Source organism: Sanguibacter antarcticus (genome assembly GCF_002564005.1).
GTDB classification, from domain to species: Bacteria; Actinomycetota; Actinomycetes; order Actinomycetales; family Cellulomonadaceae; genus Sanguibacter; species Sanguibacter antarcticus.
Window position 1 is genome coordinate 1,553,327 of record NZ_PDJG01000001.1, and the last position, 114,195, is coordinate 1,667,521.

General features: G+C 69.5%; 107 protein-coding genes, 4 tRNA genes and 2 pseudogenes (1 of these 113 running past the window's edge). 38 read left to right on the forward strand and 75 right to left on the reverse strand.

The annotated features are described in order from the left end of the window. From dxr to rpsB, 8 genes are all read right to left on the reverse strand, one after another. Positions 1–785, reverse strand: partial view of a 1-deoxy-D-xylulose-5-phosphate reductoisomerase gene (gene dxr / locus ATL42_RS07020; protein ID WP_245862255.1) — the 5' portion only. It extends 409 nt beyond the left edge of the window; only the first 785 of its 1,194 coding nucleotides appear in the window; it begins with the start codon at positions 783–785; its stop codon lies off the left edge, out of view. Beyond that, on the reverse strand, positions 775–1,326 hold the full coding sequence (locus tag ATL42_RS07025; protein ID WP_098454736.1) for a DivIVA domain-containing protein: 552 nt from the start codon (positions 1,324–1,326) through the stop codon (positions 775–777). Before ATL42_RS07025 ends, dxr begins: the two co-directional genes overlap by 11 nt. Continuing rightward, positions 1,326–2,447, reverse strand: coding sequence for a dual-specificity RNA methyltransferase RlmN (rlmN, locus tag ATL42_RS07030; RefSeq protein ID WP_098454737.1), 1,122 nt, complete (start codon positions 2,445–2,447; stop codon positions 1,326–1,328). The genes ATL42_RS07025 and rlmN overlap by 1 nt, the downstream gene beginning before the upstream one ends. Positions 2,448–2,481: 34 nt before the next feature. After that, a complete protein-coding gene (locus tag ATL42_RS07035) occupies positions 2,482–3,336 on the reverse strand; it encodes a phosphatidate cytidylyltransferase (RefSeq protein ID WP_098454738.1) in 855 nt (284 codons plus the stop codon). Continuing rightward, entirely contained in the window at positions 3,336–3,893 is a 558-nt protein-coding gene (gene frr, locus ATL42_RS07040) for a ribosome recycling factor (RefSeq protein WP_098454739.1), read from the reverse strand. Before frr ends, ATL42_RS07035 begins: the two co-directional genes overlap by 1 nt. Before the next feature lie 81 nt (positions 3,894–3,974). Next, positions 3,975–4,724: a UMP kinase gene (pyrH, locus tag ATL42_RS07045; RefSeq protein WP_098454740.1), complete on the reverse strand. Its 750-nt coding sequence runs from the start codon at positions 4,722–4,724 to the stop codon at positions 3,975–3,977. A gap of 97 nt (positions 4,725–4,821) precedes the next feature. Next, positions 4,822–5,661 (reverse strand): translation elongation factor Ts, encoded by an 840-nt coding sequence (tsf, locus tag ATL42_RS07050; protein ID WP_098454741.1) that lies wholly within the window; start codon positions 5,659–5,661, stop codon positions 4,822–4,824. Positions 5,662–5,746: 85 nt separating this feature from the next. Beyond that, positions 5,747–6,790, reverse strand: a complete 1,044-nt coding sequence (gene rpsB / locus ATL42_RS07055; RefSeq protein ID WP_098454742.1) for a 30S ribosomal protein S2 — start codon at positions 6,788–6,790, stop codon at positions 5,747–5,749. A gap of 381 nt (positions 6,791–7,171) precedes the next feature. Here rpsB and ATL42_RS07060 point away from each other — a divergent pair, with 381 nt between their 5' ends. Next, complete coding sequence (locus ATL42_RS07060; RefSeq protein ID WP_098456407.1) at positions 7,172–7,753, forward strand: M23 family metallopeptidase; 582 nt, start codon at positions 7,172–7,174, stop codon at positions 7,751–7,753. Between the two features lie 31 nt (positions 7,754–7,784). Here the strand turns inward: ATL42_RS07060 and whiG are convergent, their stop codons facing one another. The 29 genes from whiG to ATL42_RS07205 form a co-directional block, all read right to left on the reverse strand. After that, positions 7,785–8,714 carry an RNA polymerase sigma factor WhiG gene (whiG, locus tag ATL42_RS07065; RefSeq protein ID WP_098454743.1) on the reverse strand — a complete coding sequence of 310 codons (930 nt, stop codon included), beginning with the start codon at positions 8,712–8,714 and terminating at the stop codon, positions 7,785–7,787. Between the two features lie 17 nt (positions 8,715–8,731). Further along, entirely contained in the window at positions 8,732–9,664 is a 933-nt protein-coding gene (locus ATL42_RS07070; RefSeq protein WP_098454744.1) for a tyrosine recombinase XerC, read from the reverse strand. A 159-nt stretch (positions 9,665–9,823) separates the two neighbouring features. Next, positions 9,824–11,041, reverse strand: a complete 1,218-nt coding sequence (dprA, locus tag ATL42_RS07075; RefSeq protein WP_245862258.1) for a DNA-processing protein DprA — start codon at positions 11,039–11,041, stop codon at positions 9,824–9,826. Then, complete coding sequence (locus ATL42_RS07080; RefSeq protein WP_098454746.1) at positions 11,038–12,576, reverse strand: YifB family Mg chelatase-like AAA ATPase; 1,539 nt, start codon at positions 12,574–12,576, stop codon at positions 11,038–11,040. Before ATL42_RS07080 ends, dprA begins: the two co-directional genes overlap by 4 nt. Continuing rightward, positions 12,576–12,935: a YraN family protein gene (locus ATL42_RS07085; protein ID WP_098454747.1), complete on the reverse strand. Its 360-nt coding sequence runs from the start codon at positions 12,933–12,935 to the stop codon at positions 12,576–12,578. Before ATL42_RS07085 ends, ATL42_RS07080 begins: the two co-directional genes overlap by 1 nt. 134 nt (positions 12,936–13,069) lie before the next feature. Continuing rightward, positions 13,070–13,369, reverse strand: a complete 300-nt coding sequence (locus ATL42_RS07090; RefSeq protein WP_098454748.1) for a DUF2469 domain-containing protein — start codon at positions 13,367–13,369, stop codon at positions 13,070–13,072. A gap of 7 nt (positions 13,370–13,376) precedes the next feature. Beyond that, positions 13,377–14,117: a ribonuclease HII gene (locus ATL42_RS07095; RefSeq protein WP_245862260.1), complete on the reverse strand. Its 741-nt coding sequence runs from the start codon at positions 14,115–14,117 to the stop codon at positions 13,377–13,379. Beyond that, positions 14,114–14,836, reverse strand: a complete 723-nt coding sequence (gene lepB / locus ATL42_RS07100; protein ID WP_245862263.1) for a signal peptidase I — start codon at positions 14,834–14,836, stop codon at positions 14,114–14,116. Before lepB ends, ATL42_RS07095 begins: the two co-directional genes overlap by 4 nt. Positions 14,837–14,993: 157 nt before the next feature. Beyond that, positions 14,994–15,353, reverse strand: coding sequence for a 50S ribosomal protein L19 (gene rplS / locus ATL42_RS07105; RefSeq protein WP_098454750.1), 360 nt, complete (start codon positions 15,351–15,353; stop codon positions 14,994–14,996). Positions 15,354–15,539: 186 nt separating this feature from the next. Beyond that, positions 15,540–16,325, reverse strand: a complete 786-nt coding sequence (trmD, locus tag ATL42_RS07110) for a tRNA (guanosine(37)-N1)-methyltransferase TrmD (RefSeq protein ID WP_098454751.1) — start codon at positions 16,323–16,325, stop codon at positions 15,540–15,542. A 1-nt stretch (position 16,326) separates the two neighbouring features. After that, positions 16,327–16,941 (reverse strand): ribosome maturation factor RimM, encoded by a 615-nt coding sequence (gene rimM / locus ATL42_RS07115; RefSeq protein ID WP_098454752.1) that lies wholly within the window; start codon positions 16,939–16,941, stop codon positions 16,327–16,329. A 131-nt stretch (positions 16,942–17,072) separates the two neighbouring features. Further along, on the reverse strand, positions 17,073–17,312 hold the full coding sequence (locus ATL42_RS07120) for an RNA-binding protein (protein WP_098454753.1): 240 nt from the start codon (positions 17,310–17,312) through the stop codon (positions 17,073–17,075). Further along, positions 17,312–17,755 (reverse strand): 30S ribosomal protein S16, encoded by a 444-nt coding sequence (rpsP, locus tag ATL42_RS07125; RefSeq protein ID WP_098454754.1) that lies wholly within the window; start codon positions 17,753–17,755, stop codon positions 17,312–17,314. Before rpsP ends, ATL42_RS07120 begins: the two co-directional genes overlap by 1 nt. Positions 17,756–17,911: 156 nt before the next feature. Beyond that, positions 17,912–19,015 (reverse strand): amidohydrolase family protein, encoded by a 1,104-nt coding sequence (locus ATL42_RS07130; protein WP_098454755.1) that lies wholly within the window; start codon positions 19,013–19,015, stop codon positions 17,912–17,914. A 13-nt stretch (positions 19,016–19,028) separates the two neighbouring features. Further along, positions 19,029–20,603: a signal recognition particle protein gene (ffh, locus tag ATL42_RS07135; RefSeq protein WP_098454756.1), complete on the reverse strand. Its 1,575-nt coding sequence runs from the start codon at positions 20,601–20,603 to the stop codon at positions 19,029–19,031. 53 nt (positions 20,604–20,656) lie between these two features. Then, positions 20,657–22,501 (reverse strand): [protein-PII] uridylyltransferase, encoded by a 1,845-nt coding sequence (locus ATL42_RS07140; RefSeq protein WP_098456409.1) that lies wholly within the window; start codon positions 22,499–22,501, stop codon positions 20,657–20,659. A gap of 34 nt (positions 22,502–22,535) precedes the next feature. After that, positions 22,536–22,874, reverse strand: a complete 339-nt coding sequence (locus ATL42_RS07145) for a P-II family nitrogen regulator (RefSeq protein WP_098454757.1) — start codon at positions 22,872–22,874, stop codon at positions 22,536–22,538. After that, a complete protein-coding gene (locus ATL42_RS07150; protein ID WP_098454758.1) occupies positions 22,871–24,181 on the reverse strand; it encodes an ammonium transporter in 1,311 nt (436 codons plus the stop codon). The genes ATL42_RS07145 and ATL42_RS07150 overlap by 4 nt, the downstream gene beginning before the upstream one ends. A gap of 136 nt (positions 24,182–24,317) precedes the next feature. Continuing rightward, complete coding sequence (ftsY, locus tag ATL42_RS07155) at positions 24,318–25,514, reverse strand: signal recognition particle-docking protein FtsY (RefSeq protein ID WP_098454759.1); 1,197 nt, start codon at positions 25,512–25,514, stop codon at positions 24,318–24,320. A 59-nt stretch (positions 25,515–25,573) separates the two neighbouring features. Further along, complete coding sequence (locus ATL42_RS07160; protein ID WP_098454760.1) at positions 25,574–26,035, reverse strand: hypothetical protein; 462 nt, start codon at positions 26,033–26,035, stop codon at positions 25,574–25,576. A gap of 95 nt (positions 26,036–26,130) precedes the next feature. Further along, positions 26,131–29,682: a chromosome segregation protein SMC gene (gene smc, locus ATL42_RS07165; protein WP_098454761.1), complete on the reverse strand. Its 3,552-nt coding sequence runs from the start codon at positions 29,680–29,682 to the stop codon at positions 26,131–26,133. A gap of 26 nt (positions 29,683–29,708) precedes the next feature. After that, the gene (ndk, locus tag ATL42_RS07170; RefSeq protein ID WP_098454762.1) at positions 29,709–30,149 is read right to left on the reverse strand and encodes a nucleoside-diphosphate kinase; all 441 of its coding nucleotides are present in this window, start codon (positions 30,147–30,149) and stop codon (positions 29,709–29,711) included. 37 nt (positions 30,150–30,186) lie between these two features. Continuing rightward, positions 30,187–30,642 (reverse strand): DUF4233 domain-containing protein, encoded by a 456-nt coding sequence (locus ATL42_RS07175; protein WP_342748118.1) that lies wholly within the window; start codon positions 30,640–30,642, stop codon positions 30,187–30,189. 117 nt (positions 30,643–30,759) lie between these two features. Then, the gene (dhaM, locus tag ATL42_RS07180) at positions 30,760–31,479 is read right to left on the reverse strand and encodes a dihydroxyacetone kinase phosphoryl donor subunit DhaM (protein ID WP_098454763.1); all 720 of its coding nucleotides are present in this window, start codon (positions 31,477–31,479) and stop codon (positions 30,760–30,762) included. Then, a complete protein-coding gene (dhaL, locus tag ATL42_RS07185) occupies positions 31,476–32,156 on the reverse strand; it encodes a dihydroxyacetone kinase subunit DhaL (RefSeq protein WP_098454764.1) in 681 nt (226 codons plus the stop codon). Before dhaL ends, dhaM begins: the two co-directional genes overlap by 4 nt. Before the next feature lie 29 nt (positions 32,157–32,185). Next, complete coding sequence (gene dhaK, locus ATL42_RS07190; RefSeq protein ID WP_098454765.1) at positions 32,186–33,181, reverse strand: dihydroxyacetone kinase subunit DhaK; 996 nt, start codon at positions 33,179–33,181, stop codon at positions 32,186–32,188. 82 nt (positions 33,182–33,263) lie between these two features. Continuing rightward, complete coding sequence (locus ATL42_RS07195) at positions 33,264–34,664, reverse strand: bifunctional folylpolyglutamate synthase/dihydrofolate synthase (RefSeq protein ID WP_098454766.1); 1,401 nt, start codon at positions 34,662–34,664, stop codon at positions 33,264–33,266. Then, a complete protein-coding gene (gene ileS, locus ATL42_RS07200) occupies positions 34,661–37,945 on the reverse strand; it encodes an isoleucine--tRNA ligase (RefSeq protein WP_098454767.1) in 3,285 nt (1,094 codons plus the stop codon). Before ileS ends, ATL42_RS07195 begins: the two co-directional genes overlap by 4 nt. 157 nt (positions 37,946–38,102) lie before the next feature. Beyond that, positions 38,103–38,294, reverse strand: coding sequence for a hypothetical protein (locus ATL42_RS07205; protein ID WP_098454768.1), 192 nt, complete (start codon positions 38,292–38,294; stop codon positions 38,103–38,105). Positions 38,295–38,583: 289 nt separating this feature from the next. Between ATL42_RS07205 and proC the strand changes: the two genes are divergently transcribed. The 4 genes from proC to ATL42_RS07225 all read left to right on the forward strand — a co-directional run bounded on the left by proC (position 38,584) and on the right by ATL42_RS07225 (position 42,616). Beyond that, positions 38,584–39,408: a pyrroline-5-carboxylate reductase gene (gene proC / locus ATL42_RS07210; protein WP_098454769.1), complete on the forward strand. Its 825-nt coding sequence runs from the start codon at positions 38,584–38,586 to the stop codon at positions 39,406–39,408. A 164-nt stretch (positions 39,409–39,572) separates the two neighbouring features. Then, positions 39,573–40,649, forward strand: a complete 1,077-nt coding sequence (locus ATL42_RS07215) for a putative F420-0 ABC transporter substrate-binding protein (protein ID WP_245862267.1) — start codon at positions 39,573–39,575, stop codon at positions 40,647–40,649. 15 nt (positions 40,650–40,664) lie between these two features. Continuing rightward, complete coding sequence (locus ATL42_RS07220; RefSeq protein WP_098454770.1) at positions 40,665–41,831, forward strand: putative F420-0 ABC transporter permease subunit; 1,167 nt, start codon at positions 40,665–40,667, stop codon at positions 41,829–41,831. After that, positions 41,828–42,616 (forward strand): putative F420-0 ABC transporter ATP-binding protein, encoded by a 789-nt coding sequence (locus ATL42_RS07225; protein WP_098456412.1) that lies wholly within the window; start codon positions 41,828–41,830, stop codon positions 42,614–42,616. Before ATL42_RS07220 ends, ATL42_RS07225 begins: the two co-directional genes overlap by 4 nt. A 42-nt stretch (positions 42,617–42,658) precedes the next feature. On the opposite strand, the gene ATL42_RS07230 is transcribed toward ATL42_RS07225, so the two are convergent. Further along, positions 42,659–43,078, reverse strand: a complete 420-nt coding sequence (locus ATL42_RS07230) for a CoA-binding protein (RefSeq protein WP_098454771.1) — start codon at positions 43,076–43,078, stop codon at positions 42,659–42,661. Between the two features lie 226 nt (positions 43,079–43,304). Here ATL42_RS07230 and ATL42_RS07235 point away from each other — a divergent pair, with 226 nt between their 5' ends. Next, positions 43,305–43,613, forward strand: a complete 309-nt coding sequence (locus ATL42_RS07235; protein ID WP_143556710.1) for a hypothetical protein — start codon at positions 43,305–43,307, stop codon at positions 43,611–43,613. A 79-nt stretch (positions 43,614–43,692) separates the two neighbouring features. Then, positions 43,693–44,730 carry a 2-phospho-L-lactate transferase gene (cofD, locus tag ATL42_RS07240; RefSeq protein WP_098454773.1) on the forward strand — a complete coding sequence of 346 codons (1,038 nt, stop codon included), beginning with the start codon at positions 43,693–43,695 and terminating at the stop codon, positions 44,728–44,730. On the opposite strand, the gene cofC is transcribed toward cofD, so the two are convergent. The 13 genes and pseudogenes from cofC to ATL42_RS07305 all read right to left on the reverse strand — a co-directional run bounded on the left by cofC (position 44,711) and on the right by ATL42_RS07305 (position 58,113). Next, positions 44,711–45,385 carry a 2-phospho-L-lactate guanylyltransferase gene (cofC, locus tag ATL42_RS07245; RefSeq protein ID WP_098454774.1) on the reverse strand — a complete coding sequence of 225 codons (675 nt, stop codon included), beginning with the start codon at positions 45,383–45,385 and terminating at the stop codon, positions 44,711–44,713. The two genes, cofD and cofC, sit on opposite strands and share 20 nt — an antisense overlap. Then, a complete protein-coding gene (locus tag ATL42_RS07250; RefSeq protein ID WP_245862269.1) occupies positions 45,382–46,197 on the reverse strand; it encodes a coenzyme F420-0:L-glutamate ligase in 816 nt (271 codons plus the stop codon). The genes cofC and ATL42_RS07250 overlap by 4 nt, the downstream gene beginning before the upstream one ends. Continuing rightward, positions 46,194–47,192: a TIGR03557 family F420-dependent LLM class oxidoreductase gene (locus ATL42_RS07255; RefSeq protein ID WP_098454775.1), complete on the reverse strand. Its 999-nt coding sequence runs from the start codon at positions 47,190–47,192 to the stop codon at positions 46,194–46,196. The genes ATL42_RS07250 and ATL42_RS07255 overlap by 4 nt, the downstream gene beginning before the upstream one ends. 9 nt (positions 47,193–47,201) lie before the next feature. Further along, complete coding sequence (locus ATL42_RS07260; protein WP_098454776.1) at positions 47,202–48,758, reverse strand: hypothetical protein; 1,557 nt, start codon at positions 48,756–48,758, stop codon at positions 47,202–47,204. A 2-nt stretch (positions 48,759–48,760) separates the two neighbouring features. Continuing rightward, positions 48,761–49,498, reverse strand: a complete 738-nt coding sequence (locus ATL42_RS07265; protein ID WP_245862725.1) for an SDR family oxidoreductase — start codon at positions 49,496–49,498, stop codon at positions 48,761–48,763. A 77-nt stretch (positions 49,499–49,575) separates the two neighbouring features. Next, entirely contained in the window at positions 49,576–50,901 is a 1,326-nt protein-coding gene (locus ATL42_RS07270; RefSeq protein ID WP_098454778.1) for an aspartate aminotransferase family protein, read from the reverse strand. Between the two features lie 6 nt (positions 50,902–50,907). Next, complete coding sequence (locus tag ATL42_RS07275; RefSeq protein WP_098454779.1) at positions 50,908–52,065, reverse strand: ABC transporter substrate-binding protein; 1,158 nt, start codon at positions 52,063–52,065, stop codon at positions 50,908–50,910. A 62-nt stretch (positions 52,066–52,127) separates the two neighbouring features. Next, the gene (locus ATL42_RS07280) at positions 52,128–52,901 is read right to left on the reverse strand and encodes an ABC transporter permease (protein WP_211281787.1); all 774 of its coding nucleotides are present in this window, start codon (positions 52,899–52,901) and stop codon (positions 52,128–52,130) included. Next, on the reverse strand, positions 52,898–53,773 hold the full coding sequence (locus ATL42_RS07285; RefSeq protein WP_098454780.1) for an ABC transporter ATP-binding protein: 876 nt from the start codon (positions 53,771–53,773) through the stop codon (positions 52,898–52,900). The genes ATL42_RS07280 and ATL42_RS07285 overlap by 4 nt, the downstream gene beginning before the upstream one ends. Then, positions 53,770–54,708, reverse strand: coding sequence for an ABC transporter permease (locus ATL42_RS07290; RefSeq protein WP_098454781.1), 939 nt, complete (start codon positions 54,706–54,708; stop codon positions 53,770–53,772). The genes ATL42_RS07285 and ATL42_RS07290 overlap by 4 nt, the downstream gene beginning before the upstream one ends. Continuing rightward, positions 54,705–55,736 (reverse strand): TIGR03842 family LLM class F420-dependent oxidoreductase, encoded by a 1,032-nt coding sequence (locus ATL42_RS07295; protein WP_098454782.1) that lies wholly within the window; start codon positions 55,734–55,736, stop codon positions 54,705–54,707. Before ATL42_RS07295 ends, ATL42_RS07290 begins: the two co-directional genes overlap by 4 nt. 58 nt (positions 55,737–55,794) lie before the next feature. After that, a pseudogene (gene hydA, locus ATL42_RS07300) lies at positions 55,795–57,209 on the reverse strand (dihydropyrimidinase). Positions 57,210–57,264: 55 nt separating this feature from the next. Continuing rightward, positions 57,265–58,113, reverse strand: a complete 849-nt coding sequence (locus tag ATL42_RS07305; RefSeq protein ID WP_098454783.1) for a nitrilase-related carbon-nitrogen hydrolase — start codon at positions 58,111–58,113, stop codon at positions 57,265–57,267. 181 nt (positions 58,114–58,294) lie between these two features. Here ATL42_RS07305 and ATL42_RS07310 point away from each other — a divergent pair, with 181 nt between their 5' ends. The 6 genes from ATL42_RS07310 to ATL42_RS07335 all read left to right on the forward strand — a co-directional run bounded on the left by ATL42_RS07310 (position 58,295) and on the right by ATL42_RS07335 (position 66,979). Further along, positions 58,295–59,671 carry an aminotransferase class I/II-fold pyridoxal phosphate-dependent enzyme gene (locus tag ATL42_RS07310; RefSeq protein ID WP_098454784.1) on the forward strand — a complete coding sequence of 459 codons (1,377 nt, stop codon included), beginning with the start codon at positions 58,295–58,297 and terminating at the stop codon, positions 59,669–59,671. Between the two features lie 93 nt (positions 59,672–59,764). After that, entirely contained in the window at positions 59,765–62,476 is a 2,712-nt protein-coding gene (gene valS / locus ATL42_RS07315) for a valine--tRNA ligase (protein ID WP_098454785.1), read from the forward strand. Further along, positions 62,469–64,271 carry an AMP-dependent synthetase/ligase gene (locus tag ATL42_RS07320; protein WP_098454786.1) on the forward strand — a complete coding sequence of 601 codons (1,803 nt, stop codon included), beginning with the start codon at positions 62,469–62,471 and terminating at the stop codon, positions 64,269–64,271. Before valS ends, ATL42_RS07320 begins: the two co-directional genes overlap by 8 nt. 276 nt (positions 64,272–64,547) lie before the next feature. Continuing rightward, positions 64,548–65,330: a transporter substrate-binding domain-containing protein gene (locus ATL42_RS07325; protein ID WP_098454787.1), complete on the forward strand. Its 783-nt coding sequence runs from the start codon at positions 64,548–64,550 to the stop codon at positions 65,328–65,330. Positions 65,331–65,336: 6 nt separating this feature from the next. Then, on the forward strand, positions 65,337–66,179 hold the full coding sequence (locus ATL42_RS07330; protein WP_098454788.1) for an amino acid ABC transporter permease: 843 nt from the start codon (positions 65,337–65,339) through the stop codon (positions 66,177–66,179). Continuing rightward, a complete protein-coding gene (locus ATL42_RS07335) occupies positions 66,179–66,979 on the forward strand; it encodes an amino acid ABC transporter ATP-binding protein (protein ID WP_098456415.1) in 801 nt (266 codons plus the stop codon). Before ATL42_RS07330 ends, ATL42_RS07335 begins: the two co-directional genes overlap by 1 nt. 80 nt (positions 66,980–67,059) lie before the next feature. Here the strand turns inward: ATL42_RS07335 and ATL42_RS07340 are convergent, their stop codons facing one another. The 7 genes from ATL42_RS07340 to ATL42_RS07370 all read right to left on the reverse strand — a co-directional run bounded on the left by ATL42_RS07340 (position 67,060) and on the right by ATL42_RS07370 (position 73,540). Beyond that, on the reverse strand, positions 67,060–68,274 hold the full coding sequence (locus tag ATL42_RS07340) for a baeRF2 domain-containing protein (protein WP_098454789.1): 1,215 nt from the start codon (positions 68,272–68,274) through the stop codon (positions 67,060–67,062). 207 nt (positions 68,275–68,481) lie between these two features. Then, entirely contained in the window at positions 68,482–68,871 is a 390-nt protein-coding gene (locus ATL42_RS07345; protein ID WP_245862276.1) for a chorismate mutase, read from the reverse strand. A 13-nt stretch (positions 68,872–68,884) separates the two neighbouring features. Continuing rightward, positions 68,885–70,168, reverse strand: a complete 1,284-nt coding sequence (gene clpX, locus ATL42_RS07350) for an ATP-dependent Clp protease ATP-binding subunit ClpX (RefSeq protein WP_098454790.1) — start codon at positions 70,166–70,168, stop codon at positions 68,885–68,887. 175 nt (positions 70,169–70,343) lie between these two features. Then, entirely contained in the window at positions 70,344–71,045 is a 702-nt protein-coding gene (locus ATL42_RS07355; protein WP_098454791.1) for an ATP-dependent Clp protease proteolytic subunit, read from the reverse strand. Between the two features lie 40 nt (positions 71,046–71,085). After that, positions 71,086–71,709: an ATP-dependent Clp protease proteolytic subunit gene (locus ATL42_RS07360; protein ID WP_098454792.1), complete on the reverse strand. Its 624-nt coding sequence runs from the start codon at positions 71,707–71,709 to the stop codon at positions 71,086–71,088. A gap of 194 nt (positions 71,710–71,903) precedes the next feature. Next, complete coding sequence (tig, locus tag ATL42_RS07365; RefSeq protein ID WP_098454793.1) at positions 71,904–73,271, reverse strand: trigger factor; 1,368 nt, start codon at positions 73,269–73,271, stop codon at positions 71,904–71,906. A 195-nt stretch (positions 73,272–73,466) separates the two neighbouring features. After that, positions 73,467–73,540 (reverse strand) — tRNA-Pro (locus tag ATL42_RS07370). 167 nt (positions 73,541–73,707) lie between these two features. Between ATL42_RS07370 and ATL42_RS07375 the strand changes: the two genes are divergently transcribed. The 7 genes from ATL42_RS07375 to ATL42_RS07405 all read left to right on the forward strand — a co-directional run bounded on the left by ATL42_RS07375 (position 73,708) and on the right by ATL42_RS07405 (position 79,886). Beyond that, positions 73,708–73,781: transfer RNA gene (locus ATL42_RS07375), tRNA-Gly, on the forward strand. Between the two features lie 80 nt (positions 73,782–73,861). Beyond that, positions 73,862–75,214, forward strand: a complete 1,353-nt coding sequence (locus ATL42_RS07380) for a DUF2254 domain-containing protein (protein ID WP_098454794.1) — start codon at positions 73,862–73,864, stop codon at positions 75,212–75,214. A 393-nt stretch (positions 75,215–75,607) separates the two neighbouring features. Next, on the forward strand, positions 75,608–76,543 hold the full coding sequence (gene cysK / locus ATL42_RS07385) for a cysteine synthase A (RefSeq protein WP_098454795.1): 936 nt from the start codon (positions 75,608–75,610) through the stop codon (positions 76,541–76,543). Positions 76,544–76,661: 118 nt separating this feature from the next. Next, positions 76,662–77,246 carry a serine O-acetyltransferase EpsC gene (epsC, locus tag ATL42_RS07390; protein ID WP_098454796.1) on the forward strand — a complete coding sequence of 195 codons (585 nt, stop codon included), beginning with the start codon at positions 76,662–76,664 and terminating at the stop codon, positions 77,244–77,246. A 164-nt stretch (positions 77,247–77,410) separates the two neighbouring features. Further along, positions 77,411–77,764 (forward strand): GntR family transcriptional regulator, encoded by a 354-nt coding sequence (locus ATL42_RS07395; protein ID WP_098454797.1) that lies wholly within the window; start codon positions 77,411–77,413, stop codon positions 77,762–77,764. Next, entirely contained in the window at positions 77,761–78,759 is a 999-nt protein-coding gene (locus ATL42_RS07400) for an SdpI family protein (protein WP_098454798.1), read from the forward strand. The genes ATL42_RS07395 and ATL42_RS07400 overlap by 4 nt, the downstream gene beginning before the upstream one ends. Positions 78,760–78,836: 77 nt before the next feature. Continuing rightward, positions 78,837–79,886, forward strand: coding sequence for an LLM class F420-dependent oxidoreductase (locus ATL42_RS07405; protein ID WP_098454799.1), 1,050 nt, complete (start codon positions 78,837–78,839; stop codon positions 79,884–79,886). A gap of 10 nt (positions 79,887–79,896) precedes the next feature. Here the strand turns inward: ATL42_RS07405 and ATL42_RS07410 are convergent, their stop codons facing one another. From ATL42_RS07410 to ATL42_RS07420, 3 genes are read right to left on the reverse strand one after another with little or no spacing between them, the layout of a single operon-like run. Further along, positions 79,897–80,205, reverse strand: coding sequence for an MGMT family protein (locus ATL42_RS07410; RefSeq protein WP_098454800.1), 309 nt, complete (start codon positions 80,203–80,205; stop codon positions 79,897–79,899). A 44-nt stretch (positions 80,206–80,249) separates the two neighbouring features. Beyond that, positions 80,250–81,260, reverse strand: coding sequence for an Fpg/Nei family DNA glycosylase (locus ATL42_RS07415; protein ID WP_098454801.1), 1,011 nt, complete (start codon positions 81,258–81,260; stop codon positions 80,250–80,252). Positions 81,261–81,305: 45 nt separating this feature from the next. Further along, positions 81,306–81,755 carry a ribose-5-phosphate isomerase gene (locus ATL42_RS07420; protein ID WP_098454802.1) on the reverse strand — a complete coding sequence of 150 codons (450 nt, stop codon included), beginning with the start codon at positions 81,753–81,755 and terminating at the stop codon, positions 81,306–81,308. Between the two features lie 90 nt (positions 81,756–81,845). Between ATL42_RS07420 and ATL42_RS07425 the strand changes: the two genes are divergently transcribed. Further along, positions 81,846–83,852 carry a M13 family metallopeptidase gene (locus ATL42_RS07425; RefSeq protein WP_098454803.1) on the forward strand — a complete coding sequence of 669 codons (2,007 nt, stop codon included), beginning with the start codon at positions 81,846–81,848 and terminating at the stop codon, positions 83,850–83,852. 4 nt (positions 83,853–83,856) lie between these two features. Here the strand turns inward: ATL42_RS07425 and ATL42_RS07430 are convergent, their stop codons facing one another. The 3 genes from ATL42_RS07430 to ATL42_RS07440 form a co-directional block, all read right to left on the reverse strand. After that, positions 83,857–84,438: a hypothetical protein gene (locus ATL42_RS07430; protein WP_098454804.1), complete on the reverse strand. Its 582-nt coding sequence runs from the start codon at positions 84,436–84,438 to the stop codon at positions 83,857–83,859. A 135-nt stretch (positions 84,439–84,573) separates the two neighbouring features. Further along, positions 84,574–85,068 (reverse strand): pyridoxamine 5'-phosphate oxidase family protein, encoded by a 495-nt coding sequence (locus ATL42_RS07435; protein ID WP_098454805.1) that lies wholly within the window; start codon positions 85,066–85,068, stop codon positions 84,574–84,576. Next, positions 85,068–85,694 carry a mycothiol-dependent nitroreductase Rv2466c family protein gene (locus ATL42_RS07440; RefSeq protein WP_098454806.1) on the reverse strand — a complete coding sequence of 209 codons (627 nt, stop codon included), beginning with the start codon at positions 85,692–85,694 and terminating at the stop codon, positions 85,068–85,070. The genes ATL42_RS07435 and ATL42_RS07440 overlap by 1 nt, the downstream gene beginning before the upstream one ends. A 198-nt stretch (positions 85,695–85,892) precedes the next feature. Between ATL42_RS07440 and pepN the strand changes: the two genes are divergently transcribed. Beyond that, positions 85,893–88,445, forward strand: coding sequence for an aminopeptidase N (pepN, locus tag ATL42_RS07445; protein ID WP_098454807.1), 2,553 nt, complete (start codon positions 85,893–85,895; stop codon positions 88,443–88,445). Positions 88,446–88,537: 92 nt separating this feature from the next. Here pepN and malQ read toward each other — a convergent pair whose 3' ends face one another. After that, on the reverse strand, positions 88,538–90,664 hold the full coding sequence (gene malQ / locus ATL42_RS07450; RefSeq protein ID WP_098454808.1) for a 4-alpha-glucanotransferase: 2,127 nt from the start codon (positions 90,662–90,664) through the stop codon (positions 88,538–88,540). 99 nt (positions 90,665–90,763) lie between these two features. Here malQ and ATL42_RS07455 point away from each other — a divergent pair, with 99 nt between their 5' ends. Next, a complete protein-coding gene (locus tag ATL42_RS07455; protein ID WP_098454809.1) occupies positions 90,764–91,855 on the forward strand; it encodes a mechanosensitive ion channel family protein in 1,092 nt (363 codons plus the stop codon). A gap of 113 nt (positions 91,856–91,968) precedes the next feature. Here the strand turns inward: ATL42_RS07455 and ATL42_RS07460 are convergent, their stop codons facing one another. Beyond that, positions 91,969–92,199, reverse strand: coding sequence for a PTS sugar transporter subunit IIB (locus ATL42_RS07460; RefSeq protein WP_098454810.1), 231 nt, complete (start codon positions 92,197–92,199; stop codon positions 91,969–91,971). Between the two features lie 637 nt (positions 92,200–92,836). Here ATL42_RS07460 and ATL42_RS07465 point away from each other — a divergent pair. Genes ATL42_RS07465 through ATL42_RS07475 form a run of 3 tightly spaced genes read left to right on the forward strand, consistent with a single transcriptional unit; the run spans position 92,837 to position 95,217 of the window. Next, positions 92,837–93,868 carry a LacI family DNA-binding transcriptional regulator gene (locus tag ATL42_RS07465; protein ID WP_098454811.1) on the forward strand — a complete coding sequence of 344 codons (1,032 nt, stop codon included), beginning with the start codon at positions 92,837–92,839 and terminating at the stop codon, positions 93,866–93,868. Between the two features lie 7 nt (positions 93,869–93,875). Then, positions 93,876–94,277 carry a globin gene (locus tag ATL42_RS07470; protein WP_098454812.1) on the forward strand — a complete coding sequence of 134 codons (402 nt, stop codon included), beginning with the start codon at positions 93,876–93,878 and terminating at the stop codon, positions 94,275–94,277. A 28-nt stretch (positions 94,278–94,305) separates the two neighbouring features. After that, positions 94,306–95,217, forward strand: coding sequence for an acyl-CoA thioesterase (locus ATL42_RS07475; RefSeq protein WP_425443211.1), 912 nt, complete (start codon positions 94,306–94,308; stop codon positions 95,215–95,217). Here ATL42_RS07475 and ATL42_RS07480 read toward each other — a convergent pair. The 8 genes from ATL42_RS07480 to ATL42_RS07515 form a co-directional block, all read right to left on the reverse strand. Further along, complete coding sequence (locus ATL42_RS07480; RefSeq protein WP_098454813.1) at positions 95,187–95,726, reverse strand: acyl-CoA thioesterase; 540 nt, start codon at positions 95,724–95,726, stop codon at positions 95,187–95,189. The two genes, ATL42_RS07475 and ATL42_RS07480, sit on opposite strands and share 31 nt — an antisense overlap. Positions 95,727–95,762: 36 nt before the next feature. Continuing rightward, on the reverse strand, positions 95,763–97,376 hold the full coding sequence (locus tag ATL42_RS07485) for a GTPase (RefSeq protein ID WP_245862280.1): 1,614 nt from the start codon (positions 97,374–97,376) through the stop codon (positions 95,763–95,765). Then, entirely contained in the window at positions 97,373–99,364 is a 1,992-nt protein-coding gene (locus ATL42_RS07490; protein ID WP_098454814.1) for a GTPase domain-containing protein, read from the reverse strand. Before ATL42_RS07490 ends, ATL42_RS07485 begins: the two co-directional genes overlap by 4 nt. Before the next feature lie 47 nt (positions 99,365–99,411). Then, complete coding sequence (gene ettA / locus ATL42_RS07495) at positions 99,412–101,094, reverse strand: energy-dependent translational throttle protein EttA (protein ID WP_098454815.1); 1,683 nt, start codon at positions 101,092–101,094, stop codon at positions 99,412–99,414. A 213-nt stretch (positions 101,095–101,307) separates the two neighbouring features. After that, positions 101,308–101,904: a single-stranded DNA-binding protein gene (locus ATL42_RS07500; protein WP_098454816.1), complete on the reverse strand. Its 597-nt coding sequence runs from the start codon at positions 101,902–101,904 to the stop codon at positions 101,308–101,310. A 99-nt stretch (positions 101,905–102,003) separates the two neighbouring features. Then, a complete protein-coding gene (locus ATL42_RS07505) occupies positions 102,004–103,566 on the reverse strand; it encodes a P-loop NTPase family protein (protein WP_098454817.1) in 1,563 nt (520 codons plus the stop codon). A gap of 23 nt (positions 103,567–103,589) precedes the next feature. Then, positions 103,590–105,248, reverse strand: coding sequence for a dynamin family protein (locus ATL42_RS07510; RefSeq protein ID WP_143556712.1), 1,659 nt, complete (start codon positions 105,246–105,248; stop codon positions 103,590–103,592). Between the two features lie 111 nt (positions 105,249–105,359). Then, a tRNA-Arg gene (locus tag ATL42_RS07515) sits at positions 105,360–105,435 on the reverse strand. 104 nt (positions 105,436–105,539) lie between these two features. On the opposite strand from ATL42_RS07515, the gene rnhA reads away from it, so the two are divergent. The 4 genes from rnhA to ATL42_RS07535 are packed head-to-tail and all read left to right on the forward strand — an operon-like array spanning position 105,540 to position 109,489. Then, the gene (rnhA, locus tag ATL42_RS07520; RefSeq protein WP_098454819.1) at positions 105,540–106,025 is read left to right on the forward strand and encodes a ribonuclease HI; all 486 of its coding nucleotides are present in this window, start codon (positions 105,540–105,542) and stop codon (positions 106,023–106,025) included. A gap of 1 nt (position 106,026) precedes the next feature. Next, entirely contained in the window at positions 106,027–107,559 is a 1,533-nt protein-coding gene (locus ATL42_RS07525; RefSeq protein ID WP_098456419.1) for an AMP-binding protein, read from the forward strand. 9 nt (positions 107,560–107,568) lie between these two features. Continuing rightward, a complete protein-coding gene (map, locus tag ATL42_RS07530; protein WP_098454820.1) occupies positions 107,569–108,336 on the forward strand; it encodes a type I methionyl aminopeptidase in 768 nt (255 codons plus the stop codon). Positions 108,337–108,358: 22 nt separating this feature from the next. Next, positions 108,359–109,489, forward strand: coding sequence for a thiolase family protein (locus tag ATL42_RS07535; RefSeq protein WP_098454821.1), 1,131 nt, complete (start codon positions 108,359–108,361; stop codon positions 109,487–109,489). On the opposite strand, the gene ATL42_RS07540 is transcribed toward ATL42_RS07535, so the two are convergent. Beyond that, the gene (locus ATL42_RS07540) at positions 109,486–110,238 is read right to left on the reverse strand and encodes a phosphatase PAP2 family protein (RefSeq protein ID WP_098454822.1); all 753 of its coding nucleotides are present in this window, start codon (positions 110,236–110,238) and stop codon (positions 109,486–109,488) included. The genes ATL42_RS07535 and ATL42_RS07540 overlap by 4 nt on opposite strands. A 215-nt stretch (positions 110,239–110,453) precedes the next feature. Between ATL42_RS07540 and ATL42_RS16395 the strand changes: the two genes are divergently transcribed. The 8 genes and pseudogenes from ATL42_RS16395 (at position 110,454) to ATL42_RS07575 (ending at position 114,185) form a co-directional block, all read left to right on the forward strand. Beyond that, the gene (locus ATL42_RS16395; RefSeq protein ID WP_169925361.1) at positions 110,454–110,618 is read left to right on the forward strand and encodes a hypothetical protein; all 165 of its coding nucleotides are present in this window, start codon (positions 110,454–110,456) and stop codon (positions 110,616–110,618) included. A 96-nt stretch (positions 110,619–110,714) separates the two neighbouring features. After that, positions 110,715–111,380 (forward strand): oligoribonuclease, encoded by a 666-nt coding sequence (orn, locus tag ATL42_RS07545; protein WP_098454823.1) that lies wholly within the window; start codon positions 110,715–110,717, stop codon positions 111,378–111,380. Between the two features lie 165 nt (positions 111,381–111,545). Further along, positions 111,546–111,621, forward strand: a tRNA-His gene (locus ATL42_RS07550). A 107-nt stretch (positions 111,622–111,728) separates the two neighbouring features. Continuing rightward, positions 111,729–112,394, forward strand: a complete 666-nt coding sequence (locus ATL42_RS07555; RefSeq protein WP_098454824.1) for a hypothetical protein — start codon at positions 111,729–111,731, stop codon at positions 112,392–112,394. A 45-nt stretch (positions 112,395–112,439) separates the two neighbouring features. Next, positions 112,440–112,580: a hypothetical protein gene (locus tag ATL42_RS16400; RefSeq protein WP_169925362.1), complete on the forward strand. Its 141-nt coding sequence runs from the start codon at positions 112,440–112,442 to the stop codon at positions 112,578–112,580. Between the two features lie 99 nt (positions 112,581–112,679). Further along, a pseudogene (locus tag ATL42_RS16690) lies at positions 112,680–112,877 on the forward strand (tyrosine-type recombinase/integrase); the annotation flags it as partial. 10 nt (positions 112,878–112,887) lie between these two features. Then, entirely contained in the window at positions 112,888–113,580 is a 693-nt protein-coding gene (locus ATL42_RS16170) for an N-acetylmuramoyl-L-alanine amidase (protein ID WP_245862282.1), read from the forward strand. 119 nt (positions 113,581–113,699) lie between these two features. Further along, complete coding sequence (locus tag ATL42_RS07575; RefSeq protein ID WP_098454828.1) at positions 113,700–114,185, forward strand: hypothetical protein; 486 nt, start codon at positions 113,700–113,702, stop codon at positions 114,183–114,185. The last annotated feature ends 10 nt before the right edge of the window (positions 114,186–114,195 follow it).

Sequence of the window (114,195 nt, forward strand, 5' to 3'; positions counted from 1 at the left end):
AACTCCACCATCGAGTGCACGACCGACTGCGGGTGCACGACGACCGTGATGTCCGCGACCGGGACGTCGAAGAGCAGGTGCGCCTCGATGAGCTCGAGCCCCTTGTTCATGAGCGTTGCCGAGTTGATGGTCACGACGGGGCCCATCGTCCACGTGGGGTGGGCGAGAGCCTCCGAGGGTGTGACGGGCTTGAGCGCGTCCCGAGCACGCCCACGGAACGGACCACCCGACGCGGTGAGGATGAGCCTGCGCACCTCTCGGGGCTCCCCGGAGCGAAGGCACTGCGCGATCGCCGAGTGCTCGGAGTCCACCGGGACGATCTGGTCCGCACGCACCTGTGCGGCACCGACCAGCGCCCCACCGACGACGAGCGACTCCTTGTTCGCCAGCGCGAGAGTCGAACCGGCACGCAGCGCGGCGAGCGTCGGGGCGAGCCCGACCGACCCTGTGATGCCGTTGAGCACGACGTCGGCCCCCGAGCCAGCAACCACGGTGGCGGCGTCCGAGCCAGCGACGACCTCGACGGAGCCCGCAGCGCGGCCTGCCTGTCGCAGGCGCGCGTCGATCGCGTCGCGCACCGGACCGTGCCGGGTCTCGTCTGCGACCGCGACCGTGCGCACGCTCAGAGCGACGGCCTGCTCGGCGAGGAGGTCGACGTCCCGGCCTCCGGCGCTGATCGCCTCGACCTGGAAGCGGGTCGGGTGCCGGGTGATGACGTCGACAGCCTGTGTCCCGATCGAGCCGGTCGAACCGAGGATCGAGACGGTGCGAGGGCTACTCGACACCGAGCAGCACCTCGACGGCTCGTGCGAGGAACGCGTCCACCGGTGCCTCGGCATACCCGTCGCGCCCCTTACGCGACCGGAAGACTGCACCGCGCACCTCGACCGCAGTGAGGGTCTCGGTGTGGTCGAAGTACGCCACGAGACGCTCGCAGAGGTCGTCGACGTCGTCCTTGTCGTATCCGGGCCTGCCCCGAGCAGCGCTCTCGAAGCGCTCGCCGTCAGGACGTCCCAGACGCGCGTACAACGAGCGGGCACGGTCTGCGAGTTCGGCCATCCAGGCGCTCTGCCCCTGCGCGAGGATCACCTCGTGACGTTGTCGCGCGACGAAGGCGCTCTCGAGCCGGTCCAACGCCGCATCGACCTCGCTCGTCGTATAGCCGCCACGGGTCAGCTCGAACGTGCACGTCTGGATGTCGGTGCTCGTGAGCGGATCTGTGGCCACTCCCTCGTACACCTCGCGTGCATGGTCGAAGAAGTCGTCGACCTCATCCTTTTCGTACCCGAGCGTGAACCTCGAAACTGACGAGAACACCTTCGTCATCACTCTTCCTCTGCAGCCAGCTGCCCGCACGCGCCATCGATGTCGCTACCGCGTGTGTCCCGGATCGTGGTCGGGATCCCGTGCGCACGCAATCGTGCCACGAACTCCGCCTCGACGGCAGGGTCGCTCGCAGTCCAGATCGATCCAGGCGTGGGATTGAGCGGGATCGGGTTGACGTGAACCCAGCCCTTGCCACGAGCGTTGAGCTTCTCGCCGAGCATGTCGGCACGCCATCCCTGGTCGTTCATGTCCCGGATGAGGGCGTACTCGATGCTCACGCGTCGTCCGGTGACCACGAAATAGTTGCGTGCTGCGTCGAGGACCTCGTCGACCGACCAGCGGGTGTTGACCGGGACGAGCGTGCTGCGCAGCTCGTCGTCCGGCGCGTGCAGCGAGAGGGCGAGGGTGACGGGGATGCCCTCCTTCGAGAGCTTGTTCATCGCCGGCACGAGGCCCACGGTCGAGACAGTGATGTTCCGCGCGGACATCCCGAGGCCGTCCGGGGTCGGGGCGACGCACTGGCGCACGGTCCCCATCACAGCCTTGTAGTTGGCCAGCGGCTCCCCCATGCCCATGAACACGAGGTTGTTGAGCCGTGTAGCACCCCCGGGGATCTCACCGTCAGCCAACGACCGGGCTGCAGAACGCACCTGCTCGACGATCTCTGCCGTCGAGAGGTTGCGTGTCAGTCCGAGCTGACCCGTCGCGCAGAACGGGCACGCCATGCCGCACCCGGCCTGGCTCGACACGCAGAGGGTCGTCCGGTTGGTGTATCGCATGAGCACCGACTCGACCTTGACCTGGTCGAACAGGTGCCAGAGGGTCTTCACTGTCGTCCCACCGTCGGCCTCCATCGACCGAGACTGCGTGAGCAGCGCTGGAAAGAGCTCGGCGACAAGACGCTCTCGCGTGGCCTTCGGGAGGTCGGTCATCAGATCAGCATCACGGGTGAGGTGAGTGAAGTAGTGCGTCGCGAGCTGTTTTGCCCGGAACGGCTTCTCGCCGAGCTCAGTGACAGCCAGGACGCGTTCCTCAGGAGTCATGTCCGCAAAGTGGCGCGGCGGCTTGCCGCGGCGCGGGGCCGTCATGGTCAAGGTGAGCGGCGTGGGTTGTGCAGCCATGGTGAGATCCAGTCGTTGCGGGGGTGGTGCAGCGTCAGGCAGGAAGGTCAGGCGCCACGGAGAGCAAGAGGTAGACGAACGGCGCGGTCAGCAAGAGCGAGTCGAGACGGTCCAAGACGCCCCCGTGACCGGGCAACAACGAACCCATGTCCTTCAATTCTAGGTCGCGCTTGATGAGCGACTCCGAGAGGTCACCGAGGGTCGCTGTGAGCGGTGTGAAGAACCCGAGCATGAGACCGACGACAGGGTTGATCTGGAGAACGAGGACAGCACCCACCAGCCCGATCGCGAGGCAGAGGATGAACGACCCGACGAGCCCCTCCCAGCTCTTCTTCGGACTCACCGACGGGGCCAAGGGGTGCCGGCCGAAGAGGACGCCCGCAAAGTAGCCGCCGACGTCGTTCGCGACGGCGAGCAAGATGAAGATGAGCACCTGCTCGCGCCCGTTGTCAGCTGCGAGCATGAGCATGACGAACCCACCCATGAGCGGCAGGTACGACGCAGCGAAGACGCCCGCCGAGGCGTCCTTGACCGCAGCGATGCCTCCGCCGTCGACGACACGCCACACCACGACCCCAGCGACGGTCAGGATGAACGAGACCATGAGGGCCTCGGGTCCGGCCGTATAGGTCGACACGAGCATCCCGGTCGTCCCCACCCAGAGCGGGAGCAACGGGATGTGCACACCCCGTCTGCCCAGGGCCCGAGAGAGCTCCCAGAGCGCGGCGCTGATCGCGACGACCGCGAAGACGATGAAGTACTCCTTGCGGAAGTACAACGACGCACCGACGATCGCGAGGAGCCCGACACCGACGAGGATCGCCATCGGCAGGTTGCGACCGGTACGAAGGGTCTGCGGTACCTGTTCAGAGTGTCCGGAGTCCGCCATCAGACTTCGAGGAGCTCGGCTTCCTTGTTCGCGAGGAGCGCGTCGATGGCCTCGACATGACGCTTCGTGATCGCCTCGAGCTCCTTCTCGGCGCGAGTGCCCTCGTCTTCGCCAGCCTCGCCGTCCTTCACGAGCCTGTCGAGCGTCTCCTTGGCCTTGCGGCGCACGCTGCGTACCGAGACGCGCGAGTCCTCCGCCTTGGTCTTGGCCAGCTTGACGTACTCCTTGCGACGCTCCTCTGTGAGGACCGGGAGGACGATACGGATGACGTTGCCGTCGTTGCTCGGGTTGACTCCGAGGTCCGAGTCCCGCAGGGCACGCTCCATGGCCGGCAACGACGTCTTGTCGAACGGCGTGAGCAGGATCGTGCGGGCTTCCGGGGTGTTGAACGACGCAAGCTGCTGCAACGGGGTCGGGGTGCCGTAGTACTCGACGACGATCCGCGAGAACATCGAGGCGTTCGCTCGACCGGTACGGATGGTCGCGAAGTCCTCCTTGGCGACCTGGATCGCCTTGTCCATCTTGTCTTCTGCCTCGAGCAGCGTCTCGTCGATCACCGGTACTCCTTCATCGTGATGGGACAGCCACGCGAACCGCATGGCACGGTCGTTCCTCAGCCGGCGGCATGCCGCCGGCTGTCATCGTGCAGTGACCAGCGTGCCGATCTTCTCACCCAGGAGAGCACGGGTGACGTTCCCCTCCTCGTCCATGCCGAACACGCGCATCCGCACGTCGTTGTCGCGGCACAGGCTCAGGGCCGTCGCGTCCATGACCGCAAGGTCCTTGACGAGCGCGTCGGTGTACGTCACGTGCTCGAGCTTGGTCGCGGACGAGTCCTTGCGCGGATCGGCTGTGTAGACACCGTCGACGCCGTTCTTGCCCATGAGGACCTCGTGGCAGTGCGTCTCGAGCGCACGCTGGGCAGCGACAGTATCAGTGGAGAAGTACGGCATACCTGCTCCGGCGCCGAAGATGACCACACGGCCCTTCTCGAGGTGCCGGATCGCGCGGAGCGGGATGTACGGCTCCGCGACCTGTCCCATGGCGATAGCTGTCTGCACGCGCGTGCTCACCCCCGCCTGCTCGAGGAAGTCCTGGAGCGCGAGGCAGTTCATGACCGTCCCGAGCATCCCCATGTAATCGGCCCGAGCCCGGTCGAGCCCCTGCTGGGAGAGCTCAGCGCCGCGGAAGAAGTTCCCTCCTCCGACGACGATCGCGACCTGGACACCCGCAGCCACCGCCTCGGCGATCTCTGCCGCAACCCGGCGGACGACCACCGACGCGAGCCCGATCTGGCCGCCCCCGAACGCCTCTCCGGACAGCTTGAGCAGGACACGCCTGGCTCCCGGTTCGACATCTGCCTTCTCGTGCTTGCTGTGGTCTGTCAAGGTTCGAGCCACCTGTCTTCCTGCCATCGACCGATCAGTCTGTGTGTACGGAAGCCCGGCCCGCGAAAAGCGGACCGGGCTGCCGATGGAGCTGGATTCAGGAACCCACGCGGAAGCGCACGAACTCCGTGACGGAGCCCTTCGCCTCGGCAAGGACCTGCGTGACAGTCTTCTTCGGGTCCTTCGCGAGAGGCTGGTCGAGGAGGACCACGTCCTTGAAGAACCCACCGAGGCGACCCTCGATGATCTTCGGCATCGCAGCCTCGGGCTTGCCCTCGTTGCGCGAGGTCTCCTCGGCGATACGGCGCTCGCTGGCGACCGTCTCGGCGGGGACGTCCTCGCGTGACAGGAACGTCGGAGACATCGCAGCGATGTGCTGGGCGATGTCCTTGCCGACGACGGAGCCGGCCTCGTCGCTGCCGACGAGAACGCCGATCGACGGTGGCAGGTCCTTGCTCGTGCGGTGCAGGTAGCTCGTGACCTTCGGAGCGGTGACGCTCGCGACACGGCGCAGGACGATCTTCTCGCCGAGCGTCGCAGCGGTCGTCGAGACGAGCTCCGCGAGGGTCTGACCGTCGACCTGGGCGGCCAGTGCCGCGTCGACCTCGGTCGCGCCGCTGGCGACGACCGCGTCGAGGACGCGCGCTGCCAGGGCGACGAAGCTGTCGCTCTTGGCGACGAAGTCCGTCTCAGAGTTGATCTCGATCATCGTGCCGACCTCGCCGGCGTCGGTCGAGTTGACGACGAGGGCGACGAGGCCCTCCGAGGTCGTGTTGCCCTCACGCTTGCTGACGCCCTTGAGGCCCTTGATCCGGATGATCTCGAGCGCCTTCTCAGCGTTCCCGTCAGCCTCGTCGAGCGCTTTCTTGACGTCGAGCATGCCAGCGCCCGTGCGCTCGCGCAGCGCCTTGATGTCTGCGGCGGTGTAGTTCGCCATATCTGTGTGTCCTTAGAGTGAAGAAGCGGTTTCGCGGAGCTGGGTGGCCGCCGGACGAGTCCGGCGGCCACCCGGGATGCTCTGCTTACTTGGACTCGACCTCGGGAGCGGGCTCCGCGACGACGGCTGCCTCAGCCTCGACGGCGGGGGCAGGAACCTCGGCGGCAGGAGCCTCAGCGGCGGGGGCAGCAGCCTCAGCAGCAGGAGCCTCAGCGGCAGGAACAGCAGCCTCAGCAGCAGGAGCCTCAGCGGCAGGAACAGCAGCCTCAGCAGCAGGAGCCTCAGCGGCAGGAACAGCAGCCTCAGCAGCAGGAGCCTCAGCGGCAGGAACAGCAGCCTCAGCAGCAGGAGCCTCGGACGACGTGAGGAGCTCGCGCTCCCACTCGGCGAGGGGCTCGGTCGCGGTGCCGGTCTCGGCCGCCGCGCCGGACTTGCCGGCGTGACGCTGGATGAGGCCCTCGGCGACAGCGTCAGCGATGACTCGCGTCAGCAGCGCGACGGCGCGGATGGCGTCGTCGTTGCCCGGGATCTTGTAGTCCACGACGTCAGGGTCGCAGTTCGTGTCGAGGATCGCGACGATCGGGATGTGCAGCTTGCGAGCCTCGTCGACAGCGAGGTGCTCCTTGTTCGTGTCGACGATCCACACGGCAGAGGGGACGCGAGCCATGTCCCGGATTCCACCGAGCGTGCGGGCGAGCTTGTCGCGCTCGCGACGCATGATGAGCAGCTCCTTCTTCGTGAACGCGCTTCCTGCGACGTCGTCGAAGTCGATGAGCTCGAGCTCCTTGAGGCGCTGGAGGCGCTTGTTCACGGTCTGGAAGTTGGTGAGCATCCCACCGAGCCAGCGGTGGTTGACGTACGGCATGCCGACGCGGACTGCCTGCTCGGCAACCGGCTCCTGCGCCTGCTTCTTCGTTCCGACGAAGAGGATGGAGCCGCCGTGGGCGACCGTCTCCTTGACGAACTCGTACGCCGTGTCGATGTACGTGAGCGACTGCTGGAGGTCGACGATGTAGATGCCGTTGCGCTCCGTGAAGATGAACCGCTTCATCTTCGGGTTCCAACGGCGGGTCTGGTGTCCGAAGTGGACACCGCTCTCGAGGAGCTGGCGCATGGTCACAACGGCCATGGCACTTCCTTTCGGTACGTCCCGGACAGGTCTCGGGTGTCGCACACTTGTCGGCGGTCCTCGCGGACCGCATCTCGGTTGCTGACAGGCTCCGGACGGAGCATGTCTCTGCACCACGAGCGACGACGCCGGGTATCCCGGACCGCTGTCGTCTGCTCGAGCCGGGCTGAGCCGGCCGTCTGGTGCGTGAAGTCGATCGCGTCCGGGCGTCCCACAGTCACAGGGTTGAGGGCGAAGCCCCCGGCCTTGGTCGTGCGGACAGCGCAAACGTGCCGATCGCGTCTATCAGTGTACCTGACACCCGGCCTGTGGACGGCCGAGCCGCTCCACACATGGCTGCGTTCCACGTCCTCGCGTCCGGCGCGCCACGACGATGGGTCCATGACTACTGATCGAACCGGACTCAGGCCGTCGCTCACGGCGCTCGTCACGCTGGTCGTCGCTGCGGTCCTCACCGTGACCGTCGCCAGCACGAGTGAGGCACGCGCACCGTCCGCGCACGAGGACCGCTACGTCCTCCCGTCCGGCGACGCTCCTGCCGGTACGACCCGCGCCGAGCTGCAGTCTTCCGGCGTCCTCGTCCGCGACTTCGAGCCGCCCACGGTCCGTTGGGGCGCGGGACACCGTGGGGTAGACCTCCGCTCTGGAGACGGGGCCACGGTGGTGGCACCGCAAGCAGGCGTCGTGACGTTCGTCGGCGTCGTCGTCGACCGGCCGCTCATCGTGATCAGTCATCCCGACGGACTTCGATCGACCCTCGAGCCCGTCACGAGCACTCTCACAACAGGGACGTCCGTCGGGCGTGGAGACGTCCTGGGGTCCCTGGCGCCGGACGTCGCGACGCACTGTGCGCCGGACGCCTGCCTCCACTGGGGCGTTCGGCGCGCCGAGGAGTACATCGACCCCTTGGAGCTCGTCGTCGAGCGCGAGGCGGTGATCCTCCTGCCCCTCGACCACACCTGACAGGCGTGCCGTCAAGGGTGGTGCCGAGCAGTCAGAGACCTTCGCTCGTCGTGAGCTTCGTCCGGAGCCTCGTCATCGCCGCCGTGTGCATCTGCGAGATCCGCGACTCGGTCACGCCGAGGACGCGACCAATCTCCGCGAGGGTCATTCCCTCGTAGTAGTACAAGACGAGCATGATCTTCTCGCGCTCCCCGAGCTGCTCCATCGCCTGCGAGAGCAGGAACTTGGTCTCCTTCGCCTCGAACGTCCGCGCAGGGTCATGGCTGCGCGCCTGCTGGACGGTATCGAGCGCACTCACCTGCTCGATCCGGTCTCCAGCACCGAGCACCTCGTCCAGCGCGACGAGATTGACGTTCGCCACCTGTCCCTGGATCCCTCGGAGCTCTGACTCCGTGATCTCCATGTGCGCAGCGATCTCGGTGTTGGACGGCGCACGGTGGAGCTCGCCCTCGAGATCAGCGTGAGCCCGGTCCACCGCACGCGCCTTGCTCCGTACCGACCGTGGGATCCAGTCGACAGCACGCAGCTCGTCGAGGATCGCACCACGGACACGCGAGCTGGCATAGGTCTCGAACTTGACGTCCCTGCCAATCTCGAACTTCTCGATGGCGTCGATGAGACCGAACATCCCGTAGGAGACGAGGTCAGCGTGCTCGACCGAGCTGGGCAGGCGCATCCCAACCCGGGACGCGACCATCGCGACGAGAGGCGCGTAGTGAAGGATGAGCCTCTCGCGGAGCGCCGCGGTGCGACAGAGCTTGTACTGCTCCCAGACGGCGAGGATCTCAGCCTCGGCCTCGCCGTCACGACGGACCGTGACGTCCATCGGCGCTGCCGGTGGAGTGTCCGCACGGGCTGCGCTGTCGAGCCGAGCGTGCAGAAGTCCCGAGCGTGCGGGCCTGCGGAGGGTGGACGACGCCGAGACTCCGGAGGGGAGCGCGGCGGAACGTGCTGCTGGCATCTTGCTCTCAAAATCTCTCATGCGCGGGGGTGCGCCAACTGGTACGAGGAGCGCAGGCGCTCGGCGGAGACGTGCGTGTAGCGCTGGGTCGTCGCGAGGGTTGCGTGCCCGAGGACTTCTTGGACGGTCCGGAGGTCCGACCCGCCCTGGAGGAGGTGGGTGGCGGCACTGTGCCGCAGGTCGTGCGGGGCGACATCGTCGACGCCGGCGACCGCAGCAAGGCGATGAACCGCCTCGCGCACCTGGCGCTGTCCCCAGCGCTGCCCGCGCTGCCCGACGAACAGTGCCTCGGTGTGGCTCTGTCCGATGAGCCGAGGCCTGCCGGACTCGCACCAGGCTTCGATCGCACGGGCCGCAGGCACGCCGAAGGGAACCACGCGTTCTTTGTCGCCCTTGCCGATCACTCGAGCGGTCCGCTCGGCGACGTCGACGTCCGAGAGGTCGAGCTCGACGATCTCTCCGACACGTGCGCCGGTGGCGTAGAGCATCTCGACGCACGCCCATGTGCGCAGGTCCGACGGGCTACCGTCTGCGGCGATGTCTCTCGCAGCGTCCATGAGCGTCGCTGCGCTGTTCACCGCGAGCACGGTCGGAAGAACCTTGTGCAGGCGCGGGCTGGCCAGGCGGGCCGACGGGTCGTCGTCGATACGGCCCGTCCGCGCGGCCCAGTCGAAGAAGGTACGGATCGCCGCACCTCGTCGAGCGACCGTCGACCGGGAGAGCTGACGGCCTGCCATCTCGGCGAGCCAGGCACGGAGCATCGCGAGGTCGATCTGGTCGAACGCGTCGACGTCACGTCCACGGGCAAAGGCGAAGAGCTGCTCGAGGTCGGACGAGTACGCCCGGACGGTGTGGGCGGAGAGGCCGCGCTGCGCGGTCAGATGCACCGCGAAGTCAGCCAGGACACCTGGTTCGTCTCGGGCACTGTCGGCCTCTGGATGCGGATGCATCTCAATACCGTGACGGGTATCAGCGTCGGTTTCAAGGCTGAGGATTGGAAACCACCCCGACTTCCTGTCCGTTTGTCACAGTTTCATGTTGGTTGGATCAAGAGATCATCAGGCCTCCGTACAAACTTCACCCCGTCTCCACCGACATGATCGGCGATTTCATGCTCGACCTCGGAGCCAGCCCGAGCCGTCACGCCGTGCGAGCCCACGAACCTCCAGCCGACCGAGCGACGCCATCGCGTCGTCCACGCTCACACCTGCCTCGTGAACCACGACAGCGAGGTCGGCTGCGTTCCCCACCGGGAGCGCGTCGAAGACCTGTTGGTCTGACGGGTCGAGCCCGTCGTGCGGTCGCCGGGCAGCAGAGTCACGCCGGGCGTCTCTGTCGGCTGCACCTGCACGGTCGGCTCCCGTGCTCCCAGCGAGCTCACGGACGTCGTCCGCATCCGTGACACACACTGCACGCCCCTCCCGCAGCAGGCGGTGACACCCCGCAGACGCCATCGAGGTCACCGGACCAGGGACAGCACCGACCGGGCGCAGCAGGTCGAACGCGCGCGCCGCCGTCGCCAAGGAACCCGACCGCCAGGCGGCCTCGACCACGACGGTGGCCGAGCCCGCCGCCGCGATCAGCCGGTTGCGCTTGAGAAACCGGACCCGGCTCGGAACTCCCCCCGGGGGCGACTCGCTCACCAGCACACCTCCCTGGTCCGTGATCGCCCGCAAGAGCTGAGCGTTCCCTGCGGGGTACAGCCGGTCGACGCCGCCCGCGAGGAACGCGACCGTTGCCCCGGACGCCGCGAGCGACCCGCGATGCACAGCAGCATCGATGCCGTAAGCGCCACCAGAAACCGTGGCGAAGCCGTGATCAGCGAGCACAGCGGCCATCTCGCCTGCTACCCGGTCGCCATAGTCGGTGCTCGCGCGCGCTCCGACCAATGACACCGAGCGGGAGAGGACCGCGTCCACTCGACTCTCGCCCCTGACCCACAAGCACAAGGGGGCAGCGGCGCCCAGGTCGTCCAGGTGGGAGGGCCACTCCTCGTTCTCCGGGGTCACGAGCCTCCCTCCAAGGCCGTGGAGCATCGCGACGTCGTGGCGGGGGTCCAGGCCTGTGACCCGAGGAGCCCACCGAGCGACCGCTCGAACCAGCCGTTGACGCATCGTCGGCGAGTCGAGGCCAAGGCGATCCATGAGCTGTGCGACTCCCTGCCCGACGAGGTCGGGGTCCGTGCTCACGGCGCACACCCACCGCAGCCCTGCGACCGGTCCGACCGCAGCGACCAGCATCCCGGCCACCTCGTCTGCCGGCTCGACGATGCGGCTCCACGCAGCCCTGGACAACAGGGTCTCGGAGGTCTCCGTACCTCGTGTCACAGTCCCTGTCCTCGCGTCCGGAGCAGCAGCGCCTTCCCGATGTCGTCCTCGACAGGTGCGACCCGGCCCGCAAGATCTGCCAGGGTCCATGCGACCCGCAGCACCCGATCCGAGCCGCGCAGGCTGAGCGTGCCTCGATCGAGCGCACGGTCCAGCTCGGCAAGGAGCGACCGGTCCGCACCGAGCCGGTCTCGGAGCCAGGCCCCGGGCACCTCACCGTTGCTCGTCCACCGTGTCCCCGCTAGGCGCTCCCGAGCAGCATCGCGCGCAGCAGCGACCCGACGAGCCACGACAGCGGTGCTCTCCGGTCTGGTCGAACGAGCCACGTCGAGACGAGTCACCTGATGGACCTCGACCTGGAGGTCGACCCGATCGAGGAGCGGTCCCGAGAGTCGAGCGAAGTACCGACGACGTGCCATGGCACTGCAGCTGCAGTCGAGCCCCTTGCCGATCGCGAGCCCGCACGGGCACGGGTTCGCGGCCAGCACCAGCTGGAACCGAGCAGGATATCGAGCGCTCCCCGCAGCACGCTGGATGACGAGCTCGCCGTGCTCGAGCGGCTGACGCAGCGTCTGGAGGACCCGCGGCGAGAACTCCGGGGCCTCGTCCATGAACAGGACGCCCCGGTGCGCCCGCGATGCCGCTCCAGGCCGAGGCATCCCCGATCCCCCACCCACGATCGCTGCCGGCGTCGCGGTGTGGTGCGGGTCCTCGAACGGCGGGCGCACGAGCAGGCCTGCCGCAGGGTCGAAGGTGCCGGCGACCGAGTGGACCGAGGTCACCTCGACGGCCTCTTCCTCGGTCAGGTCCGGGAGGAGGCCGGGAAGTCGAGCTGCGAGCATCGTCTTGCCGGTGCCCGGCGGGCCGACCATGAGCAGGTGGTGGCCGCCAGCCGCTGCGACCTCGAGCGCGGCACGAGCCGGGAGCTGGCCCATGACGTCGCTCAGCTCGGTGGGCTCCTTCGGCGCGTCGCGCACCGGGGTCCGGGAACGACCGCCCGGGTGCGGGTCGACCGGGGGCAGGTCGGCTCCGTACAGGGCGGCCAGCTCGCCCAACGAGTGCACGGCGACGACCCGGATACCGGGGACGAGACGGGCCTCCACCTCGTCGGCAGCGGGGACGACCACCGTCTCCACACCCTCCTGCCGTGCAGCGACGATGGCGGGCAAGACTCCGCGCACCGGATGGACCCTGCCGTCGAGACCAAGCTCTCCGATATGAGCAGCACGTGACGGCGCACCAGGGTCGATGAGCCCGGCACCTGCGAGGATCGCGACCGCGATCGCGAGATCGAAGCCCGACCCCGCCTTCGGCAACGACGCAGGCGACAGGTTGACGGTCACCTTCCGCTGTGGAAGCACGAGACCCGACGACGAGATCGCCGCACGCACGCGGTCTCGCGACTCTGCCAGGGCTGCATCAGGAAGGCCGACCAGCGTGAAGCCGGGAACAGAGGCCGCAAGGTGTGCCTCGACCTCGATGAGGTGCCCGCGCAGGCCCACGAGGCAGACGGCCAGAGTCCGTCCGAGCGCCATCAGCACACGCCCTGGAGATGCTCGACATCAGCTGGCCCTGACCGCCCGAGGACGATCGCGACCACATCGATCCGCACGGAGGCCACCCGGGTCTCGTGGTCGTGCAACCACTGGCCAGCGAGACGCTTCAGCCTCGCGAGCTTGACCGGTGTGACGGCCTCGGCCGGGTGACCATAGCCGGTGCCCCGTCGGGTCTTGACCTCGACGACCACGAGCTCGTCTCCGTCGAGAGCGACGATGTCCAGCTCTCCTCGGACGCCTCGCCAGTTCCGGTCGACCACCCGGTAGCCAGCCTCCGTGAGGAATCGTGCTGCGACGTTCTCACCGTGGCGTCCGACCGCGATCCGTGCGTTGTCCATGTCCCACCTCCGCGGCACACTCTCCGCGACAGACGCCTACGCCTGGGGAGTCTCGGTGCCCGATGTGGAAGGACTAGCGGCTCGTTGCGGTGTGGACGACGTATAGGAGCGGTGAGGTCGCGCTACCGAGAAGCTCAGAGCTCGAGCTCTGCCTGCGCAAGCTCCTCGACGTTCACGTCCTTGAAGGTCACGACCCGCACCGACTTCACGAAGCGCTTGGACCGGTAGACGTCCCACACCCAGGCATCGCTGAGGCTGACCTCGAAGTACACCTCGCCTGCTGCGGACCGAACCTGCAGCTCCACCGTGTTCGCCAGGTAGAAGCGCCTCTCCGTCTCGACGACGTAGGCGAACAGCCGCACGACGTCTCGGTACTCGCGATAGAGCGCAAGCTCCATCTCGGTCTCGTAGTTCTCCAGATCCTCAGCGCTCACTGAACCATCATGGACCATCGACCGTGCTTGTCGCGGCGAACGGGCCGCCCGGCAGACGCCAGCTCAGTCGGTGCAACGGGCTCGGACCGTGCTCGACGAGCGCCGCGACGTGCTGCGCTGACCCGTACCCCTTGTTGCGGTTCCAGCCATACTCCGGCCTCGAGCGCGCATGCTCTGTCATCTCGCTGTCGCGCGAGCACTTGGCCACGACGCTCGCTGCAGCGACGGACGCGCACGCGAGATCGGCTTTGACCCGCGTATGGACGACGGGTTCGACGTACCCGTCAGGGACAGGTGCCTCGACCCCGTCGAGCAGCTCGAAGAGATCCGCCTGCGGCTGCGTGAGCCAGTCGTGCGACCCGTCGAGCAGGAGGACATCCACCGGACCGACCTGCGCAGCCACGGCGACGAGCGCACGCTGACCTGCCAGGCGCAGAGAACGGACGATGCCGAGCTCGTCGATCTCTTGCGACGAGGCGGATCCGACGGCATACGTGACCGACCACTCGGCGATGAGCGGCACGTAGTCGTTCCTCGCCCGTGCCGTGAGCACCTTGGAGTCTGTCAGTCCGACAGGGCACGGCCCGGTTCCCTCGTCGACGACGCACACCCCGACGCTCACCGGTCCGGCGAGAGCGCCTCGTCCTACCTCGTCCATCCCCCCGACGAGCCTGGCTCCTCCCGCGAGCAGCACGTGCTCGTGGGTCAGGTCGGGAAAGACCGGCGGGATGGCCACACGCTTGCTCACGGCTCAGGGACGTCCGTGAACGTCTCGCCAGGGTTCTTCAGCCAGCTGGCTCGGTCGAGCGGCCACACGGTGACGAAAGCCGTCCCGACGACGTTGTCCAGCGGGACGAAGCCACCACCAGGGCTTCCCCCGTTGTAACGAGAGTCCGTCGAGTTCGACCGGTTGTCGCCCATGACCCACAGCGAGTCGTCGGGGACGATCTTGTCGAACTCGAGCGCTGACGGCGCGGCTCCCGGCTTGAGGTACGGCTCGACGATCGACTGTCCGTTCACGCTGACGAGTCCCTGCGCGTCACAGCACACGACATGATCGCCGCCGACCGCGATGACCCGCTTGATGAGGTGCTCGCCGGAGTCGTGCGGCACGAGCCCGACAAAGGTCAAGACGTTGGTGACCTTCTGCTGGAACGCCGTGCGCACGGGCTGCTCGGAGTCGGCGAGCCACGTCCCGGGGTCCTTGAACACGACGATGTCGCCCCGATGGACGTCGAAGATCCCTGGGACCATCTTCGAGACGAGGACACGGTCGTTGGTGATCAACGTGTCCTCCATCGACTCGCTCGGGATGTAGAACGCCTGGACGAAGAACGACTTGATGATCCACGAGAGCACGAGTGCGCTGACGAGGATGATCGCGGTCTCGCGAAGGAGCGACCCCTTGCGCGGTCGCAGCCTCGCAGTGGGCTGCACAGTCTCGTCGGGCACGTCGTCAAGAGTCACCCGCACACTCTGCCACCACTTCAGGGTCGGCACGACCATCGTCCGCCGCGACCACACCGGCTCTCCTCAGATACACCGCTGGCGGCCACCGTGCAGGTGGCCGCCAGCGGGCGTGGTCGTTCAGGTGCGCCGCCTCGCGAGGAGGCGACGCAGGCGATCACTTGGAGGGAGCGACGGAGCGCTTCTCCTTGATCTTCGCCTTCTTGCCGCGGAGCTTGCGGAGGTAGTACAGCTTGGCGCGACGGACGTCACCTCGCGTGAGGACCTCGACCGACTCGATCGACGGCACGTGGAGCGGGAACGTGCGCTCCACGCCGACGCCGAAGCTGATCTTGCGGACGGTGAAGGTCTCGCGGACCCCACCACCGACGCGGGAGATGACAACGCCCTGGAACGCCTGGACACGCGAGCGCGTGCCCTCGACGACCTTGACGTTGACCTTGACGGTGTCTCCGGCGCGGAACGCCGGGATGTCGGTACGCAGCGAGGCTGCGTCGACGCTGTCGAGCGTATGCATGTGATTCTCCCCGTCCTGCCACAGGTCAGGAACGTCTTGTGGGCCGCGGCGCCGGAGCGCAGCGATCCTGTCCAGTTCAGAAGGCGGTGTCACGCCGATACGGCGTTGGTACTGGGTGGGACGCCCCTGTGGCAGAGTCCGGTTCAGTGCACACCAACAGTCCATCTTGCCACAGCGTCCGGCGTACTACGAATCTGCGGTGTGCTCGAACCGTCCGCCAGCGGTCAGGAACCATCCGTTCGCCGCCAGCAGCGCACGGTCGGCCTTGTCGGTGCTCTGAGGATCGAGCGCCTCGATCATGTCCGGCCGACGTTCGAGCGTCCGCGTGATCGACTGGTCGCGACGCCAGCGCACGATCTTCGCGTGGTGCCCGCTGAGCAGAACGTCCGGGACGTCGAGCCCGTCCCACGTGGGCGGCTTCGTGTAGACCGGGTATTCCAGCAGTCCCGCGGCTCCGTGCGACTCCTCGACGAGCGACTGCGGGTTGCCGATCACGCCCGGGACCAGCCGGGCCACGGCCTCGATCATGACGAGCGCCGCAACCTCTCCGCCGTTGAGCACGTAGTCACCGATCGACACCTCGCGGACGTCGACCCCGTCGCGCCGGTGCTGCTCGACGACGCGGGAGTCGATCCCCTCGTAGCGACCACAGGCGAAGACGAGCTGAGACGACACGGCGAGAGACTCCGCGGTGCGCTGCGTGAAACGCTCCCCGGACGGGGTCGGGATCACGAGCGTGGCGCCCGGAGCGAGCACGTCCGAGAGCGCGCTCCCCCACACGTCCGGGCGCATGACCATCCCCGCCCCACCGCCGAAGGGTGTGTCGTCGACCGTCCTGTGCCGGTCCGTCGCCCAGGTGCGCAGGTCGTGGACTGCGAGGTCGAGCACTCCGGTCGCCACCGCCTTGCCGACGAGGGACAGGTGCAACGGGGCCAGGTACTCAGGAAAGATCGAGATGACGTCGATCCGCACCTCAGTCGTCGCTCTCGGCCGCGGCTCCGGCGTCGTCGCCGTCGGCCTCCGACACACCGAGATCTGCGCCGTCCAGATCAGCGCCCTCGGGCAGTGCGATCTCGAGGTTGGCTGCGTCGCGCACCAAGAGCCCCCCGGGAGGGTCAAGGATCACGCGCCCCCCGGGCACGTCGACGACGGGGACAAAAGCCCGGGTGAACGGGACGAGGGTGCGCGCACCGTCCGTCTCGCGCAGGACGAGGACATCGTGAGCCGGCATGTGCTCGAGGCCCGTGATCGTCCCGACCGGCGTCCCGTCGACAAGCTCGGCACGCAGGCCCGCGAGCTCGTGCGGGTACCAGGCGTCCTCCTCGTCCGAAGCGTCGACCTCGACGACCAGCTCGGTCCCTCGAGCGTTCTCAGCCCCCGTACGGTCGGTCAGCTCAGCGAACTGCACGTGCCACCGACCGTTCTGGATCCGGGTCGACTGCACCGTGAGCGGTCCGGCCTCGGCCGGCAGCGTCCGCAACGTCTGCCCTTGCGCGAACCGCAGCTCGGGCGTGTCGGTACGCAGGTCGAGGGCGACCTCTCCGCGTAGTCCGTGTGCGCGCCCGATCTTGGCGACGGTCAGTTCCATTGCGCTCCTCCAGCTGCGAACCACGAGTCTTGATGCCAACAGTGAAACGGAAAAGCCCGGGGCCCAGACACCTCGCGGTGTCCGGGCCCCGGGCCGGTGCTCAACCTCTGGCGGTGCTGACGCCCAACGTGTCAGCGACGATCGACGTCGACCACGTCGACACGCACGGAACCATCGCCGGCGAGAGCGCCGACGACGGTGCGCAGCGCACGAGCGGTCCGCCCGCCACGGCCGATCACCCGGCCGAGATCCTCGGGATGAACCCGGACCTCGAGGAGCTCGCCACGCCGCAAGGGCTTGGCGTTGACCTGCACGTCATCGGGGTTGTCCACGATGCCGCGCACCAGGTGCTCGAGAGCATCTGCCAACATCAGGCCTGCTCCTCCGCGGGAGCCTCGGCCGGCGCGTCAGCGGCGGAGGATGCGTCGGCAGCAGCTTTGGCGGCCGATGCCTTCGCCTTGACCTTCTCAGCGTCCGCAGCGGCACCGGCGACAGCCTCGGCCACACCCTCGGCGCTGAGCTTCTCCTTGGTACGCAGAGTTCCCTCGGCACCCGGGAGACCCTTGAACTTCTGCCAGTCACCCGTGATCTTGAGGAGCACGAGGACCTGCTCGGTCGGCTGAGCGCCGACGCCGAGCCAGTACTGCGCGCGCTCTGAGGTGATCTCGATGAGCGACGGCTCTTCGGTCGGGTGGTACTTCCCGATCTCCTCGATGACACGGCCGTCACGCTTCGTGTGCGAGTCAGCGACGACGATGCGGTAGTACGGCGCCCGGATCTTGCCGAAACGCTTCAAACGGATCTTGGTGGCCACAGTGGTGGGCTCTCCTGGTTCTGATGGTGGTGAACCGAGCACCGACCCGGCGGGGTGCGGGGGTGCGTGGTTCGAAACGCGGCAACGCTCGGTGAGAGGGGCCGGGCATGCCGAGTACAGCGGCTGATTATGCCAGACAGACAGCCGTGGTTCCAACTATGCCTGCGTGTACCGTACTCCGCGAAGGATTACCGCATGCGGAGAGCGCAGGACGTCGATGTCCGTGCGTGGGTCCTCCGCGTAGACGACGAGGTCCGCGGACGCCCCCTCGACGACCTCGCCCGCACCGAGATAGGCACGTGTCCGCCAGCTCGCGGCGGCGACGACGTCAGCTGCCGGGACCCCAGCTGCGACCAGCTCCGCACACTCGCGCGCGATCTGGCCGTGCTCGATGGTTCCGCCAGCGTCGGTCCCGACGAGGATCCGTACGCCGGCCTCGTACATCTGCCGGACCTGCTCGTACCGACGCACGTGCATCGCTCGCATCCGCGCAGCGAACGCCGGGAACCGACCGTCGGCCTGGGCGGCGATCTGCTCGAACTGGGCGACCTGCAGGAGCGTGGGGGTCACGGGGACGCCCCGGACCGCGGCCTCCGCGATATGGTCCGCAGTCATCCCTGTCCCGTGCTCGATGCAGTCCACACCTGCCGCGAGCGCAGCGCCGACAGCCTCGGTGGAGAACGTGTGCACAGTCATGCGTGCCGCGTTCGCGTGCGCACGGCGCACGGCCTCCGCGAGGAGGTCGTCCGGCCAGAGCGGCGTGAGGTCGCCGTGGTCGCGGTCGATCCAGTCCGCGACGACCTTGACCCACCCGTCGCCACGCGTGGCCTCGCGTGCGACAGCGTCGGGGAGCTGTTCGACGTCCTCGAGCTCGTCGCCGAACCCGCGAAGGTAACGCTTGGGTCGCGCGATGTGTCGCCCGGCCCGGATGAGCCGTGGAAGGTCCGGGCGGCCGGCGACCCAGGACGTGTCGAGCGGCGAGCCCGCGTCACGGACGAGGAGCACACCGCTGTCCCGGTCGGCGATCGCCTGGTCCTGCGCCTCGGTATCGGTCACCGCCCCGTCTGCAGCGAGACCGATGTGGCAGTGGACATCCACGAGACCCGGGAACGCATACCCGTCGATGCGATCCATGTCAGCGGTCAGCCCCGACGGGCGGGTCAGGCTGATCCGCCCGTCCTCGATCCACACGTCGCCGTACTCCCGGCCTTCACCGAGCGTGATCTCTCCATGGACGTGGATGACCGGTCTCTGGCTCATGCGTCCGCTCGGCTCAGCGACCGAGGAACTTCTCGAGCCCGGCAGGGATCTCCAGCGGGGCGTCGGGGTCGGCCTGCTTGCCGACACCGAACGCAGACCCGGACGGTGCCTGCCGCGGGGCCTCGGCTGCACGCTGCTCTGCGGCGCGCTTCGCCGGGTTGCCCGACTTGCTCTTCTTGCCGCGGACGGGCTGCGCCTGCTGACGTCCTCGAGACTTCTTCCCGCCCATGCCGGGCAGGTTGCCCATCCCCGGCATGCCCATCCCTCCACCGCGAGCCATCTGGCGCATCATCTTCTGTGCACCGGCAAAGCGGTCGAGCAGCTGGTTGACGTCCGTCGTGGTCACGCCCGAGCCCTTGGCGATGCGCGCGCGCCGCGAGCCGTTGATGATCTTCGGTGTCTCACGCTCTCCTGGAGTCATCGAGCGGATGATCGCCTCGACGCGATCGACCTCACGCTCGTCGAAGTTCTCCAGCGCCTCGCGCATCTGCCCCATGCCGGGCAGCATGCCGAGCATCTTCTTCATGGAGCCCATGCTGCGCATCTGCTGCATCTGCGACAGGAAGTCCGCGAGCGTGAAGTCGGTCCCGGCCGCCATCTTCGCGGCCATCGCGTTGGCCTCGTCGGCGTCGAACGCCTTCTCGGCCTGCTCGATGAGGGTGAGCACGTCGCCCATGTCGAGGATGCGCGACGCCATCCGGTCCGGGTGGAACGCCTCGAAGTCGGTGAGCTTCTCTCCCGTGGACGCGAAGAGGATCGGTCGGCCGGTGACGCGCGCCACGGACAGCGCGGCGCCTCCGCGCGCGTCGCCGTCAAGCTTGGACAGGACCACGCCGGTGAAACCGACGCCGTCTGCGAACGCTTGTGCCGTGGTGACCGCGTCCTGCCCGATCATCGCGTCGATGACGAAGAGGACCTCGTCCGGCTGCGTGGCATCACGGATGTCCGTGGCCTGCTGCATGAGCTCGGCGTCGACGCCGAGCCGACCTGCAGTGTCGATGATCACGACGTCGTGCTGCCGCGAACGGGCCGTCTCGACGCCTGCGCGGGCTACGCCGACGGGGTCTCCCGTCGCGACCTCGTCTTCACCGGCAACACCAGGGTGGGGCGCGAAGACCGGTACTCCGGCCCGCTCGCCGACGACCTTGAGCTGCGTCACGGCGTTCGGTCGCTGAAGGTCTGCTGCGACGAGGAGGGGCGTGTGGCCCTTCTCGCGCAGGCTCAGCGCGAGCTTGCCCGCGAGCGTCGTCTTTCCGGCCCCCTGGAGTCCCGCGAGCATGATGACCGTCGGTGCGACCTTCGCGAGCTGGAGCCCTCGGCTCTCGCCACCGAGGATGGAGACGAGCTCCTCGTTGACGATCTTGACGACCTGCTGGGCAGGGTTGAGCGCCCCGGAGACCTCAGCCGAGAGAGCGCGCTCGCGCACCGTCCCGGTGAACTCCCGCACGACGGAGACTGCGACGTCGGCATCGAGCAGCGCCCGCCGGATCTCCCGGACGGTCGCGTCGATGTCGGCCTCGGACAGGCGCCCTTTGGTCTTGAGGTTCTTGAAGGTCGATGTCAGACGATCCGACAGAGTGGCGAACACCGTTTGCAATCCTCACCGGTCGCTGGATGTGGCAGAGGGAACAGCCTACCGGCTCAGTGCGCCACGTCGTCGCCCGGACCACCGCCGAGGGCCACCATCGTCCGTGCGACGAGGTCGTCCACGAGCCGTTCGCGCCACGAGGTCCAGGCCGTCGGGCCGAGCGACGAGGCGTCCGCCTCGGTGAGCGCCCGGAGCACCTCGAGAAGCTCTGGCCGATGGTCGACCGCCTCCGCCAGCTCGTCGACGGTCGCTGGGTCCGACGGGTCGTTGCTCACCGCGAGCCGCGACAGCGTCAGGTGATGACGCACCATCCGCTCGACGTCAGCGACGACCTGGTCCTCGAACCCCATCCGTCGAAGGATCATCGGGACGAGCTCGGCTCCGACGACGGAGTGGTCCGTCGCACCCGCCCGTTTCCCGATGTCGTGCAAGAAGGCCGACAGGAGCAGGACGTCAGGCAGGGCGACCGTCCGGCGCCACCGACGTGCACGCGAGACCGTCTCGATGAGGTGGCGGTCCACGGTGTGCCGGTGGACGGCAGCGCGCTGCGGCCGGTTGCGCACGCCCTGCCACTCGGGGATCCACGACGTGACCACACCGGCGAGGTCGAGGGCCTCCCAGACGGGAATCTGGGCCGGCCCAGCACCGAGGACGGTCAGGAGCGCGGTCCGGGCAGGCTTCGGCCACGGGACAGGCAGCGGCGCGCACTGCTCGAAGCTCGTCACGGAGACCGGCGAGATCGTCAGCCCGGTCCGGGCAGCGACAGCAGCCGCACGCAGGGCGAGCATCGGGTCCGTCGCGGGGCTCGCCTCGACCGCCAGGACCAGCTCGCCGTCGTGCTCGACGAGGCCGTCTCCGACCGATCGGAGGCGGGGCGCGGCGCGACGGCCACGGATCATGAACGGGCGCGCGGCTGCGAGAGGGCGTTGGAGTGCTTGGCGAGCGCGCCGGATGGTCGTGTCGAGGCCGTACGAGATCTCACGCCCTGTCTCGGCGAGGCTCGCGAGGAAGTCGTCCGAGTCCCCGTAACCGCAGACCTCGGCGACCTCGTCGAGGTCTGCGAGGACGAGGCGGTTCGTGCGCCTGCGCGTGACGAGGTGGATGGCGTCGCGGGCATCGAGCAGGTGGTCGTAGGCGCGGTCGACCGCCCCGTGCGGGCGGTCCGTGAGCCAGGTGGCCGCGAGCGCGGACAAGATGACGGCGTCGCGGATGCCACCTCGCGCTTCCTTGAGATCAGGTTCGATGAGATAGGCGAGCTCACCGTGCCGGTCCGCGCGTGCCTTCGTCGAGGTGAGCAGCTCAGGGAGCCTGCGGCGAGCCGCTGACCGCCAGTCCATGAGGACCGCCGACGTGGCACGGTGCACCACGAGCGCGTCGCCCGCCACCGGTCGGACGTCGAGCATCCCGACCGCCGCAGGAAGGTCCTTCGACGCCACCTGTCGGCACTGGGCCAGCGACCGTACCGAGTGGTCGAGGTCGAGGCCTGCGTCCCAGATCGGGTACCAGACCTTCTCCGCGACAGAGCGCAGCTCCTCAGGACCGTGGGTACGACCGTCGTGCACGAGGACGAGATCGAGGTCGCTCATCGGTCCGGCGTCCCCCCGACCGAGGCTCCCGACCGCCGCCAGAGCGATCCCGCTCGGGTCGACCTCGCTCGTCGCGACGGCCCACAGCTCCTCGAGGCGCTCGACGACGAGGTCCCCCATCGCCCGACGCCGCTCCGGGCCAGCGGGTGCCTCACCCGGCACAGCGGACGTGCGCATGAGCCGCTCAGCGAGCGCGAGCCGTTCGGTGCGGAGGTCCCGCACCCCTGCGGGGTGCGGGACCTCCTGCTCCTGGTCGTCAGGCCGGGGACCTGGACCCGGATCGTTCTCAGCGCCGTAGCCGTGCTCAACCATCATGTACCTACGTCGCTCTCCAGCTGGTGGGGGGTCAGAGCGCCTGAGCGCCGTGCTCCCCGGTACGAACCCGGGCGACGTCGTCGACCGAGACTGTCCACACCTTGCCGTCGCCGATCTTGCCCGTCTGGGCGGCCTGGACAATCACGTCGGTGACGACGCTCGAGTCGTCGTCCTCGACGAGGACCTCGATACGCACCTTGGGAACGAGGTCGACGGTGTACTCAGCACCGCGGTACACCTCCGTGTGCCCCTTCTGGCGACCGTATCCGCTGGCCTCGCTGACCGTCATGCCACGCACGCCTGCTGCCTCGAGCGCAGTCTTCACGTCGTCCAGGCGGTGCGGCTGGATGATTCCGGTGACGAGCTTCATGAGTTGACCTCCGTAATGACGCGGCTGCCGCCGACCGTCTCGTACGCACCCTCACCGTGGACGGCGAGGTCGATCCCGCCGACCTCAGCCTCCTCGGTCACACGCCATCCGAGCGTGCTCTTGATGATGAGCCCGATGACGAGGGTCACGAGGCCGGAGAACACGACGGCTACGAGTGCGACGAGGATCTGGATGACAAGCTGATCTGCGCCTCCACCGTAGAACAGACCGGTGTCGGTCGCGAGGAACCCGATAGCGACGGTACCGACGAGCCCACCGACGAGGTGGACACCGACCACGTCGAGCGAGTCGTCGTAGCCGAACTTGTACTTGAGGCCCACAGCCAGGGCGCAGAGCACACCGGCGACGGCACCGAGGACGATCGAACCGACCGGGCTGAGAGAGCCGGCCGCGGGGGTGATGGCGACGAGCCCGGCGACGACGCCCGATGCGGCACCGAGGGAGGTGGCGTGACCGTCGCGGATCTTCTCCGTGATGAGCCAGCCGAGGATGCCCGCCGCGGTCGCGGTGGTCGTGTTGACCCAGGCGAGGCCCGCAGTCTCGTTGGCACCGAAGGCGGAACCAGCGTTGAACCCGAACCAGCCGAACCACAAGAGCGCGGCGCCGAGCATGACGAACGGGAGGTTGTGCGGTCGCATCGGCTCCTTGCCGAAGCCCTTGCGCGCCCCGATGAGCAGGACGAGCACCAGCGCGGCGATACCGGCGTTGATGTGGACGACCGTGCCACCGGCGAAGTCGATCGGTGCAACGTTCGCGGCGCCGTCGGTGGAACCGAAGACCATCGCGGCGAGCCCGTTGTCGGCTGCGGAGAGGAACCCGCCGCCCCAGACCATGTGGGCCATCGGGAAGTACGCGAGAGTGACCCAGATTCCGGTGAAGACCATCCAGCTGCCGTACTTGACACGGTCGGCGATGGCCCCGCTGATGAGCGCGGTGGTGATGATGGCGAACGTCACCTGGAAGGCGACGTCGACGACCTGCGGGTAGTTGCCGAGCGTGCTGACGACCGCGGCCCCGTCTGCGTCGAAGATGGTGCCGTCGAGCCCGAACTGTTCGAACGGGTTGCCGATGATCCCGCCGACGTCACTGCCGTACGACATCGACCAGCCCCACAGCACGTAGACGACGCCGATGACGCCCATCGCGCCGAAGGACATCATCATCATGTTGAGCACGGACTTGGCACGAACCATGCCGCCGTAGAAGAACGCCAAGCCGGGCGTCATAAGGAGCACGAGAGATGCTGACGTCAGCATCCACGCGGTAGCCCCGGTATCCCATTCCATCGGATCATCTCCCATCCCAGCCAGGCGGCCGGTCGGGTACAACTTTCAACGAGACGGGTTTCCTCGCTCGACCGCACGTGTTTCGAGCGGGTGACGAGATCGCTCCGCACGTAAACGTTGTGTTTCGTCGGGCCTCTCAGGCCTGGAGGAGCCCGTCGACGAACCCTTCGGCGTCGAACGGCGCGAGGTCGTCAGGACCTTCCCCGAGCCCGACGAGCTTCACCGGGACGCCGAGCTCGCGCTGGACCGCGACGACGATCCCACCCTTCGCGGTGCCGTCAAGCTTGGTCAGGACGATGCCTGTGACACCCGCGACCTCTGCGAAGACGCGCGCCTGGTTGAGCCCGTTCTGTCCGGTGGTGGCATCGAGCACGAGGAGCACCTCGGTGAGCGGTGCCTCTTTGGTGATCACGCGTGTGATCTTCCCCAGCTCGTCCATGAGGCCGGCCTTGTTCTGCAGACGCCCGGCCGTGTCGACGAGGACGACGTCGACGCCGCGCTCCCGTGCCGTCCGGACGGTGTCGAAAGCGACCGCTGCGGGGTCTGCGCCGTCTTTGAACGACCGGACGGTCTCGACGCCGACGCGTGCGCCCCAGGTGGTCAGCTGGTCGGCAGCAGCAGCACGGAACGTGTCCGCTGCTCCGAGCACGACCGTGCTCCCCTCGGCGACGAGCACCCGGGTGAGCTTGCCGACCGTCGTCGTCTTCCCGGTGCCGTTGACACCGACGACGAGGAGCACCGCCGGCGTCTTGGTCCCGTCCTCGTGGACGGTCGGGGTGGTGTGGAGCGTCCGGTCGAGGTCTGGGTCGACGAGCGCGACGAGCTCGGCACGGAGCATCGCGCGAACGCTCGCCGCGTCTTTGACACCGTGGACGCGCACCTGGGTGCGCAACGCCTCGATGAGCTCGGCGGCAGGACCTGCACCGACGTCCGCGAGCAGCAGCGTCTCCTCGAGCTCGTCCCAGTCGTCCTCGCCGAGGTGGTCACGCGAGAGCACGGCGAGGAGCCGTGTCCCGAGCGGGGAGCCGGAGCGGGCGAGCCGGTCGCGGAGGCGCACGAGACGTCCCGCTGTCGGCTCGGGGACGTCGGCCTGCGGCTCGGTGGGCTGCGTCTGTGGCGGAGCGACGTCGCCCGAGGGCGCGAGCACCGCCTCGCCCAGGGCGTCGCCGTCGACGAGGACGTCTCCGGTGCGCGTGGAGGCACCGTCGAGACTGCGCGTCTCGTCGTGGGGCTTCGACCGCTTGCGACGGTTGGCGGAGGACACGCCGACGAACCCGAGAGACCCGAGGACGAGGACGGCCAGAGTTATCCAGACAGGAAGCTGATCATTCACGCCTGCAGTCTCTCAGGGGGAGGTGGTCTGCCGCACCACGAGAGCGACTGCCGATCGCCTCAGCGGCGTCGGTGCAGAGCGTTGCTCATCTGCGTGGCGTCGAGATAGGCCGGCGCGGACGTCTGCGTCGCAGCGAAGAAGTCGTCGATCGTGGTGTCCTGAGGAGTCTCGAAGGACCACGCGTCGGTCGTCCGAGGACGCGTGTTGTCCTTGCGATCAGACGCACCGGCGAGGACGGAGAGGCGAGGCGACGCTCCGGTGTGCAGGGCACGAGATCCGTCGGCGCCGCTGGCTGCCTCCGAACCGGAGCTCGCGACCCGGAGACGGTCGAGCCGAGCGCGCAGCATCTGTGCACCGGAGAGGAAATCGAACCAGGTCTGGCGCGCGGTCGCGGCAAGCTTGCGGGGCGCGCTGACCGGTTCCTGGCCTGGCTCACCCTCGTCGGACGTCGTGGCAGCAAGGAGCACGACCCCGACCGCGAGGACGACGGCTACGACCAACCACACATACATCTGCACCATGAGCAAGTTTTAGCACGCGCGGAGCCCCGATCGACCCCGGGACGCGAGCTAGGACCGAAACGTCTTCTGATCGACACGCAACCTCCACGCATGGCTCACGATCCGGCGCTCTCCCGCAGATCCTGACTGATCCGTTGACTGATGACGGTCGTCACACCGTCGCCACGCATCGTCACCCCGTAGAGCGCGTCGGCGATCTCCATCGTCCGCTTCTGGTGGGTGATGACGATGAGCTGGCTGTCTCGCTGGAGCTCGACGAAGATCTCCAGGAGCCGTCCGAGGTTGGTGTCGTCCAGCGCCGCCTCGACCTCGTCCATGACATAGAACGGGCTCGGCCGCGCCTTGAAGATCGAGACGAGCAGCGCGATCGCCGTGAGAGAACGCTCGCCGCCCGACAGGAGCGACAGGCGTCGGACCTTCTTTCCCGCGGGCCGCGCCTCGATCTCGATGCCGGTGGTGAGCATGTCCGACGGGTCGGTGAGGGCGAGGCTGCCCTCACCGCCCGGGAACAGCCGAGCGAAGACGTCGACGAACTGCGCCTGGGTGTCGTGGAACGCCGCGGTGAAGACCTCCTCGACCCGTGCGTCGATCTCCCGGACGATCTCGAGGAGGTCCGTGCGCGACCTCTTGAGGTCAGCGAGCTGGGTGGTGAGGAACGTGTGCCGCTCCTCGAGCGCAGCGAACTCCTCGAGCGCGAGCGGGTTGACCCTCCCGAGGCGCGCCATGGCACGCTCGGCCGCCTGCAGCCGCTTCTCCTGCTCCGCCCGCACATACGGTCGGTCGTCCGGCGGGACCGGCCGATCGGGTCCGTAGTCGTCGAGGAGTGTCGTCGGGTCGAGCCCGAGCTCATCGAGCGAGCGCGTCTCGAGCTGCTCGATCCGCAGCTGCTGCTGCGTCCGGGCGACCTCGTCCCGGTGTGCCACGTCGGTGAGCTCCCGAAGGCTCGTCGCGGCGTGCTCCGTCCGCGCACGCAGCTCGGTGAGACCACGTTCTCGCTCGACGCGCTCGGCCTCGACGCCGTCTTGTCGCGCCTGGGCGAGCTCGAGCGAGCCGTCCAACCGTGCCAGGGCCGTCGCGGCACCGTCGCGGACGGCACGCGCCAGGTCCGCCTGCCGGACACGGAGCGCCTCACGCTCGGCAGCGCGGGCCCGGGCCGCCCGCTCGGTCGAGGCGGTGCGCTCCAGCGACTGGGCACGGCCTGCCAGTGCACGCGCACGCTCTTCGCTCGTGCGCAGGGCGAGGCGCGCGTCCATCTCCCGGGAACGCGCCGCGCCCGCCCGTGCGAGCAGATCGTCACGCTCCGCGGCAGCAGCGTCGACCGCGGCCGCGGAGACCTCGGGTGCGGCCTGGGCCGCGCTCAGCCGCCCCGCGAGAGCGTCGAGCTCCGAGCGCTCCCGCTCGCCGGCGTGCGTCGCGGCATCGAGCTGCGCCTGGAAGCGTGCAGCCTCGCCCGCCGCCGCACGCGACGTGGCGCCCAGGTGCCCGAGCTGCTCGGCCACCGCGGCGAGGGACGCGTCTGACTCGTTGAGCCGAGCGAGAGCCGCGTCGTGGCTCGCCTGAGCCTGCTCGAGGGCAGCGGCTGCGACGTCGCGCTCCCGTGCAGCGGTCGCGAGCCGGGCGTCTGCGTCCTCGAGCGCGGCCTGAGCCTCGGACAGCGCCGCCTGCAGGTGGAGCACGCTCGGCGCGGCGGACGTCCCGCCCCACGCACTGTGCGCACCCACCACGTCGCCAGAGCGTGTCACCGCGAGAAGACGGGGGTGCTCGTCCACGAGGGCCCCCGCCTGCACGAGGTCCTCGACGACGACGACGTCCCGCAGCAGCGCGTCGACCCCGGCACGCACCGACGGCACGGGGTGGACGACCGACCGTGCCCACGACGCACCCGTCGGCAGCTCGACGAGCCCGACCTCCGGGTCCTCTGCACGAGGATCGACGAGGGGCCCGCCGACCACCAGCGCAGCCCGGCCTGCGTCGTCGAGCCGGAGCAGCCGGATCGCCTCGACGGCCGCGTCGACCGACCCGACGACGATCGCGTCCGCATAGGTCCCGAGCGCGGCAGCGACCGCGTCCTCGTACCCCGGGTCCACCGCGAGCATCGCGGCGAGGGAGCCGACCACACCCGACAGGTCTGACTCGAGGAGCGCCCCAGCACCGTCCTTGCGGTCCAGGCTCATCTCGAGCGCCTCGCTCCGGGCGCTCCACGTCGCGTGGTCCCGCTCGGCCTCGCTGCGCACGCCCGCGACCCGGCGCACCTCACGCTCAGCGTCCTCGAGGGCGGCGGTCGCGCGCTCGTGCTCGGCGTCCAGGTGCTCCTCGCCCTCTTGCGCACCCGTGACCTCGTTCTCGAGCGCCGCAAACTGGGCCTGCGCACCCGTCCCGCGCCGGTCGGCCTCGGCGAGCGAGTCACGCAGCCGCTCGACCTCCGCCTCCCGAGCCTCAAGCCGAGACCGTTTGGCGGCAACGGTCCCCGCGAGCCGGGCGACTCCCTCACGACGGTCTGCCTCGCCACGGAGGAGATCGGCCAGGACCTTCTCTGCGGCTGCCCCAGCCTCCTCGCACCGCTGGCGCTCGACGACCGACCTGTCGAGCACCGATCGTCGAACCTCGACCTCGTAAGCGAGCTCAGCCTCCGCCGCTCTGGCACGGGCAGCCTGTCGATCGAGGTCGACCGGGTCCGCACCGGTCGCGACCGGCTGGGGAGCACCGAGGAGACGCAGCCGTTCCGAAGCGAGGGTCTGGAGACCCGTGATCCGCTCGCGCAACGACGACAGGCGGTACCAGGTCTCGCTCGCCTCGCGCACGGACGGAGCTGCTGCTGCGGCCTCCTCCTCGAGCGCGACGAGCGCAGAGCGCGCAGCGTCGTGGCTCGCCGAGACCGCGGCGACGCGTGCCTGCAGCGCCGTCTCGTCGGCGATCTCCTGTGCGAGCGAGGCCGTCAGCTGCGCGAGGTCGTCCGCCAGAAGACGCGCACGCGAGTCCCGCAGGTCCGCCTGCACGACGGCGGCCTTGCGAGCCGCCTCCGCCTGGCGCCCGAGCGGTCCCAGCTGCCGCCGGACCTCAGCAGTGAGGTCGCCGAGACGCAGGAGATTCCCTTGCATCGACTCCAGCTTGCGGAGCGCCTTCTCCTTGCGCTTGCGGTGCTTGAGGACCCCGGCTGCCTCTTCGATGAACCCGCGCCGCTCCTCGGGGGTCGCGCGCAGCACCTGGTCGAGCTGTCCCTGCCCGACGATGACGTGCATCTCACGGCCGAGCCCCGAGTCGGAGAGCAGATCCTGGATGTCGAGCAGCCGGCACGACGAACCGTTGATCGCGTACTCGGAGCCACCGCTGCGGAACAGCGTCCGCGTGATCGTGACCTCGCTGTACTCGATCGGCAGAGCGCCGTCGGCGTTGTCGATGGTCAACGACACCTCCGCCCGCCCGAGCGGTGGGCGCCCGGACGTCCCGGCGAAGATGACGTCCTCCATCTTTCCGCCGCGCAGGGTCTTGGCTCCCTGCTCCCCCATCACCCAGGCCAGGGCGTCGACGACGTTCGACTTCCCAGACCCGTTGGGACCGACCACGCACGTCACACCAGGCTCGAAGCTCAGGGTCGTCGCGGACGCGAACGACTTGAACCCGCGGAGCGTGAGTGTCTTGAGGTGCACGGCTCAGAGCCTAGTGCGCGCGTCCCTCAGAGCGAGGGGAACCAGAGCCCGATCTCGCGTGCGGCGGACTCGTCAGAGTCGCTGCCGTGGACGAGGTTCTGCTGGACGTCGAGGCCCCAGTCTCGCCCGAGGTCACCGCGGATCGTTCCCGGCGCGGCCGTCGTGGGGTCTGTCGTGCCTGCGAGCGAGCGGAAGCCCTGGATGACGCCCTGTCCTTCGAGGACGATCGCGAGGACCGGTCCCGAGGACATGAACTCGACGAGCGGTGCGAAGAACGGCTTCCCCTGGTGCTCTGCGTAGTGCTGGGCCAGAAGCTCCTCGGTGGCGTGCTTGAGCTCGACGGCTACGAGCGCGTACCCCTTGGCCTCGACACGGCGGAGGATCTCACCTGCGAGGCCGCGCCGGACACCGTCCGGCTTGACGAGGACGAGCGTACGGGGGACGGCAGGAGACGCTGAAGATGTCATGCGGCCAACCCTATCTGCTGCGTGGCCGGAGCCACGCTCAGCGAGAGGGCGGCACCTCGTCAGGATGGGCCGCGTCGTACTCGGCGCGCTCCCGGTCGATCTTCGCACCGAGCCACAGCGCGACCACCCACATGGCGACGAACACGACGGCCACGATGACCATGAGAGGGATGACGAGAGACACCGCGAGGAACGGGAGCTGGACCGCGGATCCCGCGACGTACCCACCGGGGGCGTCGACGAGCCTGCTGAGGACCACGAGGACGACAGCGAGCACTCCCCCGGCCAGCCACACCTGGCTGGCCGGTGCATCGACGAGCCGGAACGCCACCAGCGTGGCGAACACGACGACGAACGCCTCGAGCAGGAGCATGGTCGACGCGAACTGGATCTTCGCCGACTTCTTCGCCACGATGCGTACGGGCGCGTCGTCGGCGCCACCCGACGTGGGCGGGTTCGGTCCTGCGGGGGCTGGTGCGTCTGGAGAGCTCACCTCGTCAGGATACCGAGGTCGAGCGGTCCCCCTCGGCGGCGGCGAGGCCGGTCACCCGGAAGACCTGCAGTCCATGCACGTGTGCAGGCGATGCCTGTTCTCGTGCGCGGGCGTCGGTCACAGCTCGCCGAACCCGCCCTCGACCATCTCCGCGACAGCATCGACCGCATGCTGCGCGTCCGCGCCCGTGGCCCGCACAGAGAGCACGTCTCCACCCGTAGCACCCAGCTTCATGAGCTCCAGAACGCTGGCGCCGTTGACCCCGTCGACGAGCAGCGCCACGTCGAGCCCGGCGACCAGACGCGCGAGCACCGCCGCCGGGCGCGCGTGCAGCCCGAGCGCGTTGCGCACCGTCACGGTCCGCTCGACCACAGGAGCCGAACCGTCCGAGGCCGGCTCTGCCGCCTCCTCAGAACGCGACGAGAGCGCGGACGACGGCTCAGCGAACGTCGTAGCAGCATGCAGGGCCGATGCGACGACAGCCAGGAGGTCTCCCCCACCTTGAGCGGTCACGGCTGCGGCGACAGCCCCTTCCACGAACGGGGCGTCAGCGAGGCGCACGCGTGCGGCGTCGTCCCCCTCGAGAAGGTCGAGCACGGACTCGACCGTGAGCATCGCCGACCCCAGATCCCCGAGGACGAGCACGTCTCTGCCTGCCGCGAGCTCTGCCTGGACCGCGTCGCCGACACGGTCGAAGCTCGTCCCGACCCCACCGTCGTCCGTCCCGCCCACGCCGACGAGGGCGACGTCCGGTGCCATCTGCCCGGCGACCTCGACCACACCCGACGCGAGCGCGCCAGAGTGCGAGACGAGCACGATCGCGACGTGCGCGGTCATGCTGCGGCCTCGGTCGCGCCGGCTGCACGGACGGCAGCCCGCAGGATGATCGCGCTCGACGCGGCACCGGGGTCCTCGTGACCGATGCTCCGCTCTCCGAGATAGCTCGCTCGCCCCTTGGTCGCGAGGAGCGGCACCGTCGCCACTGCGCCCGCCGCGGACGCCGTGGCCGCCGCCTCGAGGACGTCCTCAGGAGTTCCTCCAGCGTCGGCCGTCGCGATCGCGGCCTCGACCGCAGGTGTCCAGGCGTCCACCATCGTCTTCTCGCCCGGGACGGCCTTGCCGCGCGACGTGATGCCCTCGAGCGCTCCTTCGAGGAGCGCGACCACGCCGTGGGCGTCGAGCACGCTCAGGCCGGTGACCTTGGCTGCTCGCAGGTAGGCGGTGCCGTAGAGAGGTCCGGACGCACCGCCGACCGAGGACATGAGGGTCGTCGCGACGAGCTTGAGCACGTCAGCGATGAGCGGGCTCGCGGCAGGGTCGCCGTCAGCAGCGGTGCCGGGCGGTGGCTGCGCGTCCAACTTCGCGACGACAGCCTGGAACCCACGATTGAGGTTCTCACCGTGGTCGGCGTCCCCGATCTGGCGGTCGAGCTCCATCAGCTCGTCCTTCGCGGCCGCGATCGCCGCTGCGCTCTCTCGTGCCCACCGTCGCGCCCATGCCACGTCCAACGCCATTCGTGCCTCAGTCCTTCTCTCGACAGGTCTCACCAGCGCAGCGCGGCGGTGTGCACCGGCGCGTCCCACAGGGCCGTCAGCTCATCGTCGAGACGCAGGACCGTGACGGACGCACCCTGCATGTCGAGCGAGGTGACGTAGTTGCCCACGAGGGACCGCGCGACGACGACACCCCGATCTTCCAGGAGCCGGCGTGCCTGACGATAGACCACGTACAGCTCTGAGAGAGGGGTCCCGCCCATACCGTTAACGAACAGCAACACGCTCTCGCCGGACGTCAGGGCGAGGTCCTCCACGACAGGCTCGACGAGCATCGCGGTGATGTCGTCAGCCGGTGCGACCGGGATCCGACGACGCCCCGGCTCGCCGTGGATGCCGATGCCGATCTCCACCTCGTCGTCCGGAAGGTCGAAGCTCGGACGGCCGACGTGCGGGACCGTGCACGCCGTGAGCGCCACGCCCATCGACCTGACGTTCGCGACGACCCGGGCAGCCGTCGCAGCGACCGCCTGGAGGTCGTCGCCACGCTCCGCCGCGGCACCTGCGATCTTCTCGACCGCGAGGGTCCCGGCCACCCCCCGGCGGCCCGCCGTGTACAGCGAGTCCTTCACCGCGACGTCGTCGTCGACGACGACCGTCGCGACCTCGATCCCGTCCGCGTCCGCGAGCTCGATCGCCGTCTCGAAGTTGAGCACGTCACCCGTGTAGTTCTTGACGATCGCGAGCACGCCGCGCCCCGAGTCCGCTGCGGCGAGCGCCGGGAGGACGTGGTCGGGTGTCGGCGACGTGAAGACCGTTCCCGGGACCGCGGCGTCGAGCATGCCGAGACCGACGAAGCCCGCGTGCAGCGGTTCGTGGCCCGACCCACCGCCGGAGACGAGCCCGACCTTGCCCTCCCGCGCACCACCGCGGCGCACGACGAAGAGCGGGTCGGTCCGCATCTCGACGATGTCCGCGTGCGCCCACGCGAAGCCCTCGACGGACTCCGCGACGACGTCCTCAACTGCATTGATCAGCTTCTTCATGGTTCAGCTCTCCCCAGACGGCTCCGAGTGCCATTCAAGCACCGCGAGCCGCACTGCGCAGAAGCCGCTGCGCAGTCGCTCCTCAGCCTCTGCCCAGAAGCAGCCGGGCCTCCGCAGCGAGGATGACCGATCCCGTCACGAGGACCCCCGTGCCGGTCCCGACGCCGATGGTGTCCTCGTTCTCGGCCAGGCCCGCCGCCAGGTCGAGCGCCTCGTCGAGGCGCGCGACGCTGTGGACCCGGTCGTCGCCGAAGATCTCCTTGGCGATCTCTTCGAGGTCGTCGACATCGTAGGAGCGCACGGACGACGACTCGGTGACGACGATCTCCGCGAGCAGCGGCTCGAGGATCGACAGGATCGTCTCGGCGTCCTTGTCTGCCAGGATGCCGACGACCCCGACGAGACGCGTGAAGTCGAACGACTCGTCGATCGCGTCGACGAGCGCCTGGGCGCCCGCCGGGTTGTGTGCGGCATCGACGAGGATCGTGGGGCTGGCACGCACGACCTCGAGCCGCCCTGGGGAGTCCGCTGCAGCGAACGCCGCACCGACGAGGTCGCCGTCGAGCGCCCGCCCGCCGGACAAGAGCGCCTCCGCGGCCGCGAGCGCGAGCAGCGCGTTGTGCGCCTGGTGAGCGCCGTAGAGCGGGAGGTAGACCTCGGTGTAGAGGCCTGCGGGCGTGCGGAGGCTGACGAGCTGACCGCCGACGGCGGGGAAGCGCTCGGGGACCTCGAGGTCCACGCCTTCGCGCAGGACCCGTGCGCCGCGCTGTGCTGCGACGGCGAGGATCACGCCGTCGGCGTCTGCGGTCTGCTCGGCGAGCACAACGGTCGCCCCGTCCTTGATGATCCCGGCCTTCTCGCCGGCGATCTCGACGACGGTGTGGCCGAGCCAGCGCTCGTGGTCGATCGAGACCGGGGTGATGATGGCGATCTCCCCGTCGGCGACGTTCGTGCAGTCCCACGTGCCGCCCATGCCGACCTCGATGATGGCGACGTCCACGGGGGCGTCCGCGAACGCGGCGAACGCCATGACGGTCAGCACCTCGAAGAAGCTCAGGCGGGGACCACCTGCTGCTCGCGACTGGGCGTCGACCATGTCGACGTAGGGTTCGACGTCGCGCCAGACCTCGATGAAGCGCTCGGCGCTGAGGGGCTCGCCGTCGACGGCGATGCGCTCGGTGACCGACGTGAGGTGCGGGCTCGTGAACCGCCCGGTCCGCAGCCCGTGCTCGCGCACGAGGGAGTCGAGCATCCGCGACGTCGAGGTCTTGCCGTTGGTGCCCGTGAGGTGGACCACGCGGAACGCCTTCTGGGGGTCGCCGAGCAGCTCGCAGACCTTCCGGACGCGGTCGAGCGTCGGGTCGATGTCGTGCTCGGGGGCCCGCGCCATGATCGCGGCGTAGATGTCGTCGAGCTCCTTGCGGACCTCTGGGGGGACGACGGGGCCCGGCTCGCGCCGGCGTCCGTCCTTGCGGCTGCTCATGCGTCCGTGTCCTTGTCAGCTGGTACGGCGGACCTCTCGACGGTCACGGACCGGTCGGTGGTGCCCGACGAGGTGATGGTGACCTGGACCGCGAGCGTCTCGCTGGCGATGAGGTCCTCGTGCTCGGTGACGGCGGCGACCCACTGCGCGGGCACGTCGAGGGTGAGGAGGATCCGGTCGCTCACGTCGAGCCCGGTGGACTTGCGGGCGTCCTGGACGTCGCGCACGACGTCGCGGGCGTACCCCTCGGCGAGGAGCGCGTCGTCGAGCTGGAGGTCGAGGACGGCGAAGCCTCCGCCGGGCAGGACCACTGCGGCGATCTCGCCGGTCTCCTGCGACCCTTCGCCTACGACGGTCGAGAGCTCGTACTCTCCCTCGACCAGGGGCACGTCGCCGGCTCCGGTCTCGACGACGACGACGCCGTCGTCGGTGGTCCGCCACGCACCGGCCTTGGCCGCCTTGATGGCGTCCTGGACCCCTCGCCCGAGGCGCGGGCCTGCAGCACGCGCGTTGACGCTCAGTCGCTGTGCGACGCCGAACGCCGAGGCTGCCTCGTCTCCGAGCCCGACGAGCGTGACGGCCTTGACGTTGAGCTCGCCCGCCACGAGAGCCGTGTACGGCTCGAGCGATGCGGGGTCGTCGACGACGACCGTCAGGCCCGACAGCGGCTGGCGCACACGCATCTGGTGAGCCTTGCGCAGCCCGAGGCTGAGCGAGACCACGGAGCGCACCCGGTCCATCGTCTCGACGAGGGCACCGTCTGCGACAAGCACCGTCCCGAGGACGGTCGCGACGCCCTCGGCGTCGACGACCTCGGGCCAGTCGGTGAGGTGGATGCTGCGCCCGCCGGTGAGCCCGCGCCAGATCTCCTCGGTGAGGAGCGGGGCGAGCGGCGCCATGACACGGGTGAGGGTCTCGAGCGCGGTCCACAACGTGTTGAACGCGTTCGGGTCTTCTTCCCAGAACCGGTCGCGTTGGGTGCGCACGTACCAGTTCGTCAGAGCATCGAGGTACTCGCGCACGCTCTCGCAGGCTCCAGCGACGTCGAAGGCGTCGAGCTGTGCCTGGGTGACCACGACGAGGTCGCGGGTGCGCGCCAGGAGGTACCGGTCCATGACCGGGAGCCCGCCCACCTCGTCGGCCTCGACGCGCCGCGCTGTGTACCCGGCGCCGCCGTTCGCGGCCCCCGCGTAGAGCGTGAAGAAGTAGTACGTGCTCCACACGGGCAGGAGCACCTGGCGGACAGAGTCCCGGATGCCGTCCTCGGTGACCACGAGGTTCCCGCCGCGCAGGATGGGCGAGCTCATGAGGAACCACCGCATGGCGTCCGAGCCGTCGCGGTCGAGGACCTCGGACACGTCCGGATAGTTGCGCAGCGACTTGCTCATCTTGCGACCGTCGGAGCCCAGCACGATGCCGTGCGAGACGGCGTTGCGGAACGCCGGCCGGTCGAAGAGCGCGGTCGCGAGGACGTGCAGCGTGTAGAACCAGCCGCGCGTCTGACCGATGTACTCGACGATGAAGTCGCCGGGGTAGTGGTGCTCGAACCACTCGGCGTTCTCGAACGGGTAGTGCACCTGGGCGAACGGCATCGAGCCCGAGTCGAACCACACGTCGAGCACGTCGGTGATGCGACGCATCGTCGAGCGCCCCGTAGGGTCGTCCGGGTTCGGGCGCGTCAGCTCGTCGATGAACGGGCGGTGGAGGTCCGTCACGGGAACACCGAAGTCGGCCTCGAGCTCCGCGAGCGAGCCGTAGACGTCGATGCGCGGGTAGGACTCGTCGTCCGAGACCCAGACCGGGATGGGCGTGCCCCAGTACCGGTTGCGAGAGATCGACCAGTCACGTGCCCCCGCGAGCCACTTGCCGAACTGCCCGTCCTTGATGTGCTCCGGCGTCCACGTGATGTCTTGGTTGAGCTCGACCATGCGGTCGCGGATCGTCGTGACGCTCACGAACCAGCTCGAGACCGCCTTGTAGATGAGCGGGTTCCGGCAGCGCCAGCAGTGCGGGTACGAGTGCTGGTACGTCTCGTGGCGCACGACGACGGCACGCACGGCAGCGTCCGTGCGCGCGAGCGGGCCCGTCCCCTCTTTGAGGTCCTTGATGATGGCGGGGTTGGCATCGAAGACCTGCTGGTCCGCGTAGTCCGGGACGAGGCTCGTGAAACGGCCGCGCGAGTCGACAGGGACGACCGTCGTGATGCCGGCGCCCTGGCACACGGCCATGTCGTCTTCACCGAAGGCAGGTGCGAGGTGGACGAGGCCGGTGCCGTCGTCGGTGGTGACGAAGTCCGCGACGAGGATCTGGAACGCGGCCGCGTTCTCGGGGTCTCCTGCGAGGTAGTCGAAGATCGGTGCGTAGCGGCGCCCCGCGAGCTCTGAGCCCTGGACGGTCCGCAGCACCTGGGCGTCCTCGCCGAGCTCCTTCGCGTACGCGCCGAGACGGGCCGCGCCGATGACGACCTCCTGGCCCGCGAGCGCGGACCCTTCTCCGGGTGCGACGACGACGTACTCCACGTCGGGGCCGACAGCGATCGCCAGGTTGGACGGCAGGGTCCACGGCGTCGTCGTCCAGACGAGCGCGAGCTCACCGGTCTCGAGGCGGACCCCGACCGTGAGCGCGGGGTCCTGACGAGACTGGTAGACGTCGTCGTCCATGCGCAGCTCGTGGTTCGACAACGGCGTCTCGTCGCGCCAGCAATACGGCAGCACGCGGTAGCCCTCGTAGGCCAGCCCCTTGTCGTAAAGCTGTTTGAACGCCCAGATCACCGACTCCATGAAGGTGACGTCGAGCGTCTTGTAGTCGTTCTCGAAGTCGACCCAGCGTGCCTGGCGGGTGACGTACTGCTGCCACTCCCCCGTGTAGCGCAGGACCGACTCGCGGCACGCCGCGTTGAACGTGTCGATGCCCATGGCTTCGATCTGAGACTTGTCCGTGATGCCGAGGATCCGCTCGGCCTCGAGCTCGGCGGGCAACCCGTGGGTGTCCCAGCCGAACCGGCGCTCGACCCGCTGCCCGCGCATCGTCCGGTAGCGGGGCACGACGTCCTTGGCGTAGCCGGTGAGGAGGTGCCCGTAGTGCGGGAGACCATTGGCGAAGGGCGGTCCGTCGTAGAAGACGAACTCGTTCGCGCCGTCGATGCCGGCCGGTCGAGCGTCGATCGACGCTTGGAACGTGCCGTCCTGCTCCCAGTATGCGAGAACACCTTCCTCGAGAGCAGGGAGGCTCGGCGAGGCGGGGACGCCTGACTGGTCGGGACGGTGCAACGGATAGGCCATGACGGTGCGACTCCTGTAGCGGGTGGTCCGGGTCGTGCACGATCGGTGCGAGGACGACTACCGGCGCTGGGCGCCGAGCCGCGGTACCACCCCGCTTGCCGCGCTCCTGGGGAGCACGACCGCTCTGCTGGCTGTGACGGGCCGTACCCGTCCGGTTCTACTGGAGCAGACGGTGCGTGCGCCGTGCTGCCTGTTCTTCCGGAGGCTCACCGGTGATGGCCGGGTCGAAGCCTGTGGCTCCATCGTACCTGCGCCTGCGGGTGGTGCGCTCGGAATATGCGGAGATGTCGCGAGCGACGAGCATCTCGATCGTGAGGGGTGCAGCGGTGAGGACGTCGAGCGTGACCATGGGTCTTCCTTGCGGGTGCGTGCGGCGCCTGCTCCCGACGAGACCGCGTCCCGCGAGGGAGGGTCAGGTGGAGTCAGGCAGGGCGGTCGGAGGCAGGAGCCTCAACAACACGCAGCAGCACAGGTGACCGGGACCGACGCGACGGCAGACGACGACGCACGCACGGTGTGCGCGGAGTCGGTACGGTCGGCAGAGGTCACGCGTGCATCATGCCAGGCGGACGGTCTGCTCGGCAAGACCCGATACGGTGAAGGCGTACGTCCACCCCCCACGAGAGGCAGGATCGACCATGACCGTCGGATTCATCGGCACCGGAAACATGTCCACCGCGATCGTCCGCGGGGTGCTCGCCGACGGGTCGCTCACCGCTGCCGAGATCGTCGTGTTCGACCCGGACGTCGCGAAGCGTGACGCCCTCGGCGCAGAGCTCGGCGTCCAGGTCGCCAGCTCGAACGAGGAGCTGGTCGACCTCTCCGACGTCGTCGTCCTCGCGATCAAGCCTCAGGTGATCCCCCTGGTCCTGCCGGGCCTCGCCGCCCAGATCGCCGACCGGCGTCGGGTGGTCGTCTCGATCGCTGCAGGGACGCCCATCGCTCGGCTGGAGACGCTCCTGGCGACCGGGACGACCGCGCCCGACCAGGCCGTCGTCCGCGTCATGCCCAACGTCAACGCGATGATCGGCGCAGGGATGGCTGCCGTGTGCGGCAACGCCGCGGCGACCGCACAGGACGTCGAGCTCGTCCTCGGCATCTTCGCCGCGGTCGGAGACGCGATCGAGCTTCCCGAGAGCCAGTTCTCGACGTTCACGGCCGTCGCCGGGAGCGCGCCCGCGTTCGCCTACCTCTTCATCGACTCGCTCGCCCGCGGCGCCGTCAAGGCCGGGATGGCGAAGGATCTCGCGACACGCATCGCGGCACAGACCGTCCTCGGCAGCGCCCAGATGGTCCAGCAGTCCGACCTCACGCCGTGGGACCTCATCGACACCGTGTGCTCACCCGGCGGAACGACGGTCGCAGGGCTCCTCGCGCTCGAGGACCGAGGATTCCTCTCCACGGTCGTGCACGGTGTCACCGAGACCATCGCCCGCGACAAGGAGCTCTCCTCCGGCTCCTGATCCACCGCCGCCGCGTCCTGACATGCTCGGACGCGGCGTATCGTGGGCTTCTGATCCCGGGCCCGACATGGCTCGGTGGCGCGGCTCCTGACTTGGACCGCTGATCTCCGGCGTGCAGTAGTCGCGCCCTCCCGTCGTCGCTCCCATGCCCCCGGAGATCATTCGTGCCCCTGACCGACCCCCGCCCCGCACCCGCGACAACCGTCCGCGGACCGTCCGCCCACCGAGCGGCCGCCGCAGTCGTCGTCGGGCTCTTTGCCCTGACGACCGCGTCCTGCGCCTCGGACACCGAGACGAGCGCGACCCCCACAACCAGCACGACGACCACGTCGACGAGCGCGACGACCTATCCGTTGACGCTCGACAACTGCGGTGTCGAGGTGACCGTCGACGCTGCACCCGCTTCTGTCGTCACGATCAAGTCGAGCACCACCGAGATGCTCCTCGCGCTCGGGCTCGGCGACCGCATCGTCGGCACCGCGTTCCCTGACGGTCCGGTCGCGGACTGGCTCGCAGACGACGCGGCGGCGAACCCCGCCATCGTCACGCCCCTCTCGGACAAGGTGCCGGGCCAGGAGGCCGTCCTCACGCTCGAGCCCGACCTCGTCTACGCAGGCTGGGAGTCGAACCTCTCGGCCGACGGCGCCGGGGAGCGCGACTCGTTCGACGCGTTCGACGTCGCGACCTACGTGGCACCCGCTGCGTGCAAGGACGAGGACTACAAGCCGGACCCGTTGACCTTCGACGACGTCTTCGCCGAGATCAGCGAGGTCGGTGAGATCTTCGACGTCTCGACGGCTGCGTCCGAGCTCGTCGAGTCGCAGCGCGCAGACCTCGACGCGGTGGTCCCGGACGACCGTGGCCTGAGCGCCCTGTGGTACTCCTCGGGATCTGACATCCCGTACGTCGGTGCCGGGATCGGTGCGCCCCAGATGATCATGGACGTCGTCGGGCTCGAGAACGTCGCCGAGGACATCCACGACACGTGGGGACCGTTCTCCTGGGAAGAGGCCATCGCCGCCGACCCCGACGTCATCATCCTCGTCGACGCGCCCTGGAACACTGCGGACTCGAAGATCGGTCTCCTCGAGGGAAATCCGGCGACAGCAAACCTCACCGCCGTGCAGGAGGAGCGCTACATCGTCATCCCGTTCCCCGCGACCGAGGCGGGCGTACGCAGCGTCTGGGCTGCCGAGAACCTGAGCGAGCAGCTCTCCGAGCTCACGATCCCTGCATCCTGATCTGGAGCGACACCCATGACGACCGTGCACGACGCACCCGGGCGAGGTCCCGGCACCGTCACTGACGGCGCCGGGACCGACACCCCGTGCGCAGGTCCCGTGGCGTCCGCCGACGGGACCACCCGGGAGCCCGGCCTGCTGCCCGGCAGGCGACGGCGGTCCGAGAGAGCACGGACGGTCGCCTGGATCGTCGGCGGGGCGCTCGCGCTCGTCGCCACGGTCGTGGTCGCGGTGACGATCGGCCCGGCAGAGATCCGTGCCGGAGACGTCTGGCGATCGGTCGCCCACCACCTCGGCATGGGCCGGCTGCTCGGCCTCGACACGGTCCCTCTCCTGCAGGACGGGATGGTCTGGCAGCTGCGCCTGCCCCGCGTCCTGACCGCTGCGGCTGTCGGCGCGGGGCTGGCGGTCTGCGGTGTCGTCATGCAGTCGGTCACGCGCAACCCGCTCGCTGATCCGTACCTGCTGGGCCTGTCGTCCGGTGCGTCTCTCGGCGCCGTGTGCGTGATCGTCCTCGGCAGCGCGGTCCTTCTCCCGGTCGCAGCGTTCGTCGGTGCGGTCGCAGCGCTCGCGGGTGCGCTGCTCCTCGCGAGCAGCGCAGGGTCGATCACGCCGACCCGGACGATCCTCGCCGGGCTCGCGGTGGGACAGCTCTGCGCGGCCGGCACGTCGTTCATCATCTTCTGGTCCGCTACCGGCGACTCCTACCGGGAGATCCTCGCGTGGCTCATGGGCTCCGTCGCGGGCAGCACGTGGGCGTCTGTGGCGATCGCCGGCGGGGCGCTCCTCGTCCTCGGCACGCTGCTCACCGCGACGGGGTCGGTGCTCGACGCGTTCACCTTCGGCGACACCGCGGCCTCGGCTCTCGGTATCTCTGTGAACCGCACGCGCTGGGCGCTCCTCGTCGCCGTGGCGCTGCTCACCGGGGCCCTCGTGTCGGTCTCGGGCTCGATCGGCTTCGTCGGTCTCATCCTCCCGCACCTCGTCCGGCTCGTCGCCGGTGCACGGCACCGTCTGCTCCTGCCCGTCTCGGGCTTGTTCGGTGCGACGTTCCTCGTCTGGGCCGACACCGCGGCGCGCACCGTCTTCGCGCCCCGGGAGCTCCCTGTGGGGATCGTCACCGCGGCGGTCGGTGCGCCCGTCTTCGCCCTCGTCCTGTGGCGCGGGCGGAGGTCGACGTGACCGCCCAGGCTGCCGAGCTCTCGACCTCGCGGGTGAGCTGGTCGATCGGTGGTGCACTCATCGTCGACGGTGTGGACTGCACGGTCCCGCCTGGCTCGGTCACCGGGCTCCTCGGCCCGAACGGGTCGGGCAAGTCGACCTTGCTCCGGCTCGTCGCCGGTGTGCAGTCGCCCGACGGCGGCACCGTCTCTCTCGGCGGCAGGGACCTCGTGGCGACCAAGCGGCGAGACCGTGCACGGCTGCTGGCGTTCGTCGAGCAGGACGCGACGACAGACATCGACCTCACCGTCCTCGACGCCGTCCTCCTCGGACGGATACCGCACCGTTCGTTGCTCGCGGGCGACAGCGACGCCGACCGGCACCTCGCCCGCTCCGTGCTCGAGCGGCTCGGCCTGACCGCCCTCGCGGAACGCAGCCTCGCGACGCTCTCAGGCGGTGAGAGGCAGCGCGTCCACGTCGCGCGCGCTCTCGCCCAAGAGCCGTCCGTCCTCCTGCTCGACGAGCCGACGAACCACCTCGACATCTCCGCTCAGCTCGCGACGATGGCGCTCCTGAGCACGCTCGCCGCAGACGGGGTCACGGTCTTCGCTGCGCTGCACGACCTCAACCTCGCGGCTGGCACGTGCGACCACGTCATCCTCCTGGCCGGCGGGCGGGTGGTCGCCGCCGGCACCGTCACGGACGTGCTCGTGCCCGAGGTCGTCGACGACGTCTACGGCGTCCGCACCGAGATCCTGCGCCACCCCAGCACCGGTCGGCCGGTGCTCACCTTCTCGGGTCGCTGAGCGGTTTCTCTCCCGAGCCGGTCTCGACGCTGGACGGCTCGTTCAGACGAGGATGCCGAGGTGCGGCGCCTCGATCGCCGGGCACGTGTCCATGACGACGTCGAGCCCCGCTGCGACCGCGCGTGCAGCGGCGGCCTCGTCGATGACACCGAGCTGCAACCACACGGCCTTCGCGCCCACCGCGATCGCCTGGTCGACGACGTCGCCCGCGAGGTCAGAGCGGACGAACACCTCGACGACGTCGATCGGGCCGGGAACCTCGGCGAGGGTGGCGAACCCGCGTGCGCCGTGCACAGTCTCCGCCTTCGGGTGGACCGGGACGATCTCCATGCCGAGCCCCTGGACGTAGGACGCGACGCCGAAGGCGACCCGGTCCCGGTTGTCCGACAGCCCGACCACGGCCCACCGGCCCGGCTCGGTAAGCAGTCTGCGGATCACGGTGTCGTCGTTGGTAAAATTCATGGCTCTACGTAACCACACCGCGGTGCGTCCGGATGCTCCTCGACCAGCAGACGACGATGGAGAGCTCGCTCGCCGGACCCGCGAAGGGGCTGCGAAAGCGGCCATGACCTTCAGGGGCCCTGTTCATCAGGGATAGAGCCGTCCACAGGCAGTCATGCGAGCCACTCCCTCCACAACTGACGCTGATGCGTCCGCACAGGCACGACGCTCGTCCTACGGTCTCGGCATGACCTCGACCCACACAACCGCTCCCCCGTCGCCACGAGCGCCCCTCACGTCTCCGCGGGTGGCGGCCAAGGCTGCGGTGACCCTCGGTCTCGCCGCCGCGCTCGGCCTCGTGTCCTGCTCCTCCGAGGCTGCGCCCAGTGCTCCCTCACCCGCTACGACGACCAACGCTCCTGCTCTGCCCCGCACGGTGCCCGGCGTGGAACCAACCGCCGCCGGCGGCGGGGCGGCCGCCGCCGCTGTCCTTGCCGTCCAGCACCTCCTCGAGCAGGAGAGCGGTCCCGCCCCGCACGACAGCCCTGACGACTGACACGAGCGACGGTCAGCAGGACCAGACGTGTCGCCGCTCCGCGTCAGCGCGCCGTGCGCAGCGCCGATAGCCTCCTCTCATGAAGATCACTCTCCTGGCGGGAGGCGTCGGTGGCGCCCGCTTCACGCGGGGCCTCCTTCACCTGCTCGCCGAGCGCTACCCAGACGGGGCCGGCGGGACGACCGCCGAGGTCACGGTCGTCGCGAACACCGGTGACGACATGTGGCTGCACGGTGTCCGCGTCTGCCCCGACCTCGACACCGTCATGTACACGCTCGGTGGGGCGATCCACGACGGGCAGGGCTGGGGCCGGCAGGACGAGTCGAGCCGTGTCTCCCAGGACCTCGCCGCCTACGACCTCGGCTGGGACTGGTTCACGCTCGGCGACCTCGACCTCGCGACCCATCTCGCACGCACCGAGCTCCTGCGTGCCGGCACGTCGCTCACCGAAGCGACAGCACACCTCTGCCGGCGCTGGAACCCCGGGGTCACCCTGCTGCCGATGAGCGACCAGCCTGTCGAGACCCATGTCGTCGTCGGCTCCGGAACCACGGCGGACCCCGAGCGGCTCATCCACTTCGAGGAGTGGTGGGTGCGTCACCGAGCAGGCATCCCGGCCCGCCGGTTCGAGCAGGTCGGTCTCGACTCAGCGTCGGCGACGCCCCAGGTGCTCGACGCGATCGCGACCGCCGACGTCGTGCTCCTCCCCCCGTCGAACCCGGTCGTCTCGCTCGGCACGATCCTCGCTGTCCGTGGAGTCCGCGACGCGCTCCGGACGACGCCCGCACCTGTCGTCGGGATCTCGCCGATCATCGGCGGTGCCGCGCTGCGCGGGATGGCCGACGCGTGCCTCTCCGCCATCGGCGTGGAGACGAGCACCGCAGCGGTCGCGCTGATGTACGGCGCCCGTGCGACCCCCGACCGACGCGAGGCCGGCGGCATCCTCGACGGATGGCTCGTCGCCGACGTCGACTCCGGCGTCGTCGTCGGCCTCGAGACCGCCGGGATCCGCTCTCGTGCGGTCCCGCTGCTCATGACCGACGTCCCCACGACCGCGCAGATGGCTGCGGACGCTCTCGACCTCGCCGTGACCCCGACTACGCGACTGACGGTCTGACCCCCGGGACGAGCGCCCGGAGCACACGAGCGGTCGCGCTGCCCGGGCCGATCCGTGAGACAGCAGCGAGGTCGTCCAGGACGTCGACGTCCTGCCGCAGACCGGAGCCGGCCGGGACGTCCAGCGCCACATGACCGCGACGGAGGTGCTCGGCAGCCGACCCTTCCCCGAACGCCGGGTGCAGCTCGGCACCGGCCGCCGCCGTGATGAGCGTCGTTCCCGTCGCGTCAGCGTCGACGACCACCGCGAGCGGATGGCTCGCCGCCGCGCGCAACGCCTCGGCGAGGTCGACAGGCCTCAGCGCCGGCAGGTCGCCGAGCAGCACGGCGACAGGGCACTCTCGATCAGCCCGTGCGCGAGCGATCCCCGCCGCGATCGCCCCGTTGAGTCCCCTCGCGCCTGACGGCTCAGGCACGATGAGGAGAGATGCCCACCGGGTGCCACCGCGTCCGGAGGCGTGCAGGTCGGCGTCTACGTCCGGGTCGTCTGTGACGACCAGCACCTGGCTGACGAGGGGCGTGGCGCGCGCCGCCGCAACCGTGTCGACGGCCATCGCCCGGACGAGGGCGACGCGCTGTGCCGGGCTGAGGTCACCCGCGAGACGCGTCTTCGCCGCCGTAGCGACCTTGACCGGGACGACGACCGTCCAGGTCACTGGCGGTCCCCCTCGACCGCGTCCTTCCACCCCTGCTCGTACGCCTCGGCACTCCCCTGAGCGAACATGTCTTCCGGTCCGAGGCGGACCAGCGCCCGCGCACCAGGTCCGTCGTCGGCCAGGGTGAGGTGGGCGAGACCACGGACGATCGCGACCGGGCGCCCGCTCGCCTTGCCCTTGACGAGCTCGGCGGCAGCAGCGATCTCGTCCGCGACGGCAGCCACGGTCACGGTGAGCGTCCGCCCCTGCGTGTCGGTCTGGCCGCGGAGGTCGTCCATCACCTGCACACCCGCCGCGCCGATCGCGATGTCGGTCTGGCCTGCACGCCAGGGTCGCCCCGCCGTGTCGGTGACGACGACCCCGACACGCACGCCCAGGTGGTCGGCCAGACCCGCTCGCAGGCGCCGCGCCGAGAGGTCGGGGTCGACAGGGAGCAGCAGCACCGTCCCGTCGGGGGTGTTGCTCGCGTCGACTCCTGCCGCAGCCATGACCAGACCCAGCCGGTTCTCGACGATCCGTGTCACCCCACCGGGGTGGACCCGAGAGGCGACCACGCGGACCGTCTCGTCCGTGATCGCCTGCTCGCGGTCGTCGGCCGAGACGACGCGCCCCTCAGCCTTCGAGACGATCTTGCTCGTCACGACGACGACGTCGCCGTCCTGCACCCAGCGGTCCGGGGCGGGCTGCGCCTCGAGCGCCGCCAGGACGAGGGAGACGAGGTCGTCGCCCGGGCTGACCTCAGGGATTCCGTCGAGGGCCCACACCCGCAGCTCGGGTGCAGGGCCGTCGGCGACCGGCAGCGCCTCGGTCACCGGACGAGCTTGGGGAGCACGTCCCGGCCGAACACGTCGATCCACTCGCGCTGGTTGCGGCCGACGTTGTGGAGATAGATGCGGTCGAAGCCGAGGTCGACGTACTTCTGGATGTTCTCGCGGTGCACGTCAGGGTCGCTGGAGATGACCATGCGGCCCTCGAAGTCTTCGGGGCGGACGAGCTTGGCGATCTGCTCGAACTCGAAGGGCGAGCGGATGTCGGCCTTGGGGAACTTCATGCCGCCGTTCGGCCACTCGGTCATCGCGTTGACCATGGCTTCTTCGTCGGTCTCCGCCCACGACAGGTGGATCTGGAGCACCTTCGGCATGGTCAGGGGGTCGCGGCCGGCCTCGCGCGCACCGTCGTCGAACTTGCCGAAGAGCATCGAGATCTTCTCGAGCGGTGCCCCGACGGTGATGAGCCCGTCGGCGTTCTTGCCGGCGCGCTTGGCCGTGATCGGCCCTGCGGTCGCCACGAGGATCTCGGGAGCCACCTCGGGCATGGTCCACAGCCGTGTGGACTCGAGCTTGTAGAACGGGCCAGAGTGCTTGACGTCCTTGCCTGCCAGCGAGGCAGCGAAGAGCTTCTTGATGACGTCGATCGCCTCGAACATGCGGTTGATCCGCTCGGGCGCCTCCGGCCAGTACTGGCCGATGATGTGCTCGTTGAGGGCCTCGCCGGAGCCGAGCCCGAGCCAGTGTCGCCCGGGGTACATCGCTGCGAGCGTCGCTGAGGCCTGCGCGACCATCGCGGGGTGCCACCGGAACGTCGGGGCGGTGACGCCAGGTCCGAGGTCCCCCTTGGTGCGCTCGCCGAGGGCCGAGAGGACGTTCCACACGAACGCGCTCTGTCCCTGCTGCGGCACCCACGGCTGGAAGTGGTCCGCAGCCATCACCCCGCTGAAGCCCTGCGTCTCCGCGTACTCCGAGAGCGCGATGATGTCGGTCGGGTGAAACTGCTCGAGCATGGCTGCATAGCCGATGGTCAGGTCCATCACGACAGCCTAGTACCTGGTCCCGCGGGTCCGACATAGTTCCGCCGACGTGACGGGAGTCACTGCAGCCCATGCGCGCGGCCAGGAACCGACCGCCCGGAGCTCGTCGCCGCCCGCGACGAAGTCTTGCTCGCTGATCGTGCGCACGGTGCCTGTCGCCGGGTTGAAGACCTGGAGCGCCCCGTCCGTCCCGCGTCCGACGACGAGCACCACGTGGCGAGGAACGCTGTCTGACCCGGTGAAGACCGGGACGGGACGCCCACGGTCGACAGCACGAGCGACGTCGTCGACGGCCTGCCGACAGCGTGCGGGGCTGTCGGAGTCGATCATCGTCACGCGGTACCTCGTGCCGCGGGGTCCCACGCCGGAGCTCATCTCTTCGCTCGCGCCCCACGGTGGCGTCCCCAGGGCCGTCGGCCACGCGAGCCGGGTCCTGACGACCGGGCGCAGGTCCGTGCGCGCGGAGCGGTCCGTACACGAGCTCGTCCGCTTCTGCACCTGGCGCTCCTCGTGCGTGAACCGGTACGCGATCCCGTCGGACGTCGAACCGTGCGGGCTCGCTTCTCCGGTGGTGGCGTCGTAGGCGTCGAGCATCCACAGCGCATAGACCGGGTCGGTCAGCATCCGCGCGACGACGAGCGAGACCGAGCCGCAGGTGGTCCCCGTGCTCTGCTGGAAGATCCGGACCCCGTGCAGCGTGCGCCGGGAGGTGAGGCGCGGGTCCGTCGGGTCGAGTGCGGTCGCGAGCCTCGTGGCGTCGATGGGAGCGATGCGGTCGGCGAACCGGACGAGCGTCGTGGGCGCGGCTCCGCTCGCGAGCGACGCGAGAACCCATGCACGATGCTCGTCCCCCGGCATGCTGGCCAGGGCTCTGTCCACCGTCTCTCGACCCGCCGCAGGCAGGCTGTCGTAAGCCTCCTGGGCTCTCCGAGCGGTGTCTCCGACAAGCGGGCGGGCAGCGTGCCGCAGAGCGTCCGGAGAACCCGCGGCCCGGAACGCCACCTGCCCGACGACGCCGTGCGGGGCGACCGACACCTGGTCGTCGACGACGTCGAGCGCGTGGTCGCACGCTCGTGCGGCGGCAGCTGCACCTGCGTCCGCGACGCGCGCAGCACGGATCGCGTCACGCACCCCCGACAGGCTGCCCGCGACGCCGTGCGCACCGCGCACGCGACGGCCCACGGAGCGGAGGCTGACCCCCACCTCGATGCGCCTCGCCCGTGCGGCCGCGAGCGCGTCCGCTGAAGCCTCGAGGGTGCGCCGGACGTCGTCGGTCAGGCCCGCTGCGTCGTCGGACGCGCCGCCGAGCGTGGGGAGCGACGTCTCGCCCACGGCCACCGTGAGAGCGGCCCACCGCTCGGCCTCCGCCCGGAGAGCAGCCGGACCGCCGGGCGCGGGCCCCGTCGCGCACGCCGTGCTCGAGGTGACCAGGCCCCGCAGCGCGCGCACGCTGGTCCGGACCTCTCGCGGGTCGAGCGAGAAGCCCAGCGACCGGACGTCGCCGAGCACCGCCCACAGGCCCCGCACGAGGGCCGCCCAGTCGAGTGCAGGCAGGACGCGCGGCATGCTCAGTCGGCGAGCACGCGGTGCGTCTTGGTATACGCAGCCTGTGCGCGCGGACGCACGACGACCGTGTCGATGTTCACGTGCGGTGGCTGCTCGAGGCTCCACCGGACGACCTCGGCCACGTCGCCGGCGACGAGCGGTCCGGGGACCCCCTCGTAGACGGCGTCTGCCTTGGCCTGGTCGCCGGCGAACCGCGTGAGGGAGAACTCGTCCGTGCGGACCATCCCGGGGGCGATCTCGATGACACGCAGGGGCTCACCGACCAGCTCGAGGCGCAGGGTCCGGGCGGCCACGCGCTCGGCGTACTTCGCGGCGACGTAGCCGCCACCGCCCTCGTACGGCTCGTGCGCGGCCGTCGACGTGATGACGACGACGTCCCCCTCGCTCTCGCGCAGGGCAGGCAGGAATCCCTGCACCACGCGGAAGGTGCCGAGGACGTTGAGCTCGTACATCCTGCGCCACAGGTCGAGGTCTGCGTCGGCGACACGGTCGGCGCCGAACGCTCCGCCGGCGTTGTTGACGACCGCGTCGACGGGCCCGTCGGCCAGGACCGTCTCGACGAGCCGGGCCACGTCCTCGTCGGACGTGATGTCGGCCTGGACCGCGGTCGCGCCCGTCCGCTCGGCTAGCTCGGCGAGCCGGTCGGCGCGCCGGGCGACGGCCACAACGTCCCAGCCGTGCGAGCGCAGGAGCTCGACGGTCGAGGCGCCGATCCCGGACGACGCACCGGTCACCACCACACGACGAGGCCGACCGGCCCCGCCCGAGGTGGCGTCGGGACGACGGGCGGGCGGCTGCGTGCTGGACGACGTGTGCGTCACAGGGACTCCTCGAGAGTGGTCAAGACCTCGTCGTACACGGCGAGCGCGGTGGCGACCTCGTCGGTCGTCACGACGCACGGCGGCACGACGTGGATGCGGTTGTCGGCGGTGAACGGAAGGAGGCCCCGGGCGAGGCACCCGTCGCGGACGATCACCATGCTCTGCGGGCTGACGGGCTCCCGTGTCTCACGGTCACGGACGAGCTCGAGCGCCCAGAATACGCCGAGACCGCGGACCTCGCCGATGCTCGGGTGCTTCTCTGCGAGCGCGGCGAGACCAGGTCCGATCGCCTCGGCGCCGACCCGTCGGGCGTTCTCGACGATGCCTTCGTCAGCCATCGCGTCGAGCGTGCCGACGATCGCCGCCATGGCGAGCGGGTGGCCCGAGTACGTGAGCCCACCGGGGAAGACCCTCTCGTCGAAGGTCGCCGCGATCTCGTCGGAGATGATGACGCCTCCGGCCGGGACATACCCGGAGTTGACCCCCTTGGCGAAGCTCACGAGGTCTGGACGGACGTCGAAGCCGTCGAAGGCGAACCACTGGCCGGTCCGGCCGAAACCGACCATCACCTCGTCGAGGATGATGAGGATGCCGTACCGGTCGGCGAGCTCACGGACTCCGGCCAGATACCCGGGCGGGGGCGTGAGGACGCCTGCCGTCCCGGGGATCGTCTCGAGCAGGATCGCCGCGACCGACGACGGGCCCTCGCACTGCAGGACCCGGTGGAGGTGGGCGAGCGCCCGCTCGCACTCCTGGGCCTCGTCCTGGGCCCAGAAGTCCGAGCGGTAGAGGTACGGCGTGAAGGCGTGGACGTGCCCGCTCGCATACTCGTTGGGGACGCGCCGCCAGTCGCCGGTCGCGACGACGGCTGCGCCCGTGTTGCCGTGGTACGACCGGTAGCCGGACACGATCTTGTCTCGGCCCGTGTGCAGCCGGGCCATCCGGATGGCGTTCTCGTTGGCGTCTGCTCCACCGTTGGTGAAGAACACCTTGTTCATGCCGTCCGGAGCGTGCTGGGTGATGCGCTGCGCCGCCCTCCCGCGTGCGAGGTGGGCGTGGCCGGGCGCGATGGTCGTCAAGAGCCCGGCCTGCTCGGTGATCGCGGCGACGACACGGGGGTGCTGGTGACCGATGTTGATGTTGACGAGCTGGGAGGAGAAGTCGAGGTAGCGGCGACCGGCGTCGTCCCAGACCTCGCACCCGAGCCCTCCCGCGATGGTCAGGGGTGCGAGGGCACCTTGGGCCGACCAGGAGTGGAAGACGTGCGCGCGGTCGAGCGTGAGCGCGTCGTCACCGGGCGGCGGTGTGGCTGGTGGTGTCATGGGTGCTCACTCGCCTCCGGCCTCGAGGTCGACGGAGAGCGGCGTGAAGCCGGTCCCCGTGGTGTCGAGGCCTTCGGCCTCGAGCTCGTCGAGCGCCTGCGTCACGTACTCGTTCGTGAACGCGTAGTCGTCCGGTGCGGCCGTGATGACGGTCGAGCCCTGGTCGTTGACGGCGGTCATGGCGATGTCGACCGTCTGGTCCCAGGCGTCCTGGTCGATCATGCCGATCCCGTCGGGAGACGGCCACACGAGCTTGTTCACCTCGTTGACCTGCCACAGCTGGTGGCTCGCACCGAGCTGTGAGCCCGCGGCCACGACCATGTCGCGGCACTCTTCGGCGTTGTCCCGGCAGTAGATCCAACCCTGCAAGGACGCCTTGACGAACGCGACGGTCGTCGCCTCGTACGCCGGATCCGTCGTGAGGCGTTCGGTGTTCGCCCAGATGGCGTCCTGGAGCATGGCCGTACCTTCGTCGTTCCAGTCGACGACGGAGAAGTCGTCAGGCGTGTAGAGCTCACCGGTGGCGGGGTTCTCGGCTTCGAGGAGCTGCGCGTACTCGTTGTACGTCATCGCCTGCGCGGCGTCGATGTCGCCGCTGAGGAGCGCGTTCATGTCGAACTGCTGCTGGACGAGGGTCACGTCGCTCGCGGGGTCGAGGTCGGCCTGCGCCATGCCGGCGAAGAGCTCGAACTCGTTGCCGAACCCCCAGCTGCCGACGTTCGTGCCTGCCAGGTCGGCGGCGGTCGTGATGCCGCTCTCCGCGAACGCCACCTGGAGCGTGCCGGAACGCTGGTAGATCTGCGCGACGTCGGTGATGGTGGCTCCCTGCTCGCGGGACGCGAGCGCCTTGGGCACCCACGCGATCGCGAAGTCGACCTGGTCGTTGGCGAGCGCGGTCTGCGGCACGATGTCGACGCCGCCCTCGAGGATCTCGACGTCGAGCCCGGCGTCTTCGTAGAAGCCCTTGTCCCGGGCTGCGATGTACCCGGAGAACTGGCCCTGGTTGAACCACTGCAGCTGGAGGCTGACCGGGGTCAGCCCGTCCGCGGTCGTCTCGGTCTCGTCGGACGACGAGTCCGCAGCGCTGCAGCCTGCGAGCGTGAGCGCCGCGACGGCGCTGACGACGGTGAACGTGCGGATCGCTCGGGTGGTGGGATGGCTCATGGTGGTCCTTCCAGGCTCTGGGGGTCAGGCTCTGATGGGTGGTGCGCGTGCGGTCGTGAGGTTCAGGGTGCGGCGCGACCGCGGTGCACGGCGCGCTCGAGCAGGAGGGTGACGAGGTAGAAGGTCAGTCCCAGCACGACGGCACCGAGGACGAACGCCCAGGCGCGCGGGTAGGCGCTGTTGGCGGCCGCTGACGTGATCCGAGATCCGAGACCGTCCTGCAGCCCGCCGAAGTACTCGGCGACGACCGCGGCGATGACCGCGACCGACGACGCGATGCGGATGCCGGTGAACAGGTACGGGAGCGCACCCGGGATCGTCAGGGTGCGGGCGAGCTGCCACGGTGTCGCCGCGTAGGCGCGCAGGAGGTCGACGTGGACGGGATGGACCTGGCGCAGCCCTTTGAGGGTGTTGACGAAGACGGGGGCGAAGACGACGACGGCGACGATGATCTGGCGCGGGGTCGTCGACGTCGTCCCGAACATCGTGTTGAGCGCCGGGGCCAGCGCGACGATCGGCATGACTCCCGCGGCAGCGGCCGCGGGCGACACGACACCGTCGAAGAACGGGCTGCGTGCCGCGAGGAGAGCGAGACCGACAGCGAGGACGATCCCGACGACAAGGCCGACGAGGACGTTGCGCCCGGTCGCGAGCATCGCGTCGGCGACGAACGAGCGCGACACGACGAGCTGGTCCCAGATCGCCGACGGGCTCGGCAAGAGGTACGGCTTGATGTCCCGCTGCACGACGAACGACTCCCACGCGACGAGGACGAGCGCCCCGAGGAGGAGCGGGGCGACCCACCTGCTCACCGTGCGCCACCGGGTTGCCGTCACCGGAGGTCTCCCCCGCGCCGACCGGCCTGGGCGCTGTGCCCTGAGCCGTCGTGGAGCGCCTCGCGCACCCGCGTGACGGCGGAGAAGAAGCCCGTGTCCTCACGGAGCCCGTCGACGCGCTCCCCCGCACCGCCGAGATCGACAGGCACGATGCCGGTGATCCGTCCTGGGCGGGGAGACATGACGACGACACGGTCGGAGAGGTACACGGCCTCAGGGATCGAGTGCGTGACGAACACGACGGCGGCCCGCGTCTGCGCGCAGATGGTGAGGAGCTCGCTCTGCATGCGTTCGCGCGTCATCTCGTCGAGAGCTCCGAAGGGCTCGTCCATGAGGAGCAGGCTGGGTTCCTCGGCGAGCGCACGGGCGATCGCGACGCGCTGCTGCATGCCGCCAGAGAGCTGGTGCGGGTAGGTGTCGACGACGTCGGCCAGACCGACCAGGCTGAGCATCTCGAGAGCCCTGGACCGTCGCTGGGCCCGACCGGTCCCGTGGAGCTCCAGCGGCAGCTCGACGTTGGCGCGGACGGTCCGCCACGGGAGCAGGCCTGCGCTCTGGAAGACGATCCCGTAGTCCTGGTTGGCACGAGCCGCTGCAGCGGTGCGTCCGAACACCTCGATCGTTCCCGACGTCGGCCGGTCGAGATCGGCGACGAGGCGCAGGAGCGTCGACTTTCCGCACCCGGACGGGCCGATGAGAGAGACGATCTCGCCGGCGGCGACCGAGAGGTCGACGCCGTCCAGGGCGACGACCGGGCTCCCACCAGAGCCGCTGAAGGTCTTGCCGACCCCGCGGGCGACGACGGCCGCCGCGGGACCAGCCGCAGGTGCCGGCTCGACGCGCTGCGCCTGGGACGTGCTGACCTCGTTCATGATGCACTCCGGTTCATGGTGACCTCCGAGAAGCGGTAGCGGCGCAGCCCCAGGCCGAGGAGAGAGACGAGCCCGGCAGCGACGAGACCCAGGAGCGCGGCGGCGATGATCGCGGTCCACGGCTTGGCCGGGTCTCCGCTGGCGGACTGTGCGTACGTGATGACGAGGCGACCGATGCCACCGCCCGTGCCCGTCGACACCTCGGCGACGATCGCGCCCACGATGGCGGCCGCGGCACCCAGCCGCAGCGCCGGCAGCGCGTACGGCACGCTCGCCGGCAGGCGCAAGGACCACACGGTGCGCAACCATCCCGCGTCGTACGACCGCATGAGCTCGGTGTGGATGTGCTCCGGAGACGTGAGCCCTTTGAGCATGCCGACCGTCACGGGGAAGAACGCGAGGTACGAGGCGATGAGCGCAACCGACATCCACGGGGTCCACTCGTAGGGCCCGAGCGCGATCGAGCCGCTCCATCCAGCCACGAGCGGGGCGAGCGCGACGAGCGGGACCGTCTGGCTGAGAACGATCCACGGCAGGAGCGCGTCGTGCGCCACCCTGAACCGCGTCATGACGAGTGCGAGCAGCACCCCGACGAGCACCCCGACCACCCATCCCGCGAGCGCGATGCCCAAGGTCGTGGCGCTCGCGGCCACGAGATCGGCAAAGACGGTCGGTGACCCGGTGGCTGACGTCGTGGGCTGGGCGAAGCGTGCTGCGACCTCCCACGTGTGCGGCATCGCGAGGTCGGAGGTCCGGGGCAGCACAGCGACCGAGCCGAGCGTGAGCCCGCCCTCGGGACCGATCGCCTTGTAGACCTCCCAGAGCACGATGCCTGCGAGGCCTCCCGTCGCGGCGAGCGCCACCTGGCGGCTGCGTCCACGTACGGGTGAAGCAGGTGGGGCGGCTGGTGCGGGCGGGTCCGGCGGGCTCGTCATGCCTTGGCCACGACGTGGTCGGAGAGGTTGGGGATGATCCGCTCGCCGTACTGGCGCATCGTCTCTTCCTTGTTGTCGTGCTGGAGGTATCCGGCGAACTGGTGGACGCCGAGGTCGCGCAGCGCCTCGAGCTTCTCGATGTGCTCGCGGGGGCTGCCGAGGAGGCAGAACCGCTCCACGATCTCGTCGGGGACGAACGCCGCGTGGCTGTTGCCCGAGCGGCCGTGCTCGTTGTAGTCGTATCCCTGACGGCCGGCGATGTAGTCCGTGAGCGCTGCGGGGACAGCAGCGCCGGCGCCGTACTTCGTGACGATGTCGGCGACGTGGTTGCCGACCATCCCGCCGAACCACCGGCACTGCTCGCGCATGTGCGCACGCTCGGCAGGCGAGTCGCCGTCACCGACGTACATGGGTGCCGCGACGCAGAACTTGATCGCCTCGGGGTCCCGGCCCGCTTTCTCGGCCGAGTCCTTGACGGCCTTGATCATCCAGGCGGCGATGTCCGGGTCGGCGAGCTGGAGGATGAAGCCGTCCCCGACCTCCCCGGTGAGCTTGAGCGCGAGCGGACCGTAGGCCGCGACCCACATCTCCAGCTCTGAGCCCTTGCTCCACGGGAACTGCAGGGTCGATCCGTTGACCTCGACGCTGCGGCTGTTCGCGAGCTCGCGGATGACGTGGATGGACTCGCGCAGCGTGACGAGCGTCGAGGGGCGTCCGTTGAGGACGCGGACCGCAGAGTCACCACGGCCGATGCCGCAGACGGTCCGGTTGCCGAACATCTCGTTGAGCGTCGCGAAGAGGGACGCGAGGACCGTCCAGTCCCGGGTGGACGGGTTGGTGACCATGGGGCCGACGATGATCTTGCGCGTCGCCGCGAGCATCTGCGAGTAGACGACGAAGGGTTCCTGCCACAGGAGGTGCGAGTCGAACGTCCACGCGTGCGTGAAGCCGTGGGTCTCGGCCAGGCGCGTGAGCTCGATGGTCCGTGAGGCGGGCGGGTTGGTCTGCAGGACGACACCGAAGTCCATGCGGGGGCCTTTCGACGAGGGGCGTCCGACGCGCGGGGGGCCGGTCGGACGAGGACGGTCAGAGGAGGTACTGGGACAGTCCGCGCTTGAGGTAGCGGCCGTGCCCGGCGCGCCCGTGGTACTCGCCGGCGTCGATGATCACCGAGCCGCGGGACATGACCGTGTCGACGTGGCCGTCGATCTCGAAGCCCTCCCAGGCGGAGTAGTCGAGGTTCATGTGGTGGGTGTCCACGGAGATGCTCGTGTGCCCAGCCGGGTCGTACACGACGATGTCGGCGTCCGCGCCGGGCTGGATGACGCCCTTGGTGCCGTAGATGCCGAACATCCTCGCCGGGGTGGTGCAGCAGATCTCGACCCATCGTTCGAGAGAGATCTTTCCGGTGACGACGCCCTGGTAGACGAGGTCGAGCCGGTGCTCGACCGACCCGATCCCGTTGGGGATCTTGGTGAAGTCCCCGACGCCGAGCTCTTTCTGCCCCTTCATGCAGAAGGGACAGTGGTCGGTGCTCACGAGCTGGAGGTCGTTCGTGCGCAGCGCCTGCCACATGTGCTCCTGGTGGCCTTCCTTCCGCGAGCGCAGCGGGGTCGAGCACACCCACCCTGCTCCGTCGAAGCCAGGGGCGCCGAGCTGCTCTTCCAGGGAGAGCCACAGGTACTGAGGGCAGGTCTCACCGAAAACGTTCTGTCCGGTGTCGCGCGCTTCGGCGATCCGTTGGACGGCTTGCTTCGCCGAGACGTGCACGACGTAGAGGGGCGCGCCGGTGAGGTCCGCGAGGCGGATGGCCCGGTAGGTCGCTTCCTCTTCGGTCTGCCACGGACGGGTGAGTCCGTGGTGCAGCGGCGAGGTCTCTCCGCGCTGGAGCGCCTGCTGCTGGAGGAGGTCGATGACGCTGCCGTTCTCGGCGTGCATCATGAGCAGCCCGCCGTTGTGGGCGGCACGCTGCATGGCGCGCACGATCTGGCCGTCGTCGGAGAGGAACACGTCCTTGTAGGCCATGAAGAGCTTGAAGCTCGAGACGCCCTCGTCGATGAGCGTGTCCATCGCGGCGAGCGAGACGTCGTCGACACCACCGAGGATCTGGTGGAAGGCGTAGTCGATCGCGCACTTCCCGGCCGCCTTCTCGTGCCATGCCGCGAACTGCGTGAGGACGTCCTGCCCGGCGTACTGGACGGAGAAGTCGATGATCGTCGTCGTGCCGCCCCATGCGGCGGCCCGGGTGCCGGTCTCGAACGTGTCCGAGGCGGCGGTCCCCCGAACGGCATCTCCATGTGCGTGTGGGCGTCGATCCCGCCCGGGACCACGTACTTTCCGGTCGCGTCGATGACACGGTCCAGCCCGGCGCGGAACGTCTCCCCGAGCAGGGTGGATCCGGGCTCGAGGACGGCGGCGATGGTCTCGTCCTCGACGAGGACGTCGGCGAGCGCGGAACCGGTCGAGCTGACGACGGTGCCGCCGGTGATGAGCGTGTACATGGTGTCTCCTCGTGCGTCAGCAGGTCTCAGGGCGTCTCGCGGATGGCCTCGGGCGTCATGGTGCGACGAGGGGGCCGTAGGCGTCGGGCCTGCGGTCGCGGAAGAACTGCCAGCGCTCGCGCACGAGTCGGATCTGGTCGAGGTCGATGTCACGGATGAACATCTGGGACTCGGTGGAGGAGCCGACCTCGCCCACGTACTCACCGTCCGGCCCGACGACGTAGGAGCTGCCGTAGAAGTTCACGGCCTCGTCGCCGTACTCGTTGTCCTCGAGGCCGACGCGGTTGGTCGCGACGACGAAGTAGCCGTTCGCGACGGCGGCTGCGGGCTGCTCGATCTCCCAGAGCTTGTTGGAGATGCCGGGTGCGGTGGCGTTGGGGTTGAAGACGATCTGCGCACCGTTGAGGGCGAGCGCTCGCCAGCCCTCGGGGAAGTGCCGGTCGTAGCAGATGTTCACGCCGATCTTTCCGACCGCCGTGTCGAAGACCGGGTACCCGAGGTTCCCCGGACGGAAGTAGAACTTCTCCCAGAACTTCGGCAGGTGCGGGATGTGGTGCTTGCGGTACTTGCCGAGGTAGGAGCCGTCGGCGTCGATGACGGCGGCCGTGTTGTACAGGACGCCCGGTTGGTCCTCCTCGTACACGGGCAGGACGATGACGATGGAGAGCTCTTTCGCGAGCGCCTGGAACCGTTCGACCGTCGGACCGGGGACGGACTCCGCGTACTCGTAGTACTTCGTGTCCTGGACGATCCCGAAGTACGGACCGTAGAAGAGCTCCTGGAAGCAGATGATGTCTGCGCCCTGGGCCGCGGCGTCGCGCGCGAACTCTTCGTGCCGGACGATCATGGACTCCTTGTCGCCGGTCCACGTGGTCTGGGTCAGTGCGGTTCTGACGATGCTCAACGCTGCTCCTCGGGTCGGGCTGCTGCGGAGTCGGTGGCTTCCGCGTCGTTGCTGTCACCCTGGGGCTTGAACATTTCGTCGGGGTTACCGCCCGGCCCGTTCTGGGTCGCGCTGATGTCGGTCGCGTAAATTCCCTGGCGCGAGCGGTCGTCGGAGGAGACGAAGGTCCCAGACTCGGACGGTGGACCTCTCCCAGCTCGTCGTCGACCGCTCCCCCGCAGGTATCGCCGCGACGGTCGGTCGGCTCATCCGGACGGGCGAGCTCCGCCCTGGCTCGCGCATCCCGACCGTCCGCGACGTCGCTGCCCAGCTCCACGTGAGCCCGGCGACGGTGAGCGGCGCGTGGCACGCGCTCTCCGAAGCGGGCCTTGTGCGCTCGCGCGGACGTGCCGGCACGTACGTCCTCGACCAGACGTCGCCCTGGTTGCCGCCGCGCTACCAGGACCTCGCCGCGAGCGACCAGGTCCCCTACCGGCTGGACCTCTCCTCGGGGACGCCCGACCCGCTGCTCCTTCCCCCGGTCGGGGCCGCGTTCGCCCACCTGGCACGACGGACGCAGGCTGCGACGACGTCGAGCTATCTCGGCCCGGCCGTCGTCGCACCGCTCGAGCACCGTCTGCGGGCGGAGTGGCCGTTCGAGCCGGAAGAGCTGACGGTGGTCGACGGGGCGATGGACGGCGTCGCCCGGACGCTCGAGGTCCTCACCGGCCTGGGCACGCGGGTCGTCGTCGAGGACCCTGGCTTCCCGCCCTTCTTCGACCTCCTCGACCTGCTCGGCGCCGAGCGTGTCCCCGTCGCGATGGACGACCACGGGATGCGTCCTGACCTCCTTGCCGCGGCTCTGGGGTCTCGCCCAGCGGTGGTCCTGCTCCAGCCGCGGGCGCAGAACCCGACCGGGGCCTCGCTCACGCAGGAGCGCGCCGGCGAGCTGGCGCACGTGCTGCGCACCCATCACGACGGGAGGGACGTCGTCGTCCTCGAGGACGACCACAGCGCCGGGATCTCCCAGGCCGCTGCGGTGAGCCTCGGTTCCCACCTCCCGGGCCGGGTGGTGCACGTCCGGAGCTTTTCGAAGTCCCACGGACCTGACCTGCGCATCGCCGCGGTCGGAGGGCCGGCACCGGTGCTGCGCAAGATCATCGCCCGCCGCATGCTCGGACCCGGGTGGACGAGCCGCATGCTGCAGTCGGTGCTCCTGGAGCTCCTCACGGACCCGGGCTCGCGCACAGCCGTCACCCACGCCCGTGCGACATACCGCATCCGTCAGCGCGAGCTGTCCCGTGCGGTGACCGCCGCAGGGGCCACGCTGCGCGCCGGCGACGGCCTGAACATGTGGCTCCCTGTCGCCGACGAGCGCGCCGCGCTCCTCTACCTCGCGGCCACGGGGATCCGGGCGGCCCCTGGGGCACCGTTCAGCGCCTCCGTCGACGGGCCGGCAGCGACCGGTGGAGCCGGCGCTGCCCCGGCGCCGCACCTGCGGGTCAGCCTCGGTCCCGTCCGCGACGCCTACGGTGCGCTCGCCACGACGCTCGCGGCGGCTGCACTGTCGACGACCTGACCCATCACCGGACCGGCCCCTGACGATGCCGGGTCCGCTCGTGGGAGCGCCCGGGTTCAGGGGCAGCCCGCGAGTCTGGAAAGATGGTGGACCATGAGCGCATCTGCTGGACTCCCCACGCCCGCCACCGGTTCCGAGCCCGACACGTCGCTGGTGGTGCGGGTCGGGACGGTCCCCGACAAGGTCAGCCTCGACGGTCTCGAGACCCGATGGGCCTCAGCCTGGGACGGATCGGGCACGTACTCCTTCGACCGCTCGGCGGACCGTGCAGACGTGTACTCGATCGACACCCCGCCGCCGACGGTCTCCGGCTCGCTGCACGTCGGTCACGTCTTCAGCTACACGCACACGGACGTCGTCGCCCGCTTCCAGCGCATGCGCGGCAAGTCGGTCTTCTACCCGATGGGCTGGGACGACAACGGACTGCCGACGGAGCGTCGCGTGCAGAACTACTACGGTGTCCGCTGCGACCCGTCGCTCCCCTACGTCGAGGGCTACGTGCCACCGCTGGAAGGAGCCGAGGGAAAGAGCGTCAAGGCCGCAGACCAGCAGCCGATCGGCCGCAAGAACTTCGTCGAGCTCTGCGAGCGCCTCACCGGCGAGGACGAGAAGGAGTTCGAGTCGCTGTGGCGATACCTCGGGCTCTCCGTCGACTGGCAGCACCACTACCAGACCATCGGTCGGACCGCTCAGGCCACCGCGCAGACCGCGTTCCTGCGCAACCTTGCCCGCAACGAGGCCTACCAGGCCGAGGCGCCGGGCCTCTGGGACGTGACGTTCCAGACGGCCGTCGCGCAGGCCGAGCTCGAGGCACGCGACTACCCCGGCCACTTCCACAAGGTGGCCTTCCACACCCCTGACGGCAGCGACGTCGTCATCGAGACGACCCGCCCCGAGCTCCTTCCCGCGTGCGTCGCCCTCATCGCGCACCCGGACGACGAGCGCTACCAGCACCTGTTCGGCACCACGGTGACCTCCCCGCTCTTCGGCGTCGACGTCCCTGTCCTCGCGCACACCATGGCGGAGCCCGACAAGGGCGCCGGCATCGCGATGTGCTGCACCTTCGGTGACCTTACCGACGTCCAGTGGTGGCGTGAGCTCCAGCTCCCCACCCGGTCGATCCTCGTCCGCGACGGGCGCATCACGCGCGAGACGCCGGACTGGATCACGTCCGAGCAGGGCACCGCGCTCTTCGCCGAGATGCTCGGCAAGACGACCTTCTCGGCACGGACCGCTGTCGTCGACGCTCTGCGGGAGTCCGGCGATCTCCACGGCGAGCCCGTCGCCACGCAGCGCAAGGCGAACTTCTTCGAGAAGGGCGACAAGCCGCTCGAGATCGTCACGAGCCGCCAGTGGTACATCCGCAACGGTGGGCGCGACGCCGATCTCAACGCGGCGCTGCTCGCTCGCGGCGACGAGCTGAAGTTCCACCCCGAGTTCATGGCCGTGCGCTACTCCAACTGGGTGGGCGGCCTCAACGGCGACTGGCTCGTCTCCCGCCAGCGCTTCTTCGGCGTGCCGATCCCCGTCTGGTACCCGGTCGACGCCCACGGCGAGCCCCGGTGGGACGCCCCGCTCGTCCCGGACGAGGCCGACCTGCCCATCGACCCGTCCTCCGACACTCCTGCAGGATTCACCGCCGACCAGCGCGGCCAGGCAGGCGGGTTCATCGGCGACCCCGACATCATGGACACCTGGGCGACCTCCTCGCTCACACCCCAGATCGCCGGCGGCTGGCTCACCGACCCTGACCTCTTCTCCCGCGTGTTCCCGATGGACCTGCGACCCCAGGGCCAGGACATCATCCGCACATGGCTCTTCTCGACCGTCGTCCGTGCGCACCTCGAGCACGGCTCGCTCCCCTGGGCCAACGCTGCGATCTCGGGCTGGATCCTCGACCCGGACCGCAAGAAGATGAGCAAGTCCAAGGGCAACGTCGTCACGCCCATGGGCCTGCTCGAGGAGCACGGCTCCGACGCGGTCAGGTACTGGGCCGCCTCGGCACGCCTCGGGACGGACGCAGCCTTCGAGGTCGGTCAGATGAAGATCGGTCGCCGGCTCGCCATCAAGGTGCTCAACGCGAGCAAGTTCGCGCTCTCGTTCGCCGGTGACGACGAGCTCTCGCTCGACCCGACGCTGGTCACCGAACCCCTCGACCGGGCGATGCTCGCCGGGCTCGCAGACGTCGTCGACAAAGCGACCGCAGCGCTCGAGGCGTACGACCACACCCGTGCGCTCGAGGTCTCCGAGACCTTCTTCTGGACGTTCTGCGACGACTACCTCGAGCTCGTCAAGGACCGTGCCTACGGTGCAGGCGACGCAACCGTGTCGGCTGCGACGCTCTCGGCTCGGACCGGTCTCGCCGTCGCTCTCGACACGCTGCTGCGCCTCTTCGCGCCGGTCCTGCCGTTCGCGACCGAAGAGGTGTGGTCGTGGTGGCGCGACGGCTCGGTCCACCACGCTGCATGGCCGGCGTCAGAGGGCCTGCGCACGGCGGCCGGAGATGCAGACGTCTCCGTGCTCACCGCGGCCGGGCACGCCCTCGGGTCGCTGCGCAAGATCAAGTCCGAGGCCAAGGTCTCCATGCGCACGCCCATCCTGCTCGCCGAGCTCGCGGTGCCTGCCGCATACCTGCCGGCGATCGAGTCGGCACGCGTCGACGTCGAGGGAGCCGGGCGCGTCACGGGCAGCCTGACGCTCGCGGTCGCAGGCTCCGACCAGGGCGACCCGTCCGTCCAGGGCGGGATCCTCGTCGTGCGCTCCGAGCTCGGCGAGGCCGAGCCGAAGCCGGCACGCAATGCGTGAGAAGGCGTCACCGAGCCACATCACCATCCCGCCTGAGACGTCCATCAACACGTTGCTCGCCGACCGCGTCCGCACGGCGGGCGCGGACCCTCTGTACGAGCGCAAGAGCGACGACGGCACCTCCTGGACCTCGGTCTCGGCGCAGTCCTTCGCCGACGACGTCGCGGCCGTCGCCGGAGGGCTCGTCGCTCGGGGCGTCGAGGTCGGCGACCGGGTCGCCATCATGTCCCACACCCGCTACGAGTGGACGCTCCTCGACTTCGCGGTCTGGGCCGTCGGGGCCGTTCCGGTACCGGTGTACGAGACGAGCTCGATCGAGCAGGTGCGGTGGATCCTCGACGACTCAGGTGCGTGCCTCGCCCTCGTCGAGACGGCAGCCCACGCGACGATCGTTGCCGCCGCCCGCACCGACCTTCCGGCGCTCACCGACGTCCTCGTCATCGAGGACGACGCGGTCGGCCTCCTGCGTGCTGCCGGCGTCGACATCGACGCCGCCCAGGTGACGGCGCGCAGCACAGCCGTCCACGGCGACGACCTCTCCACGATCATCTATACGTCAGGGACCACCGGGCGACCCAAGGGCGCCGAGCTCACGCACCACAACTTCGTGTTCCTCACACGCAACGGTGTCGAAGGCCTGGGAGACGTCTGCGCCGGCCCCGAGGCACGCACGCTCCTCTTCATGCCCCTCGCCCACGTGTTCGCCCGCTTCATCCAGGTCTTGTGCGTCACCTCCGGTGCCGTCCTCGGGCACACCTCGGACACCCGCACCCTCCTGCCAGACCTCACGTCTTTCGGTCCGACGTTCCTCCTCGCCGTGCCACGCGTCTTCGAGAAGGTGTACAACTCCTCCGAGCAGAAGGCCGGGGTCGGCCCCCGCCTCACGCTCTTCCGCTGGGCGGCCAAGGTCGCTGTCGACACCTCGACCGCCTGGGACTCACCGACCCGACCCTCGCTCGGGCTCCGGGCTCAGCACGCGGTGGCCGACGCCCTCGTCTACGGCAGGCTCCGTGCTGCGCTCGGCGGTCACGCGACGTACGCCATCTCCGGAGGCGCGCCCCTCGGAGAACGGCTCGGCCACTTCTACCGCGGTATCGGACTGACCGTCCTCGAGGGTTACGGGCTCACGGAGACGACCTCAGCGACGGCCGTCGGGCGTCCGGGCAGCACACGGGTCGGGACCGTCGGCCTCCCCTTTCCCGGCACCGCCGTCAGGGTCACGGACGACGGCGAGATCCTCGTCCACGGGGGCCACGTCTTCCGCGGGTACCGCAACGACCCCGACGCCACAGCCGAGGCGCTCGTGGACGGCTGGTTCCGGACCGGCGACCTCGGCACGCTCGACGACGACGGGTTCCTGCGGATCACGGGCCGCACGAAGGAGATCATCGTCACCGCAGGCGGGAAGAACGTCGCACCAGCGCTCCTCGAGGACCGGTTCCGTGGGCACCCGCTCGTCAGCCAGTGCGTCGTCGTCGGCGACCAGCAACGGTTCATCGCTGCGCTCGTCACGCTCGATGAAGAGATGCTCCCCGGGTGGTTGCGCACCCACGGTCTGCCAGACATGGACGTCAGAGCCGCAGCCGTGCACCCCACCGTCCTCGAAGCGCTCGAGCGCGCGGCCGCGCGCTCGAGCGAGGTCGTCTCCCGTGCCGAGTCCATCCGGAAGGTCCGCGTCCTGACGACAGACTTCACCGAGCGGAACGGATATCTGACGCCGTCGCTCAAGGTGCGTCGCTCTCTCGTGGTGAGCGACTTCGCCGCCGACATCACTGCGCTCTACGCGGTGGGCTGACGACCGGGACGGTGCACCACCGTCGGGCGGCTCCACCGTGAGTGGGCATACGGATCAGTAACGTAACATAAACGTAACCCAATGGATACCCTGTCCTGATATGGTGCGTTCTCCGGTCGCGATCGCCTCCGCCGTCGGCAACACTCAGGTGGAGACGGGTCCGACCGTTTGTTGAAGTGCTCGCACGCTGACGCGGCGTGCGTGACTGTCGTCCACCGGCCGCTGAGCCACGCTGTGCGCGTCGCTGGACGACGTTTCCTACGGTTCGAGGGGCTCATGAAAACGTCACGATCGATCATCCCGACGGCGGCAGTCGCTGTTCTGCTCCTCGCAGGCTGCAGCTCGACGGACACCGCAGCCGAGAGCGAAGGCGGCATCGCCCTCATCACAGAGGGCACGCTCACGCTGTGCACCAACCCACCGTACGAGCCGTTCGAGTTCGAGAAGGACGGCGAGGTCGTCGGCCTCGACATCGACATCGTCGCGGAGGTTGCCGCCGATCTTCGTCTCGAGCTCGCCACGGTGAGCACCCCGTTCGAGGGGATCCAGTCCGGTGCAGCGCTGAGCGCCGGCCAGTGCGACATCGTCGCGTCCGGCATCACCATCACGGACGAGCGTGCCCTGAACCTCGACTTCTCCGACGCGTACTTCGACGCCGACCAGGGCTTGCTCGTACCCGCCGGCTCCGACCTCTCGTCGATCGAGTCGCTCAAGGGCAAGCGGATCTCGGTCATGGTCGCCACCACAGGCGCGACGATGGCACAGGAGAACGGCCTGACCACGACCGAGTACGACGACCTCGGCACACAGATCCAGGCTCTCCAGGCGGACCAGGTCGACGCCGTGATCAACGACGTCGCCTCGCTCCTGCCGTACGTGGACCAGGGCTTCGAGATCGCCAGCAACTTCGCGACTGGTGAGGTCTACGGTCTGGGCGTCAAGAAGGGCAACACCGAGCTGCTCGACTCCGTCAACGCGACGCTCAGCCGCATCAGGTCCGACGGGACATACTCCAACATCTATGCCGAGTGGATCGGCGTCACCCCCTCCCAGGGCTGATCCATCATGACCACCGAGGACTCGACCGTCGCCCGGCACGCCCCACGCCGGGCGCGGTTGAGCCCACGGCGGCGCGCACGGATCTTCCGTGGGATCCAGTATGCGATCCTCGTCGTCGCCGTCGTCGGGATCTTCCTGCTCATCGACTGGGACCGGATCAGCGAGAGCGTCTTCAACATCGACGCTGCCAAGGCTCTGCTCCCGCGGGTGCCGCTCGCGTTCAAGAACACCGTCGTCTACACAGCCGCGTCCTTCGCGATCGGGTTGAGCCTCGGCACCGTGCTCGCACTCATGAAGCTCTCGTCCGTCGCGCCCTACCGCTGGATCGCGACCGCGTACATCGAGTTCTTCCGTGGGATCCCCGCGCTCCTCGTCGTGTTCTCGTTCGGCTACGCGGTGCCCATCGCACTGGGTGTCCGGATCGACTCCCTGACACTCAAGGCAGCTCTCGCCCTCGGGCTCGTCTCCGCCGCCTACATCGCCGAGACTCTCCGAGCCGGCATCCAGGCAGTCCCTCGGGGACAGGTCGAGGCCGCACGCTCGCTCGGCATGTCCAGCGGACGCACCCTCGCCACCGTGGTCATCCCGCAGGCGTTCCGGATCGTGCTGCCCCCCATGACGAACGAGATCATCCTCCTCACCAAGGACACCTCGCTCATCTTCGTCCTCGGGCTCGCTGCGTCCCAGTTCGACCTGACGAAGATCGGTCGCGACGCTCTCGTCTCCGCAGCAGGCGGAGGGACGACCGGCCTGTTCGTGGCCGGCTTCGGGTACCTGTGCATCACGATCCCCCTCGGACTGCTCGCCCGCTGGCTCGAGAACCGCACCGGCAAGAAGTCACGCCGATGATGCCCCCCGAGCCGAAGGAGCTGCACGTGGACACCGCCGCCGGACCCGTCGTCGCGATCACAGACCTGCGCAAGAGCTTCGGCAGCCGTGAGGTGCTCAAGGGGATCGACCTCGATGTGGCACCCGGCGAGGTCGTGTGCGTCATCGGCCCCTCCGGATCAGGAAAGTCGACCCTCCTGCGCTGCGTCAACCAGCTCGAGGTCGCAACCTCCGGGACCGTGACCGTCCTGGGAACAGAGACGACGGACCCGGACGTCGACATCGACGCCGTCCGGCAGAAGGTCGGCATGGTGTTCCAGCAGTTCAACCTCTTCACGCACCAGACCGTCCTGGAGAACTGCACGATCGCCCAGCGTCGGGTCCTGCGGCGCACCCGTGCCGAGGCGGAGGCGATCGCCCGGACGAACCTCGCGAACGTCGGGCTCGAGGACCGTGGCAACGCTCTCCCGTCGCAGCTCTCTGGAGGCCAGCAGCAGCGTGTCGCGATCGCTCGCGCGCTGAGCATGGACCCCGAGCTCATGCTCTTCGACGAGCCGACCTCGGCCCTCGACCCAGAGCTTGTCGGGGACGTCCTGTCGGTCATGCGTACCCTGGCCGAGAACGGCATGACGATGATCGTCGTCACGCACGAGATGGCGTTCGCTCGCGAGGTCGCCGACCGCGTGGTCTTCATGGACGACGGCATGATCGTCGAGCAAGGCCCTCCTGAGCAGGTCATCGGTGCGCCCGAGCACGCACGGACGCGCTCGTTCCTCGAACGGGTCCTCGACCCGACACATCCGCACCCCGGCAACCGATAGTCCGCTGGGCGGGGACTCCGCCGATGGCGAGGTCCCCGCCCAGCGACCCGGGTGGTGGTGCGGTCTGGCCCCGCGACGGCTCAGCCGACGGTGCGCAGACGGCCCGCGTCCGACGACAGGCTGGGCGCTCCCCCGTCGCTCGGGGTGCTCTCGTCGTGCCAGCGGAGCACAGCGCCGACGCCGTCCGGAAGGTTGACCGCCCCGTCCGACGGGGCGAAGGTCACGCCCGCATCCTGACCCAGCGCGGCACGCAAGAGCGCGACGTCGGCGCCGATCTTCCTGATGCCGTCGGTGACCCCGATGCCCTCGAGGTCCGACCGGCTGGTCGCGATCTGCAACAGCTCCGGCCCCACCCACAGGGTGAGGTCTGCGAAGTGCTGAGCCGTCTGCGCCTCGGACTCGAAGAAGATGAGCTCCTCGACCTGTCCGCGCTGGAGCACCGCGACGACGTCGGCCAGCGCAGAGACGGCTGCACCGTCCCGACCGTGCTCCTCGAGGAACTTCCCGAGCACCGTTTCCCGTCGCTTGGTCCGGAAAACGTCGAGCGCTGTGTTGAGCCGGCCTCTGAAGACCTCGTCCTTGACTCCGTCGTTCCGTGAGCCGCCCGGGACCTCGACCGTGAGCTCCGCCGTCTTCTTCCCGAGCGCACGTCGGACGAGCGGTACCGCCCGCACGTCGCCGGTGAGGATGACGAGCTCCGGCTTCTTCTCCAGCACCAGCCGATCGATCTCAGCCGCCACGACCTCCGTGTTGCGCTCCCAGGAGTCCTCCGCGCGGCTCTCGACGCGACGGTGAGACCAGCCGCCGGTGTGTGCCTTGACGACCTCGTCGTGGCCGCCTTCGACGACGTGGCGGAGCGCCTCGAGGCTCCCCCCGATCGCACGTGCCGACTCGACGAACGTCAGGTCAGCGCCCTCACGGTTGACCTCGACCACGAGGCGCGCGACCGACTCGTCGGCTGCGTGTGCCGCGGGCAGGAGGCCGGGGATCTCCCCGAACGTCGCTCGGTCTCGGACGGGTGGTTCTGCGAGAACCATGTCGACGAGGATCTCCTGGCTGTCCGCGACGAGGAACCGGCCGTGCGGTCCCGACACCCATGTGGGCCGCACGAGCACCTCCCCGATCTGGTCCAGCAGCGTCGAGCCGGCACCGTCACGCTCGAGCGCACGTCGCACGCCCTTCCACCGCTCCTCGACCTGCTGATCACCGGCCTCGGCGGCTGGTGTGGAGTCGAGGTAGACGGACACAAAGGGTCCGTCATGTCCGATCAGGGGCTTGAGCCAGTCAATCTTCATCCGGTCACACCTCATCACTCGTCGGAGATGGACGCGCGCCGCTGCGGTTCGACCTGGGCGGCACGGCGCCCGGGGACCATCCCACAGTGCTCTAGATCGACGGAGAGTGCCACTCAGCGCGGGCGCGCGGCTGTCGCAGCCGATCGTGCGCCCCCGTGGACCTGTTCGGGCCCGCTCGCGGGCTGCGCCGTTCCCGCGGTGCGGGGGTCAGGAGTACGTGTCCACCGTTCGGGACCCACCCTGCTCAGAGGCGATGAGCTCGTGGCGACGGATGACCTCGTGGACGATGAACGCGCGGAACTGCTCGGCGAAGGCAGGGTCGAGCCCTGCCCCCTCGGCGATGCGTGCGAGCGTCTCGATCTGGTGGCTCTCGCGGGCTGGGTCAGCCGGGGCGACGCCGCCCTCAGCCTTCAGCTCACCGACCCGCTGAGTGCACTTGAAGCGTTCGGCGAGCAGGTGCATGAGTGCCGCGTCGATGTTGTCGATGCTCCCGCGCAGCCTGAGGATCTCCGCACGGATCGCGGGGTTCTGGGTGGGGTCGTCGAGCGGTGCCCGCTCGGTGGCGGGATCGGGGGCCGAGCCCCCGATCGATGTCACACCCGTTCCCTGCTCAGGCACTCTTCTCACGAGGTGCGTCCTTGGAGCGAGAGTCACGCGGGACGAGCGTGGGATAGACGTTCTCCAGGACGACGGCTCCCGAGATGACGACCTTCTCGACGTCGTCACGGCTCGGTACCTCGAACATGACCTGCTGGAGGACTTCCTCCATGATGGCGCGCAGCCCGCGTGCACCGGTGCCACGCAGGAGAGCCTGGTCCGCGATCGCGGAGACCGCGTCGTCCGTGAACTCCAGCTCGACCCCGTCGATCTCGAACATCCGCTGGTACTGCTTGACGAGGGCGTTGCGCGGTTCTGTGAGGATCCGGACGAGGGCGCTCTGGTCCAGAGGCGTGACCGTCGTGATGATGGGCACTCGCCCGATGAACTCCGGGATGAGCCCGAACTTCAGGAGATCCTCCGGCATGACGTCCTCGTACACGCCGGTCTCGTCCGCCGCGGAGTGCAGGGGCGCCCCGAAACCGATGCCGTGCTTGCCTGCGCGCGACGAGATGATGTCTTCCAGCCCTGCGAAGGCTCCTGCGACGATGAACAGGACGTTCGTCGTATCGATCTGGATGAACTCTTGGTGAGGGTGCTTTCGACCGCCCTGCGGCGGGACCGAGGCCGTCGTCCCCTCGAGGATCTTCAGGAGCGCCTGCTGGACGCCCTCTCCCGAGACGTCACGAGTGATCGACGGATTTTCAGACTTCCGTGCGATCTTGTCGACCTCATCGATGTAGATGATGCCGGTCTCGGCCTTCTTGACGTCGTAGTCGGCAGCCTGGATGAGCTTGAGGAGGATGTTCTCCACGTCCTCGCCGACGTAGCCGGCTTCCGTCAGCGCGGTGGCGTCGGCGATCGCGAACGGCACGTTGAGCATCTTGGCGAGGGTCTGCGCGAGATACGTCTTGCCGCAGCCGGTCGGGCCGATGAGCAGGATGTTCGACTTCGCGATCTCGACCTGGCTCGAGTCCTCGCCGACGGACCGCACGCCTTCGCCGGCCTGGATGCGTTTGTAGTGGTTGTACACAGCGACGGACAGGGACCGCTTCGCGCCGTCCTGCCCGATGATGTACTGCTCGAGGAAGTCGAAGATCGCCTTGGGCTTCGGCAGCTCGACCATACCGATCTCAGCGGCCTCGGTGAGCTCTTCCTCGATGATCTCGTTGCAGAGGTCAATACACTCGTCGCAGATGTACACGCCCGGCCCAGCGATGAGCTTCTTGACCTGCTTCTGGGACTTCCCGCAGAAGGAGCACTTCAGCAGGTCTGCACCGTCACCGATTCGGGTCACTGTAGATCTCCTCCCGGTCCGCCCCCGGATGGGCCGGATAGACACCTCACGCCGTGCGCGCCCTGTGGGCGCGCACCACGGAGAGATGTTCGTTGCATCCATTCCACACCACTGGAACGCCATTGTCTGTATGGCGCTCCGATGGTACCTGAATCACCCCCGGACTAAAGGGAGATCACGACTTTTTCAGCGTGAGCGCCTTGCGGCTCTCGAGCACCTGGTCGACGAGTCCATACTCGACAGCCTGCTTCGCGCTGAGAATCTTGTCACGCTCGATGTCCTTGCGCACCTGAGCCTCGTCACGACCGGTGTGAAGTGCGATCGTACCCTCGAGCCACTCCCGCATGCGGATGAGCTCGTTGGCGTGGATCTCGATGTCGGACGCCTGCGCGTAGCCGCCACCTTCCATCGCCGGCTGGTGGATGAGGACCCGAGCGTTCGGGAGCGCCAGCCGCTTGCCGGGAGCGCCTGCTGCGAGGAGCACGGCCGCCGCTGATGCGGCCTGGCCGAGGCAGACGGTCTGGATCTGCGACGTGATGTACTGCATCGTGTCGTAGATGGCGGTCATCGCCGTGAACGAGCCACCAGGCGAGTTGATGTAGAGGATGATGTCGCGGTTCGGCTCTTGGCTCTCCAGCACGAGGAGCTGCGCCATGACGTCGTCTGCCGATGCGTCGTCGACCTGGACGCCGAGGAAGATGATGCGGTCCTCGAAGAGCTTCGTGTAGGGGTCTTGACGCTTGAAGCCGTAGGCGGTGCGCTCCTCGAACTGCGGGAGGACGTAGCGGGACGACGGTGCGCCGTAGGGCATCGCCCGACCGCCGGCGCCGGCGAGGCGCTGTGCGGTCGAGATGAACTGGGACTCAATGCTGCTCATGCGGTTGCTCCTCGATGTCTCAACAGTTGCGTACGCGGGCTCAAGACGTCGCGGTGCCGCCACCGCCGGCTACCGAGCCTGCGTGGGTCACCACGTGGTCGATGAAGCCGTACTCGAGAGCCTCAGGAGCCGTGAACCAGCGGTCACGGTCGGAGTCGGTGTGGATCTGCTCGACGGTCTTGCCGGTCTGGCTGGCGATGAGCTCGGCGAGGACACGCTTCATGTGCAGGATGAGCTCGGCGTTGATCCGGACGTCGGTGGCTGTGCCGCCGATGCCTCCGGAGGGCTGGTGCATCATGACGCGTGCGTGCGGGGTCGCGTAACGCTTGCCCTTGGCCCCGGAGGAGAGCAGGAACTGGCCCATGGATGCGGCCATCCCCATCCCGACGGTCGCGACGTCCGGCTGGATGAACTGCATCGTGTCGTAGATCGCCATCCCGGCGGTGATGGAGCCGCCCGGGGAGTTGATGTAGAGGTAGATGTCCTTCTCGGGGTCCTCGGCCGCGAGCAGCATCATCTGTGCGCAGATCGCGTTCGCGTTCTCGTCGCGGACCTCTGACCCGAGCCAGATGATCCGCTCCTTGAGGAGCCTGTTGTAGATGCTGTCGTTCAAACCTAGTCCGGCCACATCACCGCGCGCTGCCATCGGCATCTGCTCGTTCACGCCATCTCCCATCGCTTCACTGCTTGCTGTGCGTTGCAGTGACCCTAACGCGCAACACACCCTTGCTTCGTCCCTGAACGGCAGTGTTTCGCTTTGGGCGCAGTCTGCGGCCGCTGTTCATCCAGGCGGGTGGAGGACCGACGACGACGGCCCCCGCCTCGAGAGGCAGGGGCCGTCGTGACGTGCAACCGGTGTCAGGCCTTCTCGTCGGCCTCGACGACAGCGGCGTCCTCGGTCTCGTCCGAGGCGACCGTCTCGTCGGCGGCGACAGCCACGGCGGCGTCGTCCTCGTCCGAGCCGATGAAGTCCGAGAGGTCCACGTCGGCGCCCGCGCCGTCGAGGATCGTGACCTGGCGGAGCGCGACGGCCAGGGCCTTGGACCGAGCGACCTCGCCGACCATGGCCGGGATCTGGCCGTTCTCGTCGATCGTCTTGATGAACGTGTTCGCGTCCATGCCGTACTGGCGGCTCGCGTTGACGAGGTAGTCGAGGAGCTCGTTCTGAGCGACCTTGATCTCGAGCTGCTCAGCGAGGATGTCGAGCACGATCTGGTTCTTCAGCGCGGTCTCCGTCTGCTCGGTGACCTCGGTGCGGTGCTCTGCGTCTTCGAGGCGGCCTTCGCCCTCGAGGTGACGGACGACCTCGGCCTCGATCACGCCGGCAGGCAAGGGGACGTCGCCCTTCGTGAGCTCCTCGAGGAGGAGGTCACGGGCCTGGACGGCCTGGTTGGAGGACTTGATGTTCGCGGCCTGCTCGCGCAGGTCGGCGGTCAGCTCCTCGAGGGTGTCGAACTCGCTGGCGAGCTGGGCGAAGTCGTCGTCCGCCTCGGGGAGGTCACGCTGCTTGACGGTCGTCGCGACCACCGTGACGTCAGCGTCGGCGCCCTCGTGCTCGCCACCGGCGAGCGGAGCGACGAACGTGGTCGTCTCACCAGCGGACAGTCCCGTGAGCGCCTCGTCGAGGCCTTCGAGCATGTTGCCCGAGCCGATCTGGTAGGAGACGCCCGAGACGCTGTCGACCTCGTCGCCGGCGACCTTGGCCGTCAGGTCGAGCACGACGAAGTCGCCGTCGACCGCGGGACGGTCGACGCCCACGAGAGTGCCGAAGCGCTCACGGAGCGCGTCGAGGCGCTCTTGGACGTCGTCGTCGGTGACCTCGAGGTCGTCGACCGTGACGGTGATCCCGGAGAGCTCGGGGAGCTCGACCTCGGGACGGACCTCCACCTCGGCGGTGAAGTGCAGCTCGCCTTCGGTGCCGTCGAGGTCGGGGACCTTGATGACCTCGACCTCGGGCTGACCGAGCGGGCGGAGGTTGGTCTCGGTCACGGCCTGGCGGTAGAAGCCGGACAGCGACTCGTTGATCGCGTGCTCGAGGACCGCACCGCGGCCGACGCGCTGGTCGACGATGCGTGCGGGGATCTTGCCCTTGCGGAAGCCCGGGACGGTGATCTGCTCAGCGATGTGCTTGTAGGCATGATCGATGCTCGGCTTGAGCTCGTCGTATTCCACCTCGACGGTCAGCTTGACCTTGGTCGGGTCCAGGGTCTCGACGGCGCTCTTCACTTCGATGATCTCCAACTGATTGGTGGCGTGCCGAGTGCCCGGCACGGACAATTCTGAGCTTCTCGGGTCTCGCGGGAACGACTGTCGCGTCGCAGCGACGCTGCTCCCCCTCGTGGGCCACGGAGCACCCACGAGCGACCAGTAGATGGTACGCCACAGGGCCGCGTCCTATCGAACGCAGCCCTGTGATCATCGTCGGGGTGACAGGATTCGAACCTGCGACCTTCCGGCCCCAAACCGGACGCGCTACCAACCTGCGCCACACCCCGATGCTCGTGCATCGTCCAGACGACGCGACGGAGCAAGTGTAGTGGTCGCCAAGCAGTGCTGCGCGCGCCACCACGACCCACGAGCCCCGCGCGCCACCCACCCAAAACATTTGCTAAGGTTGCTCCCGCTGCGTCGACCACGGGAGAGCTGTGGGACGGAGCACCAAGCGGGCGTAGCTTAGTGGTAAAGCCTCAGTCTTCCAAACTGATGATGCGAGTTCGATTCTCGTCGCCCGCTCCACCTCGTTGATCTGCTGGAATCCTCGCCGCAGACACATCAAGAACACTCCCTCGTCCACGATCGAGGGATACCCTTCGCAGATGCGTTCGCGGTTTCTACGTGCCCGAGAGTCCTTCTGGTTCATCCCCGCCCTCAGCGGCGCCGGGGCAGTTCTCCTCGCCCTCGCGCTCATCGAGGTCGACCGGATCCTGCAGGCCGACGGCGTCCGGTCGATACCGCTCGTGGCAGACCTCTCCGCGACCGGCGGGCGCGCGATCCTCGCCGCGATCGGCGGAACCATGCTCGGTGTCGCGGCCACCTCGTTCTCCATCACGATCTCGGTCCTGGCGACGACGTCCTCGACCTACGGGCCGCGCCTCGTCCGCAACTTCATGGCGGACCGCGGGAACCAGGTCGTCCTCGCGGTGCACACGTCGACGTTCCTCTACTCGCTCGTCGTGCTCCGTGCTGTGCGCACCGAGCAAGACTCGACCGTCGCGTTCGTCCCGAGCGTCGCCGTCAGCGTCGCGGTCCTCCTCGCGACGTGCGGTGTCGCTGTGCTCGTGTACTTCATCCACCACATCGCGAGCTCCGTCCAGGTGACGACGCTGCAGAGCCGCGTCCTCGCCGAGCTGCTCGACGTCGTCGACCTCGTCTATCCCGACGAGCCAGCACGCGAGACCACGAAGGACAGCGTGCCGGACGTCACCACGACCGACGAGACTTTCAGGGCCACGTCGCCGGGATACGTCCAGCACGTCGACCTGAGGAAGCTCGTCTCGGCAGCACGGTCCGCCGACGTGGTCGTGCGCGTCCTGGCGACGCCGGGAGCCTACGTCCTTGCGGGGCAGCCGATCGCCGAGTCGATCGTCGACGCACGGCACGAGCACGCGCACCCGTCGGCGCCTCGTGGAGGGTCGACGACGTCGCTGGCGTCGGCGGTCGCGTCTGCGTTCACCGTCGCGACGCCTCGGACGCCGCACCAGGATCTCCGGTACGCCGCGCAAGGGCTCGTCGAGATCGGCATCCGTGGTCTCGCCGCAGGCACGAACGACCCGTACACGTGCGTCTCGGCGATCGACGCCCTCAGCGTCGCCCTGACGACACTGTGCTCGCGCCCGGCCAGACCGGACGAGCACGCCGACGACGAGCACCGGCTCCGCGTGCTGTGCACCTGGCCGACCCCGGCCGAGGTGCTCGCCGACGTCTTCCTCGCGCTGCGCACCTACTCGATGGACCACCCGCTCGTCGTCCGCGCGGGGGTGGAGCTCATCGACCGGCTCGAACCGGTCACCACGGGCGAGACACGGCGCGCGCTGCGCCTCGAGACGGAGGCCTTCCACGACGCCTATCTCGCGACCCAGCCACCAGCATTCGACGCAGGCCCCGTCCTCACGGCTCTCGGCGCCGTCCGGCTGAGGTTGTCAGACCACCCCGTGCCGCGTTCGCCCTGAGCGTGGAGCGGGCCTGGACGTTGCATGCCACGCGTACCGTGGATACAGTCGGTCTGACAGCATCCGGAGCGCATCCTTGCGCGACGGAGCGACGCGACGACGAGAGGAAGCGCAGTGAGCCTGCAGGTCATCATCCCGACCCGCCCCGCGCTCGTCCTGTGCACCCGTCGCCCCGCGTGCTGTCGGTGTCTCTAGAGCGTTGACCCGCGACCGCCTCGCGCGCGTCCCGTCAATGCTCCACACCCCCGTGGTCGCCTCGCGCCACCACCCTGACCGATCTTCCGCGCGCCCTCTGCGGCGCCCGGCGTCGCTCAGCAGCACCCCCTCCTCCCCCGTCGCACCGGCGTCACCCCCACCTGGTCTCAGCGACCACCCCAGAAAAGGACCCCACCCATGGCACGCATCTATGACGACGTGACGAAGCTCGTCGGCCACACCCCGCTCGTCCGCCTCAACCGCCTCACGGAAGGCGTCGGCGCGACCGTCGTCGCGAAGCTCGAGTACTACAACCCGGCGAACTCCGTGAAGGACCGCATCGGGGTCGCGATCATCGACGCAGCCGAGAAGTCGGGCACGCTCGCACCGGGCGGGACGATCGTCGAGGCGACCTCGGGGAACACCGGCATCGCGCTCGCGTTCGTCGGGGCCGCCCGCGGGTACGACGTGGTCCTCACGATGCCAGACACCATGTCCAAGGAGCGCCGCGCCCTCCTGCGCGCCTACGGGGCCGAGCTCATCCTCACGCCCGGCTCAGAGGGCATGAAGGGCGCCGTGAACAAGGCGAACGAGATCGCTGCCGAGCGTCCTGGGTCGATCCTCGCGAGCCAGTTCGCGAACGAGGCGAACCCCGAGATCCACCGCACGACGACAGCCGAAGAGATCTGGGCCGACACCGACGGGGCCGTCGACATCTTCGTCGCAGGCATCGGCACCGGCGGGACGATCACCGGTGTGGGCCAGGTCCTCAAGAAGTACAAGCCCGAGGTCCAGATCGTCGCGGTCGAGCCCGCGGAGTCCCCCATCCTCAACGGTGGCGCACCCGGCCCGCACAAGATCCAGGGCATCGGCGCGAACTTCGTCCCCGAGATCCTCGACACCACCGTGTACGACGAGGTCTTCGACGTCGACGCGGAGACGTCCGTAGCGGTCGCGCGCCGCGCCGCCAAGGAGGAGGGGCTGCTCGTCGGCATCTCGTCTGGCGCTGCGATCCACGCGGCGCTCGAGATCGGCAAGCGTCCGGAGAACGCCGGCAAGCTCATCGTCGTCATCGTGCCGTCGTTCGGGGAGCGCTACCTCACGTCGATCCTCTACGCCGACCTGCTCGACTGACCGTCTCGTGGTGGGGCTGCCGGTTCGCCGCCCCACCACGACCGCACCATCACAGCCACGACGGCGAACGCGCCGCACCCGTCTGCACCGCTCACCACACCGACAGGACACCCAGGGCATGACACGAGTACAGGCCGCATGGCAGCTCCTGCGGGAGGACCTCAATGCTGCGCTCGATCGCGACCCGGCCGCGCGAGGCGTTCTCGAGGTCGCTCTCGCCTACCCCGGTGTGCACGCGCTCTGGGCGCATCGCCTCACGCACCGGATGTGGAATCACCCCGGTCTGCGCCTCCCGGCGCGGCTCATCTCTCAGGCGACCCGTTCGGCCACCGGCATCGAGATCCACCCCGCAGCGACGCTCGGTCGACGCCTGTTCATCGACCACGGCATGGGGGTCGTCATCGGGGAGACGGCCGTCGTCGGTGACGACGTGACCCTCTTCCACAACACGACGCTCGGTGGGCGGTCCATGTCGCACGGCAAGCGTCACCCGACCCTCGGCGACCGGGTCGTCGTCGGCGCCGGCGCGAAGGTGCTCGGTGCGGTGTGGATCGGCGACGACGCGCAGATCGGGGCGAACGCTGTCGTCGTCAAGGACGTCTCCGCGGGCGACGTCGCGGTCGGTGTGCCGGCGAGGTCCACGTCTCGGCCGGCGTCGTCGCCCGCTGTCGAGCACTGCGAGGACCCGGCGATCTTCATCTAGGCCGGTGGTCGTCGTCGAGGGACGGCATCATGACGAGACGCACGAGAGAACGACGAGAGCGGACCAGGTGCACCGAGCACCTGGTCCGCTCTCGTGTGCGGCCGGGGTCACTGGTGAACACTCCCTGCTTGTGCGCATTGGACTAGAACAACTATTGTAAGACTGTGCTCTTCCGAATCGACCCCGCATCCCCCGAGCCCCTCTTCGCCCAGCTCGCGAGCCAGGTGCGGCTGGCAGCCGCCCGAGCCGACCTTCAGCCCGGAGAACGGCTCCCGGCCGCGCGCGACCTGGCCGACTCCCTCGGCCTCAACGTCCACACCGTGCTGCACGCCTACCAGGACCTGCGCGACGAGGGACTCATCGACCTGCGCCGCGGTCGCGGCGCCGTCCTCACCGAGCGCGCCGGCGCAGACTACGCCGCGCTCCGAGCAGCGCTCGCCGTCGTCGCCCACGAGGCCCACGTCCTCCACCTCTCCCCCGAGACCACGCTCGCCCTGCTCAAGGAGACCCTCGCATGACCGGTCACACCGCTCCCCCGCCCTCCACGCACCGCCGCTCGACGACCGCACTCGCGCTCGCCCTGCCGCTGGCCCTCCTCGGAGCGACCACAGCAGTGGCATGGTCGTGGAAGGACGTGCTCCCTGATCCGGTCGCGAGCCACTGGGGCACCGACGGGGTCGACGGGTTCGCCAGCCTCACCGGTGCCGTCGCCGTCCCGCTGATCGTCGGCACGGCGTTCGTCGTCGGCCTGTGGGCCTTCGCCTGGTACCGAGGGGCGCTCGCCTCGACACGCCGCCTCATCAACGGCACCAACGTCTGGCTCGCCGCCTTCCTCTCGGTCGTGACGCTCGGCATGCTGCACCTCCAGAAGGGGCTCGCAGACGCCGCCGACGTCGGAGGAATCGGCGGTGTCATCGTCCTCGCTCTCGGCCTCGCCACCGTCGCTGGGGTTCTCGTCGCGCTGCTCACGCCTGCCGGGGCTCCTCGACCGACGACCGACCCCGTCCCCGCCGACGCGAGCCGGGTACCCCTCGGAGACGCCGAGCGAGCGATGTGGTTCCGACGCGTCCGTGGGGGCGCCGGCCTGGCGGTCGGCTTCCTCGCGGCCGCCGCCACCGGCACCCTGGCGATCGCGACCGGAGACTGGTGGATGCTCCTCGTGCCTGTCGGCACGGTGGCCCTCGTGGCATCCATGTTCAGCTGGATCGTCCGGGTGGACGACACAGGCCTGAGCGTCAGGTCCTCGCTCGGCATCCCGCGGTCCCACATCCCGCTCGACGAGGTGGTGCAGGCCCGCGCCACGACGGTGCGCTGCTTCGCCGAGTTCGGCGGGTGGGGCTGGCGCACGGCGCGGGACGGCCGCACGGGGATCCTGCTGCGCTCGGGCGACACGCTCGAGGTGACCCGCACCGGCGGCGGGATCTTCGTCGTCACGGTGGACGACGCCGCGACGGCCGCGGGGCTGCTCAACACCTTGGCCGACCGGGTGCGTCGCACGGACGCAGTCGAGTAGGCTCTCGACAAGTACGTAGTACCGACAGTCTCACGTTGGTTGTCGGTGTCCCGCTCACCTCAACGACGAGGATCATCATGCGCATCGGAGTTCACACCGGCTACTGGTCCGCCGGCTCACCCCCCGGGATCGCTGACGCCGTCCGCCAGGCAGACATGCTCGGCGCAGACTCCGTCTGGACAGCCGAGGCCTACGGATCAGACGCCCTCACACCGCTCGCCTGGTGGGGCGCCTCCACCAGCCGCATCCGGCTCGGGACTGCGGTCATGCAGATGTCGGCACGCACACCGACCGCTGCCGCGATGGCCGCGCTCACCCTCGACCACCTGTCCGGAGGACGCTTCATCATGGGCCTCGGGGTCTCCGGTCCCCAAGTCGTCGAAGGCTGGTACGGGCAGCCGTACCCCCGTCCGCTCGCCCGGACTCGCGAATACGTCGAGATCGTCCGTCAGGTCTTCGAGCGAGAACGCCCCGTGACCTACGACGGAGCGTTCTACACGCTCCCGCTCACCGCAGAGGCAGCCGGAGGGCGTCCGATCACCGGGCTCGGCAAGGCGCTGCGCTCCACCGTCCACCCGCTGCGCCGCGACCTGCCGATCCACCTCGCCGCCGAAGGGCCGAAGAACATCGCGCTCGCCGCCGAGATCGCCGACGGGTGGCTCCCCCTCTTCTACGCGCCTCGACTCGATGCCGACTTCCGGGCGCTCCTTGCCGAGGGCTTCGCGCTGCGCTCACCCGACCGCTCCCCCGCCGAGACGTTCGAGGTGTCCGCCACGGTGCCGGTCGTCGTCGACGACGACGTCGAGAAGGCAGCCGACACCGTCCGCCCGTTCCTCGCGCTCTACATCGGCGGCATGGGAGCGAAGGGCGCCAACTTCCATCGCAACGCCATCGACCGTCTCGGCTACTCCGACGCCTGCGACGAGGTCGAGGAGCACTACCGCGCCGGTCGCCGCGAGGAAGCCGCCGCCGCAGTGCCGACGGCGCTCGTCGAAGACATCGCGTTGGTCGGGCCCCCGGAGAAGATCCGCGACGAGCTCCGTGCATGGGAGGACACCGCCGTGACGACGATCATCGTCCAGGGCGACGCGCGAGCGCTCGTCACGGTTGCCGGCGCGCTCGGCTGAGCCAGGACGGTCATCGAGGCTGGTAGGCGGCGGCACGCAGATCGACACGCGTACCGTCGCCCACCAACGGGCAGCCGTCGGCGCGCAGCCGCTCGATCGCCAGCGAGGTCTGGTGGCGCGGAGGAGCACCAGCAGCGTTGACGACCCGCCACCACGGGACACCCGCGCCTGCACGGCTCAGGACCTGCCCGACCTGACGAGGCCCGCCGCGGCCGAGCGCAGTCCCGACCACGAGCGCGATCCCGCCGTACGTCATCGCCTGGCCTGCGGGGATCGTCTCGACGAGGTCGAGAACCGCCTCCATGTACTCCTCGTCCATCGCTGCTCCTCACCCAGGCCCGTCGTGCGTCGGTCGGCGGTCGCTCAGAGCGACTGACAGCGCGGGCACCAGAAGAGCGTGCGTCCCCCGAGGTCCGCGCGCGCGACGGTCGTGCCACACACCCGGCACGGCAGACCGTCACGGTGGTAGACGTAGAACGCCTCGTCGCTCGGGACGGCGTCCCGCTGACCGTCCGTGTTCTGGAGCGTCCGTCGGCGCCGGCGCCTGCTGGCCGGCTCGGTCGGAGCGCCTCCCTCGGCTGCAGGGACTGCTCCCCGGTCCTCGGGCCGTGTCGTGACGATGGCGCCCACCCGGGCGCCGTCGCGCATGAGACCGACGAGGTCGGCCCAGAGGTCGAGCGCAGTCTCCCGCGGAACCGCCGTCCCAGGGGTCGCCGGGGCGAGACGAGCACGGAAGAGGGACTCCGCACGGTAGATGTTGCCGACCCCAGCAAGCACCGCCTGGTTCATCAGCTGGAGGGCGACGCTGCTGCGGGAGCGCGTGAGCGCTGCGACGAACGCCTCCGGGTCAGCGTCGTCGCGGAGCGGGTCCGGACCGAGCCGTCCGAGGACCGTGGCCCTCTCCGGACCGGTGATCACCTCGCAGGCCGTCGGGCCGGTGAGGTCGGCGACAGCGTGCGCCGAGGCGATCCGGACCCGGACCTGCCCTCGAGGAGCAGGTGGCGCCCACGGTCCGTCGCTCGCCTCGACCCCGTCGAGGGTCGTCGTGCGGTCGGTCTCGCTGACACGGCGTCGCGGAGCGCCGATCGCGTGCACGACGTCAGCACCCGGGTCGCCCGCAAACGTCCATGCGCCGTAGAGCCCGAGGTGGACCCGCAGCCAGCGCAGGTCGTCGTTCTCTCTGCTGGACCGTGCTTCGGCGAACCCGAGGAACATCTGCTTTCCCCAGGCTTCGCTCGCTACGAGGACTCTCCCGTCCAGTCGTGCCGCACCGGCAGCGAAGCGACCTTGCGGGCTCGAGACCGCCAGATCCTGCTCACCGAACAGCCTGCCGAACGTCGTGGCGAGCCGGTGGACGGTGTGACCTTCAGGCACCTGGGTGATCAGACGTCGACGTGCATCGAGCAGCTGGCGACGTGGTCAGCGGTCGGCCTCGTACGCGCTGACCTCGTCGATGCGGCGCTGGTGCCGGGCGTCGCCGCTGAACGGCTCCGCGAGGAACACGTCCACGAACGACGCAGCCTCCTCGGGCGTGTGCTGACGCGCTCCGACGGCGACGACGTTCGCGTCGTTGTGCTGACGTCCCAGCCGCGCGGTGTCGAGGTTCCAGGCCAGAGCGGCACGCACCCCGTCCACCTTGTTCGCGGCGATCTGCTCGCCGTTGCCCGAACCACCGATGACGATCCCGAGAGATCCCGGCTCGGCGACGACAGCCTCGCCGGCTGCGATGCAGAACGAGGGGTAGTCGTCCTGCGGGTCGAAGGCGTGGGCGCCGTGGTCCACGACATCGTGGCCCTCGTGGCGAAGGTGCTCGGCAAGAAAGGACTTCAGCTCGAAACCGGCATGGTCAGAGGCAATGTGAACGCGCATGGCACCATCATGCCGCATCTCTCGAGGGCCGCGCCGGTGACATCGTCACGCGGAGGCGCGGTACGGGGCACACCGCCTAACCTGGGACGTATGACTACAGATGACACCGCCGGGGCTGCACCCAGCACCCGGTCCGGGATCGACCTCACCGCGATCGACGATGCGGTCCGCCCCCAAGACGATCTCTACCGTCACGTCAACGGACGGTGGCTCGCCTCTCACGTGATCCCAGGAGACCGCGCCGCGGACGGGGCCTTCCGCGTCTTGCACGACGACGCAGAGGCGCACGTCCGCGAGATCATCGAAGAGCTGGCCGACCAGGAGGGTCTGTCCGGAGTGTCGGCGCAGATCGGTGCTCTCTATGCGAGCTTCATGGACACCGAGCGGGTGGAGACGCTCGGCGCGGACCCCCTGGCGTCAGACCTCGCTCTCATCGCCGGCGCGACCACGCAGGCTGAGCTCACCGGCGCGCTCGGCGCTCTCCAGCGAACCGGCGGGGCGGGCGCGTTCGGGTTCTGGGTCGACAACGACGCCAAGGACCCGGAGAAGTACGTCGTGCACCTCTACCAGGCAGGGCTCGGGCTGCCGGACGAGTCCTACTACCGCGACGACAAGTACGCCGAGATCCGGGAGGCCTACGTCACCCACGTCGCCCGGATGCTCGAGCTCGCGGAGATCTGCGGTCCCGAGTCTGCGACCGACTGCGCCGCGCGCATCGTCTCGCTCGAGACACAGCTCGCCAGCCACCACTGGGACGTCGTCCGCGACCGCGACTCCGAGCTCACCTACAACCCGACGACCATGCACGCCCTCGCCGAGTCTGCGCCCGGGTTCGACTGGCGCGCCTGGGCAACCGCCATCGGCGCCCCAGCACACGCTCTCGACGACGTCGTCGTGCGGGAGCCAGAGTTCTTCGAGGGCTTCGCCTCGCTCTGGCAGAGCGTGCCGCTCGAGGACTGGAAGACGTGGGCGGCCTACCACCTCGTCTCTGCCCGCGCGGCCTACCTCTCGGACGCCTTCGTCGACGCGAACTTCGACTTCTACGGGCGCACGCTCTCCGGCACGCAAGAGGTGCGCGTGCGGTGGAAGCGCGGTGTCTCGCTCGTCGAGGGTGCGCTCGGCGAGGCTGTCGGCGAGGTCTACGTGGAGCGACACTTCCCCCGCAGCCACAAAGAGCGCATGGACGTCCTCGTCAAGAACCTCATCCAGGCGTACCGCGAGTCCATCGTCGCTCTCGAGTGGATGGGGCAAGAGACCAAGACCAAGGCACTCGCGAAGCTCGCCGCGTTCACTCCCAAGGTCGGCTACCCGGTGCGGTGGCGCGACTACTCGGCGCTCGTCGTCGAGGCAGACGACCTCCTGGGGAACGTCCGCCGGTCTAACGCGTTCGACCTCGACCACGAGCTGGCCAAGATTGGCAAGCCGATCGACCGCGACGAGTGGCACATGACACCGCAGACGGTGAACGCCTACTACAACCCGTCGATGAACGAGATCGTCTTCCCGGCTGCGATCCTCCAGCCCCCGTTCTTCGACCCGGAGGTCGACGACGCTGCCAACTACGGCGGCATCGGGGCCGTCATCGGTCACGAGATCGGGCACGGCTTCGACGACCAGGGGTCGAAGTACGACGGCGCCGGACGCCTCGAAGACTGGTGGACGAGCTCGGACCGAGCCGAGTTCGAGAGGCGGACGACGTCCCTCGTCGACCAGTACGACGCCGTCTACCCCGCCCAGCTCGGCCCGGAGCACCCGGTCAACGGAGCCCTGACCATCGGCGAGAACATCGGCGACCTCGGCGGGCTGTCGATCGCTCTCAAGGCCTATCGCCTCGCTCTCGGCACAGAGCTCTCCGCCGCGCCCGTCGTCGACGGGCTCACCGGCACCGAGCGCGTCTTCCTCAGCTGGGCGCAGGTGTGGCAGACGAAGATGCGAGACGAGGCTGCGATCCAGCGGCTCGCGACCGACCCTCACTCACCGGCAGAGTTCCGCTGCAACGGGGTGGTCCGCAACCTCGACGAGTTCCACTCGACGTACAACGTCCAGCCGGGCGACGCCCTCTACCTCGCACCTGAGGAGCGCGTCCGGATCTGGTAGACGGTCAGTACGTCGAGATGCCGGCACGGGCAAGGGTGAATCCCTTGCCCGTGCTCGTGTCCGTGCACTTCATGCCCGACTCCGTGCTGTCGCACGAGAAGTTGTTCACCGTGAGGTTCTGGCCATAGTCGAGGACGTCGACCGTCGCGTCGGCAGTACCTGGCAGGTCCGCGTCGCTGATGCACGGGACAGCGACCCCCTCCGTCGTCAGCGTGACGACATAGCCCTCGCTGCCGTCGCACCCGGCGACCTCGGCCGGCGCTGACGCGAGCGTCGCGATGGAGCACCGGACCTCGCTCGGCGAGAGCGCACAGACGATGTTGCCGCTCGGGGACGCGACGGTCTGGGCACCCACGTCTGGTTCCGCAGCACCTTCCGTCGCGGGCGCCGACGTCGTCGGTGCAGACACGCTCGACGACGGCGTCGCTCCCTCAGACGCCTCGGGCTCGTCGGAGCCGAGCGAGGCGCCGAGCCAGATGGCCCACACGACGAGCAGGACGTCGAGGACGATGAACGCGATGAGGCTCGGGGCGAGCCCCTGCCTCTCCTCTACGGTCGACGACCTGGTGGGCGACGTGCCTGGCATCCCGAGCTCCTCACGATTGGACAGTGCGGAGCCGTCTCACCCGCTCCGGGCGCTCAGCATGTCATGCTCGGAGAGGCCACGCCCACACGGTGCAGCGCTCTCCGAGCCCGCGGAGCCGCCGCTGCGCGCCCGTCCTCAGTGCTCGTGCGCGCCGTGCCCGGACCTCCAGCGCGAGGTCTCGAGCGGCCCGTGCTCGACGACCGGGGCCGTCGACCGCACCGTGCGCAGCCGCACGAGGAACACGTCCGTCGACGCGGCGAGCCCGCTGTGCGCCAGGAGGTCGTCTCGAGCATCGCCGCCGACGAGGTCGACAGCCAAGCCTCCGACCCGCGCGTCGCCGACCGTCCCGTCTCCAGGGTTGGAGTGCAGGGCGAGCCGGGCATCGGCGCGCAGGTCACGAGCCTTGTGCGAGCCAGGAGGCGCGGCGATCCACAGCTCGTCGCGCCACCAGCCCACGCTCGCACCGCTCACCCGGGGAGACCCGATGATCGTCAGCGTGGCGAGCACGTGCTGGCTGTGCGCCTCGAACCGCTCCCGGACCTGGTCAGCAAGGTCCGGCGCCTCGCGGACGAACGTCCCCCAGCTCACGCCGGAGCGCCCCGGGTCGTGCGCCGGGGCGCTGTGCACCATCAGTCGAACACCGGTCCCTGGGTGCGGGTGCGCTTGAGCTCGAAGAACCCGGGGGTCCCGGCGACGAGGAGGCAGCCGTCCCAGAGGAGGCCGGCAGCCTCGCCCTTGGGCGCCGGAGTGACGACAGGACCGAAGAACGCGACGTCGTTGAACGCGACGACCGGCGTACCGACGTCCTCGCCCACCTTCTCGATGCCTTCGGCGTGGGACGCCCGCACCTCCGCGTCGTACGTGTCCTTCTCGAAGTGCTCGATGAGCTCGGCCGGCAGGCCGACCTCCGCGAGCGCCTCGGCGACGGCATCGCGTCGGTCAGCACGCCCGCCCGGGTGGAAGCGTGTGCCGATCGCGTCGTAGAGGGGCTTGACGACGTCCTGGCCGTGCTCGATGCGTGCTGCCGTGACGACCCGGACCGGGCCCATCGCGTCGGCGAGAGCCTTGCGGTAGTCCTCGTCGAGCTCACGGCCTTCGTTGAGGACCGCGAGGCTCATGACGTGCCAGCGCACGGTCACGTCGCGCACCTGCTCGACCTCGCCGATCCACCGGCTCGTCATCCAGGCCCACGGGCAGAGGGGATCGAACCAGAAGTCTGCGACGGATCCGGTGTTCTCGAGGGCAGAGGTCGTCATGGTGCTCCTAAGCGTCAGAGGGCGTGCGGGGTGCTCCCGAGGACTGACAACGCACCGACCTGGCACTCCATTCCCAAGAGTGCGTGAAATGATCGGTCTCGGCCATGATCAGGCCACCACACGCGGTGCTCGACGGCGCACCCGCTCACCAGCGGGGACCTCTCTCCCGGTAGCACCCTCAGAACCGAGGAGGCGTCCGTGCCCGGACAGAACCTGACCCGCACCGAAGCAATCGAGCGCGCCGACATCGTCGCAGCGCAGTCCTACGAGATCTCCCTCGACCTCACGACCGGTCCGACCACCTTCGCGTCGACGACGACCGTGCGGTTCACCGCACGACCGGGCGCCGCGACGTTCATCGACCTCGTCGCCCCGACGGTGCACTCCGTGCGCCTCAACGGCCGAGACCTCGAGCCGGCCACCGTGTTCGCCGACTCCCGCATCACGCTCACCGACCTCGCGGCGGACAACGAGCTCGTCGTCGTCGCCGACGCGGCCTACACGAACTCCGGCGAAGGCCTCCACCGCTTCGTCGACCCGGTCGACGGCGAGGTCTACCTCTACACGCAGTTCGAGGTTCCTGACTCACGTCGCGTCTTCGCGGTGTTCGAGCAGCCTGACCTCAAGGCGACCTTCCAGCTCACGGTGACGGCCCCGTCTCGGTGGCACGTCGTGAGCAACCAGCCGACGCCCGAGCCGGTCGCCGCCGGGACCGACGTGGCGACGTGGACCTTCGAGCCCACCCCGCGCATCTCGTCGTACATCACCGCGCTCGTCGCCGGACCGTACGTCGTCGAGCGCTCGGAGCTCACGAGCCGCGACGGCCGCGTCGTCCCCCTCGGCGTCTTCTGCCGCGCATCGCTCGCGGAGTTCCTCGACGCCGACTACATCTTCGACAAGACGCGCCAGGGCTTCGCGTTCTACGAGGAGAAGTTCGACTACGCCTACCCGTTCGACAAGTACGACCAGCTGTTCGTCCCCGAGTTCAACGCGGGCGCCATGGAGAACGCGGGCTGTGTGACGTTCACGGAGACGTACGTCTTCCGGTCGAAGGTCACCGACGCGATCAAGGAACGACGCGTCGTGACGATCCTCCACGAGCTCGCCCACATGTGGTTCGGCGACCTCGTGACCATGAAGTGGTGGAACGACCTGTGGCTCAACGAGTCCTTCGCCGAGTGGGCCTCGACGCTCGCCACGGCTGAGGCGACGGAGTGGACGCACGCGTGGACGACGTTCGCCTCCATGGAGAAGAGCTGGGCGTACCGTCAGGACCAGCTCCCGTCGACGCACCCGATCGTCGCGACGATCAACGACCTCGAGGACGTCCAGGTCAACTTCGACGGCATCACCTACGCCAAGGGTGGGTCGGTCCTCAAGCAGCTCGTCGCCTGGGTCGGTATCGACGCGTTCATGGCCGGTGTCGCCCGATACTTCGCGAAGCACGCGTACGGCAGCACCGAGCTCTCCGACCTCCTCGTCGAGCTCGAGGCGACGAGCGGTCGCGACCTGTCCGGATGGGCGAAGGCCTGGCTCGAGACCGCCGGCGTCAACACGCTCCGCCCCGAGATCGAGGTCGACGAGAGCGGGACCATCACGACCTTCGCCGTGCTGCAGAGCGCGCCGCAGGACTACCCGACGATCCGCCCGCACCGCCTCGCGATCGGCTTCTACGACATCGACGCCACCGGCTCGCTCGTCCGCACGCACCGCGAAGAGCTCGACGTGGACGGCACCCGGACGGACGTCCCCGCGCTCGTCGGGCGCGCCCGTCCCGCGATGGTCCTCCTCAACGACGACGACCTCGCCTACGCGAAGGTCCGCCTCGACGACACGTCCCTCGCTGTCGCTACCGAGCACCTCTCAGACATCGCCGACCCGCTCGCACGGGCTCTCGTCTGGGGTTCCGCCTGGGACGCGACGCGCGACGGCGAGACGCCTGCGAGCCTCTACGTCCGCCTCGTCCTCGGGAACATCGCGACCGAGAGCGAGTCGACCACGATCCGGACGACCCTCGCTCAGCTCGCGCTCGCTGCACGCAGCTACGTCGCCCCGTCGGCGCGCGCCGCGACGGTGGCGACCGTCGGCGACACCCTCTGGGCGCTCGCCCTCGAGGCCGTCGCCGGTTCCGACGCCCAGTTCCAGCTCGTCAAGTACTTCGCGAGCATCGCCAGCACGGACGTCCACCTCGACGCCCTGCAGTCGCTCGTCGACGGCACGATCGAGCTCGACGGGCTCGTCATCGACACCGACCTGCGGTGGGAGCTCCTCGACGGGCTCGTCGGTGGAGGGCGCGCCACGCAGGCCGACATCGATGCAGCCCTCGCTGCCGACAGCACGGCGAGCGGCCAGCAGGCTGCTGCGCGGGCGACCGCCACGCTGCCGACGCCAGAGGCCAAGCGGGCCGCGTTCGACTCGCTGGTCCTCAGCGACACGGCGCCGAACGCGATCGTCCGGGCGACGACGCTCGGGTTCCTCCACGTGAGCGACCCGACGGTCCTCGCACCGTTCGTCGAGCTGTACTTCGACGCGATCGAGCGACTGTGGGAGGAGCGGAGCTACTCCATCGCCGAGACCCTCGTCGAGGGCCTCTTCCCGGCGCCCCTCGCCGACGAGTCGCTCCGTTCTGCGACGCAGGGCTGGCTCGACACCCACCCGGACGCGGCACCCGCGCTGCGCCGGCTCGTCATCGAGAGCCTTGCCGGGGTCGAGCGAGCGCTCGCCGCACAGGCGGTCGACGCGCGCGCCTGAGCCGGAGCGCCTGACACGACGGCCCGCTGGTCCGGTTCTGAAGAACCGGGCCAGCGGGCCGTCGTGGTGTCCAGGTCGTGTCCGGGAGAGGCCTACTCGTTCATGACTGCGGCGAGCGACCGGAGCCGAGCGTTGTCGAGAAGGTCCTCGAGCAGCACAGGGTTGCCGGACGGGTCCCCCAGCGGGACCTTCCAGTTCGGGTACTCCTGGTCCGTGCCCGGCTGGTTCTGCGCCCGGCGCTCACCGACCGCATCAGCGAGCGAGACACCGAGCAGGAGCGCCGGTGTCGCCTTGACGTACCGGTGGAGCGCCTCGACGAGCTCACGCTCGGACGGATCGTCGTCGACGAGCCCCCGCGCAGCGAGCGCCAGGATCATCTGGTCGCGCTCCTGGCGTGCTTGCTGACGCACGAGCTGCAACGGCTCCGTGAGGAGGCCCAGCCGCTCACGGATCTCGACGTGCTCTCCCGCGAGGTACCCGGCCGTCGGTGGAAGGTCGTGCGTGGTCACCGTCGTCAGTGCGAGAGGCCTGAAACCCTCAGGCCGCATCGGACGATCGCCTGCCTCCTTCTCGAACCACAAGACGGACGTCCCGAGGATCCCGCGCTCCGCGAGGTAGCCCCGCACCCACGGCTCGAAGAGACCGAGGTCCTCACCGATGACCATGGCGCCAGCACGCTGTGCCTCCAGGCACAAGATCCCGATGAGCGCGTCGTGGTCGTAGCGCACGTACGCACCCTGGTCGGCGGGATTGCCCTCTGGGATCCACCACAGGCGGAAGAGGCCGATCACGTGATCGATCCGCAGCGCGCCTGCATGGCGGAAGATCGTCCGCAGGAGGTCGCGGTACGCCGCGTACCCGGTGCGGGCCAGCTCTTCGGGGTGCCACGGCGGCTGCGACCAGTTCTGTCCCTGCTGATTGTACATGTCCGGAGGTGCACCGACACCGATGCCCTTCGCCAAGACGGTGCCGAGCGCCCAGGCGTCCGCTCCCTCCGGGTGCACACCCACGGCGAGGTCGTGCATGATGCCGATGGTCATCCCGCCCTCGAGCGCGGCACGCTGGGCCTGCTCGAGCTGGAGGTCGGCCACCCACTGCAACCAGCAGTAGAAGTCGATCTCCGCGGACAGCTCGACACGCAGCGCGCCGGTCGCCTCGCTCGTCGGATCGTGGAGCTCGCTCGGCCACTCCTGGCCGGCGAAGTGGTCTGAGAAGGCGCACCAGGCTGCGAAGTCCTCGAGGCCGGGCCCCTGGGACGCTCGGAACTCCGAGAGCGCCGTCTCGCGCGCAGCGGACCGGGGCGCCTCGAAGATCACACGCAGGGCGGCCTTCTTCGCGTCCCATGCGGAGTCCCTGTCGATGGGACCGGGGTCGGTGCTCATCTCACGCACCCCGTCGGCCGACCACTCGATGAGCGACCGGTCGGCGGCAGAGAGGTAGGCCGTCTCCCGGATGTCTTCGACCCGCAGGTACAGCGGGTTGATGAAGCGCCTGCTCGAGGGCAGGTACGGGGACGGCGTCATCGGCGTCGACGGCTCGGCTGCTGCGACCGGGTTGATGAGCAGGAAGTCCGCTCCGAGCGAGCGTCCGGCGAGCCATCCGAGGTCAGCGAGGTCAGCGAAGTCACCGACCCCCCACGACTGGCGGGAGCGGACCGAGTACAGCTGGGCCATGAGGCCCCAGGCACGGAACTCCTTGAACGACGCAGGGAGCTCGAGGCGGTCCGGTGTGACAGCGAGCGTCGTGCGGGTCTGCCCGTCGGGCGTCCGCGCACGGATCTCGTGCCATCCGAGCGGCAGGTCGGCAGGGATCTCGAAGACGGCACGGCCGATCGACCGACCGTCGACGACCCTCGGCTCCGTGTAGACGTCGAGCTGGGAGAGCTCGTAGGCGCCTCGCTGCGACTCGAGCTCAATCCACACCTCGACGGGGACGCCGTCTGTCACATAGACGGGCAGCTCGACGGAGCGACCACGGCGCACGACGACCGTCGGCGGCAGCATCCGCCGCCACTGGGCGTCCGCTGCGCTCGCCAGCGCGACGTCGACCCGTTCTGGCGTCGTCGCGTCGACCCCCATGGCACGGAGGACCGCGACGAGTGTGTGAGCCGCGACGTCTTGTTTCTCACCGTGGAATCCCCAGTGGTCGGGAGAGATCCCGTGCGCGCGAGCAAGATCGACGAGAGCAGGGGAAGGAACAGGATGTTCGACGGGGGCCACGTGTGAATCCTGCCAGAGTACGAGGCATAGAGCACCAGATACGTCCGACGAGCTTGGACGGATATGTGTCGAGAAGCGACAGATCGGTAGTCTTCGGCCATGATCATCTCCGACGACCCTCCCGCGCCCTTCGACCCCGGGAGCGTCGACTCGTGGCTCGAGTGGTTCGTCGGAACCCCGCTCCGGCTCCTCCTCACGCTCACGGTCGGTCTCGTCGTGCTGTTCGTCCTGCGCAGGCTGATCAAGACCGTCAGCGACCACATCGCGGACGGCACGCTCATGAACAGGCGAGGGCTGCGCGAGCTGGGAGCAGCGGATCTCGGACCGGCGTTCTTGCGGCCGAGCCCGGTCGTCGCTGCCCGCCGGATGCAGCGTGCTCGGACGATCGGTTCGGTCCTGCGATCGACGACGACGCTCGTCGTCGGCGCGATCGTCGTGCTCATGATGCTCTCCGACATCGGCGTCAACATCATGCCGCTCGTGGCGTCGGCTGGTGTGGTGGGCGTCGCCCTAGGATTCGGCGCGCAGAGCCTCGTCAAGGACTTTCTCTCGGGGACCTTCATGCTCCTCGAAGACCAGTACGGCGTCGGGGACACCGTGACGTTCGGCGCCGTCTCCGGGACGATCGAGGCGGTGGCGCTGCGGGTGACGAAGGTGCGAGACATCGACGGCACGCTCTGGTACATCCGCAACGGTGAGATCACCAGCGTCGGCAACCGGACGCAGGGGTGGGCCCGCGCGGTCGTCGACGTGCATCTGCGCTTCGACACGAATATCGGCGAGGTGCGCCGGCTCCTCGAGCGTGCCGGGGAGACCGTCAAGAACGACCCCGTCATCGGCACATACCTGCAAGAGGACCCCGAGGTGATCGGGATCGAGGCGCTCACCGCCGAGTCCGTGCTCATGAAGGTCCGTGCGAAGACAGACCCCGCGATGCAGTGGAGCGTGGCACGTGCCCTGCGAGAAGCCGTCCGGGAGGAGCTCGAGGCTGCGGGGGTCTCGCTGGCGGCGAGCCAGCAGACCGTCCTCATCAACAAGCGTGAGTCTGCGGAGACCACCGCTACGCAGCCCTCCTCCTCCGGATCCTCCGGATCGTCCGGAACTGCGGTTCCGGTGGCGAGCCAGGTGGACGGCAGCGTCGGAGCCACTCCCACGCCGGTCGAGGAAGCGACGGACGTGCAACGGCACTGAGCGCCACCAGGCTGGGTGCGGCCGCGCTGAGTGCGGCCGCGCTGAGCCGGGACGTCCGCGGCCGAGTCAGCGACGGACGTCCGCGGTGTCCGGACGTCAGCTCCGAGAGGAGCTCAGCGCAGGGCGTCGATCTCCGCAGCGAGCGCGTCGGCCTCGGGGCCGACGATGACCTGCACGACGCGACCCGACCGGACGACCCCGAACGCGCCGGTCGCCTTGAGACCCGTCTCGTCGACGAGGTCAGGGTCCGTCACCTCGACGCGCAGGCGGGTGATGCACGGCTCGAGGTCGACGACGTTGACCTGACCGCCGAGGGCCGCGAGGATCTGCTGGGCCTTGCTCATGGATGGGGCTCCTGAAACTTGATGATCGTCGATCGGTGACTGGCATTCAAGAGTAGACGGCTCCGGCGCTGGTCGCGGCGAGACGCACCACCGCGTGCACCACAGGTGCCACGACGGTGGTGCGTCTGCCCCACCGTGCCGGGCTGCACTCTCTCGCAGACCCTGGCTTCCGACCTCCGACACGGCCGCCCCCTGCCCGGCCGTGTCACCTTCAATCATCCTCCTGTGACGTCTGACACGCTCGCGACGCTCGCGACGACGTCGCGCGGCGCGGGCCATGATCGGCAGGTTCGACCACACCTCGACAGCACCTCACACGCAGACCGTCCGACGGTCCGGCACCAGACCTGTCCTCCCGCCGGCCAGCGGAACCTCAGCACAGGAGCGTGCATCACTGCAGGTGATGGCTCTGCACGCTACCGCCAGGCTACTCTGGTCAGGCGACCAGGCCGCGGCCTGCCGACGACCTCCCGGGCTCATCGCGACGTCGTCGAACGACGCCATCTCCCCCGCACCCACCGACGATCTCGCACAGGAAGTTCACCCGCTCCGTCCAGCGGGGACGGGCCCTGCTCGCCCGTCGGGCGTACCATCCACGCAAGCCCCAGGCCGAGAACAACGACACGAGCGAGGACGCATGGGACCAGCAGCCGTGACGATCGCGACGATCGCTGAAGCAGCGGGCGTCTCTGTTCCGACCGTCTCCAAGGTGCTCAACGGTCGTGCGGACGTCGCCCCTGCGACCCGTGCGCGGGTCGAGGCTCTCATCGACGAGCACCACTACCGTCGTCGCCGAAGCTCGCCGCCGCCTCGCGCCCAGATGATCGACCTCGTCTTCCACGAGCTCGGCAGCGCATGGGACATGGAGATCATCCGCGGCGTCGAGAAGGCCGCCCGCGAAGAAGGCGTGAGCGTCGTGCTCGCCGAGTGCGGCGGCGCTGCCAACCCGCGCCAAGAGTGGCTCGACAGCGCGCTCGCCCGCCGCCCGCTCGGAGTCGTGCTCGTCTTCTCCGACCTCGATCACCCTCAGCGGCGCCAGCTCGAGGCACGCAGCATCCCCAGCGTCGTCGTCGACCCGGTGGGCGAGCCGTCGCACGAGGTCCCCGCGATCGGAGCGACCAACTGGAGCGGAGGTCTCGCCGCCACACGGCACCTGCTCGACCTCGGGCACCGCCGGATCGCCATGATCAGCGGTCCGGTGCGAGCCTGGTGCAGCCGCGCCCGCACGGACGGCTACCGCGCAGCCCTGGAGGACGTCGGGATCACGCCGTCCCCTGAGCTCGTGCGCCACGGCGACTTCAAGGTCGAGGCTGGATACCGCGAAGGTCTCGCGCTGCTCCGGCTCCCCGACCGCCCGACCGCCGTCTTCGCCGGGAGCGACCTCCAGGCCCTCGGCCTGTACCGCGCCGCAGCGGAGATGGGTCTGCGGATCCCCCAAGACCTGTCCGTGGTCGGGTACGACGACCTGCCTGTCACCCAGTGGATCGGTCCCCCGCTCACCACCGTCCGGCAGCCCTTGGCCGAGATGGCCGACCACGCGACGCGGCTCGTCCTGCAGCTTGCCCGGGGCGAGAGCCCTGCCAGCACGCGGATCGACCTCGCGACGAACCTCGTTGTGAGAGAGAGCACCGCACCGCTGGGACCGGACAAGCACCGTTCTTTGGGATAGTGGACCTGTGACCGAACCGACCCCCGACGCCCGCGACCCGTTCTACGACCTCGTCGGCGGGCACGAGACCTTCGTCCGGCTCGTCGACCTCTTCTATGCGGGTGTCGCGCACGACGACGCTCTGCGCGAGATGTATCCCGAAGACGACCTGGGCCCCGCGAAGGTGCGCCTGACGCTCTTTCTCGAGCAGTACTGGGGCGGGCCCACGACGTACTCCCAGCAACGCGGCCACCCGCGTCTGCGCATGCGCCACGCCCCGTACAAGGTGAACCCGGAGGCGCGCGACCGGTGGCTCACCCACATGCGCGCAGCAGTCGACGGCCTGGGGCTCGCCCCGCTCCACGAGGCGACGCTGTGGGACTACCTCGAGCGCGCAGCCCATTCCCTCATCAACACGTTCGACGAGTAGGAGCACCGTGTCCGACACCACCCCCCGCCTGCCGGGCCCTGCACACCCCCGACCAGCCCCGGACCTCGCCGACATCGAGCGCGACCCGCTCGGCTACCTGCTCGAGGTGCTGCGCCTGGAGTACCACGGCGCAGAGACGGGCGAGGACGTGTATTCCGGTGCGAGCCTGCCTCAGCTCCACGGCCGCGTCTACGGCGGTCAGGTGCTCGCGCAGTCCCTCCTGGCGGCCGGTGCCACGGTGCCTGCCGGACGGCTCCCCCACTCGATGCACGGCTACTTCTTGCGCGCCGGTGACATCCACCAGCCGGTAGACCTCGCCGTCGAGCGGCTCCGGGACGGCCGGTCGTTCAGTGCACGCCGCACCCACGCGTATCAGGGCGGGAAGGCGATCTTGTCGATGATCGCCTCGTTCCAGGAAGACCAGGACGGGATCGAGCACACCTCGCAGATGCCCGATGCCCCCGACCCCGAGGACGTCACGTCGGCGCACGACGTGCTCGCGAAGATCGACCACCCGATCGCACACTTCTGGTCGCGTCAGACTGCGTTCGACGTCCGGCACGTCGACGGCTCCCTCTACCTGGCGCCGGGCGCCCAGCGCACCGACCACCAGCTCGTGTGGATGAGGTCGCGCGGGCCCGTGCCAGACGACCAGATCCTCCACCGCGCGCTCCTCGCCTACGCCTGCGACCAGATCATGCTCGAGCCCGTCCTGCGTCAGGCTGGGCACAGCTGGCAGACGCCGGGGCTGAGCATCGCCAGCCTCGACCACGCGATGTGGTGGCACCGGGACGTGCACGTCGACGAGTGGTTGCTCTACGTGCAGTCGTCGTCGTCCGCGCAGGGCAGCCGCGGGCTCGGCGCCGCCCGGGTGTTCGCCCAGGACGGGACCCTCGTGGCGAGCATCGCTCAGGAAGGCATGATCCGGGTCCCGGACTGACCTGGCTGGGGCGTCCGCCGACGGAACGTCACCGGCTCTTCGACGAACGGCTCCCACGCGGCACGCTCCGTCGGACCGAAACGTCGGGGTCGACCGGTGACAGCGTCGGTGACGACGATCATCGTCGTCGCCCGTGCGTACGGCGTCCCCGGGGTCGCCGGGCCGACCCGCCCGACGACCCCGCCGTCGTCGTGCACCTCATAGCAGACGTCGAGGCTCGCGGCACCGATCGCGCCGATCCACATCTCGACGCGCACCGGCTCCCGCGTGAAGGTCAGCGGCCGCACGTACTCGATCTCCTGACGAGCCACGAGCGTGTGCGACGTCGCAGCAGGACCCGAGTCGATGACCGCAGTCGGCCACACGTCCGCGTCGAGCGCCAGCGGGTGCCGCCAGAACGCCGTGATGCGCGCTTCCTCGAGCAGCCGGAACATCTCGACGTTGTTGACGTGCGCATACGCGTCGAGATCGGACCAGCGCAGGCGGACAGGGACATAGAGACGAGTCATAGGTCCAGTCAACCAGCGTTCCGCGTTCCGCCGGACCTACCTGCTCGCGAGGGCCGCTGCGGACCGGCACTCGTCGAGCAGGCGACGTTGCGTCCGCACCGGACCGACGACGGCCTCGTTCGCGACCAGCTCGATCTCCGCGCCGAGGCGACGGGCCGCGCGTCGGGCCGCACGGTTCGCGCCCACGAGCGCGAGCAGCCGTGCGACAAGTGCGAGAAACACCCCCGAGAGCAGACCGCCGACGACCATGAGCGTCGGGATCGGGAACCCCTCCACCTCCGGAGACGCTGGCACCGGCAGCTGTGCGTACGCCAGCACCGCGAGCCCGGCGAGCCACAGCAGACCGGCGAGCAGCACACCGAGCAGCACCCACTGGACCACCGACATGACGGCCCACCAGCGCGGGCGACGACCACCGTCCACCTCGGTGCGGGCCACCGCCTGGTCGAGAGCGTCCGGGAGGTCGTCGTCACGCAGCCGTTCCCGGGTCATGAGGACCCAGCCGGTGGGGGCACCGATCGACGCCGCGTCCACGTAGGAACGCACCGCCCGGCGGGTCCGGGCCCCCATCGCAGCGTCCGCAGGAGGCAGCGACGAGCGCGCGAGCTCCGTGTGCACCTCGCGGCGGTGGAGGTTGAGCCGGCGGAGCGGGTCGGCGCGGAAGCGACCCACCCAGCGGGTGACCGGCCACCCGGTCGCTGCACGGGCGCGCAGGAGCGCCGATCCGCGCACAGCGTCGACCACGACGTCCGCGCGCGCAGCGCGGCCGAGGGACTCCAGCAGCTCCGCGCGGACCGCCTCGAGCGGGTGGGCCCCACCGTGGCTCGTGCCGCACTCGGCGAGGACGTCGCTCGCCGCGGCGCGGACGTCCGCGAGCAACCGATCGGTCGCCGCAGCACGGTCGCGTGCGGCACGGGCGACGAGCTCGTGCAGCTCCCCCATCCCTTGTCCGGTCACTGCCGACACCCCGAGGACGACGGCCGACGTCAGCCCGTCCTGGCGCACGAGACGCCGGAGGTCTGCCAGGCACTGCTCCTGGTCGCTCGGCGCGAGACGGTCGATCTGGTTGAGCACGACCACGACGACGTCCGAGTGGCCGGCGAGCCCGCGCAGGTAGCGTTCGTGGACAGCCGCGTCCGCGTACTTCTGGGGGTCCATCACCCACACGAGGAGGTCTGCCCGCTCGACGATCCGCTCAGCGCGGACCCGGTGCTCCACGACGACCGAGTCGTGGTCCGGAAGGTCGAGCAGCACGAGCCCTGCTCGGTCCTCGCTGGACTCGACGAACGTCCGCTGGTCGACCTCGAGCCAGTCGAGGAGCGGCTCGACGACGCCGGCGCTCGGGGTGTCCCACACCGCAGCCATCGCTCGGGACGTCGTCGGACGTCGCGTGCCGGGGCTCGAGATCTCTCGGCCCGCCAGCGCATTGAAGATCGTCGACTTGCCCGACCCGGTCGAGCCTGCGAGGGACACCACCGTGTGGTCGACGGAGAGGCGAAGACGCCCGCGCGCGTGCACGGCGGCCTGCGCGCCCCGGGCGAGAACCTCCGAATCCAACCATCCTTCTCCCGCTTCCAGCGCGGACTCGAGGGCCTGGGTCCGGCGCGCAAGCTTCTCGCCCCGACGCGTCACTCCGCTGAAACGCCTCACGCTCGACCACGCCGGTCCCACAGCCTGCCGAGAAGTCCTCGCCGGGCGGGCTCCTTCTCGAGCCCGTGCGGCTGCTGGACGTCGAGCACCCTGAGGTCGGCGCCGCGCAGCCGTCCCTGCTGCGGGCCTGTCGGCTCCGCGGCCTGCTCCCCGTCCACGGAGTCCCCTTCTGGGGGACCAGGGACGGGCCGCGCCGCTGCTGCGGCGGCACGGGCGGCCCGCTCACGGTGGGAAGCCCCTTGGAGCGCCTGCGCCGCTCCACGGAGCTCCAGGCCGACAGGTGCTCCCGACCCGACCGCGTCGAGCAGCGCGACGAACCGCGCCGCCTCACGGTCCAGGGCCCGATCGACCCGTTCGAGCAGCGCTGCCTGGGCGGCCCGGGCGAGAGAGCGGACCGCGTCGTCCCCGAACACCCCCTCGAGGATCCGTTGAGCCAAGAGCGCCGACCCTCCGGCGATCCCGACCTCAGCGCCGGTGAGCCCGCCTGTCTGGGCGAACACGACGATCATGAGCGCAGCGCCGAGACCGTTCACACCGACGGCAAGGACCCGGGCGCGCCCGCGCTTGTCGGCTCCTCGCTCGCTCACGAGCGCGAGGACGTCCGACTGCCACGCCCGGATCTCGCCGGCGAGCGTGGAGCGCAGGTCGACCGACGCACGGGAGAGCTCGAGCCCGTCGAGGAGCGGGGCTCCGGCACCGTCTGAGCGCCACGCACCGTACGTGCGCTCCGCCGCACGGTCTGCTGCATCGAAGATGATCGCTTCGAGGTTCGTGCTGATCGCGACCGCCACCTTCGGCTCGGCCGGGCCGCCGCCTCGGAAGAACCCGGTGATCTTGTCGCGGACCATACCGATCCGCTCCTCGACGGCCCGCATGAGGTCACCGGTGCCGACGAAGTCTTGCCACCGGGCGAGGACCTCGCCCCGCAGCATGGTGCCGTCCGAGGTCGCGTCGGCGACGTCTCGTGCGGAGCCCGCGTACGTCTGCGTGACGATCGCGCGCAGACGGGCATCGGCTGCCACCTGCGCGTCGGCCGCGTCGGCGAGCGCCATCGTCCGGCCGGCGATGTCGTCGATCGCTCCGTCGCGGGTCGCCTCGATGACAGCGGTCCGTGACGCGGCGTCGCCACCAGTCTCGGTGAGCCACCGCGAGACAGGTGCGACGACCTGAGCAGGGAGCATGCCGTCGACGAGCGCGGTCTCCGGGACGAGGAAGACCGGCGAGCTCCCCAGCCCTTGCTCGGCGAGCATCTCGCGCAGGTGGTCGCGCACGACCTCGGCCCCCGGGTCCACCCGGTCCACGACGATCGCGACCTGGGCTCGCCGTGCGGCGCCTTCCCGCAGGAGGTCCCACGGGACCGCGTCGGCGTAGCGTGCAGCGGTGGTGACGAACAGCCAGAGGTCGGCTGCAGCGAGCAGCTGGGCAGCGAGCTCACGGTTCCCCACGACGACCGAGTCGATGTCAGGGGCGTCGAGGATCGCCAGGCCGACGGGGAGCACGTCGGTGGCGACGAGCCGGAGCGAGCGGTCTCCGACGGTGCCTGCTGCCTGCGCAGGCGCGTCGCCCTCGAGCGGCCCGACGGTCGTCGCACGGGCGAGGTGCGGAAAGATCCGTGTGGTCTGGAACCACGGAGCATCGAGCGGATGGTGCGCGAGCACCGGAGACCGGGTGGTCGGGCGCAGGGCACCGGGCGTGGTCACGTGCTGACCGAGGATCGAGTTGACCAACGTCGACTTGCCCGCGCCTGTCGAGCCGCCGACAACCACCAGGAGCGGTGCTGTGACGGCATCGATGCGCGGCAGGAGGTAGTCGTCGAGCTGGTCGAGGATCCGCTCGCGCGCAGACCGTGCGGACGAGGCCACGACGGTCTCGAGCGGCAGCGTGAGGTCGAAGACGGCGCTGCGCAGCTGGGCGAGCGCGACGGCGAGCTCGGCGACGCGGGAGGTCCCGTCGTCGCCGAGCCCGATGAGGTCAGGAGCGTCCGGCATGAGTGCAGTCTGCCGGAGAACGCCTGGTCCTACCCATCAGACGCGGCTCAGCCGCGTGTGAGCTTGCGGTGGGTCACGCGGTGCGGACGCGCAGCGTCGGCTCCGAGACGAGACAGCTTGTTCTCCTCGTAGGAGTCGAAGTTGCCCTCGAACCAGTACCAGGCCGCCGGGTTCTCGTCCGTTCCCTCGTACGCGAGGATGTGCGTCGCGACGCGGTCGAGGAACCACCGGTCGTGAGAGACCACGACAGCGCAGCCGGGGAACTCGAGCAGCGCGTTCTCCAGGGAGCCGAGGGTCTCGACGTCGAGGTCGTTGGTGGGCTCGTCGAGCAGGAGGAGGTTTCCGCCCTGCTTGAGGGTGAGCGCCAGGTTGAGCCGGTTGCGCTCTCCACCGGAGAGCACGCCAGCGGCCTTCTGCTGGTCCGGTCCCTTGAACCCGAAGGCGGCGACGTAGGCGCGGGACGGCATCTCGACGTTGCCGACCTTGATGTAGTCGTTCCCGTCAGAGACGACCTCCCACAGGCTCTTCTTGGGGTCGATCCCGCCACGTGACTGGTCGACGTAGGAGATGGAGACCGTCTCACCGATCTTCAGCTCTCCGGCGTCGAGCGACTCGAGGCCGACGATCGACTTGAAGAGCGTCGTCTTGCCGACGCCGTTGGGGCCGATGACGCCGACGATGCCGTTGCGCGGCAGCGTGAAGGACAGCCCGTCGATGAGCGTGCGACCGTCGAACCCCTTGTTGAGGTCAGTCGCCTCGATGACGAGGCTTCCCATGCGCGGTCCTGGCGGGATCTGGATCTCTTCGAAGTCGAGCTTGCGGGTACGGTCCGCCTCGGCGGCCATCTCCTCGTAGCGAGCCAGGCGCGCCTTGGACTTCGTCTGACGTCCCTTGGCGTTCATGCGAACCCACTCGAGCTCGTCGCTGAGGCGCTTCGCGAGCTTCTGGTCCTTCTTGCCCTGGACCTTGAGGCGCTCGCCCTTCTTCTCGAGGTAGGTCGAGTAGTTGCCCTCGTACGGGTAGAGACGTCCGCGGTCGACCTCGCAGATCCACTCGGCGACGTGGTCGAGGAAGTACCGGTCGTGGGTGACGGCGAGGATGGCGCCTGCGTAGGACGTCAGGTGCTGCTCGAGCCACAGGACGGACTCGGCGTCGAGGTGGTTGGTGGGCTCGTCGAGGAGCAGGAGGTCGGGCTTCTGGAGCAGGAGCTTGCACAGTGCGACGCGGCGGCGCTCTCCACCGGAGAGCACCTTGACGTCGGCGTCCGGTGGCGGGCACCGCAGCGCGTCCATCGCCTGCTCGAGCTGGGCGTCGAGGTCCCAGGCGTCAGCGTGGTCGAGAGCTTCCTGGAGGTTGCCCATCTCAGCGAGAAGGGTGTCGAAGTCCGCGTCGGGCTCGGCCATGAGCGCAGAGATCTCGTTGAAGCGGTCGAGCTTCGCCTTGATCTCGGCAACGCCCTCTTCGACGTTGCCGAGCACCGTCTTGTCCTCGTTGAGCGGCGGCTCCTGGAGAAGGATGCCCACGGTGAATCCGGGCGAGAGCCGAGCTTCGCCGTTCGACGGCTGCTCGAGGCCCGCCATGATCTTCAGGATGGTCGACTTACCGGCACCGTTCGGGCCGACGACGCCGATCTTGGCGCCGGGCAGGAAGTTCAGTGTGACGTCATCGAGGATGACCTTCTCACCGTGCGCCTTGCGCGTCTTGTACATGGAGTAGATGAACTCAGCCACTGGCTCTCTGTCCGCCTCATGATCGATTGCGCTGGAGCGGGTTCGCCTCGCGCGGGTCAGGGGGCCCGTCGCACTGGTCGCCGACAGCGTGTGCTGGGTGGTGCCGGTGGACGGGATGCTCAACGTCCCAGCCTACGCCGTTCGCGCGCCGCCCGGCTCGGGCGACCGGGTACCCGCTGGTGCGGGCGCCCGGTCGTCCGTCGACGGTGCCGATCAGCCGACGAGGCTCGGCACCCGGTCGTCGCTCACCGGGTCGCTCACCGGGTCGCTCACCGGCTCCGCGACAGCGGCCATGTCCTCGTCGTTCTCTGGCGCGGGGGTCGCGACGGCCCACGGGTCGTCGGCCGCGAGCAGGGACGACGCGTCGTCCGGAGCCTGGGTGCCGCCGACGAGACCGGGCTCGGGCTGCGCGGTGGCAGCGTCGGAGCCTGCCGCCAGCGGCCGGGCCTGCACGGTGTGGCGGAAGGTCGCCTGACCGCGAGAGAGGTCGGGGCCGAGGGCGTCTGCCTCGATGACGAACGTGGTGCGCGGGCCCTCGGGCGAGACCCACTCGTCGCTGGACAACGAGCCGTGCACGACGACGGGGTCAGACTTGCGCAACGACTCCGCCACGTTGAGCGCGGTGGTCCGCCAGGTCTTGACGGTGAACCACGTGGTCGGGCCGTCGACCCAGCGGTCCTCCGCCCGGTTGTAGAAGCGCTTGGTGCTGGCGAGCCGGAACGTCGTGAAGTCGATCCCGTTCTCGGACACGAAGTGCTTGGGCTGGGTGCCGACCCAGCCGGCGACGGTGACCTTGGTGTCTGTGCTCATGGGTCCTCCTACGGCGTCGGGAGGCGTGGTCGCTTCCCTGGTCCCGCAAGACTCACTGGTCGTGCGTCACGGCCGGAGGACCGACCAGCAACCTGTGGCTCAGACCTCCGCGACGCGCCCTGTTGACGACGAGTCTCGGGCGGAGAGAGCCGACTCCCGGACGTCCGTGTGCTCGTCGAGCACCCGCTGAGCCGGACCGACGAACTCTCGCTCGACGACCTCGCGCAGCACGGCGAGCGCCGCGTCGCGGACGATGACCGCCCGCTGCTCACCGAGCGCCGCACGCAGGCGTGCCCCCACGACGAAGGAGACGACGGTGCCGAGCACCGCCAGGATCGTCAGGATCCCGGCGAGAGCCTTCCAGACCGTCCCGAGGTCGAGGACCCCGATCGTCAGGAGGAGCGAGAAGATGCCGGAGACGACCGCCAGACCGGCGAACGACCAGCCGATCGTCCGCGCACGTCGTCCGCCGACCGAACCGGTCGTGTCGATGGTCACCGCGGAGAGCGCCGCGACGATCCGTTCCGACAGCTCGCTGTAGGTCGGGACCGCGGTGTCGACGGACTGCGCCCAGGTCGGGCGCATCGTGTCGGTGACCTTGGTGATCCATCGGCTCCTGATGACACGGACAGCAGACTCCTGCGGTGCCCGGAACCGGGGGGCGTCGGACTCACGGACGCCACCGAACCGGACTACTCCCCGGACGTCGTCGACCACCGCGGCAACACCCACCGCGACCGCGACGCGGTCGACCTCGCCCTGGACGAGGGGCGAGAGCTGCTGCAGCACGGTGGGGCGCACCTCTGCAGCGATCTTCCGGCCCTCGCGGTCGAGCTCGTCCGCCAGGCGGCTCGCAGCCACGCTGCGCTTGCTGACAGCGTCGCGGAGCGTCGCGCGCAGCTCCTCGATCCCCTCCCCCGTCTTCGCCGAGATCGTCCGCACGTCCACACCGACGAGCCCGTCCTCCTCGAGCAGCCGCGAGACGTCTGCGACCAAGGACGCCCGCCCGCCGGGCGCGACCGTGTCGATCTGGTTGAGCACGACGATCATCGACGACTCCGAGCCTGCGAGGTTGCGCAGGTACCCGGCATGGAGCGCCTCGTCGGCGTACTTCTGCGGGTCGACGACCCAGATGAGGAGGTCGACGAGCGGCAGGATGCGGTCGACGATCTCGCGGTGCGCGGGCTCGATCGAGTCGTGGTCAGGAAGGTCGAGAAGGATGAGGCCGTCGAGGCCGAGCTCTGCGTCACCGTCGAGCTCGCTGCCCCGGTTGATCCGACGCTCAGAGTCCACCGCGAGCCAGTCGAGCAGCGCGGTCGCGCTCTGGCTCCAGGCGCACGCCGTCACCCGTGCGGTCGTCGGGCGGCGGACGCCGACGTCGGCGAAGCTCAGGCGCGAGATCGCGTTGAAGGTGCTCGACTTCCCCGACCCTGTGCCGCCGGCGAGAGCGATGATCGTGTGGTCGACACCGAGCGCGAGGCGCTCGTCAGCCCCGGCCAGGACGGAGCGCGCGTGCGCGGCCACCGACGGGTCCAACCGGTCACCGGCGACCTCGAGCGCGTGACGCAGGTTGGCGACGTGGGCGGTGTAGCGCTCGCCGTCCGACGTCGTCGCCCTGGTGCGTCGCGTGCTGCGATCGCTCGGCTGGTCGGGCTGTGTCACGGGCTGCTCCTGAGGTGGCGGGGTCATGTGAGCTGTGCGAGCTCCGCGAGCCGCACGTTGGGTCCCACGGCTGCGTCGTCCGCCAGAGCAGGCACCCCGAGCGCAGCGACGACAGGTTCGATCTCCCTGCTCACCAGAATAGCGGCGCGGTCGGCAAGGTCTGCGGTGACGACCGGGACGAGCTCGCGCCCCGCGTTGCCGGTGAGCCGGACGAACAAGGCCTCGGCGGCCTCGTGCCCGACAGCGCCCGCGAGGAGCAGCGCTGTGAGCCCGCCGCGCCCGAAGGCTCGGACGGCCGCGGCGTCCTGCTTGGACGCGGCCTCGTCGATCGCGGCGGTCCGCGCACGGACGGAGTCGACCCAGGCGTCGACCTCGGCCGTCACCAGAGCGTCGGTGTTCGCCGGCCCCTCGTGCACGGCGGAGAGCTCCGATCCGCCGGGAACCGTCTCGAGCGCGGACCGCAGAGCCTGCCGGGCATCGTCGATGGCCGAGGCGAGGGCAGCGGTCGCTGCGTTGCGGACAGCCTCGGCGAGATCGGCGAGGAGCGCCTCGCGGGACCGGCCGCGCCGGGCGGATCCCCGGGCGATCCCCGACCGGGTGATCGCCTTGTCGAGACGAGCAGGGCGCACGAGGTGCGACCATCTCGACTCGACTGCACCGACGGTGAGCGCGCCGGACTCGATGGAGCGGTTGATCGTGGCGGCCACCGGCGGGAGCGCCGCCTGGGCCGCGGCGAGCATGCGCTGGCTGGTCAGGTGCTGGGCGTCGACGTGGGCTGCGAGCTCCTCCACCCATGGCGGCAGCGCGGCCAAGGAGCCGCGCAGCGTGCGGAGGATGACCGTGCGTGCACGGTCGGCGCCTCCGAGCGTGCGCAACCACCGTTCGATGGGTGCGACCGAGGCAGCAGGCAAGAGCCCCTCGTGCGGTCCGGCGTCCGGCACGACGAAGAGCGGGGTGCTGTCCATGTGATGCTCACGGAGACGGTTGAGCAGGTCTCCGCGGACTGTCTTGAGAGACGCGGACGGGGCCCGGTTGAGGACCATCGCGACCGTCGCCCCGCGCTCGACCGCCCCGGTGAGCGTGCGCCAGGGCAGCGCGTCACCGTAGCGCGCGGCCGTCGTGACGAAGAGCCAGAGGTCCGCGCCTTCGAGGAGCCGCTGCGCCGTGCGCCTGTTCTCGTCGAGGACAGAGTCGAGGTCCGGTGCGTCCAGCAGCGCGATGCCACGCGGGACGTTCGTGTTGACGACCGCACGGACCGAGGTGACCAGCGGGGTCCCGACGACGATCCCGGCATCCTGCGGGTTGTACACGACCACGGGCTCGCGGGTCGTCGGCCGGATGACGGACGCCGGCGAGATCTCCTCCCGCAGGAGCGAGTTGAGGAGGGTGGACTTCCCGGCCCCCGTCGACCCTGCGATCACGACGACCGCAGGTGCAGAGAGCTCTTTGAGCCGGGGCAGGAGGTGATCGTCGAGCTGCCCGACGAGCCGGGCCTGCTTGGCACGCGCCTCGTCGGCTCCCTCGATGTCGAGGGGGAACGAGAGCGCAGCGATGTCGCGCCGGAGATCCGTGACGATGTCGAACACGGTGAAGTGCGGTTCCACGGCGTCCGATGCGTCAGAGCCGTGGCGCCCCTGGCCGATGCTCGGTTGACGCGCTCCGGGTCCGCTGGTGGTAGTCACGGCGTAATTCTCCCGTGGATCCGGAACCAGGCCAAACGCGCGCGCCGTCGTGCGTCGACGAGAACGGCAGCGCAGGGGTGCGTGCCCCTCTCCTGCGTAGTCGACCCGGCGTGGTGCCCCCGACAGGATTCGAACCTGCGACCTAGAGATTAGAAGGCTCTTGCTCTATCCACTGAGCTACGGAGGCGTCCCCAGATCTTATGCGAGGCCCCTGCCATCGGCGGAATCGTCGCCCCGTGGGCGGCCTCGTCGGCTCGGACGCGCACGCGGGAGGCTGGAAGACTGGTGTGCATGACGCTGCCGACACCGCCCCCCGCGACCCCGCCGAACGACCAGACCGTCGTCGAGATCTGGACCGACGGAGCCTGCAAGGGCAACCCTGGGCCAGGTGGCTGGGGCGCATGGCTGTGCTCCGGCGGCCGCGAGCGCGAGCTGTTCGGCGGGGAGGAGGTCACGACGAACAACCGGATGGAGCTGACGGCCGTCATCGAAGGGCTACGGGCGCTCAACCGGCCCTGCGTGGTCAACCTCCACGTCGACTCGACGTACGTGATGAACGGCATGTCGACGTGGATCGAGGGCTGGAAGCGCAACGGGTGGCGCACCGGGGGCAAGAAGCCGGTGAAGAACATGGACCTGTGGAAGGCGCTCGACGAGGAGGTCGCTCGCCACACGATCACCTGGACGTGGGTCAAGGGCCACTCTGGGGACGTCGGCAACGAGAAGGCGGACGAGCTGGCCAACCGCGGGGTGGATGCGGTCCGCGGGACGGTGTGACGTGCCGGTCGCCCGGGAGGTGCTCGCGCACGCCCGCACAGCGCCAGGTCGCGTGGCGCTCGCTCTCGGCTCGCCTGCGGTCGCCGACGTCACCTATGCGGAACTCGCGCGCCGCGTCGGGAGCGCCGCGGCCTGTCTCGCGTCGGGCGGGCCTGGTGTCACGGGTGGTCCGGTGGGTGCCGGTGACGTCGTCAGCATCGCCGTGGGTCTTGCTGTGCCGGCTCGGCAGGACCTGACCCGCGCCTCGGAATCGCGCTCGGAACGCTGGGTGCAGACGCTCGTCGTCCTGCTGGCCACGGACCTGCTGGGCGCGGTCCCGCTCGTGTGCGACGTGGGCTGGGGCGACCACCACCGCGAGGAGGTGCTGGGGAGCGTGCAGCCCGACCGGCGGGTGTCTGTCTCCGTCCTCTGCGCCCAGACCGGCTCGCGACTGCCCGCGCAGGGGCCCGTGCCGTCTCCTCGGTCCGCTGGCCTGACGCCGGCTCCTCGGCCCGACGACCTCACGTGGGCCGGCTTCACCTCGGGCAGCACCGGCCGGCCGCGCGCGGTCGTGCGCTCACGTGGCTCCTGGACCGGATCGTTCGCGGCCGTGACCGCCCTCAGCCGCACCACCGCAGGGAGCACCGTCCTCGTGCCGGGCGACCTCTCCACGTCTCTCTACTGCTTCGGGGCTGTCCACGCGCTGAGCGTCGGTGCGACCCTGCGGCCTGCACCGGCCCCCAGCGACCTGGGACCGGGTGCCCTCGCGAGCGACGTGCTCCACGTGACGCCAGCCCAGCTCGAGACGGCACTCGACGCTCTGGACGCCCTCGACGGTGACGGCATCCCGACCAGCCGGACCGCCCTCGTCGGCGGCGCCGGGCTCGCACCCGCGGTCCGGCGACGCGCCGAGGAGACAGGCCTGCACGTCGTGGCCTACTACGGCGCGGCCGAGCTGTCCTTCGTCGCGGTGGACACCGACGGCACAGGTCTTCGCCCCTTTCCCGGGGTGGAGATCGACGTCCGCGGAGAGGGCGACCAGGACCACGGGGTCGTCTGGGTGCGGTCGCCGTGGCTCGCGTCCGGCTACCTCGCCGGGGAGAAGGGGCCGCTCCGCCGGTCCGACGCCTGGGCGACGGTCGGAGACCTCGCCGAGCCGTGCACCACCGACGGGCCGCTCGTCCTGCGGGGCCGCGGCACCGGCGCGATCGCGGTGGGCGCCGCGACGGTCCTGCCCGAGGACGTCGAGACCGTCCTCGCCACGGACCTCGGCATGGCCGAGGTGGCCGTGCTCGGCACCGCGCACCCGCGATGGGGGCAGGTGGTGACAGCCGTCGTCGTCCTCGCAGGCACGCGCGAAGACGACGAGGACGACGCGCGCCTGCTCGCACGGCTCGAGCGCCTCGCTCAGGGCACCCTCTCCGCCGCCCAACGGCCCCGCCGCTGGTTCGTCGCCCCGTCGCTCCCCCGCACGAGCGGGGGCAAGATCGCCCGTGCAGCCGTCGCCGAGGGCCTCGCGGGGTACCAGCGCCTGCGGGACGGCCCGCAGCGCTAGGCTCGTGCGGTGATCGAGATGAAGAGCCCCGAACAGATCGAGAAGATGCGCGAGACAGGTCGCGTCGTCGCCCGCGCGCTCCAGGCGATGCAGGACGCGTCGGCCGTGGGGGTGACCCTCAAGGAGATCGACGCCGTCGGCGCGGGCGTCCTCGCCGACGCCGGTGCCACGTCACCGTTCCTCAACTACCACCCGGACTGGGCTCCCACCCCGTTCCCGGGTTCCATCTGCGCCTCCGTGAACGACGTCATCGTCCACGGCATCCCGACCGACTACGCGCTCGCTGACGGCGACCTCGTGAGCATCGACTTCGGGGCTGTCCTCGACGGCTGGTGCGGCGACTCTGCACGCAGCTTCATCGTCGGGACTCCCCGACCGGGCGACCAAGACCTCGTCGACACGACGAAGGCCGCCCTCGACGCAGGGATCGCCGCGGCGCAGGTCGGCAACACGATCGGCGACATCGGGTACGCGGTGCAGAAGGTCGCGAAGAAGGCGCGCCTCGGCAACCTCGAAGACCACGGTGGCCACGGCATCGGCACCGAGATGCACATGGACCCGTTCGTCCCCAACGAGGGCCGCCGTGGCAAGGGGATGCGGCTCGCACCCGGGATGGTCATCGCGATCGAGCCCATGTTCATCGCCGACGGCCGCAGCGACTACCGTCACGACGACGACGGATGGACCTTGCGCTCGTCGCGCGGCGCTCGCGCCGCCCACTGGGAGCACACGATCGCGATCACGAAGGACGGCCCGCGGATCCTCACGGCTCTCTAGGCGCGTCCTCGTCTCCCCCACCATGATCGCGAGCTCGCCGGACGCGCCCGTCGTGGTTGCCGCACGCCGCAGCCACGTCGGCACCGTGGGTCGAGGGCACCACGACCTGCTCGCCCCCGAGCTCGCGGCACCCGTCCTGGCCGCCGTTCTCGCCGACGTCCGCGCCCACGGCGTCGGTGCCCGACCCACGGACGTCGTGCTCGGGAGCTGCACCGGCCCGCGCGGAAACATCGCTCGGATCTCGGCGCTCGCTGCTGGGCTCGGGGTCGACGTGCCCGGGGTGACCATCGACCGGCAGTGCGGCAGCGGCCTCGCTGCAGTGCTCCTGGCCGCGAGCACCGTGCGTGCCGGGGAGGCTGACCTGGTGCTCGCAGGGGGCGTCGAGAGCGCGTCGACGTCCTCCAGCACGACACAGGCAGCCTTTGCCCCCGCTGGCTTTCCGGACCCCGGGATGGGGCCGGCCGCGGACGCTCTCGCCGCCGCCCGGAACGTGAGCCGCCGACGTCAGGACGACTACGCGGAACGCAGCCATGCCCGCGTCGTCGCGGCGCAGTCCGCCGGCACCTTCGCCACGGAGACCGTGCGCATCGGTTCCCTCGACCGCGACGAGCACGCCCGCTGCCTCGACCCTGCCCTGCTCGCCCGCCTACGACCCGCTTTCACGCCGGGCGGCACGGTGACGGCCGCGTCGTCGAGCCCGATCAGCGACGGTTCCGCAGCGCTCGCACTCGTTCCCGAGCGGCTGCGCGGCGACACCGCAGGGCTCCGCATCGTCGCCGGCGCGGTCGTCGGGTGCGACCCGTCCCTCCCCGGGTGGGGCCCGGTCCCCGCGGTACGAGCGGTCCTCGCCCGCGCCGGTGTCCGCCTCGACGACGTCGCCGTCGTGGAGATCGTCGAGGCCTTCGCCGCCCAGGTCCTCGCGGTCACCGACGCGCTCGGCCTCGACGCCCTCGGCACGGACTCCGCGCGAATCTGCCCCGACGGCGGCGCTCTCGCGCTCGGTCATCCGTGGGGTGCGAGCGCGGCGGTGAGCGTCGTGCGCCTCTTCACGCGTCTCGTCCGCGGCGGAGCGCCGGCCGGGACGCTCGGGCTCGCGACGGCAGCGATCGGCGGCGGGATGGGCGTCGCGATGCTCGTCGAGGTGGTGCGCTAGCGACGCTCGGCGGGCGCAGCTGACGAGGTATCGACAGTCTCCTCGACGCCCGCGACGCGTAGCCACCGGTGCACGGCCACCACGACACCGAGGACCGCGAGAGCGAGGCTCACGGCAGCGAGGACATCGGTGACGAAGTGGTAGCCGAGGTACAGCCGGCTCACCGCGACCATCGCGACGACCACCACGCTCGCCAGCGCCCAGAGCACGAAGCGCCGCCCCGTGCGATGACGCGACCAGATGAGGTACCCGCTGACGAGCACCAACGTCGCGGCGCCGATCGTGTGGCCGGACGGGAACGAGAACGACGACTCGACTCCTGGCACCGTCATGAGCTCGTCGTCGGGGCGCGGCCGTGCGACGGCAGCCTTGATGAGGACAGAGATGCCCGTCGACAGGAGCATGGCGCCCACGAGGAGCCCAGGATCGCGCCACCTCTTCGCGATCAGTACCCAGACCAGGCACCCCAGCGCCACGATGATCGGGAGCACCACAGGCCCGAACGCGTTCGTCACCGCGGTGAGCAGGCTCGTCGAGAGACCCGTCCGCCGGTCGGAGAGCCACACGAGCACCGGCTCGTCGAGGAGCGCCAGGTCGTCCTGCTCACGGACGGCGTCGAACACCCCGAGAAACCCTCCGACACCGATCGCGACAAGAAGGATCCCCGGCGCGACCGCGACAAGGACCGGGGAGACCGAGACTCCGAGAACACGGGGGCGCGGAGCTCGCGCGAGGCGCTCAGAAGTCATCGTCCGAGGCTACCTGCGGGTGTGCGGACCGCAACCAGCGCCGGCCGCTTGCTCCCTCAGGCCGCCGGGCCGGAGGCCGCACCAAGGGGAAAAAGCAGTGCATCCCGGACACGTGCCGTGGTTGGCTGGTGCCACACCGCGGTGACGTCCAGGGCAGCGGGGTCGACGCCTCTGCCCGTCTGGTTCGAACGTCACGAAAGACCACCATGATCGACATGAACGCCGGGTATCTCGATCTGCTCGTCCACCATCAGGTACGCATGGCCGAGCTCGAGGAACGCATCGAGCGCGACCGCGTGGCCCGTGAGCGGGCCGAGCAGCACAGCCCAGAGACCGAGCCCTCCGAGCGTCGAGGCACGAAGTCCCGTCGCGACGCATGACGCACCACCCAGTGCACGACCCAGACCCTCGTCGGTCCGGCCCACCCGGGCCGAGACCGGCGAGGGTCTCTCCATGGACGCCGTAGGCTGTGTGACGTGGCACGCACCCCGAACAATGACCGAATAGTCTGGATCGACTGCGAGATGACGGGTCTCGACCTGGGCGCGGACGCCCTCGTCGAGGTGGCCGCCGTGGTCACGGACTCCGAGCTCAACGTCCTCGGCGACGGCATCGACGTCATCATCAGGCCTCCGGCTCTCTCCCTCGTGCAGATGAACGACTTCGTGAGGAACATGCACACGACGTCCGGCCTCATCACCGAGCTGGACGAGGGCGTGACGCTCGCCGAGGCCGAGGACCAGGTGCTGGCGTACATCCGTGAGTGGGTGCCGGAGCCGGGGAAGGCACCGCTCGGCGGGAGCTCCGTCACGACCGACAAGATGTTCCTCGAGAGGGACATGAAGTCGCTCGTGGCACACCTGCACTACCGGATCGTCGACGTCTCCTCGATCAAGGAGCTCGCGCGCCGCTGGTACCCCCGCGTGTACTTCGCGTCGCCGACGAAGAACGGTGGGCACCGTGCGCTCGCTGACATCCTCGAGAGCATCGACGAGCTGCGCTACTACCGGTCGACGGTATTCGTCCCGCAGCCTGGGCCGGACACGAAGACCGCTCGGGCCGCCGCCGCCGCGATCGCCGGCTCGTCCGTGTCCGGCACGCTCTCCGTCCCCGACAGCTTCACCGAGGATGCCCCGGCCTGAGCCGCGGTATGGTGCTCCGGTGCAGCGCTCCGAAGCCGACCGAGACTGGCGGCTGACGAGGGTGGCGAGCATCACGTCTGCGTTTCGGCGAGACGCGTGCGATGGCACCTCAGATCGCATGTACACTTTTCGACGGTTCAGTTCTTCGGAACTGACCGCTACATGGTGGGTATAGCTCAGCTGGTAGAGCACCTGGTTGTGGTCCAGGGGGTCGCGGGTTCAAGTCCCGTTACTCACCCCAACGTTTTCCCAGGTCACAGGCCTGGCGAAAACGCCTCGGGATCGGTGGTAACCGCGTCTGGTAACAGACGATCGGTTACCACCGAGCCCGAGAAAGTCTATTCAGACATGGCCAGCATCCAACAGCGGCCCCAGCGCGACGGCAGCGTCAAGTACCGCGTCGGCTATCGAATCACCCGCACCGTCCACGGACAGCCCAAGCGCGTCCTCGAGTGGACCCACACCGTCGACAACGCCGAGGGCGCGGTCGCGATGCAGGAGCTCATCGAGCGCCTCGGTCCCGAGTTCGCGCTGGCCACCATCAACCAGCGCAAGGGCCGCGACGTCATCGACGGGCCGCCCTTGCTCGCCGACTGGTTCGAGCGCCACCTCGGCCACCTCGAGGCCGACGCCACCAGCGGCACGATCCCTGACTACCGGTGCATGGCCGAGCGCACCTGGCTCCCCCGCCTGGGGCCCCTGCCCCTCGACGCCATCACGCGCGAGACAGTCACGGAGTGGGTGGCCTGGCAGCGCAAGCAGGAGACCCACCGATCCCGCCTCGCCCGGGAGCGCGCAGAGAAGCACAACGCGACCTGCGCCGCGCGAGACATGGCCGCGGTCCCCGAGCGGCAGACCTACTCACCGAAGAGCATCCGGAACGCTCACGGGCTCCTCTCCTCGGTCCTCGCCGCCGCGATCGAGCCTGGGTATCTCGAGCGCAACGTCGCCAAGGGCGTCCGCCTGCCGAAGGACGAGCAGGAGCGCGAGATAGAGATCGTCACCGAGGCTTAGTGGACCACGTTCTTCACGACGTTCCAGGAGCACTACCGGGCGTTCGTGCTCTTTCTCATCGGCACCAGCGTGCGCATCGGCGAGGCGACCGCCGTGCAGGCCCGCGACTTCGACCTCGACGCCGTCGCGGTGCTCCCTGACGGCAGCACCACCCCGATGCCTACCGTCCACATCCGCCGCGCGTGAAAGAAGGCCGACAAGGGCGTCTTCCTCGGCGCCCCGAAGTCGCGTCGCTCGAAGCGTCCGATCGTCATCGCCGTCGGGCTCGCCGACATGATCCGCCCCATGCTCGAGGGCCTCGCGCCCGACGACTTCGTCTTCACCGCGGTGCAGGGGGGCCGGATCTCCGCCGGCCGGTTCCGCGAGCGGCAGTGGGGCAAGGCGATGAAGCGGGCCGGGATCACCAAGCACCTGACTCCGCACTCGCTGCGGCACACCTCCGCGTCGTGGCTCCTCACCGAGGGTGTCGCCCCGCAGATCGTCCAGCACCGCCTTGGACACGAGTCTCTCGCGACGACGTCGAAGGTCTACGCGCACCTGCTCACGGACGCCCTGGCACTCGGGCAGCAGCGCCGGCAACGCCACCTCGATCGGTCTCGAGCTCCGGCCCGAGGCCACCGACGGTGACTACGCCACCGCAGCTGAGCTCATCCGCGAGCTGCGCGCAGCGTTCAGCGACCTGTCGCTCGTCAAGCACTCTTCGTGGAAGACCACCGCCTGCCCGGGGCGGTGGAACCTCGAGCGACTCGACGCGCTCGCCCGCACGGCCGGGTCGAGCGGCGGCGTCGCGAAGCCCGCAGCCCCACCCACCCCGACGGCGCCCGTGCCGCCGCGCACGACCAACCCTGCCGGCCGACCGCTGCTCGCCCTCGACGGTCACCTCGGGGCGGCCACGATCCGCGAGCTACAGCACCGCTTCGGCACCACGGTCGACGGAGTCATCTCCACAGGCAAGGGCGGCTCGCGGCTCGTCGCGGCGCTGCAGCGCTACCTCGTGAGCAAGGGCCACGACCTCGGCAAGGTCGACGGTCTGGGCCTGTACCCGAACACGGTGCACCGCACGATCCGCACTCGCACCCAGGAGGCACTGCAGCGCTACCTCGGCACAACGCCCGACGGAGTACTCGACGCCCCCTCGGCCGCGATCGAGGCTCTGCAGCGACGCCTCAACGCCGGGACCTTCTGATGACGCGCCGCGAGGCCGTCGAGGTGATCGTCGCCGTCGTGCTCGGGTTCGTCATCGGATGGCTCGGCCTCGCGGCCCTGCTCCACCCCTCCATCCACCACCTGGTCGGAGCCTGATCCGTGAACACCTCGCCCCTGTCGGACCGTGCCGTCTCCTACCTACGCACGGTCATCCCCGTCGCGTGGGGCTCGCTCGTCGGGCTCCTGCTCGGGTGGGTCGCGCCACATCTGCCCGGCGAGCTTGGAGCCGCCCTCGCGAACTTGCTGGGCGGGGAGGCGGCCCTCGCGCTCGTCTCCGGCCTGGCGATCGCCGGGTGGTACGCCCTCTGGCGCCGCGTCGAGAAGCGGATCCCGGACTGTCTGACGCGCATCGTGCTCGGCTCGGCCGCCGCACCGTCGTACTCGCCCGTCGTCGCGGTGCTTTCTGCGAGCGGCGTGCCCGTCCCTGGTCTCGCGTCGGACCAGCCCGACGGCACCCCGGTCGTCGCCAGGCTCACCGACCACGAACGCGTCGCACTGGCGAACGCCCACGATCTGCTCCCCGCAGACGACCCCGGGCGTGACGCCATCACAACCGTGCTCGATCAGGCACGCACACGACAGTGACTCCAGACCG

What these genes read in the sequence shown, in the direction of transcription:
- ATL42_RS07335 (WP_098456415.1), top strand. Translation starts at nt 66,179, where the DNA reads ATGCCCCCCGAGCCGAAGGAGCTGCACGTGGACACCGCCGCCGGACCC.
- ATL42_RS07160 (WP_098454760.1), bottom strand. Translation starts at nt 26,035, where the DNA reads ATGGTGCAGATGTATGTGTGGTTGGTCGTAGCCGTCGTCCTCGCGGTC.
- ATL42_RS16395 (WP_169925361.1), top strand. Translation starts at nt 110,454, where the DNA reads ATGAACGCCGGGTATCTCGATCTGCTCGTCCACCATCAGGTACGCATG.
- tsf (WP_098454741.1), bottom strand. Translation starts at nt 5,661, where the DNA reads ATGGCGAACTACACCGCCGCAGACATCAAGGCGCTGCGCGAGCGCACG.
- ATL42_RS07555 (WP_098454824.1), top strand. Translation starts at nt 111,729, where the DNA reads ATGGCCAGCATCCAACAGCGGCCCCAGCGCGACGGCAGCGTCAAGTAC.
- rplS (WP_098454750.1), bottom strand. Translation starts at nt 15,353, where the DNA reads ATGCATACGCTCGACAGCGTCGACGCAGCCTCGCTGCGTACCGACATC.
- ATL42_RS07455 (WP_098454809.1), top strand. Translation starts at nt 90,764, where the DNA reads ATGATCATCTCCGACGACCCTCCCGCGCCCTTCGACCCCGGGAGCGTC.
- ATL42_RS07440 (WP_098454806.1), bottom strand. Translation starts at nt 85,694, where the DNA reads ATGACGACCTCTGCCCTCGAGAACACCGGATCCGTCGCAGACTTCTGG.
- cofD (WP_098454773.1), top strand. Translation starts at nt 43,693, where the DNA reads ATGAAGATCACTCTCCTGGCGGGAGGCGTCGGTGGCGCCCGCTTCACG.
- ATL42_RS07025 (WP_098454736.1), bottom strand. Translation starts at nt 1,326, where the DNA reads ATGACGAAGGTGTTCTCGTCAGTTTCGAGGTTCACGCTCGGGTACGAA.
- ATL42_RS07120 (WP_098454753.1), bottom strand. Translation starts at nt 17,312, where the DNA reads ATGTTGGCAGATGCTCTCGAGCACCTGGTGCGCGGCATCGTGGACAAC.
- ATL42_RS07070 (WP_098454744.1), bottom strand. Translation starts at nt 9,664, where the DNA reads ATGCATCCGCATCCAGAGGCCGACAGTGCCCGAGACGAACCAGGTGTC.
- ATL42_RS07130 (WP_098454755.1), bottom strand. Translation starts at nt 19,015, where the DNA reads ATGAGCCAGAGACCGGTCATCCACGTCCATGGAGAGATCACGCTCGGT.
- ileS (WP_098454767.1), bottom strand. Translation starts at nt 37,945, where the DNA reads ATGGCCTATCCGTTGCACCGTCCCGACCAGTCAGGCGTCCCCGCCTCG.
- ATL42_RS07270 (WP_098454778.1), bottom strand. Translation starts at nt 50,901, where the DNA reads ATGACACCACCAGCCACACCGCCGCCCGGTGACGACGCGCTCACGCTC.
- ATL42_RS07435 (WP_098454805.1), bottom strand. Translation starts at nt 85,068, where the DNA reads ATGGTGCACAGCGCCCCGGCGCACGACCCGGGGCGCTCCGGCGTGAGC.
- ATL42_RS07295 (WP_098454782.1), bottom strand. Translation starts at nt 55,736, where the DNA reads ATGGACTTCGGTGTCGTCCTGCAGACCAACCCGCCCGCCTCACGGACC.
- ATL42_RS07060 (WP_098456407.1), top strand. Translation starts at nt 7,172, where the DNA reads ATGACTACTGATCGAACCGGACTCAGGCCGTCGCTCACGGCGCTCGTC.
- ATL42_RS07490 (WP_098454814.1), bottom strand. Translation starts at nt 99,364, where the DNA reads ATGCCGGACGCTCCTGACCTCATCGGGCTCGGCGACGACGGGACCTCC.
- ATL42_RS07430 (WP_098454804.1), bottom strand. Translation starts at nt 84,438, where the DNA reads ATGCCAGGCACGTCGCCCACCAGGTCGTCGACCGTAGAGGAGAGGCAG.
- rlmN (WP_098454737.1), bottom strand. Translation starts at nt 2,447, where the DNA reads ATGGCTGCACAACCCACGCCGCTCACCTTGACCATGACGGCCCCGCGC.
- rpsB (WP_098454742.1), bottom strand. Translation starts at nt 6,790, where the DNA reads ATGGCCGTTGTGACCATGCGCCAGCTCCTCGAGAGCGGTGTCCACTTC.
- ATL42_RS07145 (WP_098454757.1), bottom strand. Translation starts at nt 22,874, where the DNA reads ATGAAGCTCGTCACCGGAATCATCCAGCCGCACCGCCTGGACGACGTG.
- ATL42_RS07460 (WP_098454810.1), bottom strand. Translation starts at nt 92,199, where the DNA reads ATGAGCAAGGCCCAGCAGATCCTCGCGGCCCTCGGCGGTCAGGTCAAC.
- ATL42_RS07465 (WP_098454811.1), top strand. Translation starts at nt 92,837, where the DNA reads ATGGGACCAGCAGCCGTGACGATCGCGACGATCGCTGAAGCAGCGGGC.
- dhaM (WP_098454763.1), bottom strand. Translation starts at nt 31,479, where the DNA reads ATGACCGCGCACGTCGCGATCGTGCTCGTCTCGCACTCTGGCGCGCTC.
- ATL42_RS07205 (WP_098454768.1), bottom strand. Translation starts at nt 38,294, where the DNA reads ATGGTCACGCTCGACGTCCTCACCGCTGCACCCCTCACGATCGAGATG.
- ATL42_RS07480 (WP_098454813.1), bottom strand. Translation starts at nt 95,726, where the DNA reads ATGACTCGTCTCTATGTCCCTGTCCGCCTGCGCTGGTCCGATCTCGAC.
- ATL42_RS07355 (WP_098454791.1), bottom strand. Translation starts at nt 71,045, where the DNA reads ATGAGCAGCATTGAGTCCCAGTTCATCTCGACCGCACAGCGCCTCGCC.
- dhaL (WP_098454764.1), bottom strand. Translation starts at nt 32,156, where the DNA reads ATGGCGTTGGACGTGGCATGGGCGCGACGGTGGGCACGAGAGAGCGCA.
- ATL42_RS07035 (WP_098454738.1), bottom strand. Translation starts at nt 3,336, where the DNA reads ATGGCGGACTCCGGACACTCTGAACAGGTACCGCAGACCCTTCGTACC.
- dhaK (WP_098454765.1), bottom strand. Translation starts at nt 33,181, where the DNA reads ATGAAGAAGCTGATCAATGCAGTTGAGGACGTCGTCGCGGAGTCCGTC.
- valS (WP_098454785.1), top strand. Translation starts at nt 59,765, where the DNA reads ATGAGCGCATCTGCTGGACTCCCCACGCCCGCCACCGGTTCCGAGCCC.
- ATL42_RS07220 (WP_098454770.1), top strand. Translation starts at nt 40,665, where the DNA reads ATGACGACCGTGCACGACGCACCCGGGCGAGGTCCCGGCACCGTCACT.
- ATL42_RS07410 (WP_098454800.1), bottom strand. Translation starts at nt 80,205, where the DNA reads ATGGACGAGGAGTACATGGAGGCGGTTCTCGACCTCGTCGAGACGATC.
- ATL42_RS07420 (WP_098454802.1), bottom strand. Translation starts at nt 81,755, where the DNA reads ATGCGCGTTCACATTGCCTCTGACCATGCCGGTTTCGAGCTGAAGTCC.
- ndk (WP_098454762.1), bottom strand. Translation starts at nt 30,149, where the DNA reads ATGACATCTTCAGCGTCTCCTGCCGTCCCCCGTACGCTCGTCCTCGTC.
- ATL42_RS07085 (WP_098454747.1), bottom strand. Translation starts at nt 12,935, where the DNA reads ATGGACAACGCACGGATCGCGGTCGGACGCCACGGTGAGAACGTCGCA.
- ATL42_RS07400 (WP_098454798.1), top strand. Translation starts at nt 77,761, where the DNA reads ATGACCGGTCACACCGCTCCCCCGCCCTCCACGCACCGCCGCTCGACG.
- ATL42_RS07255 (WP_098454775.1), bottom strand. Translation starts at nt 47,192, where the DNA reads ATGGACCTGACCATCGGCTATGCAGCCATGCTCGAGCAGTTTCACCCG.
- ATL42_RS07275 (WP_098454779.1), bottom strand. Translation starts at nt 52,065, where the DNA reads ATGAGCCATCCCACCACCCGAGCGATCCGCACGTTCACCGTCGTCAGC.
- ATL42_RS07230 (WP_098454771.1), bottom strand. Translation starts at nt 43,078, where the DNA reads ATGAATTTTACCAACGACGACACCGTGATCCGCAGACTGCTTACCGAG.
- epsC (WP_098454796.1), top strand. Translation starts at nt 76,662, where the DNA reads ATGACACGAGTACAGGCCGCATGGCAGCTCCTGCGGGAGGACCTCAAT.
- rimM (WP_098454752.1), bottom strand. Translation starts at nt 16,941, where the DNA reads ATGGAACTGACCGTCGCCAAGATCGGGCGCGCACACGGACTACGCGGA.
- ATL42_RS07140 (WP_098456409.1), bottom strand. Translation starts at nt 22,501, where the DNA reads ATGGTTGAGCACGGCTACGGCGCTGAGAACGATCCGGGTCCAGGTCCC.
- ATL42_RS07150 (WP_098454758.1), bottom strand. Translation starts at nt 24,181, where the DNA reads ATGGAATGGGATACCGGGGCTACCGCGTGGATGCTGACGTCAGCATCT.
- ATL42_RS07500 (WP_098454816.1), bottom strand. Translation starts at nt 101,904, where the DNA reads ATGAGCACAGACACCAAGGTCACCGTCGCCGGCTGGGTCGGCACCCAG.
- rnhA (WP_098454819.1), top strand. Translation starts at nt 105,540, where the DNA reads ATGACGCTGCCGACACCGCCCCCCGCGACCCCGCCGAACGACCAGACC.
- proC (WP_098454769.1), top strand. Translation starts at nt 38,584, where the DNA reads ATGACCGTCGGATTCATCGGCACCGGAAACATGTCCACCGCGATCGTC.
- ATL42_RS07540 (WP_098454822.1), bottom strand. Translation starts at nt 110,238, where the DNA reads ATGACTTCTGAGCGCCTCGCGCGAGCTCCGCGCCCCCGTGTTCTCGGA.
- cysK (WP_098454795.1), top strand. Translation starts at nt 75,608, where the DNA reads ATGGCACGCATCTATGACGACGTGACGAAGCTCGTCGGCCACACCCCG.
- ATL42_RS07260 (WP_098454776.1), bottom strand. Translation starts at nt 48,758, where the DNA reads ATGCCGCGCGTCCTGCCTGCACTCGACTGGGCGGCCCTCGTGCGGGGC.
- ATL42_RS07195 (WP_098454766.1), bottom strand. Translation starts at nt 34,664, where the DNA reads ATGAGCAGCCGCAAGGACGGACGCCGGCGCGAGCCGGGCCCCGTCGTC.
- ATL42_RS07535 (WP_098454821.1), top strand. Translation starts at nt 108,359, where the DNA reads ATGATCGCGAGCTCGCCGGACGCGCCCGTCGTGGTTGCCGCACGCCGC.
- ATL42_RS07080 (WP_098454746.1), bottom strand. Translation starts at nt 12,576, where the DNA reads ATGGCGCTCGGACGGACTCTGGCCGTCTGCCTCGTGGGCCTGCGCGGG.
- ATL42_RS07235 (WP_143556710.1), top strand. Translation starts at nt 43,305, where the DNA reads ATGACCTCGACCCACACAACCGCTCCCCCGTCGCCACGAGCGCCCCTC.
- ATL42_RS07405 (WP_098454799.1), top strand. Translation starts at nt 78,837, where the DNA reads ATGCGCATCGGAGTTCACACCGGCTACTGGTCCGCCGGCTCACCCCCC.
- ATL42_RS07380 (WP_098454794.1), top strand. Translation starts at nt 73,862, where the DNA reads ATGCGTTCGCGGTTTCTACGTGCCCGAGAGTCCTTCTGGTTCATCCCC.
- ATL42_RS07320 (WP_098454786.1), top strand. Translation starts at nt 62,469, where the DNA reads ATGCGTGAGAAGGCGTCACCGAGCCACATCACCATCCCGCCTGAGACG.
- ATL42_RS07285 (WP_098454780.1), bottom strand. Translation starts at nt 53,773, where the DNA reads ATGAACGAGGTCAGCACGTCCCAGGCGCAGCGCGTCGAGCCGGCACCT.
- ATL42_RS07325 (WP_098454787.1), top strand. Translation starts at nt 64,548, where the DNA reads ATGAAAACGTCACGATCGATCATCCCGACGGCGGCAGTCGCTGTTCTG.
- ATL42_RS07290 (WP_098454781.1), bottom strand. Translation starts at nt 54,708, where the DNA reads ATGACGAGCCCGCCGGACCCGCCCGCACCAGCCGCCCCACCTGCTTCA.
- whiG (WP_098454743.1), bottom strand. Translation starts at nt 8,714, where the DNA reads ATGCCAGCAGCACGTTCCGCCGCGCTCCCCTCCGGAGTCTCGGCGTCG.
- ATL42_RS07340 (WP_098454789.1), bottom strand. Translation starts at nt 68,274, where the DNA reads ATGAAGATTGACTGGCTCAAGCCCCTGATCGGACATGACGGACCCTTT.
- ATL42_RS07425 (WP_098454803.1), top strand. Translation starts at nt 81,846, where the DNA reads ATGACTACAGATGACACCGCCGGGGCTGCACCCAGCACCCGGTCCGGG.
- ATL42_RS07330 (WP_098454788.1), top strand. Translation starts at nt 65,337, where the DNA reads ATGACCACCGAGGACTCGACCGTCGCCCGGCACGCCCCACGCCGGGCG.